At 46.9% G+C, this 115343-nt stretch carries 89 protein-coding genes, 1 tRNA gene and 1 other RNA gene (1 of these 91 running past the window's edge); 16 read left to right on the plus strand and 75 right to left on the minus strand.

Annotated elements, in window-relative coordinates; all coding sequences use genetic code 11:
• Positions 1–484 precede the first annotated feature (484 nt).
• The 9 genes from A6049_RS20465 to A6049_RS20505 form a co-directional block, all read right to left on the minus strand.
• Entirely contained in the window at positions 485–1030 is a 546-nt protein-coding gene (locus tag A6049_RS20465) for a GNAT family N-acetyltransferase (protein WP_063566433.1), read from the minus strand.
• 50 nt (positions 1031–1080) lie between these two features.
• Entirely contained in the window at positions 1081–2685 is a 1605-nt protein-coding gene (locus tag A6049_RS20470) for a response regulator (RefSeq protein WP_063566434.1), read from the minus strand.
• Complete coding sequence (locus tag A6049_RS20475; protein WP_063566435.1) at positions 2682–4580, minus strand: cache domain-containing sensor histidine kinase; 1899 nt, start codon at positions 4578–4580, stop codon at positions 2682–2684. Before A6049_RS20475 ends, A6049_RS20470 begins: the two co-directional genes overlap by 4 nt.
• Before the next feature lie 27 nt (positions 4581–4607).
• Positions 4608–5456: a carbohydrate ABC transporter permease gene (locus A6049_RS20480; protein WP_063566436.1), complete on the minus strand. Its 849-nt coding sequence runs from the start codon at positions 5454–5456 to the stop codon at positions 4608–4610.
• Positions 5453–6403: a carbohydrate ABC transporter permease gene (locus tag A6049_RS20485; protein ID WP_090811449.1), complete on the minus strand. Its 951-nt coding sequence runs from the start codon at positions 6401–6403 to the stop codon at positions 5453–5455. Before A6049_RS20485 ends, A6049_RS20480 begins: the two co-directional genes overlap by 4 nt.
• A gap of 46 nt (positions 6404–6449) precedes the next feature.
• Positions 6450–7784, minus strand: coding sequence for an ABC transporter substrate-binding protein (locus A6049_RS20490; RefSeq protein WP_063566437.1), 1335 nt, complete (start codon positions 7782–7784; stop codon positions 6450–6452).
• Between the two features lie 335 nt (positions 7785–8119).
• Positions 8120–10417 carry a glycoside hydrolase family 88/105 protein gene (locus A6049_RS20495; RefSeq protein WP_063566438.1) on the minus strand — a complete coding sequence of 766 codons (2298 nt, stop codon included), beginning with the start codon at positions 10415–10417 and terminating at the stop codon, positions 8120–8122.
• A 256-nt stretch (positions 10418–10673) separates the two neighbouring features.
• Entirely contained in the window at positions 10674–12248 is a 1575-nt protein-coding gene (locus A6049_RS20500; RefSeq protein WP_063566439.1) for an S-layer homology domain-containing protein, read from the minus strand.
• 264 nt (positions 12249–12512) lie between these two features.
• The gene (locus tag A6049_RS20505) at positions 12513–13331 is read right to left on the minus strand and encodes an endonuclease/exonuclease/phosphatase family protein (protein ID WP_063566440.1); all 819 of its coding nucleotides are present in this window, start codon (positions 13329–13331) and stop codon (positions 12513–12515) included.
• Between the two features lie 279 nt (positions 13332–13610).
• On the opposite strand from A6049_RS20505, the gene A6049_RS20510 reads away from it, so the two are divergent.
• Together A6049_RS20510 and A6049_RS20515 are read left to right on the plus strand one after the other, a co-directional pair.
• Positions 13611–15380: an SWIM zinc finger family protein gene (locus A6049_RS20510; protein WP_063566441.1), complete on the plus strand. Its 1770-nt coding sequence runs from the start codon at positions 13611–13613 to the stop codon at positions 15378–15380.
• A 5-nt stretch (positions 15381–15385) separates the two neighbouring features.
• A complete protein-coding gene (locus A6049_RS20515) occupies positions 15386–18400 on the plus strand; it encodes a DEAD/DEAH box helicase (RefSeq protein WP_063566524.1) in 3015 nt (1004 codons plus the stop codon).
• 103 nt (positions 18401–18503) lie between these two features.
• Here A6049_RS20515 and A6049_RS20520 read toward each other — a convergent pair whose 3' ends face one another.
• Positions 18504–18968 (minus strand): hypothetical protein, encoded by a 465-nt coding sequence (locus A6049_RS20520; RefSeq protein ID WP_063566442.1) that lies wholly within the window; start codon positions 18966–18968, stop codon positions 18504–18506.
• A 305-nt stretch (positions 18969–19273) separates the two neighbouring features.
• On the opposite strand from A6049_RS20520, the gene udk reads away from it, so the two are divergent.
• The gene (gene udk, locus A6049_RS20525; RefSeq protein ID WP_063566443.1) at positions 19274–19906 is read left to right on the plus strand and encodes a uridine kinase; all 633 of its coding nucleotides are present in this window, start codon (positions 19274–19276) and stop codon (positions 19904–19906) included.
• A gap of 176 nt (positions 19907–20082) precedes the next feature.
• A complete protein-coding gene (gene csaA / locus A6049_RS20530; protein WP_063566444.1) occupies positions 20083–20412 on the plus strand; it encodes a chaperone CsaA in 330 nt (109 codons plus the stop codon).
• Positions 20413–20523: 111 nt separating this feature from the next.
• On the opposite strand, the gene A6049_RS20535 is transcribed toward csaA, so the two are convergent.
• Positions 20524–21363, minus strand: a complete 840-nt coding sequence (locus tag A6049_RS20535; RefSeq protein ID WP_063566445.1) for an AraC family transcriptional regulator — start codon at positions 21361–21363, stop codon at positions 20524–20526.
• Between the two features lie 194 nt (positions 21364–21557).
• On the opposite strand from A6049_RS20535, the gene melA reads away from it, so the two are divergent.
• Positions 21558–22859 (plus strand): alpha-glucosidase/alpha-galactosidase, encoded by a 1302-nt coding sequence (melA, locus tag A6049_RS20540; RefSeq protein ID WP_063566446.1) that lies wholly within the window; start codon positions 21558–21560, stop codon positions 22857–22859.
• Between the two features lie 89 nt (positions 22860–22948).
• Here the strand turns inward: melA and A6049_RS20545 are convergent, their stop codons facing one another.
• The 8 genes from A6049_RS20545 to ytxJ form a co-directional block, all read right to left on the minus strand.
• Positions 22949–23647: a response regulator gene (locus tag A6049_RS20545; RefSeq protein ID WP_063566447.1), complete on the minus strand. Its 699-nt coding sequence runs from the start codon at positions 23645–23647 to the stop codon at positions 22949–22951.
• Between the two features lies 1 nt (position 23648).
• A complete protein-coding gene (locus A6049_RS20550; protein WP_231952808.1) occupies positions 23649–25229 on the minus strand; it encodes an ATP-binding protein in 1581 nt (526 codons plus the stop codon).
• 8 nt (positions 25230–25237) lie between these two features.
• On the minus strand, positions 25238–27577 hold the full coding sequence (locus A6049_RS20555; protein WP_063566448.1) for a histidine kinase: 2340 nt from the start codon (positions 27575–27577) through the stop codon (positions 25238–25240).
• Between the two features lie 128 nt (positions 27578–27705).
• Entirely contained in the window at positions 27706–28266 is a 561-nt protein-coding gene (gene kdpC, locus A6049_RS20560) for a potassium-transporting ATPase subunit KdpC (RefSeq protein ID WP_063566449.1), read from the minus strand.
• Positions 28267–28490: 224 nt separating this feature from the next.
• The gene (kdpB, locus tag A6049_RS20565; RefSeq protein ID WP_240321502.1) at positions 28491–30629 is read right to left on the minus strand and encodes a potassium-transporting ATPase subunit KdpB; all 2139 of its coding nucleotides are present in this window, start codon (positions 30627–30629) and stop codon (positions 28491–28493) included.
• A gap of 67 nt (positions 30630–30696) precedes the next feature.
• Positions 30697–32376, minus strand: coding sequence for a potassium-transporting ATPase subunit KdpA (gene kdpA, locus A6049_RS20570; RefSeq protein WP_063566450.1), 1680 nt, complete (start codon positions 32374–32376; stop codon positions 30697–30699).
• A gap of 63 nt (positions 32377–32439) precedes the next feature.
• Positions 32440–32517, minus strand: a complete 78-nt coding sequence (gene kdpF, locus A6049_RS32675) for a K(+)-transporting ATPase subunit F (protein ID WP_095206177.1) — start codon at positions 32515–32517, stop codon at positions 32440–32442.
• 293 nt (positions 32518–32810) lie between these two features.
• Positions 32811–33350, minus strand: coding sequence for a bacillithiol system redox-active protein YtxJ (ytxJ, locus tag A6049_RS20575; RefSeq protein WP_161490620.1), 540 nt, complete (start codon positions 33348–33350; stop codon positions 32811–32813).
• Between the two features lie 369 nt (positions 33351–33719).
• On the opposite strand from ytxJ, the gene A6049_RS20580 reads away from it, so the two are divergent.
• Positions 33720–34598 carry a hypothetical protein gene (locus A6049_RS20580; protein ID WP_063566451.1) on the plus strand — a complete coding sequence of 293 codons (879 nt, stop codon included), beginning with the start codon at positions 33720–33722 and terminating at the stop codon, positions 34596–34598.
• A gap of 121 nt (positions 34599–34719) precedes the next feature.
• Here the strand turns inward: A6049_RS20580 and A6049_RS20585 are convergent, their stop codons facing one another.
• From A6049_RS20585 to A6049_RS20710, 27 genes are all read right to left on the minus strand, one after another.
• Positions 34720–35151, minus strand: a complete 432-nt coding sequence (locus A6049_RS20585; RefSeq protein ID WP_063566452.1) for a VOC family protein — start codon at positions 35149–35151, stop codon at positions 34720–34722.
• Between the two features lie 220 nt (positions 35152–35371).
• Positions 35372–35932, minus strand: a complete 561-nt coding sequence (locus tag A6049_RS20590; RefSeq protein ID WP_063566453.1) for a hypothetical protein — start codon at positions 35930–35932, stop codon at positions 35372–35374.
• Between the two features lie 79 nt (positions 35933–36011).
• Positions 36012–36239: a hypothetical protein gene (locus tag A6049_RS20595; protein ID WP_053782996.1), complete on the minus strand. Its 228-nt coding sequence runs from the start codon at positions 36237–36239 to the stop codon at positions 36012–36014.
• 118 nt (positions 36240–36357) lie between these two features.
• Complete coding sequence (locus A6049_RS20600; RefSeq protein WP_063566454.1) at positions 36358–37149, minus strand: hypothetical protein; 792 nt, start codon at positions 37147–37149, stop codon at positions 36358–36360.
• A 214-nt stretch (positions 37150–37363) separates the two neighbouring features.
• Positions 37364–38236 carry a sugar phosphate isomerase/epimerase family protein gene (locus tag A6049_RS20605; protein ID WP_063566455.1) on the minus strand — a complete coding sequence of 291 codons (873 nt, stop codon included), beginning with the start codon at positions 38234–38236 and terminating at the stop codon, positions 37364–37366.
• 12 nt (positions 38237–38248) lie between these two features.
• The gene (locus tag A6049_RS20610) at positions 38249–39124 is read right to left on the minus strand and encodes a sugar phosphate isomerase/epimerase family protein (RefSeq protein ID WP_063566456.1); all 876 of its coding nucleotides are present in this window, start codon (positions 39122–39124) and stop codon (positions 38249–38251) included.
• Between the two features lie 139 nt (positions 39125–39263).
• Positions 39264–42365: an alpha-mannosidase gene (locus A6049_RS20615; RefSeq protein WP_063566457.1), complete on the minus strand. Its 3102-nt coding sequence runs from the start codon at positions 42363–42365 to the stop codon at positions 39264–39266.
• Positions 42362–44674, minus strand: coding sequence for a glycoside hydrolase family 3 N-terminal domain-containing protein (locus A6049_RS20620; protein WP_063566458.1), 2313 nt, complete (start codon positions 44672–44674; stop codon positions 42362–42364). The genes A6049_RS20615 and A6049_RS20620 overlap by 4 nt, the downstream gene beginning before the upstream one ends.
• A gap of 44 nt (positions 44675–44718) precedes the next feature.
• The gene (locus tag A6049_RS20625; protein ID WP_063566459.1) at positions 44719–46941 is read right to left on the minus strand and encodes a helix-turn-helix domain-containing protein; all 2223 of its coding nucleotides are present in this window, start codon (positions 46939–46941) and stop codon (positions 44719–44721) included.
• Positions 46942–47137: 196 nt separating this feature from the next.
• Positions 47138–48775, minus strand: a complete 1638-nt coding sequence (locus tag A6049_RS20630; protein WP_095206173.1) for a type 2 periplasmic-binding domain-containing protein — start codon at positions 48773–48775, stop codon at positions 47138–47140.
• 135 nt (positions 48776–48910) lie between these two features.
• A complete protein-coding gene (locus tag A6049_RS20635) occupies positions 48911–49819 on the minus strand; it encodes a carbohydrate ABC transporter permease (RefSeq protein ID WP_231952803.1) in 909 nt (302 codons plus the stop codon).
• Between the two features lie 15 nt (positions 49820–49834).
• The gene (locus A6049_RS20640; protein WP_082704297.1) at positions 49835–50815 is read right to left on the minus strand and encodes an ABC transporter permease; all 981 of its coding nucleotides are present in this window, start codon (positions 50813–50815) and stop codon (positions 49835–49837) included.
• 313 nt (positions 50816–51128) lie between these two features.
• Entirely contained in the window at positions 51129–52541 is a 1413-nt protein-coding gene (locus A6049_RS20645) for an alpha-L-fucosidase (RefSeq protein ID WP_063566461.1), read from the minus strand.
• Between the two features lie 297 nt (positions 52542–52838).
• A complete protein-coding gene (locus tag A6049_RS20650) occupies positions 52839–53897 on the minus strand; it encodes a Gfo/Idh/MocA family protein (RefSeq protein ID WP_063566462.1) in 1059 nt (352 codons plus the stop codon).
• A gap of 259 nt (positions 53898–54156) precedes the next feature.
• Positions 54157–55023: a sugar phosphate isomerase/epimerase family protein gene (locus A6049_RS20655; protein ID WP_063566463.1), complete on the minus strand. Its 867-nt coding sequence runs from the start codon at positions 55021–55023 to the stop codon at positions 54157–54159.
• Positions 55024–55165: 142 nt separating this feature from the next.
• Entirely contained in the window at positions 55166–56554 is a 1389-nt protein-coding gene (locus A6049_RS20660; RefSeq protein ID WP_095206178.1) for an alpha-L-fucosidase, read from the minus strand.
• A 170-nt stretch (positions 56555–56724) separates the two neighbouring features.
• Positions 56725–56895, minus strand: coding sequence for a hypothetical protein (locus A6049_RS33345; protein WP_161490621.1), 171 nt, complete (start codon positions 56893–56895; stop codon positions 56725–56727).
• Between the two features lie 186 nt (positions 56896–57081).
• Positions 57082–57270: a hypothetical protein gene (locus tag A6049_RS20665; RefSeq protein ID WP_024629467.1), complete on the minus strand. Its 189-nt coding sequence runs from the start codon at positions 57268–57270 to the stop codon at positions 57082–57084.
• Between the two features lie 101 nt (positions 57271–57371).
• On the minus strand, positions 57372–60158 hold the full coding sequence (locus A6049_RS20670) for a glycoside hydrolase family 3 C-terminal domain-containing protein (RefSeq protein WP_063566465.1): 2787 nt from the start codon (positions 60156–60158) through the stop codon (positions 57372–57374).
• Between the two features lie 224 nt (positions 60159–60382).
• Complete coding sequence (locus tag A6049_RS20675) at positions 60383–61471, minus strand: low temperature requirement protein A (protein ID WP_063566466.1); 1089 nt, start codon at positions 61469–61471, stop codon at positions 60383–60385.
• Positions 61472–61529: 58 nt separating this feature from the next.
• The gene (locus A6049_RS20680; RefSeq protein WP_063566467.1) at positions 61530–62492 is read right to left on the minus strand and encodes a ring-cleaving dioxygenase; all 963 of its coding nucleotides are present in this window, start codon (positions 62490–62492) and stop codon (positions 61530–61532) included.
• 68 nt (positions 62493–62560) lie between these two features.
• Positions 62561–62788, minus strand: a complete 228-nt coding sequence (locus A6049_RS20685) for a DUF896 domain-containing protein (protein WP_063566529.1) — start codon at positions 62786–62788, stop codon at positions 62561–62563.
• A 202-nt stretch (positions 62789–62990) separates the two neighbouring features.
• Positions 62991–64007, minus strand: a complete 1017-nt coding sequence (locus tag A6049_RS20690; RefSeq protein ID WP_063566468.1) for an SPFH domain-containing protein — start codon at positions 64005–64007, stop codon at positions 62991–62993.
• A gap of 71 nt (positions 64008–64078) precedes the next feature.
• Positions 64079–64855, minus strand: coding sequence for a TPM domain-containing protein (locus tag A6049_RS20695; protein ID WP_063566530.1), 777 nt, complete (start codon positions 64853–64855; stop codon positions 64079–64081).
• A gap of 23 nt (positions 64856–64878) precedes the next feature.
• A complete protein-coding gene (locus tag A6049_RS20700) occupies positions 64879–65910 on the minus strand; it encodes a TFIIB-type zinc ribbon-containing protein (protein ID WP_063566469.1) in 1032 nt (343 codons plus the stop codon).
• 44 nt (positions 65911–65954) lie between these two features.
• Positions 65955–66659, minus strand: a complete 705-nt coding sequence (locus A6049_RS20705) for a PspA/IM30 family protein (RefSeq protein WP_205412035.1) — start codon at positions 66657–66659, stop codon at positions 65955–65957.
• A 206-nt stretch (positions 66660–66865) separates the two neighbouring features.
• Positions 66866–67816, minus strand: a complete 951-nt coding sequence (locus tag A6049_RS20710) for an alpha/beta fold hydrolase (RefSeq protein ID WP_063566471.1) — start codon at positions 67814–67816, stop codon at positions 66866–66868.
• Positions 67817–68203: 387 nt separating this feature from the next.
• Here A6049_RS20710 and A6049_RS20715 point away from each other — a divergent pair, with 387 nt between their 5' ends.
• From A6049_RS20715 to A6049_RS20735, 5 genes are all read left to right on the plus strand, one after another.
• Positions 68204–69886, plus strand: coding sequence for a sigma-54-dependent transcriptional regulator (locus tag A6049_RS20715; protein ID WP_063566531.1), 1683 nt, complete (start codon positions 68204–68206; stop codon positions 69884–69886).
• A 167-nt stretch (positions 69887–70053) separates the two neighbouring features.
• Positions 70054–71040 (plus strand): 2-keto-3-deoxygluconate permease, encoded by a 987-nt coding sequence (locus tag A6049_RS20720; protein WP_063566472.1) that lies wholly within the window; start codon positions 70054–70056, stop codon positions 71038–71040.
• Between the two features lie 62 nt (positions 71041–71102).
• Entirely contained in the window at positions 71103–72398 is a 1296-nt protein-coding gene (locus tag A6049_RS20725) for a four-carbon acid sugar kinase family protein (protein WP_063566473.1), read from the plus strand.
• The gene (gene pdxA / locus A6049_RS20730) at positions 72395–73396 is read left to right on the plus strand and encodes a 4-hydroxythreonine-4-phosphate dehydrogenase PdxA (RefSeq protein ID WP_063566474.1); all 1002 of its coding nucleotides are present in this window, start codon (positions 72395–72397) and stop codon (positions 73394–73396) included. The genes A6049_RS20725 and pdxA overlap by 4 nt, the downstream gene beginning before the upstream one ends.
• Before the next feature lie 184 nt (positions 73397–73580).
• The gene (locus A6049_RS20735) at positions 73581–75302 is read left to right on the plus strand and encodes a sulfatase family protein (protein ID WP_063566532.1); all 1722 of its coding nucleotides are present in this window, start codon (positions 73581–73583) and stop codon (positions 75300–75302) included.
• A 203-nt stretch (positions 75303–75505) separates the two neighbouring features.
• Here A6049_RS20735 and A6049_RS20740 read toward each other — a convergent pair whose 3' ends face one another.
• From A6049_RS20740 to A6049_RS20780, 9 genes are all read right to left on the minus strand, one after another.
• Positions 75506–76015, minus strand: coding sequence for a GNAT family N-acetyltransferase (locus A6049_RS20740; protein WP_063566475.1), 510 nt, complete (start codon positions 76013–76015; stop codon positions 75506–75508).
• A gap of 150 nt (positions 76016–76165) precedes the next feature.
• Positions 76166–77293 (minus strand): glycoside hydrolase family 88 protein, encoded by a 1128-nt coding sequence (locus A6049_RS20745; RefSeq protein WP_063566476.1) that lies wholly within the window; start codon positions 77291–77293, stop codon positions 76166–76168.
• Positions 77294–77326: 33 nt separating this feature from the next.
• Positions 77327–79660, minus strand: a complete 2334-nt coding sequence (locus A6049_RS20750) for a helix-turn-helix domain-containing protein (RefSeq protein WP_063566477.1) — start codon at positions 79658–79660, stop codon at positions 77327–77329.
• A gap of 49 nt (positions 79661–79709) precedes the next feature.
• Entirely contained in the window at positions 79710–80594 is an 885-nt protein-coding gene (locus tag A6049_RS20755) for a carbohydrate ABC transporter permease (protein ID WP_063566478.1), read from the minus strand.
• A 30-nt stretch (positions 80595–80624) separates the two neighbouring features.
• Positions 80625–81551 (minus strand): ABC transporter permease, encoded by a 927-nt coding sequence (locus A6049_RS20760; protein ID WP_063566479.1) that lies wholly within the window; start codon positions 81549–81551, stop codon positions 80625–80627.
• Positions 81552–81631: 80 nt separating this feature from the next.
• Complete coding sequence (locus A6049_RS20765) at positions 81632–83437, minus strand: extracellular solute-binding protein (RefSeq protein ID WP_090811506.1); 1806 nt, start codon at positions 83435–83437, stop codon at positions 81632–81634.
• 106 nt (positions 83438–83543) lie between these two features.
• Positions 83544–84398, minus strand: a complete 855-nt coding sequence (locus A6049_RS20770) for an aldo/keto reductase (protein ID WP_063566480.1) — start codon at positions 84396–84398, stop codon at positions 83544–83546.
• A gap of 167 nt (positions 84399–84565) precedes the next feature.
• Entirely contained in the window at positions 84566–85816 is a 1251-nt protein-coding gene (locus tag A6049_RS20775; protein ID WP_063566481.1) for a macrolide family glycosyltransferase, read from the minus strand.
• Positions 85817–86041: 225 nt separating this feature from the next.
• The gene (locus A6049_RS20780; RefSeq protein ID WP_063566482.1) at positions 86042–87295 is read right to left on the minus strand and encodes a mechanosensitive ion channel family protein; all 1254 of its coding nucleotides are present in this window, start codon (positions 87293–87295) and stop codon (positions 86042–86044) included.
• Positions 87296–87494: 199 nt separating this feature from the next.
• On the opposite strand from A6049_RS20780, the gene A6049_RS20785 reads away from it, so the two are divergent.
• On the plus strand, positions 87495–88217 hold the full coding sequence (locus tag A6049_RS20785) for a hypothetical protein (RefSeq protein ID WP_095206174.1): 723 nt from the start codon (positions 87495–87497) through the stop codon (positions 88215–88217).
• Between the two features lie 173 nt (positions 88218–88390).
• On the opposite strand, the gene A6049_RS20790 is transcribed toward A6049_RS20785, so the two are convergent.
• A complete protein-coding gene (locus A6049_RS20790; protein WP_063566483.1) occupies positions 88391–88588 on the minus strand; it encodes a hypothetical protein in 198 nt (65 codons plus the stop codon).
• 292 nt (positions 88589–88880) lie between these two features.
• Here A6049_RS20790 and A6049_RS20795 point away from each other — a divergent pair, with 292 nt between their 5' ends.
• Positions 88881–90395 carry a bifunctional N-acetyltransferase/class I SAM-dependent methyltransferase gene (locus A6049_RS20795; RefSeq protein WP_063566484.1) on the plus strand — a complete coding sequence of 505 codons (1515 nt, stop codon included), beginning with the start codon at positions 88881–88883 and terminating at the stop codon, positions 90393–90395.
• Between the two features lie 180 nt (positions 90396–90575).
• Here the strand turns inward: A6049_RS20795 and A6049_RS20800 are convergent, their stop codons facing one another.
• The 12 genes from A6049_RS20800 to A6049_RS20860 all read right to left on the minus strand — a co-directional run bounded on the left by A6049_RS20800 (position 90576) and on the right by A6049_RS20860 (position 106011).
• A complete protein-coding gene (locus A6049_RS20800; protein WP_063566485.1) occupies positions 90576–91907 on the minus strand; it encodes a DUF4062 domain-containing protein in 1332 nt (443 codons plus the stop codon).
• 224 nt (positions 91908–92131) lie between these two features.
• Positions 92132–92716 (minus strand): hypothetical protein, encoded by a 585-nt coding sequence (locus A6049_RS20805; protein WP_063566486.1) that lies wholly within the window; start codon positions 92714–92716, stop codon positions 92132–92134.
• Between the two features lie 575 nt (positions 92717–93291).
• Positions 93292–93656, minus strand: a transfer-messenger RNA (tmRNA) gene (ssrA, locus tag A6049_RS20815).
• Positions 93657–94335: 679 nt separating this feature from the next.
• Positions 94336–94818: an SsrA-binding protein SmpB gene (gene smpB / locus A6049_RS20820; protein WP_024629496.1), complete on the minus strand. Its 483-nt coding sequence runs from the start codon at positions 94816–94818 to the stop codon at positions 94336–94338.
• Positions 94819–94998: 180 nt separating this feature from the next.
• Positions 94999–97776, minus strand: coding sequence for a ribonuclease R (gene rnr, locus A6049_RS20825; RefSeq protein ID WP_063566487.1), 2778 nt, complete (start codon positions 97774–97776; stop codon positions 94999–95001).
• Positions 97777–98227: 451 nt separating this feature from the next.
• The gene (gene secG / locus A6049_RS20830) at positions 98228–98461 is read right to left on the minus strand and encodes a preprotein translocase subunit SecG (protein WP_024629498.1); all 234 of its coding nucleotides are present in this window, start codon (positions 98459–98461) and stop codon (positions 98228–98230) included.
• A 220-nt stretch (positions 98462–98681) separates the two neighbouring features.
• Positions 98682–99968, minus strand: coding sequence for a phosphopyruvate hydratase (gene eno, locus A6049_RS20835; protein ID WP_063566488.1), 1287 nt, complete (start codon positions 99966–99968; stop codon positions 98682–98684).
• Between the two features lie 240 nt (positions 99969–100208).
• Positions 100209–101753: a 2,3-bisphosphoglycerate-independent phosphoglycerate mutase gene (gene gpmI, locus A6049_RS20840; RefSeq protein WP_063566489.1), complete on the minus strand. Its 1545-nt coding sequence runs from the start codon at positions 101751–101753 to the stop codon at positions 100209–100211.
• Positions 101753–102505: a triose-phosphate isomerase gene (tpiA, locus tag A6049_RS20845; RefSeq protein WP_063566490.1), complete on the minus strand. Its 753-nt coding sequence runs from the start codon at positions 102503–102505 to the stop codon at positions 101753–101755. Before tpiA ends, gpmI begins: the two co-directional genes overlap by 1 nt.
• A gap of 33 nt (positions 102506–102538) precedes the next feature.
• Positions 102539–103720 carry a phosphoglycerate kinase gene (locus A6049_RS20850; protein WP_024629502.1) on the minus strand — a complete coding sequence of 394 codons (1182 nt, stop codon included), beginning with the start codon at positions 103718–103720 and terminating at the stop codon, positions 102539–102541.
• A 149-nt stretch (positions 103721–103869) separates the two neighbouring features.
• Positions 103870–104877, minus strand: a complete 1008-nt coding sequence (gene gap / locus A6049_RS20855; protein ID WP_024629503.1) for a type I glyceraldehyde-3-phosphate dehydrogenase — start codon at positions 104875–104877, stop codon at positions 103870–103872.
• 108 nt (positions 104878–104985) lie between these two features.
• On the minus strand, positions 104986–106011 hold the full coding sequence (locus A6049_RS20860; protein ID WP_063566491.1) for a sugar-binding transcriptional regulator: 1026 nt from the start codon (positions 106009–106011) through the stop codon (positions 104986–104988).
• A gap of 483 nt (positions 106012–106494) precedes the next feature.
• Between A6049_RS20860 and A6049_RS20865 the strand changes: the two genes are divergently transcribed.
• Positions 106495–106569, plus strand: a tRNA-Arg gene (locus tag A6049_RS20865).
• 177 nt (positions 106570–106746) lie between these two features.
• Complete coding sequence (clpP, locus tag A6049_RS20870) at positions 106747–107343, plus strand: ATP-dependent Clp endopeptidase proteolytic subunit ClpP (protein ID WP_063566492.1); 597 nt, start codon at positions 106747–106749, stop codon at positions 107341–107343.
• 284 nt (positions 107344–107627) lie between these two features.
• Here the strand turns inward: clpP and A6049_RS20875 are convergent, their stop codons facing one another.
• The 7 genes from A6049_RS20875 to A6049_RS20905 all read right to left on the minus strand — a co-directional run bounded on the left by A6049_RS20875 (position 107628) and on the right by A6049_RS20905 (position 114364).
• Positions 107628–108725, minus strand: a complete 1098-nt coding sequence (locus tag A6049_RS20875; protein ID WP_063566493.1) for a stalk domain-containing protein — start codon at positions 108723–108725, stop codon at positions 107628–107630.
• A gap of 364 nt (positions 108726–109089) precedes the next feature.
• On the minus strand, positions 109090–109845 hold the full coding sequence (locus A6049_RS20880) for an SIMPL domain-containing protein (protein WP_063566494.1): 756 nt from the start codon (positions 109843–109845) through the stop codon (positions 109090–109092).
• 147 nt (positions 109846–109992) lie between these two features.
• Positions 109993–110262: an HPr family phosphocarrier protein gene (locus A6049_RS20885; RefSeq protein WP_017691248.1), complete on the minus strand. Its 270-nt coding sequence runs from the start codon at positions 110260–110262 to the stop codon at positions 109993–109995.
• 255 nt (positions 110263–110517) lie between these two features.
• On the minus strand, positions 110518–111456 hold the full coding sequence (whiA, locus tag A6049_RS20890; RefSeq protein WP_063566495.1) for a DNA-binding protein WhiA: 939 nt from the start codon (positions 111454–111456) through the stop codon (positions 110518–110520).
• A gap of 6 nt (positions 111457–111462) precedes the next feature.
• Positions 111463–112449, minus strand: a complete 987-nt coding sequence (locus A6049_RS20895; protein WP_063566496.1) for a gluconeogenesis factor YvcK family protein — start codon at positions 112447–112449, stop codon at positions 111463–111465.
• A 13-nt stretch (positions 112450–112462) separates the two neighbouring features.
• Positions 112463–113362, minus strand: a complete 900-nt coding sequence (rapZ, locus tag A6049_RS20900) for an RNase adapter RapZ (protein ID WP_053782949.1) — start codon at positions 113360–113362, stop codon at positions 112463–112465.
• 51 nt (positions 113363–113413) lie between these two features.
• A complete protein-coding gene (locus tag A6049_RS20905; RefSeq protein WP_063566497.1) occupies positions 113414–114364 on the minus strand; it encodes an ROK family glucokinase in 951 nt (316 codons plus the stop codon).
• A 362-nt stretch (positions 114365–114726) separates the two neighbouring features.
• Here A6049_RS20905 and A6049_RS20910 point away from each other — a divergent pair, with 362 nt between their 5' ends.
• A protein-coding gene (locus tag A6049_RS20910) for an ABC transporter ATP-binding protein (RefSeq protein WP_063566498.1) crosses the window boundary here: on the plus strand, positions 114727–115343 show its 5' portion. It continues 337 nt past the right edge of the window; the window shows 617 of its 954 coding nt (coding positions 1–617); its start codon is at positions 114727–114729; its stop codon lies beyond the right edge, outside the window.

The raw sequence follows: 115343 nt of genomic DNA on the forward strand, positions 1-115343 counted from the left end.
TTCTTGGCCGGAATTAGAATATACCATGTACAAAAATAAATTGCAACCCTTAATTAATATTTTTCTATCTCCGTTTTATGAGAACAAATAGAACCGTTATATCTCCCTTCTATCTATAATCAATCTTTGTCTTGCAATCAGCCCCCATCTGCTACACTCAATAGATATGACAATGTTGAATATCATTAACTTATTGAGAAAGGTAATAGTTAATGTTCATAGTAAACTGAGATTCTATTCGTTTTGAAGAAACACTATTTAGTAGCTCAAGGGATACTTAGTCTTGTATCGCACATATCTATTAGCCTCTATAACAATATATGAAATCAGATTTTAAGAAACTACATCTAATAGATATTAACTCTCTCCATGAGAGATAAGTAGTTACTCGTGTATCTGTTCTTTCATATAAAAGAATAGTTATTGAATAATAAAAGGAGTGGCGTATATTGTTAGCCAACCTCTCACCACCACCTTCTCCCCCTCAGCCCCTGAACCTTCCCATCATAACTGTATCGTAATACCGACCGTCCGCGTGTCGTCGATCCTTTTTCACAGTCCCCTCTATCTCGAAGCCCATCCTTTTGTAAAGCTCCATCGCTTTATCGTTCGTCCCCACCACGTTCAATGTCATCTTCTCAATTCCATTCGTGTCTGCCCAATCTATTGATAGTTCGAGTAGTTTCTTGCCAATCCCGTATCCCCAGAACTCTTTCGCTACACAAACGCCAAATTCAACCTTATGAGAAAATCGCTTTAGATCAACACCTTCACACCTGGAATACCCGACGATTTGTTCCTTTACAATAGTAACGAGAAACAGGTTTCTCTCTTTCTCAGAGTCCAACCAGATTAGTTGTTCAAACCCCGCTGGATCAATAAAGCCTTCACCTTGCTCACGATCCATATACTCGGTTTCTCCATCCATCTGTAAACGAAGTGAAGACAATGCCTCAGCATCCTTTTCCATTGCGGACCTAATTGAATAGGTCAATCCTTTTACGTTAAACTCCTGTTGATCGATGATCATACGTTGTAATCCGTCCAATCTATTTTATTATGCTTACCCTATTGATGGCTCTACCCCACCTCAGACGGACTCTTGCCCGTAAGCATCTTGAACACCTGACTGAAATAGGTCGCGTTGCGGAACCCAGTCATTTCACTAACCTCGTAGACCATGTAATGCCCTGACTGTAATAGCTCCAGCGCACGTTGAATCCGATACCCATTTACATAACTCACAAAGTTCTCTCCGGTCACCCTCTTGAACAGCTGACTCAAATATTTGGGGTGTACAAACAGTCCCTTGGCAATGGCTTCAAAACTAATCTCTTCAGCATAATGCATTTCAACGTACTGTTTTACCTGCTCCACTAGTTTATTGCTTTTTTTCTCGCCCATTTCTTTACGTATCTGTTCCATCCAGTTTCGAATAATACCATCCATCCAGCATATCAGATCCTGCAGCCCATATTTCGATTGAATTTCCCGCAAAAAGTGGCTCATCGAGAGCGGTGGTGCCAGCATGGGATAATGCCGGTTCCAACTATGAATTAACGTGTCGAACAGGCTCACAGCCACAACCTGCACATCCTGAATACTGGTACCACCCCCTTCTTCCAGCAGATTGCGAAAGTGAACCCATATCTCCTCTGCCAGATCAGTCCTCATACCTGCCCATGACTCACTCCATTGTCGCAGCAATTGCGAGTAATCCGTTGCGCTCGGGGTTAACGCATCTGATGAATCATATCGATATACACGGCTCCCGCCCTGAAACTCTGCTTTCTCCAGCGCCTCTCTGCTCTCCAGATAGGAGTCCATCACTTCGCATAAGTGCTCTTTGGACGTTCCAATACCTGCGCTCATTTCGATTTTGAGATACGTAAAAATCTGATCAATCATCCGTTCAACAATGGACTCAAATTGCTCTAGCGGGTCCTTCTCGTCAAATAGAAGCAGCACTAACACCTGGTCCGAGTAATCCACGATCTCCACCTGGCAGTCGTTTATCTGCGAAGTCTGCTCTTTGACGGTCTCCTGAATAATATCAGCTGCCCCATATCTTAATAGCTGCCAGTCCCTCTCTTTCATCTTTGTCAAAAATGCAGGCCGGTACAACTGTAGACTGATGGCGCGCACTTGAGAGGGTATACGAATGCCCACATAATCCATACGCTCTGCAGGTAACTCTTCTTCCCGGTAGCGTGTGGTTAACAGCTCGTGGAGAAACAATTTGCGAAGATAAGGAACCACCCGTCCAATCTCCTGTTTGTACGTCCGCTCCAGCTGCTCACGCCGCTCACGCACATCCTCTTCCAGTAGCACCTCACGCAGAACAGACTCAATCTCCTCCACTTCCGCAGGCTTTAGCAAAAAATGATTCACTCCCCAGCGCATGGCAGCCCGGGCATTCTCGAATTCGTCATATCCGCTAAGAATGATGATCGGCAGATGGGGATGGTCCCTCCGCAACGCCTGCGTGACCTCAAGTCCTGTCATTCCTGGCAAATAGACGTCCGTCATCACAAGATCGGGGCGCAGCTGTTGGAATAGCTCCAGTGCGTCCACGCCATTGGAAGCTGTTCCTGCAATGTGGAGGCCAATGGATGGCCAATCAATATGGTCGGTCAATGCTTTTACAATATGCGGGTCATCGTCTACGAGCATAATGGTTTTCATTCATTTTCACCGCCCAGCCATAAGTTTAATTGTTCTTCCGTCTCAATACGTGGCAACGTAATGGTCACTTCTACTCCGCCTAATTCACCTGCACATATATCAACGCCGTACCCAGTACCACAATACAATTGAATGCGTTGATGTACATTTCGTATACCAATACCAGTCGTCTCCTCCAGCTTCCAGCCCTCAGGCAAGCCCTGACCGTTATCCTTTATGCAAATGATGACTTTGGGTGGTGGATCGTTGCTCTCCGATTCCCGCATATCCACCTGTATACGAAGTTGTCCTTCCTTCGGCTGCCCATGCATGACCGCATTTTCAATAAAGGGCTGCAAAATGATTTTGGGAATGTAACAACTTCGCACTCTCGGATCAATCTGTTCCTGATAATCAATAGAGAACGGCAGCCGCTCCGACTGAATGCTAACGTAACAACGAGCATGCTCCAACTCATCCCGTACTCGGATGAATAATCTGCCACCGCTCAATCCAATACGCAGCAGTTTGCTGAGTTGAACAATCATGCGGCTGATGTCCTTGGCCTCATAATCGAGAGCACGCCAGTGGATCATGTCAAGTGTGTTGTACAAAAAATGCGGTTTGATTTGCGCCTCCAGTAAACCGGTCTGTGCTTCACGCTTCGCCCGGCTCTCTTCCTTGACCTGCTCCATCAACTCCGTCAACTGTGAAGCCATATGGTTGAATCCATACGCCAAATGGGCATATTCTTCGGTAAACGAAAGCTGAACCCGGGTATTGAAATCCCCCTTCTCCAGTTGCCTCATCCGCTTGATCAACTGACGTAAAGGACGAACAATCCGCCAAACGAACAGATACGCAAGTACCGCTGAAAATAGTAATCCCAGCACAGCTATTCCAAGGACCTGCCATCCGGCCTGCCTCACAGGAGATAACAGGGTGTGAACAGGGATGGTCTGTACCAGTCGCCACTGAAGCATGGCAGGTCTTGAATACAGAACCAGCTGCGCTCCACCAGGCTTGCCGGAAACCACTTCAAATCCGTCCTGCCCATGTTCAACATGCTCCTGAATCCATGCACGATCAACGACTGGTTCGCTTTCCCCAGCAGCAGCTGCATTAGCAGATACATTAATAGAAGGAAAAATTTTTGAGGCTCCATGAATTAAGCTTGAATCCTCAGCAGAATTCACCCCTAAATTGTCATCGCCCATCTGCATGACGACGTTGCCTGCGGTATCCACCAACAGCACCTGTCCATCCAGCACCATCGGCATATCCGCAAATCTGCGTACAATATCGGCGCGACTCAGGCGGATGAGCACGTAGGCTACCGTACCACCCCGGCTGTCAAAGATTCGCTGGGCGTATCCGATTAGCGATTGGCCTGATTCGTTTTCCCGCAGAGGTACCCAAGCCGCATCCGCATGCTCCAGTGCAGCAAACCATGAATCACCGGCAATCGTATCCACTGAATAGATGCGGTCGGCCATCGTGACAGTGACACCGTTGAAGGAATCCGTATACAGCTCCACTGAGGTAATACCTTCACTGACTACCACCGTATGATCCAATATTTTGGACACCTCACGCCGTTGGTGGATCTGTGTCAGCCTTCCCGCTCCCTTCGTTTCAAGCAGACTCGACAGCTCACGGTTGCTCGCCAAAGAATAAGCCGTGCCTGTCACACCTGTAATAAAATCAAACCCGCGGCGTGTACTCTCATTCAGAAGAGCAAGTCGTGCTTTGCTGATCTCGGTAAACGTGACGGCAGAGAACGACTGGTATGCCAGCCAGACAATAACCGAGACGAGCAGCAGGTTAAACGCAATAAAGCAAGTCACCATCAACGTGGAGAGCTTGCTTTGTTGCAGCTTATGATTTAGGAATACAGATAATCTTCGTTTCCGCATTAGGAATCAACTCGTTTCGTCTTGGAATTACCCTTTGAGCCCAGAGGTCGCGATTCCTTCCACGAAATACTTTTGACACACGATAAATACGATAAAACAAGGCACCAGTGACAGCACTGACATCGCAAACATCGGTCCCCAATCGGATTGGGAACTGGAATCGAGGAACAGGCGTAAGCCTAGCGGCACCGTATATTTGCTGACATCACTCAGATAGATCAACTGGCTGAAGAAGTCATCCCATGTCCACAAAAAGGTAAAGATCATCGTCGTCACCAGCGCCGGAAAGGCCAGCGGAATGATAATTTTGGTGTAAATTCGTACAGGACCACATCCATCAATCGTAGCCGCTTCATCCAACTCTTTAGGCAATCCCCGAAAGAACTGGACCATCAGGAAAATGAAGAAGGCATCGGTCGCCAGCCATTTCGGCACGACCAGCGGCAGATACGTATTCACCCATTCCAGATGGTTAAACAGAATATATTGAGGAATCAGCGTCACATGGTGTGGCAGCATGATCGTCATCAGCATTAAGCCAAAGCAAATCGCTTTGAACCGAAAATTCAATCTGGCAAAGGCATACGCCGCCATCGAGCAAGAGATGACATTGCCAAGCACAGCGCCCAGCGACAGGACGACCGAGTTGGTCAGAAAACGAGAGAAGGGATTGCCCTGAATTCCTGTCCAGCCATTGATGTAGTTTTGCCAGTTCCATTCTTGCGGCCAAAACCAAGTTTCGGTGAAAATCATATGTCCCGGTTTGAATGAACTGCCCAGCATCCAGAGCACCGGGTACAGCATGACAAAGGCAATGACCGAGATCAGTACATGTTTGGCGACTACCCACGCAGCAGAGTTTCGTTGTCCAATCATGATTTTCCACCATCCTCATAGTGCACCCACAGCTTGCTGCTGCGGAATACCAGCAATGTAAAGACACCGATCAGAATCACCAGCACCCAGGCCATCGCGGACGCATAACCCATCTGGAAGAACGAGAACCCTTTTTTGTACAGGTATAAAGAGTACATTAATGTTGAATTGACTGGCCCCCCGCTGCCGTTACTGATGACAAAAGCCTGAGTAAATGACTGGAAGGAGGTAATCAGCTGCATCACGAGATTGAAAAAGATAACCGGCGACAGAATCGGCAGTGTGATATAAAAGAATCTCCGGAGTGGGCCTGCTCCATCAACGGCGGAAGCTTCGTCATACTCAGGTGGAATCTGTTTCAAGCCTGCCAGGAAAATAATCATCGACGATCCGAACTGCCATACGGACAGCAGTACGATCGAATACAGGGCATATTTCGGGTTGGCTACCCAATCGGGTGCCTTAATGCCGATCATGGCAAGCACCCCATTGAGCAGTCCGTCACCGCCCAGCATTTTGCGCCACAGCATCGCAATCGCCACACTTCCCCCAAGCAGGGTTGGGATGTAATACACCGTTCTGTAAATGCCAAGCCCACGAATGCCTTTGTTCAACAGCATCGCCACCAGCAGGGCAAAAATCAGCTTGATCGGTACGGATACGGCGACATACGTAAATGTGACTTTGAGCGATTGGATAAACAGTTTATCCGATGTAAACATCGTGGTGTAGTTATCCAGACCGACCCAGGAAGGGGCGGCCAGGATACTGTAGTCTGTGAACGAAATGTATAAAGAAACGAGCATCGGCCCAAGTGTCAGAAATAATAAACCAACCAGCCATGGGGCCAGGAAAAGAAGCGCTGCTCCATTATGGGCATATCTCCGTTTCACCCGCCGGGCTGTCACACGCTCGGTTCGTGCTTGACTGACCTGTGTTGTACTCATCTTCGCAACCTCCCCGCGGAATATGAAGTCTGGAACCGTTCAAGTGTTATTGACTTGATGCAAGTGTCGCCTTGGCCCCTTCAATGAACTGGGCAATCACATCCGGTGTGTTGTCTTGACCAAAGGCAATCTGCTCGCTTGCACTCTTGAAGCTGGTATCCACTTCGGAAAATCCTTGCGGGTATGGCGGATCAATTTCACTGGAGTTTTTCGATACCACATCGATAAATTGGAAGATAACTTGCTCCGCTTCTGGCAGTGTAGGCTGCATCTTCTCACGGATACTGGCATTGACGGGTACTCCGCGTTCCGAGCCGAGAATGGCGGTAGCTTCGGGATCATTTACCATGAAGTCGATAAACATTGCCACTTCCTTCGGATGTTTCGTTTTGGCATAACCGGACAGGAACTGGCCTGCTTTCAGGTATTCACCGATTTGCTTTTCACCCACACCGTGCGGAAGCACTTGTATCCCAAGCTTATGATCCTGGTTTTTGTTCACCTGCTGGAACGTCAGCAATTGGTTAGACCAGGCAAAGTCCATGGCAGCTGTACCAAGTGAGATCGGGCGTGTCTCCAGTGCATTCGTAGTGGACGCTGTCACTTCTGCGGAGGTAGCACCTCCGTTCTCACGAAGCGCCCCCCACATGTCAAACCATTGCTGAAGCTCCCCGCTGGTTGCTGTCAACGTCCCGCCATCAAATAGCCCCTTGCCTGTTTGCCGGATAAATACCTCAAACATGTTAGTAGTTCCCGATACATCCGCCGAACCGTAGAAACCGTCACCCTTCTCTGCTGCAATTTTGGCAGCTACGTCACTAAAATCTTTCCACGTCCAGCTTTCCTGCGGCTCCTCGATCCCGAGCTCCTGGAATACGGTCGCATCATAGATGACACCTGGCGCATTTACACCCAATGTAATGGCGTATAATTTATCGTCAATCGATCCGGCTTTGAGCATGCTCTTATCATGATCCTCGGTGCGCAGCTCCTTGCTCTCTGCGTATGGGGTCAGGTCAAGCAATGCACCACGCCGGGCAAAATCGGTTAGAAAAGCGTAATCCATCTGAATGATATCCGGTGCATTTGAACCGGCTACCTGTGTGGTCAGCTTGTCAAAGTATCCGTCCCAACCGGAATATTCCGGCTTGATGGTAATGCCAGGGTGTTTTTCTTCAAACAGCTTAATCACTTTGGTCGTAAGATCGTGTCGAGTCTGTGATCCCCACCAAGTCATACGAAGTTCAATATTGCCGGAAGTTCCCCCTTCTTCTCCTTCATTGGATGAAGCAGATGGTCCTGATGACCCTCCGGAACAGGCTGTAGCGAACATTAACAGGGATAGGCAGAACAAGGTTACCCACTTTTTGGTATTCAACATGAATGAATTTCCTCCCCTTTAGCTTTTATGGAATCGCTTACAAAAACTATTGTAACGGCCTATGGCTGCTCATGACATAAACAAAAGTAAGCTTTCCTGTCAAAAAAGTAAGGGGTTGGGACAAATGTCCATTCAATTGTCTTCAATATTCTTAGTGATTAAATAACCACCAGGAATGACGCTCCCAGTGGTTATTCATATATACTGCATTCCTCGTGCCGCGTACTCTACTTCGCTCCATCTCACCAGTGGTCATCCAGCCGTCTGCAATGAAACGTTAGAGTAGCTATCATGTGAGATTTCGATCAAGGTATCCTGTAGTTTTACTGACACTTTCAGGATTGCGTCACAGCAGTTGATGACACCTTAGGCTGGGCCAGATGTTTCTTCATCTTCGCCACTTCGGTTCCTGCCAGCATCATAATGCCAATACCGTGATTGTCATTCGTTACCGTGAGCAGGTCCTTATTGTAATATTCTGCAGTAAAGGCATATCTCGAACCACTGCATACACCATGTACATTACCCTGACGATCAATCGCTTTACGGGTTAATCCGTTCCAGGCCCGCTCAGCCGCTTCAATGTAACGTTCAGGTTGATATAACCAACCAAAACGTACTCCCCGTGCAAAACCATAAGCAAACATCGCTGTACAGGAGGCTTCCTGGTATGTTTCCGAATCATTCAATACCTGATGCCACAATCCACCCTCTCCTTGCAGAGCTGCATATCCTTCACATAATTCATTAAAGAAGGCAATTAAAGTCGGGCGCTCCGGGTGCTCTGTCGGCAAAGCTTCCAATACCTCAGACAGCGAAAAAAGCGTCCAACCATTTCCCCGTCCCCACGGAATTTGTGTCGCCTGTCCATATTTAAAATCGTATACGTGGGACATGATCTTGAATTCAGGCATGAACAGATATTTCCGATACAATAAAAATTGTCTAGCAGCTTCATCCAGTGCTGAATTATTTCCCGTCAGTCGGGCATACCGCACAAGAAACGGAGTGCTCATATAAAGGTCATCTGCCCACATCGTATTCTCGGCAAATTCACCGATACACTCACGGTAAAATGCACCGTCCTCCTGTCGCTCCAACCGGGTCAACATAAAATCTGCAATTCGATCGGCAATCGGCAAAAACGTCGGCTCCTGACATTCGGAATAGGCTTCCAGCATGGCTGAGCCAAAGGAGCCACAGTTATCCAGCATTTTCATCATAACCAGCTGCTGGTTAACCGCTGGGAAACCATACTGCTCCCGATCCCATAATGAGTACTCATCCATACGGGTACACGCCTGCACATGTTCTGACGCATAACGCGTAATGTCGGGCCGCTGCAAATAACGTCCAGTTTGCAACAGACCATATACGGTGACACCTAAAGGATAGTCCCAGCGACCATAGTTGGTTACACTGCCTACGGTCCATTTGTTACTGAGCATTGCATTTTCATAATAGGGGCGTATCCACGCATCCGGTCTGTCCAATCGCCAATATATGCGTTCCTTCCGTGTATGTTGGCTTCCCATTTCTTCTGGGTTATCGTTCAATACACTTCCTTTAAACACCCGATCAGTACGCATTAGATCCTGCAAATCAGGTTCTACGTCCTCCGATTCAAAAGGTCCTAGATATAGCCACGGCTCTCCAGAAGCTCCGTGCACACGCTGGGGAAGCTCCAGTTCCAATTGCTCTCCATTCACCGTTGCATTTATTACAAAATTCCATGACTCAGCCGTATCGCTACATTCACTGCGAATCAACAGGTCATTCCGTCCAAAAGATCCGGGTATGTTCACCTCGAATGGACCTGCTTCCTTCAATTGCACTGCCGATACACCGTTCAGCCATATATTCAGTGGTCCGGAAGATTGACCAGACAAACGGATCGGGCAATCACTTGAATCCCTGTTGATTAACCGTGTCCACGCATAGACTTGCTGACCTGGAAGATGTCCGTATATTCTCTCCAGGGATGGTTGCGTCTGTTTCTCCTCTGACCATTGCGCGTCAGGCAGCCAATCTAGTCTGTGATCCTCTTCTGACCCGAGCAGATTCCATTCCGGATGATTCTCCTCCGAACTTATCGGTTTGGAATACACCCATCCGGCCTGTCCCTGTCTCTCCTGGAAAGGAGCAAGCACATTCAGAATACGCACTTTCCCCTCGTCCGAGCCAAACTGGCATCCAAAGCCCGCAGGTGTATACTTCATCTCCAGCAACAACATATTCCATCCCGGTTTAATGTCGATTCCCAGTTTCACAGTCGCGTCCAGGTTGATCTCATCCATGACCGTGGAGCGATATACCAATTGCTCGTTAAAATAGAAGCGAACCGGTCCATAACAGCGGATCAGCACATCCAGATTTCGATCTTCATCCCCCCATACCAGCGCTGCGGCATAAGAAATCTGACCTTTCTGTGCATCAGGGAAACGTTTACTCAAATTCAGATCATACAGACCCTTCTCATTTTGCAAAATACCAGACTTCTGAAATACGCGATATACAAAATCAGCCTGCGCGTTGGCACCTATATACCTCTCTGCCAGCACCTTCAGCACCTGATCCTGATCTTCTCCGAATCGATAGTACATACTCTGCGGTTCACTGAAATACGTTGTCATTGAATGCCCACATTCCTCTCCCGATGGAATACATAGGTATAGCGCTTAACCTTTGTGAGAAAATCCCTTTTTGGTGAACGTTGATGATCCTCGTTTATCTTTGGAATAGCCAAATAATAAACCAAGTATAACTGACCTGCTTCCCGGTGGCTACAGATTTTTGATTACGCTTACAAATAAATAATTGTATTGTCAGTCTGACGATAAGACAAAACAACGGACTACATCGTTGTAGTCCGTCTCATGTAAATTAAAATTATCCGAAGATGTCAAATTTAACGAATAGCTTCTCTGTTTCTTCATATACAGATTTGGTTAATCCTTCGCCGTCAGCATCTACACGAATGATTAAATCATATTGACCTCTTGTCTCATTCATCTTATTTCCCAATTGCAAAATAATAGGTGTGCCGGGTTCTACATTTACTTTAAGCTTAAGCGTATGACCATCATTACTGATCTGACTGCTATCTATTGTATAATTCTCACCATCAATTTGGTAAGAATCATCTATGCTAAACTGGAACGCATCGGTCCAATACTCGATGGTGCCATCCACAAATTCTTCCCCTACATCGTAGTTTAGAGAAAATGGATTATTTCCATATTGAACTTGAAGATACTTTGTTTTAGAGTTGCTTGAGTCGAAGCCAAACTTACTGGAACCTATAGTCGGCACGTCTACTGGCATTTCTCCGTTTACAAGTGTAAAAGTAAATACATGCGCCGCATCTTTAGGAGACTCATTACCTGCTGAATCCTTGGCAGTAACCACAAATGTGTAGTCTCCTGGAGTCAAATTTTTCAATTTGGTAAGCGCAAGTGAACCATCCGATTTGCTTTTGGCAAGGGGAATTCCTTCTTCCAACTCTCCTTCATCCACGACTCCATTCGTATTCGCATCAGTCCAACTATAGAAAGTTACAACGGCTCCTTCTTCACTTACTGCTCCAGAATCCCCCTGAACTTGATCCCAGGTTCCGCTGTAATTATCGATAATGCTAAATTTGCTTACATCCACCGTTGGTGCTGTTGTATCCGCAGGTACAGATGGATTCATGTTCCCGCTGTCGCTACTTCCACCTGATGAGGACCCGCTATTATTCGAACTGGTAGATGGAGCCGGAGTAGGCACGGGCGTTGGTGTTACCTCTGGTGTTGGTGTTGGCGTAGGCACTGGTTCAGGTTGCGGACCTGTAGTTTCTTTTATCGTTTGCAGCAATCGAGAAGCCGTCAGTGCCGCAGCTTGACGATCGGCTTGTAACACGGGTTTAAACATGTTGTTTTGATCACCGATAATGTATCCAGCTTCGAGTGCCGCTCCAACCGCATCTTTTGCATATTTCGAAATAGTTGCGCTATCCTTGAACGTTAAGGAAGCAGCTTTGCCCGTTACGTCTGTTCCCTTTGCTCTCATCAGGGTTACGACCATATCCTGTCTGGATAATGTCTTACCGCTCCCGAATTCCCCGCTTCCCATGCCTTTAAATATACCTGCTTGATATACCGCTTCAACAGAAGCATAGGCATAGCTAGTCACAGGAATATCTGTAAATGTCGGATTGGATGGGACGTTATTGGTTACATCCAGTTTTAACGTTTTGGCAACTAGGATGGCAAAATCCTGTCTGGTAATCATACCGGACGGATTAAATTGGCCATCACTGAATCCAGTGACAATCCCTTCGTTTTGCAACTCTACTATGGCATCTTTGGCATAGGATTTATCGATATCGGTAAATGATACTGCGGCGTTAGCCTGTGTCGTCCACAAAGGTGTTGTCAACAAGGACGCCGCGAGAATCGAGCTGATGAAATGATTTTTTTTCAAAAGAATGCTCCCCCAATATGAAGTAAGTTCGTGTCATTCCAACGCAAAATCCAATCGAGGATCTTCCTTAAATAATATGGACATGTACGATAATGCACATTATATAGAGAGGCTCTGAACCGATTCTGAACAAATCGCCTTATTTCGACAACGTGGGGAGCAAAGGTTTAAAAATAAAAAGCCTCCGCTCACTTCCTTATAAGGAAGTGAGCGGAGGCTTTCGTTTTATTTTGATAAAAAATTGTGTACAAGGCTGACCTACTGTTAAATTTCCACAGCTACGCCATAATGGTCAGAGACCACAGGGCCGTTCTTTCCGTTGAGAACTACTGTCGAAGACTTCGCCTGTACCGGACGATTGGAGAAAATATAATCAATACGCAGATCGCGTTTGTTATCCGCCCAGCCGGCAATGGCTTTGACCACGGTTGCACCGTCATCCTTTTGCACAGCCGTCGTGTACAGGTCGTTCCAGCCCTTGCTCATCATATAATCGTAGCCTTGCCCACGTACTTCCGCGACATTATTGAAATCGCCCATCATATACAGCGGCTGGTCCATATATGGAGCGAGCTTGCTCTCAGTCAGTTCCCACTGCCCCTTGAAAGGCTCTTGTTCATCATCCCACCAGTTATAGTGTCCATTCACAAACCAGGTTGCTTCGCCTTGTACTTCAGTCTGAACACCTACAATTTTGCGTGTGCGGTAGTTATCGTAATCCCGCATGTGGGATACATACTCTCCAAAAGCCTTTGTGATCGGCGTCCGGCTCAGGATAGCCAGCCCTTCATCGTATTTTTGGAAACCGACATGGGCCGGAATCCATGTCCAGTAATAGGTCTCGGTCAATTGCGTAAGCAGAACGTAGGCGTAATTGTCTTTTTTGATCACAGCATCCGATTCCGTGGCAAAGTAATGTTTCAGTTCCTCCGCGGACAGCGCTGCTTCTTGCATCGATTGATTAACCTCTTGCATGGAGATCACATCAAATTGGTGTGTATTGATAAAATCAGCCAGCTGACTGATCTTGTTCAGTTGGTCTTCTTCTGCCCAAGCGTGCGTATTTAACGTAAGTATTTTCATATGCTCTCTCCTGTTGTTTAAAATTAAGCCGAATCCCGGCCTGCATCGTTCCTGAAAGGAATACATACGATAAGCATACACAAGACGAGCCTATTATGCATGGTTTATGGTAAAAAATAGAGATCGGTACTCTTGGGTTTCACCTATTAAAAAGTCCCATCCAAGTTCTCAGAACCGATGCACGGAGCACATGATAACTGATATGATGGATACATGAAATGTACACCATTACGTCAAGACGTGGTGATTACTGAACCTATGATTTCCCCAGGAGATGGAATGATGAACATACCTATTGACATGAACATGGATGATGCGCAGTGGCAACAGCTGATCAGGCAGGTCGCTGAACATTTTAACAACCTGACGATTATGCGCGGATTTCAATATTATAAACAGAAACGCGTCGGAACATTAACCTTCACTGAACAAAACGGAATTTTGGCTGAAGTGCAGGGCTCCGATGATTATAAAGTAACCCTGAGCTTGCAATCGTTGAACACCAGTCACTGCACCTGTCCGGTAGGATCTCATTGCAAACATATGATAGCCGTTCTAATGAGTTATGCGGAGCAACTGGGGCGACCCGTACATGGCATCGTCAATGCTCACTCCAGTACTGCACTGAAACAGGCTCCAAAACCTGCTGCTATGGCGACTTCAGGACGTTCGGATTACGCAGCGCACGAAGAGGATCTCACCATCCCTGATAACCAGTATAGCCAGATCAAGGAACGTGCAACGGAACTTGCAGAACTTGAAATCACGGAATGGCATGAGCTGTTTCGGGCATGCCTGAAACGACTCGGGATAGGCACGCCAAGTACATCGTATGTGCAGGCCGCAGCGGACGAGCTCTATTCCATTAAACCTAAGCTATCCGCTGGCATGGACCAGTTATTTGAGCTGCATGTTCAGTTGCACCTGATTCGCTTCTGTGTGCCTGGCCGCAATTCAATCACACATACACCGGTGTATCTGAGCTATCCTGCTCAACTTGCCGTGGATGCGCTCCAGAAAGGACTGGAACAGATCTTTAGCCGTCCGTTGGATCTCTCAGGTCTGAAGGGCACGAAGCTTGAACAACTTTGGAAAAGGCTTGAGGAAACCTCATCTTACCTGCGTACGCAGATGATATCCGAGACATCCAGCATGATGTTCTTCACCCCGATGTATCGACAGCTTTGGTTAAACTGGATCGTGCCTCATCTCCAGGAAAACCGAAAAACGCTAGAGTCAGAGCTAGCGTTTCTACAGGAAATGGAGAACGGACTGACTGCTGCTTCCAAACCCGCCAAACCTGGTGAGAGCGTGCTAAGCGTAGCGAATCTAACGGAAAATGGGCGCAATGCGCCGATTAAATCTGCCACTCTGCCCTTGCCGCTGGTATTGGCGCAGAGCTGGATGTATTTCCATTTGGGACAAGATGATCAGGCTTGGCAGCGATTGATTAGCGGAGGCTCGGCATATGGCATCCCGCCGGAGCATCTGCTGCATTTTCTTCATGTGCTTGCAGATTCTTCAGACTGGAAACGGCTAGGCGAGTGGTTAGTACAGCTCGGACCTCTGCTCGCGAACCGACGGAACTCCCCTCTGAATGATTACATGCAGTTGTGGGACACAGCCATTCATCATCTTCCTGATGTAGAACACCGCATGTGGGACACATTGGTCAGCATGCTGCCTCATTCCAGGCCAGCTTATGAAGAAGCAATGCATTCCCGGGGACAGTGGCGGCGGTGGATTGATTTTCAACTGAGCACGGAGACAGAGCCGCTAGAATTCCGGGTAGCGGTGCTACAGCCGATTGAAAAGGATGCACCCGAACTGCTTTTGCCTTTCTACCATCAAGCAGTGGATCGTTATATCGGACACAAAAACAGGGACGGATACAAAGCAGCAGTGAAACTGTTGAAGCGTCTGTCCAAAATTTATAAAAAATTGAAGCAGGAAGAACATTGGGAGCAGTTTATCACCACATTGGCTGTTCGCAACAGCCGACTGCGCGCCCTGCAGGAAGAGCTTCGGAAAGGTAAGTTGATCTCATGAGCCTAATGCACCCTTACACCGAAACAATTGAGGTCCATGTTGCATTGACAGGATACGGGGACGCCTTGTTCTATGGAGCGCTGAACACCCATCACTTTGTATCGGGACAATCGCTCAAGCAGCGATTATTTGCTTGGCATGCCCCTTCTTTCTACGGTACAGAACTTGAAACAAGACAGATCGAAGAAATTGAACTGGTCGTACTGCCTGCGGAAGAAGTGATTCCTTTCTTCAGCGAAATGAACACCCTTCTACACATAGAATGGAAATGGGACGAGCAGGCAGAGCATTTGATCCGGCTGGCCCCGGTACTCGCAGCATCGATTGAGAATCGTAAATACATCCCTAGCTTCACCGCATTTCGTACCGGACAACTGCAATGGACCTGGGACCCGGACAGCTTGAAAAAGCAGGATCGCACCACTCTTGGCAAAGCTCTGGAACAAACGGATGAGAGCTACGCCGAAGGGCTGAGTGCTGCCTTTTCCGCTTCCGTGTTCCAGCGATGGTACAGTACGGAGGAAGCGGCCACCGATCTGCGGCGAGAATTCCCGCAGTTGTTTCCACAAAGCGGAACAGCTCCGCAAACAGCCGGCATGGATGCCCAATCCTGGCTGGTGTCCATCGGCTGGAAAGCAGACGCAGCCCCATTCCGTCCACTCCTGCAATTGCTGGAGCCGGAAGATGATGAACCGGCTTGGCGGCTACGGCTGGTATTGCAGAACAAACTGGATGCAGCCGTACTCGTTCCCGTGAGGCTGGATTCACGTGGCCGGTTGGAAGGTGAATGGCCTGACGTGTGGACGCCGTTCATCCTTGATCGTTCGGCAGGATGGCTGGAGCAGCTGCGTGCACATCTGCCCCGAATTCGCCGCGCTATCAGTGGCAGTCGGGATGTGCTCAGTGATCCATTGGGAGATCAGGATGCTTGGCTGTTCCTGACGCAAGACAGCGGACGACTACTCGAAGCTGGCTGGCAAGTGCTGCTTCCGGGTTGGTGGGAAGCTGCACGCAAGAAGAAACCCAAGCTGCGTGCCAAGGTGAAACCGGAGGAAGGCAGTGAACGGGGACAGTCGTTCTTTGGACTGGACTCGATCATTCATTTTGACTGGCGTATTGCGATTGGGGATACGGATCTCAGCGAGGAAGAATTCGCTGATCTCGTGGCCCGTAATGAGCGGCTGGTCCGCTTCCGTGGAGAATGGGTTCCCCTCGATCCGGCCTTGCTTGAGCAGATTCGTAGGGCCATGGGCGGTGTGGATCAGGAACAGGGGCTATCGTTTCAGGATATTTTGCACCTGCATCTGCTGCATAATGAGCAACGCGAATATCGTAACCAGAAACGCAAAGAAGGACAGGATGAGGAAGAAGAACAGCCACAATCCAACGAGAACATTCGACTTGAGGTGGAACTGAACGAACACCTGAACCGGGTAATTGCACAGCTTGGCGGCGGGCAAGGCGGCGCTCCTTCCCTGCCTATTCCGGAAGGATTGCATGCTGAGCTGCGTTCTTATCAAAAAGAAGGTTTCGCATGGCTTGGATTCCTGCGTAGATTCGGTCTCGGGGCTTGTCTTGCGGATGACATGGGACTGGGAAAAACGATACAGTTCATTACGTATTTACTTCATCTCAAAGAGCATGAGCAGCGCTTGCCTGGGCAGGCCCCGGCCCTTCTCGTCTGCCCCACTTCCGTATTGGGAAACTGGCAAAAAGAAATCAGCCGCTTCGCGCCTTCAATTAACGTCAGTTTGCATTACGGGGCACGAAGACTGAGCGGAGAAGAGTTCCGGGAACAGACTGAACAGGTAGATATCATCATTACCTCCTATGCAACAGCTACTCTGGATCAAGAGATGTTGCAGTCATATACGTGGGCATCCATCTGTCTGGATGAGGCGCAAAATATTAAAAATGCCCAAACGAAGCAGTCCATGGCAGTACGCAGCTTCCCGGCAAAACACCGTATTGCACTGACTGGTACGCCGATTGAAAATCGGCTGTCCGAGCTGTGGTCCATCTATGATTTTATTAATCCAGGCTATTTGGGCAGCGCGCGGGCATTTCAGACTCGCTTTATCAGTGCGATCGAGAAGGATAAGGACGAGCAACGCATGCAAGATTTGCAGCAGCTCGTGAAGCCATTCATGCTGCGCCGCAAGAAGAAAGATCCGAATATTCAACTCGATCTGCCGGACAAAAATGAGATGAAAACCTACATTCACCTTACGGGTGAGCAAAGTGCACTGTATGACCAGTCCGTTCAGGAACTGATGGACAAAATGAAAGAGCTGGAAGGCATCAAGCGCAAAGGTGCGATTCTGTCTGCCTTAACCCAGCTCAAGCAGTTGTGTGATCATCCCCTGCTGCTGACCAAAGAAGCCTTGCCGGAAACGATCTCCTCGGAAGGCTCTGTAACAGAGTATGACCTGTACAGTCCGCAGGATATGGCCATGCTGATCAGTCGCTCCGCGAAGCTGGAACGACTGATGGAACTGGTCCGCGAACTACGGGATGAGGGCGAACGGTGCCTGATTTTCACACAATACATCGGCATGGGACAGATGCTGCAACAAGTATTGAGACAGGAGTTGCAGGAACCTGTGCTATATCTGCATGGGGGTACGTCCAAGACAGGAAGGGATCGCATGATTGATGAGTTCCAGTCCCGGACGTTGCCTGCGGCAGAGCAGCCGTCGGTCTTTATTCTATCCATCAAAGCAGGCGGCGTGGGCTTGAACCTGACCGCAGCGAATCATGTATTCCACTTTGACCGCTGGTGGAACCCTGCCGTAGAAAATCAGGCTACAGACCGCGCCTATCGGATGGGACAGACGAAGGATGTTCAGGTACACAAGTTCATCTCGCTGGGCACACTTGAAGAACGCATTGACGAGATGCTGGAGAGTAAACAGCAGCTCAGCGACAATATTATCACCAGCTCTGAAAACTGGATTACCGAGCTGTCGACGGATGAGCTGAAGGATCTGTTCACCCGGCGCCGCGACTGGTCGGGTTAACTCCAGACTAAGTTGATGCGACATACGCAACCTTGTAAATAGTAGAATACAAAAAGAGCGAAGTGTCGGAAATGCATTCCGTCTTCGCTCTTTTTTTACATTCCTAGCGCATGTTTCCGATGATAGACGATCTTGAATCCTGCATTTTCTTGATGAAGTTAGTCATCACATCAAAGGCTTCATTGCGTTTGTTGGACAAAGACTGCAAACGCAGCATATCCATTTGTTGTGAGTTGCTCAACGCATCGATTTGGCCTTTCAGTTTTTGAGCTTGGGCAGTATCCCCATTCTGATTAGCTGCCTGCAATTGTACGTTCAGCTCTGCAATCGCTTGATTTCGATTTTGAACTTCTTGAATTTGTGCCTGTAATTGGATATCCAGCAATTTCGTGCGTTCTTGCTGAACCATCATCAAAGCTGTTTCGATATCCATGCTGCTCAGATCAATAGCTGAAGACCCCACCGGATTTACCGTAGATACACTTGCTGCAGAAGCAGAAGTTACAACGGATACAGCTGCGATGGCAGCAATAACTGTGGAAGAAATGACTTTGCTTGATTTTTTCATAACGTACACCTCCCTTTATATTTGTAGATACCCCCCATTAACTGGCATCTTTCGACATCATATATCGAAGGTCCTAGATCCTACAACCTATAATTGCTAAGTTGAGACTAAATTGATACAGATTGATGGGTAGTTCTACAGAAAAATGTGGTAATTCCCTAAGATGAAAAAAGTGAGTTGCTGTGCTACAATAGAGGAATTGTGCATTCACAGACAGACATGTGGGTAAGGACTTGAATCTATCCCGATTCATTCATATTTATCCATGACCATGCTGCCATTCTAGGGAGGTTTATGGAACAATCATGCTCATTATTGGTATCGCCGGAGGAACCGGCTCCGGTAAAACGACGGTAGCTCGCTCCGTCATAGACCGTCTTGGATCAGGAAAAGTGACTTTCATATCCCAAGACAACTATTACAAAGACCAGTCGCAGCTCACCCCTGAGCAACGTCGACTCACCAATTACGATCATCCGTTTGCATTCGATAATGATCTGTTAATTGAGCATCTTACCCTGTTAAAACAAGGACAAACGGCATATGCTCCCGTATATGACTTCACCATAGATAACCGTGCCGCTGATGAAACGGTTGAACTGGCACCGAACCATATCGTTATTGTGGAAGGACTGCATGTCCTGATCGATGAACATCTGCGTGCCCTTCTGGATATCAAGGTATTTGTTGATACGGATTCCGACGTACGTATTCTGCGCAGAGTACTGCGGGATATGGAAGAACGCGGCCGTACGATTCAATCCGTGTACAAACAATATCTCGAAACCGTCAAACCGATGCATGATGCTTTTATCGAGCCTTCCAAAAAGTATGCAGACATCATCATTCCCGAAGGTGGACATAATGAAGTCGGCATTCAGATGTTATCCATCCTGACTGAGAAATATCTGACCGGTGAAAAGTGGAATGGCGCATAATTTAACATGATTTTGCTGCATTAGGCGTTATGCCCTGCTCACGTCTGAGTGAGACAAAAACGGGCATCGCTCATACAATATCACCACTAAAATCCAGGTTGCGATTAGCGCAATCTGGATTTTTTGGGTATTTCTATTTTATAATGGACTCCATAGCTGAAAGGAGACATCACAACATGGCTACTTTTGAAGAGTTTATACAGCATGATATCCGCGTTGGTACAGTGGTAGAAGCCGAACCTTTTCCAAAGGCTCGCATGCCTGCCATTAAAATGACCATCGATTTCGGCCCACTTGGCCTTAAACGTTCGAGCGCCCAAATTACGAAACGTTATACCCCTGACATGATGGTAGGTAAGCAGGTTATTGCTGTAGTCAATTTCCCACCGCGCCGAATTGCAGGTTTTGTATCCGAAGTACTGGTGCTTGGCGGCGTGCCTGATGAAGGTGATGTTGTATTGTTAACCCCCGACCAGACATTACCGAACGGAACACCGATTGCCTGATTTTTTATCATATCGCTATTCCTGTCTTTTCACCTTAAAGTATAAGGCTATGAATCTTCGGATTCGCGGCCTTTTTTTTTGCATTTTTTGAGGTTCACAACATAATGAAGACTAATCTCCCTGTTCCATGCTTCTCGACCCTTTTGGAGACACACCCGTCACTCGCTTAAACATCTTGGAAAATAGTAATGGATCTGTATACCCCACAGAGTGGGCCACTTCACTAACCGACAGGGCTGAATGCTGCAGCAGTTCAGCTGCACGATTCATCCGGTATTCGAGAAAGAAAGCCTGTAATGACTTGCCGTACCTCTCCTTAAAAAGCCCTGACAGATATGTGCGATCCAAACCTACGGCTCGGGCAATATCTAGAATTGAAGTTCTCTGACTATACCTGTTCTCCATAAATTGAACGGCCTGCCTGATGTATTCCTCTTTAGTGGACAGTGGCCGTTGCAGCTGCTCTTCTGCAGGAGAAGATGCAATCAATTCGGCGATCAGCCGGTACAGCAGGCTCTGGTTGAACACATCTCCCCCGGTACGTGTTGATGCTTGAACCATCTCCGTATAAAGACGAGCAAATGTGTCTCGATCTCTAGCCTCAAATACAGGATGTTCCGGACTGATGTGCGCCCGCTGCATGAATGCCTTGGCATGAACACCTTTGAACCCGAACCATGAATAAGTCCATGGCTGCTTCGCATCTGCTTCATAATGAATAAGTGTATCCGGAAGAATGACAAAGCCTTGACCCTGTGTAAGCTCGTATTGTTGATCCGCCATAAACACAGTGCCCTGTCCTTCATGAATGTAATGAACAATGTAGGCATCCCGAACACCCGGCCCCCAATAATGCGACGGATCACATGCCTGCCAACCGAAAAATAACAGTACCAATTCCATCTGCGTCAAATCCATAGGAACCACGTTCGTTTCGATTAATTTCAACATTCCACACTCCCTCCGTTCACCACAACAGGCAATCTCTTCACTAAAATTATAACAGGTAAATAGATGAATTATTAGCTGTAAGCGAATCCAAAAATGGGATTATGCCATGTTTCAGAGAGGTTGAGCCATAGTTATATAAGCCCGATCCGCCTATATTGGAGGTACACCATTTATTCAGGGAGGCTGAACTTGAGATGAACAAAATTACGTTCCTCGGTGCGGGAAGCACCGTTTTTGTCAAAAATGTATTGGGTGACGTTATGATGACCGAAGCACTTCAGGATTTTGAGCTGGCGTTGTTCGATATTGATGCTGAACGCCTAAGCGACTCAGAGCGTTTGCTTACCAGTATGGCCCGTTCGCTCGGAAGCCAATGTGCCATCAAAGCTTATACCGACCGCAAGGAAGCACTGCGCGGAGCCAAATATGTGATTAACGCCATTCAGGTGGGCGGTTATGATCCGTGTACCATTACGGATTTTGAGATTCCGAAGAAATATGGATTGCGTCAGACGATTGCCGATACGCTCGGGATTGGCGGGATTTTCCGTAATTTGCGGACGATTCCGGTGATGCTCGATTTTGCACGGGATATGCAGGAAGTGTGTCCTGATGCGTGGTTCCTGAACTACACCAACCCGATGGCGGTACTAACGAATGTCATGAACGTGCATGGCGGAATCAAAACCGTAGGTCTGTGTCACAGTGTACAGGTGTGTGTACCGCATCTGTTTGATGCACTGGGGATTGATCAGACGGGTGTGGTCGCGAAAGTTGCGGGTATCAACCATATGGCCTGGCTGCTGGAAGTGACACGGGATGGTGAAGATTTGTATCCAGAGATTAAACGTCTGGCGAAGGAAAAGCAGAAAGAGCAGCATGATGACATGGTGCGTTATGAGCTGATGCAGCGTTTTGGATACTATGTAACCGAGTCCTCCGAGCATAATGCCGAGTACCATCCTTATTTTATCAAACGAAACTACCCGGAGCTGATCGAACGCTTCAACATTCCGCTGGATGAGTATCCGCGCCGCTGCGTGAACCAGATTGAAGGCTGGAAAGAAATGCGTGAGAAGCTGTTATCCAGCGAAAATATTGAACATACGCGCAGCCGCGAATACGCTTCGCATATTATGGAAGCTATGGAGACGGATCGCCCTTACAAAATCGGCGGTAATGTCATGAATAACGGACTGATCACCAACCTGCCTCGTGAAGCCTGTGTTGAGGTGCCTTGTCTTGTTGATGGATCAGGTATCAGCCCGACGTATATCGGGGACCTGCCTCCGCAGCTTGCGGCATTGAACCGTACGAATATTAACACCCAGCTGTTGACCATTGAAGCGGCGATTACGGGCAAAAGAGAGCACATCTATCATGCCGCAATGCTTGACCCGCATACAGCTGCCGAGCTGTCCATCGATGATATCGTCTCCATGTGTGATGAACTGATCGAAGCTCATGGCGACTGGTTGCCGAAGTACACGTCATAAGAAGTTCATTGTTTGCAATTCAGAAGCACTAGTCTCCTCTCAGCAGGGAGGGGCTGGTGCTTTTTTGAGCTTTCATCTTGTTTCCTAGCCTAATCCTGAAGCAGAAAACGATAGCCGATTCCCGGCTCGGTCTGAATAAAACGTGGACGCGTGGGATCTTCCTGCAATTTTTTGCGCAGATGTCCGACATATACCCGCAAGTAATGGCTGTCCGACTCATGATGATGCCCTCCCCACACCTGTTGCAGCAGCTGGCGTTGGGTAATAATTTTGCCTGCATGGGTTGCGAGCACTTTCAGCATTTCATACTCAGTTGGTGTTAATTTTACGGGTGACCCGTCCAAATCGACCTGTCTCTGGGCCAAATCAATGGTGAGCGGACCAAAACGCAATACCGGCTCATCCGTAGTTTTAGCCACATGGCGAAGGGCAACCCGAATACGGGCAACGAGCTCCCCCATGCCAAACGGTTTGGTGACATAATCATCCGCCCCGCCATCAAGTGCAGCAATTTTATCCTCTTCGCGATCCTTTGCAGTCAGTACAATGACTGGTACCTGCGACCATTCCCGAATCCGCTGAAGTACATCCATTCCGGACATACCAGGCAAGCCCAGATCAAGCACGATCAGATCAGGATGTACAATGCTCGCCTGAAGGACCGCTTCTTCGCCGTTGGCGCATTCGTGAATCTCAAATTGATGCGCCTGAAGCGTAACCTTCAGCAGTTTACGGATTTGTGGTTCATCATCCACAATTAATATACGCGCGCCTTGCGGTGCCGTCATGTCATTCTTCCTCTCCTTGTCCCATATACGGGAATGATGCTTCGGGTTCCTCTGTGGGCAAACAGATGCATACCCGCGTCCCGCCTCCCGGATTCGGTTCTGCGGTAATCGTACCTCCGTGAACTTCGACGATTCCTCTACAGATGGCAAGCCCAAGTCCCGTACCTGTCACATGCCGTGACGATTCGGATCGATAAAACTTCTCAAACACCCGCTCGCGCTCTGCTTCCGGAATCCCAACACCCGAATCAGCCACCACAATAGTCATTCGTCCATGCCGCTCATCCACCTTCACCGTAATGACGATTTCACTGTCCTCTGGTGAATATTTGATGGCATTGCTGATGACGTTGACCAGAACCTGCTCCAGCAAAACCTCATCCCCGGATACAAACGGCGGCTGATCGGGCAATTCAACCCGAATGCGACGGTGCTGGATGAATTGTTGAACCTGGGTTAGCACAATGCCGATCATGTCGCCCACGTCGCACCATTTTCTGCGCAGCTGCAACATGCCACTCTCCAGCTTCACCATGCCCAGCAAATTGGTTACCAGCCTGTTCATGCGAAGCGCTCCATCCCGAATATTGCCTGTCAGTTCTTTTCGATCCTCCGGGGTAAAAAGAGAATCATTCTCCAGCAAACCTGTCGCTGAACCAATGATGGCCGTAAGGGGTGTCCGTAGCTCATGGGACACCGAGTCCAGCAAAGCGGTGCGAATTCGTTCCGATTCAGCCGTCACTTGCGCGAGTCTCGCTTCCTCAGCCAGCTTGACACGGGCAATGGCACTTGCTGCCAGCCCGCCACACGCTTCCAGCAAACGCAGCTCTTCCCGCTGCTCCTGAAGATCGCTGGATTCCAGATTCACAGCAAGCACCCCATGTGTCTGGTCTTCTGTACGCAGCGGCACATACAGACCAGACGATTCCCGCAGGCTGGAGGAGCCGCGTCCGGCAATTTCGCCATGTTTATACACCCATTTGGCAATAGCGACTTCAGCTTCCCCTTCACCCCAGGCTATTGAATCCGAATCCTCCGAAGAGGAGGTAACCTGAAGTTCGCCTTGAGCATTCGGGAGATATATTGCCGCCGGAGCCCCAAGTGTCAGTGACACTTGTCTCACAATGTTGCCGAGTAGAGTATGCAAATCTGTAACAGCCGTCATCTGACGGCTTAAAGCATATAGCGAATTCGTCGTAATCTCGCGTTGTTTTACCACCTCCAGCTGCTGCCGCAGGCGCCCCGCCAGACTCGCCGTTAATACCGCCACTGCCAAATACACTATAAAAGAAAACATATATCGCAAATCTTCAACCGTAAAACTGAGAAACGGGGGAACAAAAAAGAAGTCAAAGGCAACAACGCTAAGACTTGCTGCATATATGGCCGGACCCATTCCCCAGTACACAGCGCTGACCAATACCGGAAAAAGATAAATTAACCCCACGTTAACCAGGTCATCACTAATCCCTATCGCATGAAGCAGAATGGTTAGCAATGTGATTCCAAGGGTTACCCATATATATTTGGGAACACGGTTCAGCTTCAGCCGGAAGTCTTCCCCTTTATTTCGTTCAGACACAGCACATCTCACATCCCGCTCAGATCATAATCGTAGTCCGCAACGATCAATACGTCCATATGTCTGGATAACCGCACCAGCCTGCTGACCACCGTTCCCTTTCCACGATAGCCGTTCAGCCACCAGACTCGTCTCGCTTGACCAACCACCAACTGCGTTGCTTTTTCTTCAGAAGCTTTACCCGCCAAAATACCAGGCACATCTCTTAGCCTCTGGCTATGATGAATATGAAATTTGCCGCCCAGTCGAACGGTCAGCTGTTCCAGCTCCTCCAACTGGCATTTCACTTCATCACTCATGACTTCACCTACATGAACATGGTGCACATGCCAGACCGCCTTTAACCGGTAGGCTGTACGAAATCCGCGGCGAATCAGCCGCTCCGCATGCTCATCACTGCTTACGCAGACAAAGACCGCCTCCTGTCTGCGCCAGGGACCGCGAAGTGCACTTTTGCGCTCCTGTGATTCAAGGCGTTCATCCACATCATCGGCCAATTCCCGCAGGGCAAGTTCCCGTAAGGCAATCAGATTACCAATGCGAAAAAAATGACCAAGCGCTTGTTCCACCTTGGCTGCTGCATAGATTTTACCCTCCCGCATGCGTTGCCGCAAGGCTTGGGGGGCAACATCGATAAGTTGGACCTCATCTGCCATTTGCAAAATCTGATCCGGCACGGTCTCTCGGACTCGAATTCCCGTAATATGTTCCACCGCATCGTTCAGACTTTCCAGATGCTGCACATTCACGGTAGTGATGACAGAGATGCCTGCATCCAACAGGATCTGCACATCTTCGTAACGCTTTTGCCGCAAGCTTCCCGGGACATTCGTATGCGCGAGCTCATCCACCAATACCACTTCAGGACATAGACGAAGAATGGCATCAGTGTCCATTTCCTCGAGCTTCACCCCTTGGTACACCCGCTGCTCTCGTGGAATGATGGATAACTGGCCGATCTGTTCCAACGTCTCCGCCCGATTATGTGTCTCCAGCAGACCAATCTGTACATCGATGCCTTTGCGGAGCAGATCATTGCCTTCCCGGAGCATCATATAGGTTTTTCCCACACCTGGCGCAGCACCGATGTATACCTTGAACTTACCACGCCGAATCTGACCAATCTGTGCCTTCATCTCCTGCTCACTTAACCTGCGATATGTTGGCGTCTCTGTATCCGGCAATCGGGTCGGAAGTACCCGCTCGCCCTCATGCTGTGCCCGATCGGCGAGTAGAAACAGATCGACACCCCGCACTCTGCGCAGCAAGGAATTAACAAATGATCCCCGCCACAGCTCCTGCCAGCGACTGTGCCGTGAGTGTCCCATAACAATACGGGTAATCTGATGCTGGACTGCGTAGCGTGCAAGTGTAGATGGAATGTTACGGCGGTGTAATACAGGCAATTCCTCAAACTGCCCTCCAAACTTCTCCACCAGTTTGATCATGTTGCGACGAAAAACAGTAGCTTCCTTGGTTAGCGGCTGCTTCATATTGCGAAAGGTCACGGCATGCAGATCCCCGTTTAATCTCTTCGCAATCTGCTGTCCGCGCCGAATATAGATGGACCCGTTCCAGTGATATTGGGTGGATACCAAAATGCGTTCCATGATGCCTGTCGTAACCGTAATTCCCATCTCTTCCCGGTGCTCACGCAGTGATTCGTTGACCCCTTCCGCAACAAGTCGAAGAGCCAGTTCACGCAAAATGCCCAAATTGCCATGCCGAAACACCGCTTCACCTTCATGTCCCCGAAGGTGTCCCTCCGCAAGACGGCTTAATACGGTTTCCGGGGTTACATCGATCAATTTCACTTCATCGGCCAGTTCAAGGGTATCGGCAGGTACAGTATGCTCTGCTGCAATTCCCGTTAGCTGGCGTGCAAGCTCCGTATATCCCTCCAGTTCATATACATTCACCGTTGTAATGACACTGATGTTGTGTCGCAGCAAATACTGAATGTCTTCCAGTCGGGTTGCATGACGCGCCCCTTTTCGGTTTCTATGAGCAAGCCCATCAACGAGCACAACCTCCGGATTACGTGCCAGCAGAGCATCCAGATTCAGGTCCTTCATCTCCATGCCATCCTTCCAGCGAGACCAGTGAATGCTTGGAATCCGCTCCAACTCGCCGAGCTGCTCCACGGTCTCCGGTCTTTGCATGGTAGACACAGCGCAGATAACCACATCGATCCCCTGATGGCGTAATGTGTTTCCTTCCCTAAGCATATGATACGTTTTGCCCGAACCGCTGACCGGACCGATATATATCTTCAAGGTGCCCTGCTGCAGCTTCGTGATCATCTTCAAGATGTCTTCCGGGGACTTCCGCTTGAAGCTGTCTTCCATCCTGTTCACTCCCCCAACATAACCTTTACTTAAAATGGAGAAAGCCCCTTCCGAAGCTCGGAAGAAGGCCTGATACGAACAACCGAGGGAAGTTGTATTCCCCGTGGATCTACCCAACACGATGCCTGTTATTTTAGCTCAGCCGTCAACGCTTGATTCAGAGCGGTCACATTCACACGCGGCTCACCGAAAATGCCTAGCTGTCGCCCTTGTGTATGTTCCTCGACGATCTTGGCAAGCTCTTGCTCACCAAGGCCCGTTGCCTGGCTAATCCGGGGAATCTGTGCTTTTGCCGCTTCCGGTGACAGATCGGGGTCAAGACCGGAACCGGAACCTGTCACGAGATCTGCAGGAATTTGCTGCAAGCCCGGATTCTCTTGCTTGAGCTGAGCCACCTTTTCCTTCATTTCAACTATATACGCCTCCGATGCCACAGCGCGATTGGAACCTGCCGAAGCGGTTCCATCATAATTAGCGTTCGATGCCCGGGGCTGGAACAGCCCCGGCGATTTTACTTCCTGCGCCAGCAGAGACGAACCGATGGTTTTCCCGCCTTGTGTGATCAGACTGCCGTTCGCCTGATTTGAGAAGAGCAGCTGCGCCACTCCGGTTGTAACAAGCGGGTAGATAATACCGCAAATTAGCATAAGTACGACAGACAACCGAATGGCGGGCAGTACCTGTTTCATATGAATCACATCCTGATTTGTTATTGTAAAAACTCAACCTATACGTGTTACACTGGTTCACTCCGATTGCAGCACCATCCTACGATCGCTGTTATCCCCAGATTTTTTTTGATTCCCTTTTCCAAGGGATAAAATCCGGGGATAAAGGCGAACACTTCGTTTCTTCAGATTGGTTCTGCACTCTTCGTTGTCGTGTAAATCAAGGCTTCTTTTTAAATACTTAGTTAAATAAGCCCCGACAGGACCAGATCAATCAGCTTAATACCGATAAACGGAACAATTACACCGCCCACACCATAGATGAACACATTCCGTCCAAGCAGCCGCTCCGCGGACATAGCCCGATATTTCACACCCCGCATGGCGATTGGGATTAGCAGTGGGATAATGATGGCGTTGAAGATCAGCGCTGACAAAATTGCGGACTGCGGTGAAGCGAGATTCATAATATTGAGTGCCTGAAGCTGCGGCATGGCTAGAATAAACATGGCCGGAATGATGGCGAAATACTTGGCAATATCATTGGATATCGAAAAGGTCGTCAGTGCGCCGCGGGTAATGAGCAGCTGCTTGCCAATGGAGACCACCGACAACAGCTTGGTCGGGTCGGAATCCAGATCGATCATGTTGGCCGCTTCCTTGGCCGCCATGGTGCCCGAATTCATCGCGAGGCCGACATCGGCCTGCGCTAGAGCAGGAGCATCGTTGGTGCCGTCGCCGGTCATGGCGACGAGCTTACCCTCCTGCTGCTCTTTTTTGATCGCGTTAATCTTGTCTTCCGGCTTGGCCTCGGCAATAAAATCATCCACGCCCGCTTCCAGCGCAATGGTCGCCGCCGTCAGGGGATTATCCCCTGTACACATGATCGTCTTGATGCCCATGGCTCGCATCTCTGCAAACTTCTCTTTCAGCCCCGGCTTCACCGTATCTTTCAAATAGATCACACCATAAATCTGGTCATCAATCGCAACAGCAAGCGGTGTACCCCCAGCCTTTGCAATTCGGTTAGCTATATCGTCCAAATCGCCGGGTATCCGTCCTCCACGGGAGGAAATATGGCGTTTGATTGCATCCACCGCACCTTTGCGAATCTGCTTCCCACCGCTTAGATTCAGACCCGACATGCGGGTCTCTGCGGTGAAGTTCACATGTTCTGCATCTGCATATTCTGTCTCCGCCCAGTTCTCCCCCTGCTTACCAGCCAATTCGACGACCGAGCGTCCCTCTGGTGTCTCATCCACTACGGAAGCTTGCAGCGCAGCCCGGGTCATCTCTTGTGCAGATACGCCCTGAACGGGAATAAACTCCGAGGCCATGCGGTTGCCGTACGTAATTGTTCCGGTTTTGTCCAGAATCAGCGTATCAATATCCCCTGCCGCTTCCACCGCTTTACCCGACATGGCGAGTACGTTGAACTGCGTGACACGGTCCATCCCGGCAATACCAATCGCGGATAACAACCCGCCGATCGTCGTCGGAATCAGACAGACAAGCAACGCGATAAGGGTAGCCAGATCAAGCCGGATGCCCAAATAATTCGCCATTGGCACCATGGTCATGATGACAATCAGAAATATCAGCGTCAACACGGCGAGCAGTGTTGTCAGCGCAATTTCATTCGGCGTTTTCTGGCGCTGTGCACCTTCAACGAGTGAGATCATTCGGTCGAGGAACGACTCCCCCGGATCGGTCTGCACACGCATCACGATATAGTCAGAAGTAACCCGCGTGCCTCCGGTAACGGAGGAAAAGTCACCGCCCGCCTCCTTGATTACGGGAGCCGATTCCCCGGTAATAGCGGACTCGTCGATAGAGGCCAGCCCTTCAATAATCTCACCGTCCGTGGGAATCAGTTCGCCTGCTTCTACACGGACGATATCTCCTTTTTTCAACTGGGTCGAAGACACTTGCTTAATGGTCCCGTCTTTCTGTACCAGCTTTGCAGTCGTGTCCGATTTCGTCTTCCGTAGCGTATCTGCCTGAGCTTTACCCCGTCCCTCTGCCAGTGCTTCAGCAAAGTTGGCAAACAGCAACGTGAACAACAGGATGAGAAACACCGCGATGTTGTACCCTCGCCCTGCCTCGGATGCAACAAATAGATCCGGATTGATACATAACAGCAATGTGATGAGTGTGCCGACTTCGACGATAAACATCACCGGATTTTTGATCATGACGACCGGGTTCAGCTTCTTGAAGGCATCCAGAGATGCCTGAAGCAGAATATCCCGACTTAATGTTTTGCTTCTTTTGGGCGTACCGGGATCCGTGCCCGTACCTCTCGTTCCTTTACCCTGGGTTCTGATCGTGCCTCTGTCTAATCCTTCCACCGTCTGCTCCTTCTTTCGTTCTACTACATTCATTGTGATAATCCACCTCCGCACTTTACGTCCTTGCTCCTATTCCCATATCCGATCACTGTACCGTTCATCATCGAATCATCGCCAAATGTTCTGCAATCGGTCCAAGCGCCAGTGATGGGAAGAACGTCAACGCCCCAACTACCACAATCATCATCACCAGAATACCTGCAAAAAGAGGCGTGTGCGTACGCAATGTACCCGTTGTTACGGGAACAACCCGTTTGGTGGCCAGTGATCCGGCAATGGCGAGCATCGCGATCATGGAAATGTATCTTCCAAGCAGCATTACCACACCAATGGCGATGTTGTAAAAGTCTGTATTGGCATTCAGTCCGGCAAACGCCGATCCATTATTGGCAGCTCCGGATGCAAAGGCATATAACACTTCGGTCAGACCATGCATGCCTGAATTCGAAATTGAAGCGACAGACTCAGGACGCATAAGCGCCAGCGCGGTCGGAGCCAGAATAATCAAAGGATGAACAAGCAGCGCGATAGACGCGAGCTTCACTTCCTTACCCTCAATTTTTTTGCCAAGAAATTCAGGGGTCCGCCCAACCATCAGCCCACAGATAAACACAGCCAGAATCACATAGAGCAATCCGTTGAGCAAACCTACCCCTTTACCGCCGAATACGTTGTTGAGCATCATCTCGGCCAGTGCAACCATGCCACCAAGCGGGGTAAGCGACTCATGCATATTGTTCACCGACCCGGTTGTGGCTGCTGTAGTCACCGCTGTGAACAGCGCCGATTCGGATACCCCAAACCTGACTTCCTTGCCTTCCATATTACCTTGGATTCCCACCGCATCCAGCGCTGGCACACCGCGATATTCCGAAACAAATACCGTGGTCAGCATCACGAGGAAAAGTAAACTCATAGCCGCAAACAGCGTCCAGCCCTGCTTCCGGTTGTTCACCATGATGCCGAAGGCGTAAACCAGCGCAGTAGGAAGCAGCATCATGCAGACGATATGCACCAGATTCGATAACGCCGTTGGGTTCTCAAATGGATGCGCTGCATTGGTTCCGAACCAACCTCCACCATTGGTACCCAAGTGTTTGATCGACTCCAGCGAAGCGACCAACCCGCGGCTAATCGTCTGCTGTGCCCCGTCCAGTGTGGTTGCGTTCACCGCTCCCGCCAGTGTCTGCGGCACACCCTGGAATACGAGGAACAACGCCACAATGAAGCTCAGTGGCAAAAAGATTCTCGTAATCGACCGTACCACGTCGACGTAGAAGTTCCCCAGTTCATCCCGTCGGCCCACCAGGCCGCGAATGAAGGCAATAGCGACCGCGAAGCCGGTCGCGGCTGAGGTGAACATTGGAAACGTCACGGCCAGCATCTGTGACAGATACGACAGGGCGTTCTCTCCCGTGTAAGACTGCCAGTTCGTGTTGGTCATGAACGATGCAGCTGTATTAAAGGCCTGTGCCGCAGGCATATTACCGATGCCATCCGGGTTGAGTGGTAAATACTTTTGCAGCCGCAGCACCAGAAACATCAATAAAAGCATGATGAAGTTCGAAATGAGCACGGCTGACAGGTACTTTTTCCAACCCATCGACTCGTTCTCCTTCACCCCCATCAATCGATACAGCAATCGCTCAGGCCCGCCAAATATCCGATCCAGTCCTGTTCGTTTGCCGTCAAACACCTTCACCAGATAACTCCCTACTGGCTTCACCAGTAGTATGATGATCAGCAGCGTCACCGCCACTTGTAATAAACCGCTACTCATATCCGCATATCCTCCCTAAAATCGACGATCCGAGTGCTTCTGGTTTCGTGCCCCAAGCGACCATCAGAACTTCTCCGGCCTCACTAGCACGTAACAAAGATAGACTACCAGTGCGAGCACAATCATGCCGATGACGATCATACGGCTTCTCCCCTTTCATGCCCTATGCATTCATGCTTTCTCACAAAATTTCACAAAGCCCCAGAACACCACAAACAACAGCACAACCAGCCCAATTATCGTGGCATCATTCACCATGTGCTCCCCTCCCTCTCTCTACCGTTCTTGCAACCTTCTACATATGAAATCGTAATACGAAACGCTGTAAAAAGGGGGTAAAGAAATACCCTCCAGGGTGTAAAAAAAGCGTAAAAAAGACCCGTTCCACTCAGCGATTAGCTGAAGGAAGCGGGTCTATGTATGTTGGGTGCCCTTTATCCAAACGGATTCTGGGCCCATTGCAGCAGTCTCTTCCGGGTAATTTTCCCGTGTGACGTATGTTGAATAACTTGGCCGCCGTCCAGCAGCAGGACTTGAGGCGATTCATGGTGAACCTCGGTATCTTCCGCAATGCGGCGGGAAAGCGAGCGGCTTTCGATGACTTTGACGATTCGGTACTCCATCTTCTGTGCGGGATCTGATGCATTCGAGCCCACAAAGGCCATAAACTCCCTGTATGCTCTCGCACTGACTGGACAAGTTGTACTGTGTTTCAGAAGCAGCACCGGATGATCCTGCGACCGCTCAAGTACCTCTTCCCATTCCTCCTGCTTATACAATTCCTTGACATGTTCACTCAGCATATCATCCAGCCCCGAGCCTGCACGTTTGCTAACGGCAGATCCAACCACGACGCCCATTGCCACACCAAAGGCAACCCCCAGAGCGATCTGGTTTGTTGCCACGCCAATACTCGTTCCAATGGCAATACCCACCCCAAGCCAAAGAGTTTGAGGATTCACTTTTTTGTCCATGGAGATCATCCTCCTTGAAGATATTCATAAAAAAATATTAATTTTAATGTAGGAACAGTCACTCATTTGCCTGTATAAAATGGCTATGATAACATAAGAATAGACAATATGGAGAGGTGAAATCCTCTCACGGCGCACGTCTGTTCAGATGCAGAGCAAATCCCACCGCAGGCGGTCAACCTGTTTAACGGTGGGTTTTTGTTTATGACTTCATTACGGTAATGCCACCCGTTGTCTACCAAAATTATACCATAGGCGCCTACGCAGGCGCTTTTATATTCCTCATCGAAGAGTCCACTTTTGTGATACACTGAGTGTAATTTGGCAACGATGAACATGAAGATATGATTGGAAAGGCGGAAATTCGTTATGGCATATGCTTTTATGATCGAACCGCAGTATTATACCGCTTTGGAGAACGAAGACGAGTTGATTGAGAAGTGCCAGGAATGGGGCTTGCTTTCGGAAAAAGCAACGAAGGTCAAAACGTTCTATTATAAAGGGAATGGGCTGAATATGCCTTGCACCATCATTGGCTTTGTCGATCATATGGCAGCAGTCATTCAATTGGACAATAACCAGAAACACTGCATTCATCCGTCTTATCTGAAAGAAATGCAGGCGTCCAGCTATAATGTAAAAAGTCCGGTTGGAGCGGGTACGGCAAAGGACAAATCTAATGAACCAGTCGCTACAACCAACTTAGAAGAGCTCCCTAGCTCTGATGCTGCACAAGATCCTGTTACTGCTTCCTATTCGGATAAGATTCCATCCGGTATGAGTGACTTTGATTCCGAACTGGATGTGGACACGGATAACGATGATACCTCCTCCGAGCTAAAAGGCGACCCTGATGGTCTGGTGGAAGAGTATGTTGGACCCGCTAACGCAACAAGCAGTGCTGCTAAACCAAAGGCAAAAACCGCAGGTAAAGCTAAATCGCTTAAGATTGAATTGCCGGAGGGTAAAGTGAAAATGTCCGCTGTTGTGAAGGAATTTACGACCGTGCCGAACCATTTCTCCGACAATGATGATGAAGTCATTATCTATGAAGCTCTTACGATCACCGAGCCCGAAGTTATTGACGTTGGCGAAGCCTGGTCCAGCCACAGTGCCACGATCAAGAAGCAGGAGCTTGAGGTTGGCGATGTGCTTACTTTTGAAGCAAAGATTATCAAGAAAAAGCTGACCAAGAACCCTGTTCCCTACAAAATCAACAATCCTTCCAAGATTCAGAAAGAAGTCTAATTTTTAGATTAGCAAGTATACACACTCCTTGCAGGAGTCACAAAAAAACCTCCAGACACGTTACTCATGTCCTGGAGGTTTTGTAGTTTTATCTTCTATGTCAGAGACACTAACTTACATTTTACTGATGGTTGGCTGCTGTACAGCTGATCTGGAACTGAACGCCAAATTTATCGATAACCATGCCGTAGGCTGGACTCCAAAATGTTTCCTGGATCGGCATTTTCACTTCGCCACCGTCTTGCAACTGGTTGAAAATTTCTTTGGCTTCATCCGCAGTATCCGTGTTCACCGTAACATTCACATGATTACCCACAATATAAGGCATGCCAGGGAATGTATCGGATAACATCAGTACAGAACTGCCAATCTGCAAAGAAGCATGCATGATGCGGTCTTTCGCTTCGGGAGGTACGGGGTGGTCTGGGTTAGAAGGACCATCGCCAAATGTCTGGAGAACCAGCACTTCCGCTCCAAATGCCTTTTTGTAAAATTCTACTGCTTCACGTCCGTTACCATCCGTTACAAGATACACATTCAAGCTAATCGCCATTCGTGCTTCATCTCCTTGATATCATGTAATTGAACCATTCCTGCCACTTGCGACAAGAGTATATACGAATAGGTTGTCCATTGACAAGAAGGTATTTCCACAAGCTCCTCTAAGAACAAATTCCCCTCTCCAAAGGGGCTCTGACCACTATTCATTCCACTTCCAGCAGTACTGGGGCACAAAAATCATCCAGTGGTAGGATTGTCCTGTATTCCTTATTTTATCCCCGGTTTGTGCGAGCATAATGAAAGATTGATAGGATAATACCCGGTACCAGCGCAGCAAAACTGGCAGAGATGAGACACCATTTCAGCAGAGTAAAAATCGGAGTCAATTCTGCTACCACGGGAGTATGTACAGGATAACGATACATCGTCAAGGAGGCACCTGCATTTTCAAGCATATCTAAGGCCCATCCTCCAACTGGAAGCAAATTAAGCCTTCGCCAGCGATTCTCTGGCGGAATCACTCGATACAGAATAGACAACAAAACCAACAACAGGAACAGATAAACGATCGGCCAGACGAGATCAAATGTAAAACGTGCCTGGATATAAGCGCTACGCCCTTCTTCGCCATATTGTTCAGCCATCTGGTAGAGATCATTTGCCGAATACAGGAAGGATGTATCCGGTGATTCTCCACTTCCTGTTACTTCTTCCGACTTCGCCGCCTGCCAGGGAAGAATGAATGCAATAAAGCATGCAAAAATAACAACTGAAGCCACCACCCATTTCCAATTCACCCAATGGTATAGCCCTCTCGAGAGTTTGCTCAGCATGGTCTGTTCCTCCTATCTCCAAAAAAAAACCACTCTCCCGAATCCTGTCGGTAAAATGGCTGCGGTCGATCCTATGAGGTTAGCGCGTTTTTACGATGCTATCTATTTCACTTTTCAACAAGAGGTATCGGTGAACACTTCTCATGATCGGGACCTTAGTTAGTTTATTCTTGTCTACATAAAGTTTCATCTGATCTTTGGTCAGACCGAGCAAACTCCCTGCTTCAGATACCGTCAATACAACCTCGGGATTCGTAGCATTAAACGTTTTTTTCACTTTCTGGTTCCAGTCCTCGAATACCTGCATAGATCAGTGATCTCCCCTATCCATAGCCAGTCATTTTCCAGGCTGAATAGATCTATTATACCATACTTGTGATGATCGTAACTTAATCCTTATCGAGAACCAATTAATGTTAATGAATTTAGGCTTCGCGACCAAACACCTCGAACTGACTTAATGCCGGGAATGGAGAGGGATCTGACGACTTAATCAGTTCGCTTAACGTTACCCATTCCACGTCCTTCGACTGAATTTCGATCGTTTGTGGTTTATGAGTTTGGATCAAACTGGCCTGCTCGGAGCTGCCATCGGAAAAGGTAAGAGTAACCCGCTCCCAGAAGTTATCGTGGGGAAAATCTGCACGCAAGGTCAGGACTACTTTGTCGATAGACACCGTACGTCCAAAGTTGACTGTAATGGCAGCATCATCCCGCTGGTTGATCCCCCAAGATTCGTAAGGCCACTCGCCATGTGAATCATTGGCGCTGTTGCCATTAATGGCGTTACGTGCTGCAAATACGGACTCTCCACGGGTTTCCACGTTGGCGGAGGCATGGGGAAAACAGCTTTCGTTTCCATGCTGATCATAAGGATTCAGCGCTACATTTTTATATGCCTCAATCTCTTCACGTGTAGCCAACCGAGCATGTAGAACATGCTTGTCACCCGTAAATGACTTTGGTGAATAGGACACTCGTTTCTCGTCAAAAGGAATGGCATAACGATACTCCTCACCTGTAAAATAAACGAAAGCCGGGTTCATGGAATCCTCCAGCTGGATGATCAGATATACGTTTACATCAGAGCTTCTTAGAACGATACTGTCCCCTGATCCATAAGCCTGTCTGTACACAAGATTTACTTGTTCACTGTCCGTCCGCGTTTCGAGCACCACACCGTCCGCATTTTGAATTTCGAGCGATAAGTTCGTCATCTACATTCTCCATTTCTATTAATATTATTTATAATTATCTTGATTAGAAAATATGAAAGCGCTTCGCTTTATTATACTTTATCATAATCACGGGACTGGGCATCCCTGAATAATGACTTATTTAACACAAAGACGAGTATATTTTCCAACATAAGAAGTGCAAAAAGAGCCACTTCCTTAAAGTGGCCCCACAATGTAAAACTAAATGATTGCCCTAAGCCTCTTCCCAGAAGCGGCGCAGGTTGCTCATGGCGATTTTGGAAGCAGATTTGCATTCCTCCATGCCCTCAAACTCAATCGTAATGTTACCATCATAACCGGAGTCTTTGATCAGCCTCACAATTTTGCGAATTGGAATATCGCCTTGCCCAACAATGGCACCGCGCAGGAAGTTGCCGTAAGCGGTTGTGAACCATTCCCCTTCACCCGGATGCTCATCATAAGGGCGGAAATAAAAGTCTTTGAAGTGGACCAGAGAAGCGTACGGCAGATTTTTCATGACCCCGATAATCGGATTCTCATCCACGCACATGAAGTTGCCAATATCGAGTGTCGTTTTGAAGTTGGGACGATCTACAGCATGAAGCACACGCTGCACACGATCACTGGCCTGCACACTGAAGCCGTGATTCTCAATGGTTGTTGTAATGCCAAACTGTGCAGCATAATCAGCAATGATCTGGCTTCCCTTCACCATCAGCGGCAAATTTTCCTCAAACCAGGCAATGGTCATTTTCTCCTTAGGCAAAGTAAACGCCGTTACGTCATGACGCATATGCTTTACACCCATCCGGTGTACAACATCGACATGTCTTTTGACCCGAGCTATCTCTTCTTCAAAAGCTTCTTCCGTCTCCTGTACGAAATTCGCAGGCATCGAATAGTTGGACAGCTCAATACCCGCAGAAGCAGCCCGCTCCCGAATGGCGTCGGCGAGATCAGGATTGTCCTCCACGGTGTAGCCATACGGAACCATCTCCATATGCTCGCCACCATTCGCAGCAATCCAGTCGATGATATCCAGAACCGTCATTTCACCTGAATTCAGATCGTTCAACAAGCTATACGTACTCAGGCCCACCTTCATCTGCTCAGCTCCCTATCGGTATTGTTGGATAAATTTAACCGCTTTGCGAATGTCCTGTTCCGGCTGGTCGCCTACCTCGCGTTCAATCGTCAGATAACCTTTGTAGCCAATATCCCGAAGGGCTGCAAAGTATGCGTCAAAATCCACACTGCCCTCGCCCAGCGGTACCTCACGGAAGAATGTTCCGGAAGAGACCATTTCGGCAATTTTCTCATGATCCATAGGCGCATATCCTACTGCACCGTATACGTCCCTCGGGTCTACTTCCTTCAGGCGCACACCATCTTTCACATGGGTATGCACAATATAATCCTTGAGCAGATGAACACCTCGTGCAGGGTCATCTCCGGTAACCATCACCATGTTCGCCGGGTCAAAATTCACCGAAACCCCGTTAGTCGACAGGGTATCCAGAAATCCTTTCAGGTCTGCTGCCGTTTCCGGTCCCGTCTCAATCGCGAAGTAGGCTCCTGCGCTTTTGGCGTATTGCCCCAGTTCCTCACATGCGGCATGCAGTGTGGCATACACTTCGGAGGAAGGATCGTGCGGAACAATACCGATATGTGTTGTGACGATATTTGTACCTAGATCCAAAGCAAGATCCACGATGCGCTTGGACTTCTCTACTTTCCACGGATTATCTTCCTTGACCTGAAACCCGTGACCACCCAAATCGCCAACCAGGGCAGAAATTTCAAGACCAAGAGAATCGATATAACTTCTTAACTCCTTGCGAGCTGTCGGAGAGAGGTTCTCAGGGTCCATCTCTCCATGGACTGCATAGATCTGTACGCCTTCTGCACCTACATCCTTCGCTTTGCTTAATCCTTCACGTACACCTACACCGAAGCTATCCACGATCACGCCAATCTTGTTTGTTAATTTCATGCCATACCCTCCCGTTAAATCGGTATTTGATTTTTCATTCCTGGTGAGCCTTCATGATGGACGGAATGCTCTATACAATTTTCGACCCCTACCCGGTCACTCCTTTTTCTCCGATCATTTCTTATCCGGTTTCTTGAGACTAATCTGCTGAGACCAGCTTCACGGTTTGAATTTCATATGGCTTGAACGTCAGCTCAAAATTCCCTTCATGACAAGCTAGTGGTCTAATATCATCCTCCAACAGATTGACTACAGACGTCTGTATACGCGCGTCAGCCCATTGAATCTCAACCGTTTCTCTTCCACCAGATGACTCATAGAAACGAAGTACCGTTCCCGTACCGTCTTCGGAAGCCTTAATCGTATCCAGAATGACATGTTCACTATGGAAATGAACCCAGCTGTGCTCTGCTGGCAATGTGCCAGAGTGTCGTTCACTTGCAACAACCCGAACCGGGTAGTTCAGTTCCATCGCACGTCGTACCACACCCGCTTCCCGCCAATCTCCCTGATGCGGCAGCAGGGAATACGTGAATTCATGCTCACCCCGGTCAGCATGTTCATCCGGCCATTTAGGAGCACGGAGCAGGGAAAGACGGATCGTCTGATCCTTGATGTCATATCCATATTTACAATCGTTCAGCAGGCTTACACCACTGTTGCCCTCAGAGATATCCGCCCAGCGGTGACCACACACTTCAAACTGGGCTTGCTCCCAACTGGTGTTGTTATGAGTAGGGCGCTCCAGCGCACCAAACGGGATTTCATAGGCAGCTTTCGCTGATAGCAAATCAACGGGAAAAGCCACTTTAAGCAGCTTATGGCTCTCCGCCCAGTTCACCTTTGTCTTGAAATCAACACGTCGCTGATGACGATACAGGATAATATCCTGGTGAATCTCCGACTCGTTTAACTTCCAGTGAAACCGAAGGATATCCTGCGTTACTCCACGCTGTACTACTTCTTTGGAGATCAGCTCTGCCACTCCTGCTCGCTGCGATTCAAACCGCGGATCAATATCCCAAGCATCCCAATACGTTGGCCTGTCATGGAAAAACTGTAACTCATTCGCTTTATCGCCCGGCTTCAGCCACTCCCGTTGCATGGATTTGTCATACCATCTGGTGATCTCTCCTACATCGTTAAACTCAAGCGTGTAAAAGTCCGTTTCCCAGACAGAAGGAAAGGATTCATCCTGCTTCAATGCAGGCAGATTGGCATCCGGTTCATGGCGTAGCCATAACGTTGTATATCCAAAGGCCGGAATAGATCGGACATAGACTGACAAGGTCAGTGCGTCTCCATTTGCCTCAAGGTCACTCGGCAGACGATTACCCTGATGGTCAAACGCTGCTATACCGCTCAGTTTCTCGTCGCCTGTAATCGTAATGACTTCTCCCCGCTCCCAGCCTAGGCTATTAAATACAACATAGGGCAGACCGTCGAAGCCATCTGTCGCAATGCGGTCCTCAATACGGCCAAGAGTATCATCCATAGCCGATGTCCCCAGAGCGAATACTTTCGTATACTCTTCCATAGATGTTACGTATACCTCGGGAATGGACGTGCCCGGGATAATATCATGGAATTGATTCAACATAATCAGCTTCCAGCCTTCATCCAGATCACTTTTCGACTGAGCTGCTTCAACTCCGGCAAACTGCCCCCAGATTTCCGCTTCCCGATACAACACCTCCGCTTTGCGATTGCTCCGTTTGTTGCGCGCATGGGTTGTATAGGTTCCACGGTGCAGTTCCAGATATAAGTCGCCATGCCATTTGGGCAGCTTAGGATTGTTGTTCGAAATTTCTTCGAAAAACGCGCCAGCTGTACTGAAATTGCTGATGGGCTGCCCAACCATGAAATGGGATCGCTCTGCGAACGCAACCATTTCATTCGTTACCCCGCCTCCACCATCGCCATGCCCATACAGCAGCATTTGCTCGGGGTGTACATCCTTCTGCTTGTAGGATTGCCAGTGCTCATCGACATCCTTGGGCCGGGTATGTTCATTCACTCCATGATTGAGATACGCAAGCACCGAGGTGCCGTCAATGCCCACCCAGTGGAACAGATCATACGGGAAAACGTTGGTATCATTCCAATTGAGCTTGGTGGTCATAAAATAAGGAATATCAGCCAGCTTGAGCAGTTGTGGCAGCGAAGCACAGTAGCCAAACGTGTCAGGAAGCCACTCGATGTTTGAACGCTTGCCGAACTCCTCCTGATAAAAGTTCTGCCCGTATAAGATCTGCCGCACCAGCGACTCGCCACTCGGAATGTTCAGATCAGGCTCTACCCACATGCCACCAACTAGTTCCCAGCGGCCTTCGGCAATTCGGGCTTTGATTCGTTCGTACAGCTCTGGATAGTGCTCTTTCACGAATGCATACAGCTGTGGTTGACTCTGCGAATACACGAACTCCGGATACTCATCCATCAAAGTACACATCGTGGAGAAGGTGCGGCTGGACTTGCGCACGGTCTCACGCACAGGCCACAGCCAGGCAATATCGATATGGGACTGCCCAACCAGATGCATGAATCCGTCCCGGTACTCTTCCGGGTCTTCCTCCTGCACCGACTGTGCGAGCCATTCTTCCCAATGCTGCACCCACGCCGCTTCACTCCAGCGCTCCGGCTTGTTGTACATCTTATCCATCACCTGATGAATATCCCGAATAAGACGGGTGCGCTTTAAGTCTTTCTCCGGCAATGCTCTGAGTGATTCTGCAAGTACCGTAATGCTATACATTAGACTCTGTAAAGGCGAATTAACACGAACCAAAGCGGCTCGGATACCCTGAATTGGCGGCTGGATGACCGCCTGTCGATTCAAGGGGTCATGTGGTTCCGGTATGGGATCATATAGCTCAATCTCCAGCAAAGGCGTAGTTCCCACACGGCTCTTCGGTAACGGTACATACCCATGATTGCGGTCCAGTCCGTGATAAGGCATGCCATTTACCCTTAGCAGCCCTTCACCCCCGGCCTCGAAGATCAATCCGACCACATCTTCCTCCCAATTAGCCGGAATCTCTACGGTTTTGCTCAGAAAATAAGTCGTTCCATGGTTGCTATGGAGCGGATTCAAGCTTTGAACAGCCGCATTCTCCTGTTCATACTCGTATTCGCCAGGACGGATATACTTGGCTTTCTGCATCTGCCACTCTAGAAGTTCAATGGTATCCGTCCATTGCTGCTGAGCCAGATCCTGAATGAATCGCTGAATTCGAATCATACCTCCACCCCCACCTTCTGGATGTGTAAACTACAAGCAGCCCAGTCTCTGGAGCTGCTACCAACCATCAGCTTGAATTCACCCGGCTCCACAACAGGCTGAAGACGGGAGTTGATCAGCTCCAGATGTTCTTTTTGCACAGGGAACGTCACCATCTGGGTCTGTCCCGGCTCCAGATGAATTTTACGGAAACCCTTCAGCGAAATTTCGGCTCGGGTGACCGAAGCCGATACATCCGTAATATACAGCTGCACCACCTCATTTCCCGCAACCACTCCCGTATTTGTGACTTCTACCTGCACCTCTGCTTCATCGTCTGGTCCGATCACTTCCGGCACAACTCTTACATTCTCGTACTTAAATTCTGTATAACTCAGCCCAAAGCCGAACGGATATTGTGGTACCAGATCGATCTCCAGATATCGCTTACCCCGAGTGCGTTTGGCATTGTAGCTGACCGGAAGCTGACCTACATGCTTGGGAATGGAGACGGTAAGACGACCAGATGGATTCACATCACCGAACAGAATATCTGCAATAGCGTTGCCTCCCTCCTGCCCCGGATACCACGCTTCCACAATGGCATGGGCATGCTCATCAATCCATGATTCAGCAATCGGCCGGCCGTTAATATATACGACAATAACCGGTTTCCCCAGCTTATGTACTTCCTGCACCAGTTCCAATTGAACACCCATCAGGTTCAGAGACGAGCGGTCTATCCCCTCGCCGCACTCCATATCGTTCCATGGATCATCCGTAACAACGGATGCCCCCGTCCGCAGATCAATGGTCCCTTCGCCAAAATCCCGGCTACTTGACCCTCCCATCACCATAATGATGGTGTCTGCTTCTTCAGCACAGGCGAGCGCTTGCGCAAAGCCCTCTCTGGAATCCCCTTTGATCCGGCAGCCTGGTGCGTACAGCACCTTTCCGGTGTCAGCACCAAGCTTGCGCGTAATCCCATCCAGCACCGTAACGATCTGTCCTCTCGGCTGCGGCGAGGTGTAGTCGCCAAGCTGGTTGTAGACGTGGTTCGCATTTGGGCCAATGACCGCCAGTTTTGTACCTGTTTTACCGAGCGGAAGGGTGTTGTCTTCATTTTTGAGTAAAATGATTCCCTCTTGCGCGACTTTTCTCGCCAGCTGAATATGTTCTTCACATCCGATCACCTGCTCTGCAAAGTCAGGATCAACGAAAGGTTGTTCGAATAAGCCCAGTCTGAACTTCATCTCCAGCACCCGCCTTACCGCTGTATCCAGATCCTGCTCTTCAATTAATCCTTGCGACAGGGCCTGCCCGAGATGCTTACGGTACATGTACCCGGACATTTCCATATCCACCCCTGCCTTAAGCGACTGAGCGACGGCCTGCTCCCCGTTCTCCGCGGTGTTGTGTCCATTGACGAGCATCTGAATTGCACCAAAGTCAGTAATGACAAATCCGTCAAACCCCCATTGCTCGCGCAGGAGATCATTCAGCAGATACGAACTCGACGTACAAGGCACACCATCAATCTCGTTATACGCTGTCATGACAGAACATGCTCCGGCTTCCACTGCTTTCTTGAACGGCAGCAGATCCACCTCGTGCAGCTCTCGCAGTCCCATATGCACCGGAGCAGCATTGCGCCCACCCTCCGAGCTGCCATAGGCTGCAAAATGTTTGAGTGTCGCCACAATCGTCCGATTAGAATCGAGCCGGTCACCCTGTAAACCTTTTATCGCTTCAACCGCTAGTTCACCGATCAGGTATGGATCTTCGGCAAAACATTCCTCCGTCCGTCCCCATCTCGGGTCCCGTACGACATCAAGCACAGGCGAATATGTTGCCGCTCCTCCCTGGCTCCGAGTCTCCACAGCAATCGCTTCACACATCTTGCGGTACAATTCCGTGTTCCAAGCACTTCCTACTGCTAACGGCACCGGGAATACGGTTGCCCCAATGGCCATATGCCCGTGAGAACACTCTTCCCCGAACAATATGGGAATGCCCAGCCGGGAGTTCTCCATGGCATACCGCTGAATTTCATTGGTGGCAACAGCTCCCTGCCTAGGCGTTAGGCCAGTCTCCAGCGTCACTTCCGTCCAGGGATCAGCACGAAGTGCTCCATACAACGACCCCATCCCGCCCTCTGCGATGTCCTTTTTAAACTCATCTGTAACCTGAACCGTACTATCTGCTTCCTTAACATAAGTCTTCCACCCCATCGGCTGGATCAGCTGCCCTATCTTCTCCTCCGTGGTCATCCGCCCGAGCAGATCTTGGGTCCGCTCCTGAACGGGAAGTGAAGCATCTTTATAGTCCATATGCACATTCTCCTTATGAGTTCGGCTTAGTCTGGTGCATGGGCTCACATGGCTTTTCGGTAGTCGCTAGGCGCTACACCCACCACATTCTTGAACGCCCGATTGAAGGAATTGTAATTCGTATACCCAACTTCCTCACTGATCTCCTGAATGGCCTTATCCGTCTCCAGCATGAGCTGCTTCGCCTTCTCAATACGGTGACTAATCAGAAGATCCACGAACTTCTCACCAATTTCGTCCTTAAACAGCTTGCTTAAATATTTCGGATTGATATCAAATAGATCACTTAGATAATTCAGTGACAGCTCGGGGTTGTTGTAGTTCTGTTCAATATACTTGCGAATTTCAAGAATATGAGATCTATGTTTTCTGGAGCAATGAAGCGTCTGCATCTCATCAGCCAGCTCACGGAAACCTTCCCAGCACAGCGCGCGTAAATCATCCAACGTCTCCCAACCTTCCAACCTAGGAAGAAGTGGTGTAAATACAGATGCCCATCGCTCCTGATACTCTCGTGGAAGTTCTGCGAACTCCCGGTTATAGTGCTGGAACAGCAATTGGACCGTATTCATAATCTCCTGGCGGGAGAGCACGGATTCATGGATCTGTTCGAACAAGCGGTCAAAATGATTCTCCCACACATCTTCCGAGAGTCGCATCGCCTGCACCAGCAAAGAGATCGTCTTCAGGAATTCATACACATCATTGGTTGAGTTCGGTACCTCCCCGCATGGAATGATCCGATTCATGCCGAGCACAGCCTTGTATTCCAAGGCATGCACCGCCTCCTTCAGCGAAGCTCTCAGACCACGGACATCCACTGCCACTCTTCCAATACCAATGGTTACGGTGAAGTTCAAATACTGCCCAACCCTGTCCAGATAACCGGAGAGCAGTCTCTGCTCGGTCTCCTCACCTTTCTCCATTTCGGGAATCCAGAGTATGGCATACAGACGCTGATCCGATATCCACTCTGCCCATACTTCGGTGCCCTCGTGCCTTGCACTCTCCTGCAGAATGCTGGATAACACAAATTTCAGGAGGGATTGATCCTGATTGTGGTACTCCTCCATGAACCGGGAATACTGATCAATCTCCACCACCATTACAGCCCATCGATTCTCTAACTGCGGGAGCTTGAACCTGCTCATCTCCGCTGTAAGTTCACTACCGGTAAAGTCCCGCGTACCCTCCAGCAGCTCCTGAAAGAAATATTTCTTCTGCAAAATCAGGTTCTCTTCATGCTCCTCCTGATATTGCTTAGTTTGATCAATCATTTGCTCCAGCGTAGTCTGGATAAAACGGAACTCGTTATCCTTCGTATAACCCGCCCCTGGCTGTTTCTGCGAAGCCACCGTCTCAATCAACGTGACAATCTGCTGGATGGGCTTGTAATTTCTACGTGTCACATAGATCACCCATATCACACCAATCAGGACAACAGCAACGGCAAAAACAAACCAGATATTATAAAATTTCAGGGCAAATTTGACGATCTTGCCATTATTCAGTCCCGTCTGTACCTTCCAGCCGCTGTAGCTGGATGTAAACTCGGAGAATACTTCACCTGAGTCTGTTTTGGGAGAAACCGCTGTAATTCCATCCTGAATTCCTCCGTCCCACAGATTGCCACCCGAGCGATTGAAGATATTCACGAAGGTGAATTCAGGGTCATACATCTGCATGATGGATTTCTGCAAGGTCGGCAGATCGACGTTAACAACCACAAGACCCGTGCCGTTTCCGACACCGCGAATGAGTGTAATGACCTGTTTTCCTTCCTCTGTCGGGAATGCCTTAAAGGATCTCGCCCCCACCCACTTTTGCGTTGCCGCAGCACGACTGTCTTTAATAAACGCTGCATCCGGGAATTCCTCAATCGGCACTGCCTTGCCGTTGCTGAATACCGTATCGTCGTTGTATCTCACCAGATATATGGAATCAATCAGCGGATACTCTATTTTTAATTCATCAATAACCTGGACTGCTTGAATTCCGGCATACACATCCTCGCTTCCGGTTACCGAATAATAATTTTTCAGGTTGGGATTGGTCAAAATATCACGCAGCACCTTGAAGTCAATGGAACGTAGTGAATTGTCCAAATATTGCGTTACCTGTGACGCCAGAAATTCATTGGCCTTGAGTGCTTCTCTCCGGTTCTGTTCATTGAATACCTGAAAGAAGATAATAAACAGGATTGTGGTCACGATAAAAAAAACAGGCAAATACGATAGCAGCAAACGTCTAAACCAACTGTTGTTCATCTCCGAGGCCCCCCACCACTGTTTATACGCATGAGCATTTTGCATAATCTGGAATGACAACCGCGCCAATCTGGTCGCTAATTTTCCATAAATATTCAGTAAATTATATCGGATGAAGTGGGGTTGTCAAAAGGAGAAGACCGTCCCGATTCCTGTGTTGGCATCGGGACAGCCTCATTCATGAATTCATCAAGCTTTATTGATTCTTCTCAATCGCACGCTGGTAAATCTCAAGGTAATTGCTGAGTCCCAGACCATCAAAACCTTTCACGTACGCGCCCCATTCCTTATCGATGCTCTTGCTGCCGATAATGAATTGAGCCATATTGGTCATCACGTAATCCTTGACGGCTGTCGTGAGCTGCGCAGCGGTTTCTGTATCTTCAGGACGGATAAATACGTTCGCAGGATAGACTTCTTTTGGCGCATAAGGTTCATATACATTGGTTGCTTGCGCTAGACGTGTACCGTAACCCTCCGCTTCCAGTGGGTTCTGACCTTCTGCAAACAGATTGCGGAACGTATTGGACAAGTCATGTGCTCCGATCTGTGACCAACTCTCGTTGACTACAACATTTGGGTCACGCTCAGGCAGGTTGTAGTAGCTGTATTTGGCAGGCTCACCATTGATGTTTTTCTCATCGGCATCCGCCTTCTTCCAGCCCTTTCCTTCTGTCGGACCGTACTCTGCATACAGGGCACCTTCTTCACTGAACATGTAATCTACAATTTTGATCGCAGCGATCTGTTGTGCTTCGGTCGCTTTATTGGTGATGGCAAACTCGAACTCACCTACGCTTTGCGTAGCGCCTGTCGTCTGCACGCCATCCGGCCCTTTCAGCGGAGGCACGATGTCCCAGTGCTGGTGGCGGGTGATATCTTTGTCATACGTGTTCACAAGGTAGCTGACCAGCGCTGTCGTAATGGAGCCGACCACTTCATCGCCTTCCTTGTTACCCAACTGCCCGATTGCCTGATCGTTCTGTGTGAAGGAAGCCGGATCAATCAGGCCTTCTGCATACAACTTGTGCATGTACTCCAGCCCTTTTTTCCACTCTTCCTTATTCGCTGCAAAATCAACCTTTCCATCATTCACGATCAGATATTTATCGTTGTCATTATAGATAAAGCTGTTCATTAAATAGGCATCGATGTTGCCGTTCCACACGTACTTGTTGGGTGCACCCGTGAGTGGAATCTCATCAGCTTTGCCGTTGCCATTCGGGTCTTGTTCCTTGAACGCCTTCAGAACCGTGTAGAGTTCATCGGTCGTGGTAGGCATTTTGAGACCCAGATTGTCCAGCCACTCGGTGTTAATCCAGTATTTCTGTGCATACGTACAGTGGTAACATTCATTGAAAATCGGCAGAGCGTAGATGTTGCCATCCGGCGCAGTTACCGCTTCTTTGAAGTACGGCTTCTCCTCCATCATCTTGGACAGGTTCGGACCGTACTGCTTGATCAGATCCTGCAGCGGGAGGAACACGCCCTGTTTTCCGTACGTTTGAAGGTCTGAGGTCGTGAACTTGCCATGGAGGAACACTTCGGGATAATCCCCACTCGCCAGCAGCAATTGTCTGCGGTCTTGCAGAGCGTCCGTCGGGGCCAGATCCCATTTCAGGGTAACATCGAACTTGTCTTCGATAAATTTGGTGAACTCATTTTCTTCCATGGACGCTTTACCTTGGGGGGCAAAGAAGGTCATCGTTACCGGGCCACCGCTCTCCCCGCTACCGTCGCTCCCTGTACCCGCATCCTCGGATGAACCACATGCGGACAACAAAGCCATCGAAGCAAAGACCAGAAACAACATCGAAATCCAAGATTTTTTCAATCTGACTCCTCCTTTTTGTTGAAAACGGCATAACATTCTGATTACGTACTCGTGTTAAACCTTATCCCGGAAGCCGGAAGCCGGAGTGTTCCCCCACCTCCTTTCAAGTGGCGTAACGGACGCAGATGACAAAGATCATCCTTTGAGCGAGCCAACCATAACCCCTTTAACAAAGTGCTTCTGCACAAACGGGTACATGATGAGAATGGGAATGCTGGCGACTACGATCAGTGCGTATTTCAGGACCTGCTCGAACCCCTGATCTCTTAGCTGCTGGCTCGTATTGGCCAACATTGCTGGGTCTGCGGCGTTTAGAATTAGCAGATTGCGCAGCACATACTGGAGTGGGAACAGCTTCTCGGAACGAAGATAGATCAGGGCATCAAAGTACGCATTCCAGTGGCCCACCGCATACATCAGGGTCATGACCGCCAGAATCGGCTTCGATAATGGAAGAACCACGCTGATCAAATACCGGATATCCCGACATCCGTCCATTTCCGCCGCCTCCCCCAGCTCTTCCGGGATGGAAGATTGGAAGAAGGTTCTCGCTACGATAACTTGGAACACTGCGAGCGCCCCTGGCAGCCACATCGCCCAGCGTGTATCCAGCAGATGAAGGTCTTTCATCAAGAGATAGGTTGGAATCAGACCGCCATCAAAGAACATCGTGATCATCATGAAAATAATGATGGCACCCCGTCCGTAAAACGACTTGCGCGATAGCGGATACGCGAGCATGACCGTTAGCGCCACATTGATAAATGTGCCTACAACGGTATAGATGATCGTGTTGTAGAAACCGAGCATGAGCTGCTGGCTTTTGAAAATAGAGATGTAGGCCTTAATGTTAAAGTCTACCGGGAACAGCCACACCTGACCGGATGTAACGGCACGCGAGGAGCTGAACGAAGAACTGATGATATACAAGAGCGGGTAAAACACTGTTAGAAGTATGGCGAACAGAAAGATATAGTTGAATGTCATGAAGATACGGTCACCGAGCGGGTCCTTGATCCGGTTACGATTCATCAGGTTGAACATGGATGAGCTCCTCCTTTACCACAAGCTGTTCTGGGATACTTTGCGGGAAATGCCGTTGACGATAACCAGCAGGATCAGGTTGATAACGGAGTTGAACAATCCTACCGCCGAGGAGAAGCTGAAGTTGGCCCCGATCAGACCGACCTTGTACACATACGTGGAGATGACTTCCGAAGCACTCGTGTTGAGCGGATTCTGCATTAGATATATTTTTTCAAAGCCCACGCCCATAATGCTGCCCAAACTCAGAATCAGCATGATGACGGTGACCGGTACGAGCGTTGGAAGATCGATATGCCAAATTTTCCGAAGCCTTGAAGCGCCGTCCATCTTCGCTGCCTCATAGAGAGATGGATCAACGCCAGCGAGAGCCGCGATATAAATGATTGATGAATAGCCCATGCCCTGCCATACACCCGACCACACATAGATGGATTTGAAGTATTCGGGAATACCCATAAAGTTGGTCATCGGGAAACCCAGGAAGGTAAATAGCTTGTCTACAACACCCACATGCGGTGACAGCATCAGAATGATAATGGATACCATGACGACTGTGGAGATAAAATGCGGAGCGTACGTGACCATCTGGACGGTCTTTTTAAAGTAACCTGTTCGGATCTCATTCAGCGCGAGCGCCAGCAGGATCGGAATGGGAAATCCGGCGAGTAACGAGTAGAAACTGATCCCAATCGTATTTTTGATCAGCAGCCAGAAGTTTGGGGATTCAAAAAAGGCTTCAAAGTGTTTCAGTCCAACCCATGGGCTGCCCCAGATTCCTTTGACGACACTGAAGTCTTTGAAGGCAATCTGTACACCGACCATTGGAATGTACTTGAAGATCAATAGATACAATACGGGAGGAAGCACCAGTAGATACAGCTCCCAATGCTTCTTGAGGCTTCTGATAAATGGATGCTGTCGCTTGGGTTCTGCGTCATTCCTTCCTTGCTGGAGCTCCACCGGTGCAGGTATGCTTTCCGTAGCTCGACTCATTCGCGTCACTCCTTCTACACCTTAAGTGTAATAATACATTACATTTACATCCCTTAAACATCCTTTTCTTTGACTCATTTTTCTGTATTAGCGTCATCCGTGTGAGTAATAATGTCAGGTAACGCTTTCTTAAATCGATAGTACCTTGAGCGGTGTTCTTTTATCAATTTGCAATTTTCTCCCACCTCTCCTTATTCCCAAAACCCTTGCCGGACAAGGAAAAATCGTCCTTTAGGATAGGTATATCGCAAAAATCGCCAACCCAAAAAATCCCGGGGGACTTTAAAAGTCCCCCGGGATTTGAAGTATAGATTTATTGGTTTGTGAACATTCTGAACGTCAGCGTGATAGGTGCTACTTCCGTAACTGCCGCTTGTGACAACTCTACAACAAGTCCATCTTCCGTCCGTTGGAATGACAGCACATCGTCTGTGCCGACGAGTTCAATTCGCTCCACCTTTTCCACATATGGAATGACTACCTGTGATTGTACTGCTTCGTTCTCGTTTCTATACAAACGGAAGGCATACGATACGTTGAGATCTTCCTTACGTGTAAAGGCCCACTCTCCTGTGAAGTATGGTCCGCAAATCCGCGTACCATAGATGCCCTCCCCGTGAGTACCGATCCATTCTCCGAGGGCTTTAATGCTTCGCACTGCCCCTTTGGGAAGACGCCCGTCCGGTTGTGGCCCCACATTCAGCGCAAGGTTACCACCTTTGGATACTACCTCAAGCAGAATATGCGCCAGCTGTCTTGCTGATTTATACTGATCATCATATCCAAACGCAAAGGAATTGCCCACCGTGATGCAGCTCTCCCAAGGAATATTCATTGGATGCTCAGGGATGGTCTGTTCCGGAGTTACGATATTCTCATACGGTCCACCTACTGTGCGATCTGCTGCGAGGAGCCACGGCTGAGTTGTCTGACGTGCCCGCTCCACCACTTCGCCCAATCGGATATCCTGACCGTGACGGCCTTCACGTACCCAGCCTGCATCCAGCCATAGACATTCGATTCGTCCATAGTTGGTCAGCAGCTCCATAATTTGCTCATGCGTAAACTCCACGAATTTCTCCCACAGCCATGGATACGCTTTCGGGTCATAGGATGGTCCACGCCACATATGGCTTCCCCGCTCCATGCCAGGTGTCCAGTAGTATGGCGTATGCCAGTCCGCTTTGGAGAAGTAAGCCGAGATGCCAAGACCCTTGGCACGAAAAGCGTCAAAAAGCGCCCGGCAAATGTCCGCATACTTATGAGTGTGAAAAGGAGTATCCTTGCCCGTGATGCGATAATCGGTGGTATGTGTATCCCACATGCAGAAACCATCATGATGTTTGGTGGTGAACAGGAAATATTTGAACCCGTTATCAGCGGCCATCTGTGCCCACTCTTCAGGCTGAAAGCGAATGGGATTGAAGGTTTTGTTGAGATCAAAGTATTCTTGCTTGAAATGCTCCATGTCGTCAGTCCAGTCGATATCATTGCGCGACCAATCGCCATCCTCATCACTTAGCGCCCAGGACTCCACGAGTCCAAGTTGGGAATAGGGACCCCAATGCATCATCAGCCCCAGCTTCTGATCCTTGAACCACTCCAGGCGTTCATTCAGCAACGGATCTTCAGGCTTCACCCATTCCTCTTCTTTGCTAAAGTTATGCACCCCAGCTTCGACGACCTGTTCTTCCTGTTCCAGCACCGTATCTTTGGTTTCGCTCATCCCGTTCATCTCCTTTGGATTGGATATAAGATAAACTACACAAGTTAAGCTCTGTCACTCCAATTGCAGTACCATCTTCCGATCGCTGTTATCCCCGGATTTCTTTGATTTCACTTTATAATTGGTCGAAATCCGGGGATAAAGGCGAGCGCTTCGCTTCTTCAGATTGGTTCTGCAATCTCCGTTTTGGCTTAAACGTTCAGTTTCAACTTATAAAGACCTATAAGCCCAGTCATTTCGATTGCAGTGCCTCACTACTTCGAGCGGTGTTGCCATTTTCGGATTGCAACACCATATCTACAGTGAAATCTCGCGTCCTTCACGTGCGGACTCGTAGATGGCACAGAGGATTTTCATGATTTCAACTCCATCCTCAACGGGGCTTAGCGTCTCTTTGCGCCCTTGGGTACTGTCGATAAAATGATTGACCTCATTACGGAAAGAACCTGCGAAATCAAGGGATTTGAAATCCACCTGTGGCGTCATGTTCAAAATGGTATCGAATTTCTCACCGATCAGTGAAATTTCCGGTTCCAGTTCGGCTCCACCTTTATCGCCATAGAGTCTGACCGAGGTTTCATCCTGCTTCGCGTGCAATGTGAAGCTTACATCCACCAGCAGGCTTGCCCCGTTCTCGAAACGAATCAACGCATTAGCCATATCCTCCACGGTGTTTTTGTTCGCATCATAATCCGCTGCCTGGTAGAAAGATAGATTACGGATATTGGCACGGTTACCCAATCGATTGGAGACATTCGCGGAGACGGTTTTCACTTTCGGTTTGCCCATTAGGTACCAGGAGATATCAATAATGTGCACGCCAATATCGATTAACGGGCCCCCGCCAGAACGCTCCACATCTGCAAACCATCCACCCGGATTGCCCAAACGCCGCAGACAGGATGCCTTGGCATAGTAGATCTCTCCCAGCTCACCTTCATCAATGAACTTCTTCAGGATCTGCGCATTGTCGCTATAACGGCGTACAAAGCCAACTTGAAGCAGCTTTCCACTGCGATGAACAGCCTTCTCCACTTCCAACGCATCTTCTACCGTCTGACAGAGCGGCTTCTCGCAAAGTACGTTTTTACCCGCATCCAGAGCAGCAATGCTGATCTCGGCATGTGTATCATTCCAGGTACAGATGCTGACCGAATGGATTTCAGGTAGTGCCAGGAGTTCCTTATAATCGGTGAATACATGGGTAGCGTTATATTTTTTCGCCGCTTCCTGGGCACGTGCTTCATTCAGGTCGCATATAGCGTATATTTCAACTTCGGGATTACTGTCATACGCTTGTAAATGAAAATCGGAAATTGACCCTGCACCGATAACGGCGATTTTAAGTTTGGACATGGATTTTCCCTCCATAATAAGTTGAATGATGGTCATATCAGTTGATTCAAAACATATGATAATCGGCTTAACGTAACTACGGTGAATGTTTGGACTTTCGGCCGCTGTTGTCTACAGATTTCTTGTATCAACTGCTCTCAGCAGTTGAAATCCGCAGACAAAGGCGGACGCTACCGCTCCTACAGTTCCAAACTTCACCTCTGTTACTTCAGCCTTACATATAAAAATTGATTCCACTTATATAGTAGTAAGTAGCTGCTTATGCTTCCTCCCAGAAGCGGCGGACGTTATCCATCGCGATTCGGGATGCTGTTTTGCAATTTTCCATACCTTCGAATTCTACAGAGATATATCCGTCGTAACCGGACTGCTTCAACACACGGAATACTTCCGGCATGTCGATATCCCCGTGACCCACAATCGCTCCGCGCAGGTAATTACCGTGTGCGGTCTGGAACCAACCCTCTCCGGGATTACGGTAGGAAGGTCTCCGATAGAAATCTTTGGCGTGCACCATGGATGCATAAGGAATATTGTTTTTCACAGCGCTAACTGGGTCTTCATCCACACACAGGAAGTTGCCGATATCCAGCGTTGTCTTGAAGTTCTCACGTGCCGTCTCATGCACCAACCGCCGGACTCGCTCACTGGACTGTACATAGTAACCATGATTCTCCACACTTGTGGTAATGCCGTGACTCGCTGCGTAATCGGCAATTCGCTGACAGGCCTTCACCAGAACAGGCAGATCCGCCTCAAACTGAGCGACAGTGCCCTCCTGTGCAGGACGAAACGCAACATCATGGCGCATTCTAGTAACGCCAAGTGCGGCAGCGACATCCACATGCTTCATGACAGCAGCAATCTCATTTTCAAGTGCATCCGGGCCTTCTCCTGTAACGAAGTTGGCACCTATTGCGTAATTGGAAATATCAATTCCCACGTCTTGCGCAGCCTCTCGAATCTGGTTAATTAATTCCGGTTGGTCGATCAGGCTGTACCCGATAGGAACAATCTCCACATGTTCTCCGCCCTGCTCGGCGATGTAACGGATGGCGTCGGGTACAGTCAGTTCCTTGGCATCCAGTGCCTGTTGCAGACTGTATGTGCTGAGTCCTACTTTCATATCCTCTCATCCTCTCCTGCTGGTGTGTGGCTCTACCTTACATATACCTTTTTCCATAAGATCATACAATTACCAATAATCGTTTGCTACTCTATTTTCCATGGGATGAATCCAAAATCGGCTTATCTACAAATGTTACGGCTCAATCGCCAGCTTCATGCACCTCTTGTTTGCTCAGATATACACCCAGCCAGGACAACGTTGGATACCATCTGGATTCATGAATGGTCAGACGAATAGTTCTGGCGGTAAAAGGTTCGAAACTACAGATTCGTTTGTGACCAACAATCGTGCCGCGATACAGCTCCTGCCAATCCCCACCCTCACCCTTTGCCTCCAGCGTAAACCGCTCAATTCGTTGGCCTGAACGGATATGCTCCATGAGAACAACTCGGTCGAACCGCTTTTCCTCCGGCAGCTCTACTTCCAGCCAAGCCAGTTCAGTTCCTTCAGATGGGCACCAGAACATATCCGATTCTTCACACAATACCTGGGTAGCGGCATGTTCTCCATCCATGGTATCCGATGCCTGAATTCTTGCCCCAACAGCCTGACTTTGTCGATAAGTACTGCGCAAAAAGTCTCCGAGTTGCTGCAGCCGCTCAATATCCTGTTCGTGAATAAGGCCGCGTCGATCTGGTGGAAGGTTTAGTAGAAAATTGGCGTTGCCGCCAACCGCTCCATCATAGATGCCAAGCAGTTCCTCCAGCGATTTGACTTGATCGTCCTCGCTTGCATGATAGAACCAACCCGGACGGATGGATGTATTCACTTCTGCGGGATACCAGATGAGCTTGCCCTCATGTTGCCGGATCACTTCCCGACTCCCCAAATCGGCATCCTGTGTATTAATTCTGCTGGCAAACTCACCATCATCCACCTGCTGCGATTGCTCCTGGATCTTCTCATTATCTTGCAAGTAGGCAGGTACGACGCTCCATTCCGAAGTCCGGGTATGACCTGCCTCATTGCCGCACCAGCGAACATCCGGTCCACATACCGAGATTACAGTCTCTGGCTGCAACTCCCGGATCAGCGCATAATAGGAATCCCAATCGTAGACCTGCCTTTTCCCATTCGGCCCCTCTCCGCAAGCTCCGTCGAACCACACGCAGAAAAGTTCACCATATTGGGTTAACAGCTCACGCAGCTGATTTTCGAAAAATTCGTTGTATCGCTCTGAATCTCCGTAGGATGCTTCATGACGGTCCCAAGGAGACAGATAGATACCGAACTTCAACCCGCCTTCACGGCAGGCATCGGCAACTTCTTTCACCAGATCACCCGCACCATTTCGCCAAGGGCTGGCGGCTACCGTATGTTTCGTGTACTGGCTTGGCCACAAACAAAACCCGTCGTGATGCTTGCATGTGAGAATTAATCCGGTCATACCGGCAGATTTGCACGCCTGAACCCATTGCCGGGCACTCAGATGAGAAGGGTTAAAGATATCGGGATCTTCATTTCCCGTTCCCCACTCCTGATCTGTAAACGTATTCATGGTAAAATGAATAAATGCATAGAACTCCATCTCCTGCCATTTCAGCTGACGTTCTGATGGCACGACCTGTGCTGCTACCTTCACCCAATCGGTTGTATTTACTGGATTCCTCTCCTCTCATGCCGGTTCTCTGTCCGCTTTCCGTCAAATGCCATAAAGGACCGACAGAGCACAGCATCTCCAGCGGTCCTTAATTATGTTCATCTGTCGTTGAAAGTCAGCTGCCTGATTGCAATTCGATCCCTGTGCCACGAAGACTCTACCAATCTCAGCGGAACGATCCACGAACCCTCCTGCTGTCCCCACATCCTGCTCACCACATCCATTGCCTTTTCATGCTTGCCTGCAAACCATGCCGCCATAACCTTCATGAATGGGTCTCCTTTCGGAAAATGATGGGTTAGCCATTGGAGTAATCACATTTGTTATTTTCGTTATCATAAAAATGTTATTGTTTTATTCATAAACAGTCTAAGACGTTATGAATGAAACGTCAATACACAAAAAAGACACCCCTAAGGGTGCCTCTCTCTTGATCGATATCGAATAATATATGTTCATTTTCGCTTTGCCTTTGTCATTCGATTAAACATGATCAGTGCAGCAATCAACATGGCAACAATTGCGATATTACTTGCTGCATCATGCGACATGCCGAACAGAACGCCCAGATTGGTAACCAGGCCTCTGACAATCAGCGCAACCGCAATCAGCAGAATGGGGCTCCAAAAATTATACCTTCTCATCCTTCGCAACACTCCTGACCAGATTGTTCAGAAATTCCGGATCTCATAACACAATCATAACAGTCGTCATGTTCAGTTACAACAGATCAGACGATCCTGCGTTACACTTGTTTGAATTCGATCCAGTCGATCTGCAGACCCGGTTTGGTGAAGTCCAGCTTCAATTCGTACAAGCCTGCTTCCAGCTCCACTTTGACAAGTTTCTGTCTGATCCACTTACCTTCAGTACCATTGGTTTGAATGGTCGTCATCAATTGATCATTGAGAATCACATTACATGCACTTTGAGCCAGTTCCGGCTCAGGAGACATGATCTGTACAATAATCCGATATTGACCTGCTTCATCCACTTTCATGTAGACAGGTTCGCCCACAGCGGGTTTGACCTGTGCATCATTAGCCAGCACTTGTGCCTGCTCTGAGGAAAGTGAAGCATTCGCTTGGAATGAAGCGACATTCTCTACAATCTCATGTTTTCTGGAGAAGACAGGTGCATTCATGATGAACTCACAAATATTCATAGCCGAGCGCTGAAGCTCTCCGCGTGTCAACGTCCCATTTTCCAGAGATTCGATCGTGTTATCATCCCAGCCGTTGATTTCTGCGCCATAGTTAGGTACAACCATGTACAGATCGTTTTGAGCGCGAACCATCCAGTTGGTGTTTTTCCGATCTGCTGGTCCACCTTCAACGCCATCGTTCATAATAGCCCACCAGTCGGTCATCACGATACCTTGGAAGCCCCACTCCCCACGAAGAATGGTCGTGTTCAGATCGTAGTTCGAAGCCGCCCAATGTCCATTAATCGGATTGTAGGAGGTCATGATTGAGTTCGCACCGCCTTCTTTCACGGCAATCTCGAACCCTTTCAGATAGATCTCACGCAATGCACGTTCAGATACAACAGCATCCACTTTACTGCGATGTTTCTCCTGATTGTTGCAGGCGAAATGTTTCAGTGTAGCATTAGAGCCACCCTTCATGATTCCTTTTGTGCAAGCAGCAGCAAATACACCAGAAATCAACGGATCTTCTGAGAAATACTCAAAGTTACGTCCATTCATCGGACTCCGGCGAATATTCAATCCAGGCCCGAGCAATGCATCCACCTGATTTCTCAGCAATTCCTGACCTTCCATCACATACAGCTCTTCGACGAGTTCTGCATTCCATGTTGCGGCCAGCAAAGTTCCAATGGAAACTTGTGTAGCCTTCTCCCCGCTATCCATACGAATACCGGATGGACCATCTGCAGTACATGCAACAGGGATTCCGTAATTGAACAGACTGTCACTCACGCCGCCAAATGCGGAAGCTGTACCCGATGTAACGAGCGGGCTGCTCATACCTTCGCCTCTTACAATGGCTGCCAGATCCTGATCACTCAGTTGGGCAATAAATGCTTCCAGGCTGACTTTGCCATCCTTCACATCTCTCAGCTTGTAGCCCTGATTGCCCGTTTGCTCCAGCGTTTGCGGTAAGCATTGTTCAATTCGTTCAGCCATGGATACTTGGCGCGTCGGTACATCTGCAAAAATCAGCTCGTAAGATCCGTCTTCTTTGCGCGCTCCCGGCTTCATTCTCGTAAATCCTTCAGTCGGTGCCATTGCCTCCTGGAGCTGTTCCACGAGTTGAATCGTTTCTACGACGTAGCCATCTTGGCCATCAATGCTGACATGCTCCACATTTTTGACACTGGTTCCTACGTACAAACGATATGTTCCTGGCTCAAGTACATACGCCGATGCATGTCCTGTTACGCCAGCATCATCATAGGAAGCCATGGAATCCACAGGGAAGCTCACGGTCAGGCGCTGAGACTCACCCGGCTGAAGCAAATTCGTTTTGCCGAATGCCACCAGAGATTTTGCAGGTTTCCCTAATTGACCTTGTGGGGCTTCATAATAGATCTGCACTACTTCTTTACCGGCATAGGTCGTGCCCGTATTGGTTACGGTTACATTCACCTTAATGCTATTTTCTCCGTCTTGGGAGATCCATTTTGCGTCTTCTGCCTTGGTTGTGAACGTGGTATAGGACAAGCCGTATCCAAATTCAAATTGTACTTTTTCAGGTCGAAACGTTTCGAAATAACGGTAGCCTACGTAGATATCTTCTTGATAAAGGTTCTTAAACTCATTCCCGTAATTGCTTGTGGAAGGATAATCTTCAATGGAATACGCAATCGTATCGGTCAATTTACCACTTGGTGTAACGTCTCCGGCCAGTACATCGGCGATCGCATTACCACCCTCCATACCGCCATGCCACGAGTAAATGACACTTTGGATCGGATGAACGTAACTTTCATCATTCAACCAGCTCATGTCCATGATGTTCGATACATTCAACACGACGATCGTTTGTTCAAAATGATTCGTGACCTGCTTCAGCATCGCTTTCTCATCTTCCGTCAACCGGTAGCTGCCTGGTGCATCCATATTATCCTGATCTTCGCCTGCTGTTCGTCCAATCACCACGATTGCTTTGCTGGATTTACTTCTGGCTTGGGATACCACTTCATGCGTTAAAGGCATTTCTTTCTGATTCCAAGGCTCTGCTGCCCATACTTTTCCACCGTCATCAAACGGGTTTTCTTCAATCCATTTTTCATAGACAGCTGCCAATTCTTCATTAACTTTAAGTCCTTTTTTGCTACGCAGACCATCCAGCAAATTGGTTGTATACGCCACATGAACGCTGCCGCCTGAGCCTGTACCACTGCGATAATAGTTGACTTGAATCCGTCCAAACACTGAAACGTTTTCGTCTTTACGAATCGGAAGAGCCTGTCCTTCATTCTTCAAAAGCACTGCGCCTTCAGCGGCAACCGTGCGGCTAAACTCTGCAAACCCTTCCAATGGAACTCCGATTTGATGTGTGCTCAATGATTTCCCTCCTGATTGTCATCTCCATACCCACGAATCACTATATATATATTCGTTAATCTGGTAGATTCACTTGTATCTAGTCTCATATTAACAGATTCTATAGTAGAAAATAAATCAGGTTAAACGTTTTTTCTCACAGTGGACATGATTTTACAATTATCCAACTAAAAAAGCCACGAACGTCATTCGTTCGTGACTTTTATTCTTGTGCGACCTATGCATTATGTCGTTAATTTGGCATAGACAAGGAAGAACACCATGTTCTCTCCCACGATAGCATAATTAGGCACCCGATAGATCAGATCCACAACGATAAACGCGGCCATTATCCCCAGCATAAACACCAAGTGACGCGGACGTAACCGCAGATGAGCATGCCTGTATCGGTGGAATACCAGCGAGGTGGACAGAAAATACAGCAGAACTGAACCAAAAACAAAGGCTAACATGAAACCATAATTGAGTTCATCCAGGTATAACAGTTGAATAGAAGCGGCAATCATGCTCATGGATATATAGATGAACAGATGGCCGTATATGATCGCTTGCCCGGCGGTCTGGATCTCTTTGCTGACCTTTTTCTCAACATTATCAAAATACTGCCACCACATCGCAATCACGAATATGGATGTAAACGCCGCGAACAGAACAGATCGTACATCCCAGTGATCCATTTGCAGCACGGCAATGATACTGACGACCGACTCACCCAGCAGGATGAGAGTGAACAGAGCGAAACGTTCCAATAAATGATGCGTGTGTATCGGAACCTTCACCAGATTTTTGCGTCCGATGAGCGGGAGAATGATATCCACGGCAATTCCCACGTACAAAATCGCATATCGCAGCCATGAATCAAAGAACAGGGAACCTGTTGAGATCAATATGCCGATGATGAAGCATACGCCCAGATAACGAGCGGCTTTTTGTTGATGTTCGCTTTTGGAATTATGAATCATAAAATATTGAATGGCAGTCAATGCCCTCGAACCGATATAACCCGCAAAGAAAGGAAGATAGTATTGATCAAAATCAACCGAGAGACTCGCCGTCATCACCAGAACAGACAGGAGTTGAAGGATAAGAAAGACTCGATGGATGAAAATGTCCTGACCATAACGGTTAATAAATAGGGTCTGACCGACCCATGCCCACCAGACAGGAATAAAAATCAAAACAAATTTCATCAGATATTCAAAGGAAATCACGCCGTGTTCGGCATGCAGCAGGACATGTCCCGCTTTGGAGACCGCTGCTACAAAAAGCAAATCATAGAACAGCTCCAGCCAGGTAACCTTTTTCTCCATCATCCTTCAATGCTCCTTTAGTTGAACTCATATCAAAAAGATTGCTTGTTCTGGCCCTTCTTTAACGTGCCATCATAGAATGCGAAGGCTCTAACGTTCTTACTTGGATCGGCTGCAAATTGCCTTCAATTTGGGCACGATATGGCTCAAACCACTCAGGCAGCATGAGTTTCTGTCCGAGCGACTCCGCTGGCTCATCTTTCGCGAATCCAGGAGGATCGGTAGCAATTTCGAACAAGATTCCGCCAGCTTCTCTGAAATAGATTGCGTTAAAATATTGACGGTCCCGAACTGGGGTTGGCTGATAGCCGTACTGTTGTACAGCTTCTCTCCACTGCTCGTGTTCTGCAAAATCTTTGGCCCGCCACGCAATATGGTGGACCGTCCCTGCTCCGCCTGCCCCCAAAGCCATCCGGGTGACAGGAACATCCACGATATTACCGATATCTCCGAAGGACCGGAATCGTACATACTCCTCATCTTCATCTACTTTGGTGAATCCGAGTATTTTGTCCAGCGCATCCATCGTTCTCTGCGGATTGACGCTGAATAGCACGGCACCTCCAAATCCTTTGATGGCTATGTCCGCTGGAATGCCTTCATGCACCCAGGTGCTGGCTGGGCCCTCTTCACGTTCAACCAGTTCCAGACGCAAGCCCTCACTGTCTTCGAATTGCAGCAGCTCTTCGTTAAAACGACTTGTTTTGGTTACCTCAATGTTATACTGCTCCAGCCGATCCTGCCAGAAGCCAATAGTCCCAGGTGGAATCACATATGAGGTGATGCCGACCTGACCGCCACCAATTTTGCCTCGTGGTGATCCGGCTGATGGGAAGAACGTGATAATGGTACCTGGACTTCCGTTCTCATCCCCAAAGTACAGATGGTACACATCCGGTGCATCGAAGTTGATTGTTTTTTTCACAAGCCGAAGTCCCAGAACTCCAGCATAAAAGTCGACATTGGCCTGCGGATCTCCCGCAAAAGCTGTAATATGGTGAATACCTGCAGTTTGAATGGTCATCATCATTTCCTCCTAGGTTTATAGATCATTTATATTATCTTAATATTAAGATATTAAACCGAACTGATTCAGTTATTATTTTGTTGGGCCTGTTCCTGTTTCAGTTTATCCGGAGTGACGTCATCGCCGTTCGGATCATAGATGGTTACATTCAGCAGAATATCATTGATCGAACCGCGAAAGGTTTGCAGATATTCCTGGCGCAGACGAATTTGTTCTGCTTTCTCCATCTCCGTCAATCCTGCCGCGTTGGCTTTTCTTGAAAGTTCATTTATTCTGGTCAATGTTGGAATCATCATCTTGATCTCTCCTTGTAAATCGGAATTAAGATATTTGCTTTTCTCGGTGTAATTTATATTCAAATTAAATATCTTAATTTAAAGATAAATGATTTATGCTCCGTTGTCAACCGTTTTCTACCATTTAAAATAGAATGAAAAAAAGGGCCTACTCCAAAGTTTGACCTTGGAGTAAGCCCTTCTTATATTTAGATATAGGTTAACCCAACTTCTGACCACAGTTTGGACAGAAATTTGCTCCTTCATTCTTAGCGCCACAGTTCGGACAGAAATTCGGCTTTTTATTGTCTCCAGACGAAGAAGATGCACCTGCATCGCTGTTTTGATTAGCCGCAGGTTTTTGATCCGAATTCTGATTCTGGTTGTTCTGGTTCTGATTCATGTTCTTCATCATTTCATTCGCCATGTTCATGCCCATCATCATGCCCGCCATATCCGAAGCAGCGCCGCCACCCTTAACTTTACCGGATGAGATGCCATCAGTCATGCTGACCTGCTGATATTTTTGCAAATTGCCGATCATTTCATGTGAAGCAGTCTTCGTAATCATATCCTGGATCTCCTGCGGATAATTGAAGCTCATCACCTGGAAGCCTGTGATTCCGATCCCGATGTCCATCATTTGCATATCCAGATCTTCCTGAATACCTTTGGCAATATCCGAGGCATTCGCCTGCAGGTTGAACATGTCCTTACCCTCACGGCTAATCCATTTCATTAGCAACTGATCCAGCACAGACGTAATTCGGATTTTAACATCCTCGACCAGATAGCTCTGCTTGATACCCGCGATTTTATCGATCAATGTAACATAGTCACTCACTTTAAAATTAAACGTACCATTCGCACGAACCGGCATTCCACCTGGAAGTTGAGGAGTTGGAATCAATACCGGACTTTGCGTACCCCATCGAACCGTAAACTCCTTCGTATTCACAAACAGCACTTCGACCCGCATGCCGCTGTTGAATCCGAATTTGAAGCCTTTTAAGGTAGACAGAAACGGAATGATCTCGGAATCGATATTAAACGACCCTTCGTCCTCAAAAATCCCTTCCACCTTGCCGTTATTCAGGAAGATCGCATCCTGCCCCGAACGGATAATCAATTTACTTCCCTTCTTGATCTCACGGTTACTCCACTTCCAGAAAATCATATCATCTCTGAACTCTTCCCATTCCACCACATTCGAAAATTGATTTTTGAAAAATCCCATACTCGTTCCCATCCCTTCTATAGTAAGCATTTTGCATCATCATGACAAAAGTTGAATTGTTGTTTTTCCTGCTAGAAAGATCCTCTGCTACCACTGTGCGAATGACCGCCTCGGCTGGTACCTCCACCCCCGCCGCCTCCGCCACCATTGTTATTGTTCTTCTCAATTTTGCGTTTGGTTACCGTTGTGCGGATATAACGATCCTGACGATCAATTACGCTGGAAGTACTCGAATCCTCATAAGTAGCACGATTAACTGTCACACGTCCGCCAGAACGGTAAGTCATTACACCAACCACAACACCACCTATAGCAAGCGCCGCAACAAGTTGGAACCAGATATTAAACAAAATATTATCAGGATTCACACCCGGCTTATATCCCATATATTTATAGGAGAGATTAATATATTTTTCAAAAGCAAGCTTGTAATTCCCCTCTGTCAGATCGGGAGTAATTTTGTTTCTGATTTTATCCAGCCTTCCGCTGTCGAGATAATCTTTCGCTTTATAAAAGCCAGCCAGATAAATATCCCGATTGTACATATCCAACGTCAGAATGACCGCATTTCCATGCGCTTTATCAAACCCAAGAGCGTGCTCATCATAGAAATCCTCGGTCAGCAGCTGTACATCCTGATTCTCCGTATTATTCGTTGTCAGAATAACAAAATCCGTCTGCCTCTCCGCGCCATACTCATTCGCCAATGCGTTCAGTTCACTTTTCTCCTGCTCGTTCAGCAGATTAGCTTCATCGTAAATCAGGTTCTTGCTGTCTGCTGCCGATACAACTGACATTGGGATCAATGGAGACACGAGGGTAATCACAAATAAAATGAGCGTTGCCATCCATGCCAGATGTTTTCTTTCCCTCACAGGAATCCACCTCCCATCATCCAGGAGACCAGTTTCAATGACAACAAAGAAACGGCTGAAATACCTGCGAACCATCCGGCAACTTTAGCTTTGCTAATAGGCGGTTTACCAACCACTTTACCCGTCTGTCCATTCATGGCAAAGGTATACTGCGAACGATTGTAGTCATAGTAAACCATCCATACTGGGAGCAGCACATAGTCTGCATTTTTTAACGTAGTATCAATCTGTTTGTCCGTGTAACTAACACTGTTATAACCAGAAACCGTTGATGCAATATAAGAATCGATATAAGAGCTCGTTTTTTCCTTGGCGCGCGGGTATAGTTCCTCATCGGTATAACTATATTTTTCCGCAATATACCCGGCGAGATACGGGGTTTTGAAAAGCTTTAACTGGTTATAAGGAAATGGCTCCAGCTTATCCATCAGTTCATCTTTCATTTTCTCCGATGCATCAATGGGCAGATTCACATAATTCAGCCGGATTCTCCGGTAAATATCGAAATGCTGCGTTTCCGTGTAATGGTAATCACCCTGCGTGTAAGTTCTGATCTTTGTGCCACGGCCATGAACTTCGATTTTGTTATGTAACTCATATAACCAGAAAGGCACATATATCCCGGTAATGCTCTTGACTCGGTCAGCCGTCATGAATCCGCTAGGTGTCAGCAAGCCGTTTCTGCACCACTTTTTGAACGCCTGCTTGGCCTCATCCTTACTGATCGAAAAGGGTAAGACCATGGCCGGTGCCAGATCTCCCGTCAGTCGATCACTCAGAACAACGGCAGCTCCACAGAAGCTGCATGTCGTTGCACTTGTCTCCGGCTCAGTCACAATATCGGCGCCGCAGCTGTTACAGTGATACTCCTTGACCTCATTCTCCGTGAACACCTGTTTCTTCAGCGGATCGGGGATCTGTTCGATGTTATCCTGTCGTCCGCAGCTGGGGCAGGATAACGCTCCAGTTGCACTATCAAAAAGCATTCCACTGCCGCAGTTGGGACACTTGTACTCGATTACCGGCATTTGCTCACCTCAATGTTTAACGAAATGTATTACATCATATATCGTTATTTATCTTCCAATTTCTTCTGAATTGCTGCAAGCTCTTCCTCTGGACTCGGCGTCACCTGTGCATTATTACCCGCATCGGCATTCATTTGCTGCTCCAACTGCGCAATGAGCACATCCAGATCATCTTCCTGTGCCCCAGCACGCAGTTCAGCCAAAGCCTCAGCTTCATTAAGTGCCTGATTCGCTTTGTCTTCCATCGCCTTCAAAGCAGCATTCGCATTGGCGGCGGAGGCGTTCCGTTCATTGGCCTGTTGTTGCGCATTGGCAGCCGCCATTCTGCCCTTCAGCTCCGTATGTCGAGCTTCCAATTGCCCCATATCCGCCACCAGCTTCTCGTGCATATGCTTCATCATTTTGGCTTTGGCAGAAGCCCGATCATAGGCAGCTTGTAATTCATTCCGTTTCTTAGCCTGCTCTGCCTTCTTTTCCAAAAAACCACGTGCCTTGGCTTCATCACCAGACTCCGCAGATTTCTCTGCATACCGCTGTAATTTCTTAATCTCTGCACTGCATTCGTCCAAAGCCCTCTTCGCCCGGCTCTCATCCGAGAGAACCGCAGCCGTCTCTGCCTTCACCTGACCCAAATCACTGCTCAAGCTCTGCATATATTCATTCACCGTTTTCTCCGGATCTTGCGACCGAGCCAGCGCATGGTTCACATTCGCTCTCATCACGTCCCTAAACCTCGATAAGATTCCCATCATCCGTTCCTCCTTCGATCAGTTCATATGTACTATAATACATGAATATGAGGTTGAAGGTTTCATTTACTGCCACTGCAACAATAAATTTGAAGTAATCCAAGCGTGACATAATCCCCTTACGTTATAAAAGAAAAGACGATCGCCTATGGCGTCGCCTCATTAACTAAAACCTCTTCCGAAATCAGTGATTTCCTTTTCATCATTCACAGTTCTTCTATAAATTTGATACTTTCCTCTGCAATTAGATCCGGATCAGTATCATGAACGTAATGACCGTTATGTAACAACAGATAGCGCCCATTCTTCACAGACTCAACATACTTCACTAAGTAATTTCGCCAATTCTCGACAGGTAATTCCTCTCCATTCGATATAAAAAAATACATGGGCACATCCGGAATACCTCGTTCTAAAACTTGTGATGCATTATTCCTAATCATTTTAACTTCTTCATTCATGTTCAGTGTCTGCGTTTTCTTATAAAATAATGCCCTATATATCTCCTCCTCTTGGGAGGACAACCTCTTCTCTTCAATTGCAGCGGACGAGTTAACGATGTCGGGGAAAAAACGGGTTATTCCGACACGAGCTCCTAGGCTTGTAAGGCTCATCATACCAGCTGAAGGTAGAGGATACTTTTCATAAACTTCTGGAATAGCAGGATCAAGACCAATAATAGCCTCAACTTCGTTTGGATACATTTGTGCCCAATATAGTGCTTCTATACCCGACATGGAATGCGGAAACAACACATAGGGCGGTGTTTCTCCCGCTAACGTCAGAGCTGCTCTGGTTTCTTCCAACATCGTATTGATATCACGGGGGGCCTTTGCCGTTGGACTGAAACCGTAGCCTGCCTTCTCAACAACAGCAATCTTGTATTGATCCGACAATCTGGAATAGAGCGCCTTGAAATCCAATACAGGAGAAGATGTGCCCCCACCTGACATAAAGACCAGTGTATGTTCTCCGGAACCTTCTGTATAGACATGCATTGGGTGATTATTAACATCAACCATTACACCTGGGGGTGATAGTATAGCCGATTCTTTCTTTAGTTTAATTGTATGATTCGTGAAACTAATCGCTATGAACAAAAGCAGGATACCCATTAAAGCCAAGACACCATAACCCATTCGTTGTACAATTTTCATTACATTCCCCCAACATTCTGTCCCATTTCCAATTATTATAACATGTGTTCATAGACGTATACTTTACTAGGATTCCACGGGAAGGCTCTCCACCGCTGTGAAGAAGACATCCAGCAGATCGACGTCAAAATTAGCATGAACGTATGCGGCAATCTGCGCCAGTTGTGCTTCCCGTTTGAAAAATCCGAATATGGTATTCCGTCATCATCTTTATCACACTTCCAAGGAGGAGAGTACATCCAGATAATCTGTTTGCTTGTCAGCATAACTGAATCCGTCAGGAGCCAGGGATGCCATTCCTCTGCAAGTTGGCTATAATAAGGAAAGCCCTCTGGTCTGATGTACCAGCAGGAACCATGAATGATTTTTATAAAAGGCAGGAAAATTATGCGTACACGAGTTCATATTATCGCTCCTTACGAATCCATGACTACGATTATAGAAGAATGTATTCCGCTATTCCCCCAGTTAGCCATTCAATATGAGGTGGGCGACCTGATGAAAGGCGCCGAATTGGCGGCACAGGCTGAACGAAACGGAGCGGAGATTATGATTAGCCGCGGCGGTACTGCCCAACTAATCAAGGAAGCCGTAACCATTCCCGTCATTGATGTGCAGTTGTCCGGATATGACATGATTCGTTCGCTAACGCTGGCAAGCCAGTTCAACGGCCAAACCGCTATCGTTGGCTTTGCCAACATTACTTCAGGAGCACAGTCGATTATCGATCTGATGGAACTGCCTTTAAAGGTGTATACCATACGCAGCTCCGAGGATGTGGCAAGGCTGCTGCTGGAGCTGAAAGCGTCAGGTTACCGTCAGATTGTTGGCGATGTTATCACCGTGAATACAGCCAAAACCTATGGAATGGAAGGATTGCTGATCCAGTCTGGCAAGGAATCCATTCTCAGAGCGCTTGAAGATGCACAGTTGGTATATCGGTACTTGAGCAAAAATCACGCGATATCCATCATACTGAACAACCTGGTTACCCAGGAGCATCCAAATCTCATGATCTTGGACGACCAGAACGAAGTTGTATTCGAGAATTTAACTGATTTTGAGCAGAATCCGCTGACCGATAATCAGATTTACCTCACCAATACCAACCTGGATTTCCATCAATCCCAAGTTCAAAATGTGTTCATCGTGGATGATTACCAGCTTACGGTGACGGCCTACGAAACGACGTTAAATAACAAAACCTATAAAGTATACTCCCTTGAAAAAGGACAGCCCTATGCTTTTGCACAATTTGGCATAACGGCATATACCGATATATCCATGGAGCCGATTGTTGCCGAATCCCCTGCCATGCAGGCCGTATTGAAGAATATCCGGGCGCTTTACGAGAACCATGAACCCATTTATCTGCTAGGCGAAGCGGATTCGGGCAAGTCTTTTCTGGTAAAACATATTCATCAAATGTACTCCAGCGGTGGGCTGATGCTCCAAATCGATCTTGCCCAGGTTCCTCCAGGACATTTGCACAAAATTCCACTTTCCAAAGTGCGAAACGTAGAAATTAATCTTTTGGAAAATGGTTCGAAAGATGAGGAGTTGATCTCATTCATTCAGACCTGTCTACAGAGGCAGATCGGGGTATTCATCCTGGGGGAACAGGGATTGAATCCTAATAAAACGCTGGATGTCGAGCTGAATACGATCATTATGCCGAGCCTTGTGGACAGGCAGGAGGATCTTGCGCCACTGATCCAGCACTTCCTCAGCGATTACTACCAGAAGTATGGGACAGTTGCGGTGAAGATGAAAGAGGACGCGTTGCAGCTAGTTAAGGATCAAGTCCCGCATATGACTGTGAACCAGTTGAGGCATCTTATCAAACAGGCTGCACTGAATGAGCAGGATTACGTGATCTCAGCCGAAACCTTATCACACCTGCTCGGTGAACAACCCTCACCCAATACGATGAAGCTTAGTGGTACGCTGAAAGAAATCGAAAAAGAGATTATTCAACTCGTTCTACATGAGGAAAACAATAATCAATCCAAGGCGGCCGAACGCTTAGGGATTAACCGTGCCACGTTATGGCGTAAACTTAAAGAGTAACTTTAGGTTTACGCTTTTTTTTACGTTTATATGTGTTGCATAATTAAACACTTATAACTATTACTTAAAATTTACAATAATTAAGTGTTGCTAAAATAAACAATATGAGATAACATAATCCCTGCAAACGCTTTATAAAAACGATTACTTCATAAGGAGCCACTACTATGAACATTAAAGCAACATTAGATCGTATTCCTGGCGGTATGATGGTTGTTCCCCTGTTGCTCGGTGCAACCATTAACACATTCTTTCCGAATGCTTTACGAATCGGGGGTTTCACGGAAGCCCTGTTCGTAAATAGCTCAAGCACATTGATCGCCCTGTTCCTGTTGATTGCTGGTACGCAAATTACGTTCAAGACGGCCGGTTCTTCAGTTGGTAAAGGCGTTACCTTGCTTGTGTTCAAGTGGGCAGTTGGTGCAGTATTAGGTTTGATCGCCATCTATTTTGCGGATTCCAATGGTTTATTCCTTGGTTTGGCACCGCTTGCCATTATCGCTGCAATGACGAATTCCAATGGTGGACTGTACATCGCCCTGGCCGGACAATACGGCAAAGAAGATGACAAAGCGGCTTATCCGTTCCTCGCGCTCAGCGATGGACCGTTCCTCACCATGGTTGCTCTTTCCATTTTCGGTGCGATGGGCTTTGCCAACGGCATGTTCTCCCCGATGGCTTTTGTAGCCGTACTGCTTCCACTGATCGTCGGTGTTGTTATCGGTAACCTGGATCGTAACCTTGCTGAATGGCTGCACAAAGGCAGTGACAAGCTCGTTCCATTCTTCGCCTTTTCACTCGGTATGGGCATCAACTTCTCGTCCATCATTCAAGGCGGACTTAGCGGCATCATGCTGGGTGTAATTACTGTATTGATTACTGGCGGCGTCGGCTACCTGCTCTTCAAAGCCATTGGCTGGAATCCCATTGTCGGAGCTTCGGAAGGTTCCACTGCCGGTAACGCTGTAGGTACACCTGCTGCCATCGTGGCTGCCAATGCTTCATTTGCCCCGATTGCCGAGATTGCTACAGTACAAATTGCTGCGAGTGTTGTGACGACTGCCATTCTACTGCCGATCTTCATCGGATTCCTCTCCAAAAGGCTGGAGAAATCAGGCGGTGTCGAGAAATACAATCAAAGACCGTCCACATAAATGCATTGAATTTAGCTGACCGGACTTATATTTAATTTTGATTTTCAAGGAGGGATGACTGCATGAAATTAGCCATTATTGCAGATGATTTGACCGGCGCCAATGACAGCGGGGTGCAGCTTGCCCGCCATGGATTAAAGACAAGCGTACTATTCAACATGGACGAAAATAACATTCGTAATTACGATGCGGTCGTGTTTGATACCGACAGCCGTTCCATCACACCGGAGGATGCGTATCAGCGGGTTAGTCGAGCAGCCGAACTGCTGTTAAAGAACGGATTTGGCACCATTTTCAAAAAAATGGATTCAACCATGCGCGGAAACATCGGGATCGAGATCGACGCTTTGTATGATGTGGTCAAGCCCGACTTTATGATGATCGCCCCAGGCTACCCCAAGAACAATCGCACCATTCTTAATGGCACGCATTATCTGAACGGGGTTCCACTGGCCGATACCGAGATTGCGAATGATCCGAAGACACCTGTCACTCTTTCATATCTTCCGGATTTGCTCAAGCTTCAGACCAAGTATGAAGTGGGCGAGATTACGGTGAGTGATCTTGAATCGGGTACAGATCATATGAAGACGCAACTGGAAACCTTTAAGGCAAACGGCATTCCCTATATCCTCGTCGACTCGACAGATGAACAGCATTTGGAGCAGGTTCTAAGCATCACCAGCAAGCTTGATTATTCATTTGCCTGGGCAGGATCGGCGGGAATTGCGAACTACCTTCCCACTCATTACGGTTTGGGAGCCAAATCTGCGGAATTGACCATTCCGGCGAATTCGGGCCCAATCCTCACCGTTGTAGGGAGTGTGAACAAAAACTCTCGTGAGCAGCTCAAGCAATTGCTACAGAAAACCGACGTATCATCCATCCCGTTCCACTCGTTCAAAGCCGTATCGGGTGCAGCAGATCGTGAGCAAGAAATCGATCGTGTGTATGAGGAAGTGATGGCCAAAGCCGTAGAGGGCAATGACGTTGTCCTCTATTCAACCGCCGAACAGGTAGATATTGAGCTAGCACGTGCTAAGGGTGAAGTCAGAGGACTTAATCACACCGAGGTCAGCAATGAAATTGTACGGGCCATAGGTGAAATCTGCGCCAAGCTGCTGGAGAATGGGTATTTCAAAGGTGTATCCATGACGGGCGGAGATACAGCTAAGCAAATCTGTATGAAGTGGAATATCAGCGGTTTTGAGCTGCTTGATGAGCTTGAAATTGGTGTACCGATATCGAAATTTATTGGAATTGAGGATTTGCACGTGATTACCAAAGCGGGCGGGTTCGGCAAGCCCGACGTCTTCATCCATGCAATAGAAAAATTAAAAGGAGGAGTTACCGTATGAAACCAACCGTAGGAATTACAATGGGCGATGCAGCAGGTATTGGACCCGAGATCATTATGAAAGCATTGGGCCATCAGGAGGTCTACAAAAATTGCAATCCACTCGTCATTGGCGATGCAAAAATATTGGAGCGTGTCCTGCCTGTCATCGGATCGAGCCTGAAAGTAAATGCCATTCATGAACCATCCGAAGCCAAGTATGAATTCGGTACAGTGGACATTATTGATTTGGATCTCATTCCTGCAGATCTGGAATATGGAAAAGTATCTGCCGTTGCGGGAGATGCAGCATTTCAGTTTCTGGCGAAAGCCATTGATCTGGCAAAAAAACAGCAAATTCACTCCATCTGCACGGCGCCTCTGAACAAGGAAGCCCTGCACCTAGGTGGGCACTTGTATCCAGGTCACACCGAGATTTTGGCTGATTTGACCGATACCGAGGATTTCTCCATGATGCTGACTACACCCAATCTGCGAGTGATTCACCTTACGACGCATATGGGTCTGATTGATGCCATTGCCAGCATCAACCCGGAAAGAACATACACTGTGGTTAAACTGGCTCATGATACTTTGAAAAAAGCTGGCTTCGAAAATCCGCGTGTAGCTGTTTGCGGTATTAACCCGCATGCAGGTGAGAACGGACTGTTCGGTAATGGTGAAGAGGAAGAAAAACTGCAGCCCGGCATCGAACGTGCACAAAAGGAAGGCATTAACGTCGTTGGTCCACTTCCGGCGGACACGTTATTCTTCCGCGCTGGACGTGGCGATTTTGATATCGTTGTGGCTTGTTATCACGACCAAGGACATGCACCAATTAAGGTCATGGGCATTGAAGAAGGCGTGAACATTACGGTGGGTCTCAAAGGCGGCATTATCCGTACTTCTGTAGACCATGGAACAGCCTTTGACATCGCAGGCAAAAACATCGCCGATGACAAAAGCATGCTGGCCGCCATCCGTTCCGCCATTGAACTTGCGCCCAAAACGCAAATTTAAAGTAATCAAAGAGATTTGTTAGAGTAACGACCGTTTCCCATTCTTCTACTGGGAAACGGTCGTTTTGTGTACAAGCGCAGTCAGTGGATATGGACTTTTCGTAATCATCATCACATACCTTAAAGTAAAAAACGATTGAGGGTGTATGAACTCCGTGAACAATACTTCCCTGCCATCTTCTACTATGGAGAAACCCAACTTTCTCGTCATTCTTGTAGATGAAGAGCGTTATCCTCCTGTATATGAGAGTAAAGAAATACAGGCATGGCGTAGAGAAAATCTGATTACCGAGGAACGTTTAAAGTCTCATAGTATGGAATTCCATCGGCATTATATCGGAACAACCGCCTGCTGTCCCAGCCGGGCTACCATTTTCACAGGTCAGTATCCATCACTGCACGGTGTCAGTCAGACTGTCGGCATTGCCAAGGAATCGTATGACTCTGACATGTTCTGGCTGAATCCTAATACGGTGCCTACGATGGGCAATTACTTCCGAGCAGCAGGATACCAGACTTACTATAAGGGAAAATGGCATATATCCAATGCGGATATCATCTCTCCCGGCACCCACCAAAGCGTTCCCAGTTACCACCCCCTGACCGGGGTTCCTGAACCCCAGTTGGAAAGCCTGTACCTTCACGCGAGTCGTTTGGAGGACTTCGGATTCTCCGATTGGATCGGCCCTGATCCCATAGGCAGAAACCCCCGAAACTCCGCTTCCTCCGCCGCTTTTGGCTTAAGTGGACGTGATGAGGTATACGCCGCCGAAACAGTTCATCTCATTGAGTCCCTTGATCGCAGGAAGAATGAACACCAACAAGTCGAGCCCTGGCTCATTGTCTCTTCCTTTGTGAACCCCCATGATATTACGTTATATGGTGATCTCGCCGCGCGCCTACCCGATTTCAAATTCGAGGTAGATCCGATGCCCGCAGTCAACGCTCCTCCGACAATACACGAGTGGCTGGGTACCAAACCACGTTGTCAGGCAAATTACCGAGACTTGTATCCAAGAGCTTTACAGCCTATCACCGATCAGAGCTTCTATCGCCAGCTATATTACCAATTGCAAAAAAATGCGGATCGCCAAATGCTCAAAGTGTATGAAGCTCTTACGCGCTCCTCCTTCTATGACAATACCATTGTTATTTTCACATCGGATCATGGCGATCTGTTGGGCGCTCACGGCAATCTTCATCAAAAATGGTACTGTGCCTATGAGGAATACCTTCATGTTCCTTTTTTGATTCACAATAAACAACTGTTTCCCGAGCAACAACATGTGCATAGCCTGACAAGTCATGTCGATCTGCTGCCAACTTTGCTAGGTCTGGCCAATATTAACGTTTCCGAAATCCATGGACGATTGCAAAAGAATTTCAGTGAAGCCCGCCATTTGGTAGGACGGAATCTCACACCTCTAATTTATGGAGATGATAATCCGTCGCGGACCCAGCAACCGGTCTATTTTATGACGGACGATGATGTCACACGTGGTCAGCACCAAACCAATCCATTAGGCATGCCCTATTCGTCTGTGGTACAACCCAACCATATCGAAACCGTAATTACCACCCTTTATAAAAACAACAAACCGGAAATCTGGAAGTTTTCCCGGTACTTTGACAATACTCAATTTTGGAGTCAGCCTGGGGTAAAAGATGTCATCACACAGCCCGTTGGAAAGCCCGCTTCAGGACAATGTGTAACGTTAACGAAAACACAGCCGGTACCTGATGAATATGAATTGTACAACTTGACGGACGACCCGCTGGAGACCTGCAATCTGGCCCATTCTGCTTATGCCACTCCGCAGACGATGAACATTCAGCAATGGATGATGCAACTTCTGGAGGAACAACGGAAACAAAAACGTTTGTATCCTCATCAACCTACGATATAGAGATTTGGAGAAATAACATCTCTATCATTCGTTAAACCAAATCGTAGACTTATTGAAATTGCAGCTAATAACATGTGCTCGTTTCGTTAAATAGTAATAAGCTAAAAAGGATGTCCTCGTCATGTTCATGACTTATGGGACATCCCCTTTTATATATTTATATCGATATTGAAATGAAGACTCATCATCCAAGCCCAATTTCGTTATTTATCTGATCCATACAATCTTAGCTCTTCTGCATCATCCGAAAACCGGATCATTTTTTCGAATTTTAATCCCAGTTTTTCAAGAAGCCTTGCAGATTTTTGATTATTTGAAGAAGTGATCGCCACAATACGATCGAAGCCCAGCACCGTTCTTCCATGGGTCAGTGTTGCCGAAGCGGACTCGTACGCATATCCATTCCCCCAGAACTTTGGAAGAAAAGCATACCCGATGTCCACATCTTCCAAAGAATCTCGTTTGATCAGCCCACAAATCCCGACCGGAACACCATCCGCTTTCCGCTCCGTCAAGAACAGCCCGAACCCTAAGCGGTTGTACATCTCGACTGGGCCATTCAGGATATATTCACGTGCGCCTTCCACGGTTCTCACACCTCTGTCGCCAATGAACTCCAGCCAGGAAGGATCATTCAAAAGCTCAAGCATAAACTCCCCATCATCCGGTGACAGCCAACGAAGGTTTAACCGATCTGTTTCAAGAACTTTCAAGAAAACATCCCCCTTCTGGAGCATGGACGATGAAACCCACCAGAATATAAATGTTTGGCCCAATACTCTCAATAGATAACATTATACTGACCCTTAATCTTACTTCACAAGTTGATACAACAAAAAAACTAATGTATATAAGGAGTCACCTTATCGATCGTACCAATATCCAGGAATACCTCTTTCCAGACGCATCAGCGCCTCAAGATAAAAATAATCGCCCCAGATCGTATAATCGTCAGGTGAATCTCCACCTCTTACGGAGTAAGAACCATGCTTCAGCAGACCCTCCGCTGTATCCGAGCCCTGCGTGGAATAATGATTAAATAAGGATTTCATGGACGATTCCGCTGCTTTCCGAAAAGCCTCCCGCTCAGGATCGGCTTCATCAAGCCGTCCGGCAATTTCTAGCAGACCACAGGCAACAATAGCCGATGCAGAACTGTCCCGTTTCGGTTCAGGCGTCTGCGGGGCATCAAAATCCCAATACGCTACTTCGTCCTCCGGAAGATGGGCAAGGAAATAACGGGCAAGACGTTTGGCTGTCTCCAGCATCTCTGTACTTTGCAGATAGCGGCTGCACAGTGCAAATCCGTATATTCCCCATGCCTGTCCGCGAGTCCAGGTAGAGCCATCATTGTAGCCTTGATGCGTACCGCCTCGAATGGCCTCTCCGGTAGCCTGGTCAAAATAAAAGGTATGATAACTTGAGTCGTCTCCACGAACGAGGAAGCGGCGGCTTTTCAGTGCATGCAGTTCGGCAACGCGGCGATACTCATCGTTATTGGTCTGCTCATACGCCCAGAACAGCAGTGGAAGATTGAGCAGGCAATCGATAATAATTCGCCCTCCGTTATTCACATCACCTTTCCGCCCCCAGGCCTGAATCAGTCCAGCATCCTCCCGCCAGCGTTTCATCAGCATATCAGCTGCTTCCAGCGTAAGTTTCCTTGCAGCGGCGTCATGCTCCACAATCCATTGTGCCTTAGAAGACAACGAATAAAGGAAGCCAATATCATGATGATCGAAAATGATTTTCTGCTCCATTCGCCGACGGAAGTTATCGACGCTATCCACGGCAGCCTCACGAAACCTCGGGTCCTGAGTATACTCCGTGCATAACCACAGGATGCCTGACCAGAACCCTGCCGTCCACTCCGTATTATCGTTAAGCACATAATGCTCATCCCCATTACTAACATGGGGAAAGCGTCCTTCGAATCGATCTATATTATGCCGAGTGACATGGAGTGCATCTTCAATAGCTTTTTTCCACATGGAACAGTTCCTCCTCTAGACAAGTCATATTCTTCAAGCCTCTTGCTGGACAAGTCTGCTATTTTGCTTATATTGACCGGGAGTGATCCCCTCATATTTCTTGAAAACACGAATGAACGAATTGCTGTTCAGGAAACCCACCCGCTCGGATACGTCCTGGATCGTCAGTTCCTCTGCCTGTAGAATTTTCTTGGATTGCTCAATTCGATATTGGTTGATGTAATCTATTACGTTGACCCCTGTCTGTTCCTTGAAGTACTTGGAGACATAGGTTGGATGAAACCGAAAGCGCTCGGATAAATGGGTCAAGCCCAGATTGACATCTGCATAACTCTCATGAATGAATTCCACCAGTTGATCCCTCAATTCCTCACTGCGGGAACGCTTGCGCTCATGCACCGTCTGGCATACCGTCTCCAGTATCCGCAGCAATTCGGACTCGATCTCCTCAAAGGTCTCACATGCAAACAATTGCCGAATCAGATCGTTGCGCTGTGTCATCTCGTTCTGGTCATCCGTCTTGATCTGTTCGGTAGCTTTCAGAAAGGTACTAATCAACTCAAACATTAGACAGCGAGCCAGTTCAACAGACAGGGGCTCTCCCGCAAAATTAGTCATGAGAATTTCGTTCATCACTTCCGTGGAACGCGCATAATTGCCTGTAGCGATATTATTGATGAGCTGTCTCTCCAGATCAAGAGGGTAATACAGCTCCTCCTTGGGCCGACGAATTCGGTTCGGGTCAATAATTTGACCGATCCCCAGAATCAGCCTGTATTCCAGCGCTTCTTCCGATTCCCGGAAACAATCTGCGATCTCCGCAATACGGTGATGAACATGGCTAACGCCAACAGAGAAATACACGCAGAATCGGGAGCCGATGAAACGCTGAGCTTCTTCGACTGCACGAATTAACCGATGACTGGTATCCTCCTCACACTCCCGAATATTGATCAGGAATGCAATTCTTCCATCAATGTCCGCAGAATATACATGACCGATTGAGCCGATCATCTCCTCCAGCACATTGGTCAGAATCAGGTGCACAAATTGATGCTGCTCCTCCTGGTCCTGCTCACGTACTCTGGAACGGAACAGCCCTTCAACATCCTCAATGTGCAGGAGCAATACAGCAAACGACTCCGTCTCGAATCGAATACCTGAACGTTCCAAGGTCGATGCAAACTCCTCACCCACCTGTACCCTTCCCTTCATCAACTTGGAGAGCAGACTGCTCCTTATAACGCTTTGCTGATCCTTAAGCCTGTTCGCAAATTGATCCTGCTCTTCCCAGGCTTGCATCAGAACAGATTGCAAAATGCCATATTCATCGTCCGGCTGTTCCAGTTTCCATTTGACCTTATCCGAGATAATGTTCATGATCCGTCCCAGCGGACGGTAATTCCGTCTAGTGAACCACCAGGCTGCCACCCCGCCAAGGATAAGCCCTGCAGCAACGCCTCCAAGCGTAATATCGCGGATAACCGTCAGCTTCTTGGCATAGATTCGGGTAGGTATGATGGATACATACTTCCAGTCCTGGATCTTAGAAGAAATCTGCGATATGGTCACGGATTCTCCGTTCCAATCGATCGTTTCCGTTCTTTTCCCAGCATCATCGAAAAGGTTAAGGTCCTCCCCACTCATGTAAGGGGTTTCAAGTGATCCGGTAGAAAATAACGTTTGACCGTCGTGATCCAGAATGAACACAGTGCTCTCTTTTTCCAAACGTACGTTATCAATGGCTTGCTGGAATCGGTTAGGGTCCAGGCTAACAACGAAGGTCGCAGGGCTGTCAGCGCCATTCTGAATAGGAAACGGCTGAATATAGACAAGCGTGTCTTCAATCCGTCGATCTTCACTCCGAACCTCCATCTTTCGGTACATGCTCTTACCGGAATCATGCATAAGCCGGGTCCAAGCTTCCTCGGTTACATTGGTGCCCTGATAGAACATGTCATATAGATAATTTTTTTGAATCAGTGAAGACGAGGACAACGCGATATCGGATTGTTTGATATAAATATACAGTTCACTAATCAAGCCGTTTCCGACGCGTGTAGATTTCAGGTTTTTGATCAGATCAATCCCCATGAACCTCCAGCGGGCATCCTGTTCAGACGCATGATTAATGAAGCTCATGAGTTGGGAGTCAGCCATTAGTTGATTGCTAATGCTGCCAATATCACCAATCTGGTTATCAATGGTTTCCTGTACCTGAGATAACAGCACCATGTTGGAACGATTCACTTCTTCCTCAAGCAACATCCGAGACTCGGCAAAAACAGCAGCACCGATCACAATCGGTATGAGCAGAATGACCATGTAAGAAATGCCCCAGGATAACAGGATGCTTTTTCTCTTCATGCGTCTCCTCCTCACCGTTTGTTATTTGGTATGGCTTGATAAGGCAACTCTATTCTTTGATTGCTCCGATCATAACACCTTTAACAAAGTATTTCTGCAGAAACGGATAGATGAACAATATAGGCAGGGTGGCTACCATGACGGTTGCGTATTTCACACTTTCCCCGATGGCCTCTTTGTCCATAGCGGTCGCTCCTGTGGTCATCGAGTCTGTACTGTTCTGAATCAGAATTTCTCGCAGCACCAGTTGAAGTGGAAACAGGTTCCGGTCCCGAATATACAGGATCGCACTGAACCATGAATTCCAATGACCGACGCCATAAAAGAGAATCATCACCGCAATAACGGGCATAGACAATGGTACGACGATCCGCCACAGAATGAGCATCTCTCCTGCCCCGTCTATACGGGCCGACTCTAGTAGACTTTCCGAGATTTCCGCAAAGGAAGTTCGCATAATAATCAGATTATAGCTGCTGATCAGACCGGGTACAATCAGAGCCCAGAGGCTGTTGCCCATATGAAGCGTGTTATTGATCAACAGATAAGACGGTATGATTCCGCCGTTAAAAAACATCGTAAATACAATCGCCAGCATAATCGGATTGCGGAGCATAAAGCTTTTGCGGGACAACGTGTACGCCCCCAGAATAGTAAACAGCAGATTAAGCGCCGTGCCCACCACCACAATGAATATCGTGTTCCTGTATCCGGATAGGATGTTGGGGTTGCTCAGTACCAGCCTGTAGCTCTCCATCGTAATCCCTTTGGGGAAAAGCAGCAGGCCTCTATGGGCCATGAGTTGACCTGAGTCGCTAAGCGATGCATTTAGCACATGCAGCAGTGGATACAAGGTTACGATAATTAGCCCTGTCATCAGAATCGCGTTGGCACCGCCAAACAGACGCTCTCCCATGGACCTTTTCATTCGCAAAGAAACTCCCTCCCTTCACCTCGTTCTTGGCTAGAACAGCTTGGTATTGGATATCGCCTTGGACAGGCGATTGGCACCGATTAGCAGCGTAAAGTTAATGACCGACTGGAAGAGACCCACCGCGGTTGTATAGCTGAACTCGGCACTTTCACTAATCCCTTTGCGGTAGACAAACGTCGAAATCACATCTGCTGTATCATACACATTCGGATTATAGAGCAGAATAATTTTCTCGAACCCAATCTCCATCAGTCCACCAATGCGGAGTATGAGGAGGATCATAATCATCGGAATGATGCCGGGAAGCGTGATATGCCACACCTGGCGAAGCCGACTCGCTCCGTCCACGTTGGCAGCATCGTAGAGCTCAGGGTTAATGCCGCTAAGTGCAGCCAAATAAATGATGCTGGAGAAGCCGAGCTCCTGCCAGATCGATGAGGCGGTATAAATGGTACGGAAATTGGCCGGATCGCTGAGAAGCGCGCTGCTCTGACCGCCAAAATAGCCAATGATGGTGTTAAACAGTCCATCACGAGATGAGAAATCAACAATCATGCCACAGATGACAACAATGGAAATAAAGTGAGGAATATACGAGATCGTCTGCACCGTACGTTTGAAGATTTCATGTCTGAGCTCGTTAAGCAGAAGAGCAAGAAGAATGGGAGCCGGAAAACCGAACAACAGCTGATAAAAGCTTAGCAAAAGAGTATTCTTCAGAATCCGCCAGAAATAATAGCTCTGAAAGAAATCACGAAAATGCTGCAATCCGACCCAATCACTGCCCCATATGCCTTTGCCCACCGAGTAGTCTTTGAATGCAATGATGGCTCCGTACATCGGCAGGTATTTGAAGACTAGAAAATATAAAACGACGGGGAGAGCCATCCAATAGATGGCTTTATTCTTTTTGTAATTGAGCCATAACAAGGAAAACTTGTGCGACAACTCCTTCATCCCCTTCCTTTTTCATTCCAAAGAGGGCATCCACGGCAGCAAAGTCGTAAAACGGCTACACCACCGTGGACATCTCTTCCTTATCTGGCTTTATAACGGTCCAGGGCAGCTTGCTGAATTTCAATAGCCCGTTTCACGTTAAACTTGTTGATCTGATCCACAAACTTGTCAAAGTTCTCAATCGGCTCAACCCCAATGACAAATTTGACGAACATCTCGTCCCGGTAGGTTCCAATATCACTCATGATCTTGCTGTACTCCGTAGATTCTTCTGTTGTCAGACTGGTTGGAGGAAGGCCCACCTTCAGTGTATTCTCGCTGTATTTGGAGAACAGAACCGCCGCATCCTTCTGCTGTTGGAGCTGATAATATTGCTCGTTGTACCGATCGTCATCCTCCCCCACGAAGGGATAGTTCGCAATAAAATGTTTGGCCATGGCCTGAGCAACCGACAGACCGTCTGGATTTTTCAAAATCTCATCAGTATAGGTCGGGTAACCGTCCTTCATCGTATAGGTGAGGCCCTCCATACCGAAATTTTTCAGCATATGTCCTTCTTCACTGAAGAAATAATCGAGTGCTTTGACCGTTTCCTCCGGATGTTTGTTGCTATTGGTGAGCACAACGCCGCTACTGCTCCACTCCCAGGAGCGTCCGGTAAACAGTGGTTCATCACCCTTATTCAGCACCGGATATTGAGTGGCTGTCAGGTTGGCGTTCGGATCCGTTTCCTGCAGAGCGGGCAGGTAGCGGCCTACACCTCCACCGATGAAGGTGAAAAACGCACCAGCTTGACTGCTCAAAATTTTGGCGTCGTATGTTTTCTGATCATTGGTAGCAAAATCGGGATCAATCAATCCCTCCTGATACCAGCGATGGAACATCGTTAGAAATTCCTTATATTCTGGCTCGATTGGTCCATAGACCACCTTGCCATCTTTCATAAACGTATTATTAGTGATGCCGTAAGCCTCCAGATATGTCGGTGCGGCTGGTCCCATCGTGCTCATTTTGGGTGGTGCACCAAACAACAGGGGCGCTGCTACGCCTTTTTTCTCCTTGAAGGCCTTGAGTACCGTCTCCCATTCCTCAATCGTTTCCGGTTTCTCCAGCTTCAGCTCATCCAACCAATCCTGACGGATGAACGTACCGCCGAAGGTTTTGTATTCCCCAAGCCGCAGATGCGGTATCGCATAGATATCTCCGTTGTCGGCTTTTAACTGTTTGGCAACCTCGGGATTCTCGTCCAAGATCTTTTTCAAATTGGGAGCGTATTCATCAATAAGATCGTTAAGTCGAATGATGATACCATCATTGAATAGCTTGGCGTAATCTCCATTGACAAACATGGCATCAGGCAGCTGATTCGAGGCAATCATGACATTGAACTGTTCGGTCTCGGCACCCACAGCGGGATGCTGGAATTCGATTTTGGTATTGGTTTTCTTCTCCCATTCCTTAATCGCCGTGATTTCATTCATGCTCTTGAGTGTGATGGAAGCATTGGTATTCATCGACATCCAGATTGAAATGGGGGTAGGTCCATCTCCTCCTGCTTCACCTGCACTTCCGTTGTCTCCTGAACAGCCCCCAAGAGCAGCAATGCTCATCATTAGGCAGATTCCAATTGTCAGTCGTTTTCTCCATGACCTTTTCATCACTTCACGTCCCCCCATTGAATTTGTATCGTGGATAAGCAGCCCTGTCATCGCTCTCCATAAAGTTACCGTTTGCCCGCTATATTGGCTATCCTCCATTCTTGCCGACATATCCAAAATTTGATATTTCCATGCGCGGCGCAGGATTTGCACATGAATGCAAGAGATCAAGATCATATATCCAGATTGAACGGTGAGTAAATAAGTGATGAACGTTTGTAAAAACATACATCAAAAAGCCTCCTAATCTACATCTCTGTAGGTTAGGAGGCTATTTTTATTTTATAACCATTCAACTCACCGTAAGGTGAACCGAACTTTTTATAATAAGCATTTAAAATTCTTCGTATTCACTCGGGTCCTGATTCCACAACCGTCCATCTTTACGATTATAAGAAGAAATGACTTCCATCTCCTTCTCGCTCAGCTCGAAATCAAAAATATCGATATTTTCTTGCTGGTGTTGAAGCGAGCCTGCTTTAGGGATAGGAATTGACCCAAGCTGGGTATGCCAGCGCAAAATAACCTGCGTACCCGTTTTGCCATGAGCCTCGGCAATACGAAGGATCTGCTCATCTTTTACGATATCTTGTACAGCATCATTGCCACGACCAATCGGACTCCACGATTCGTTAACAATGCCATGCTGCGAATCCTTCTCCCGCTGATCCGCTTGATCAAAGAATGGATGCAGTTCAATCTGATTCAGACTTGGCGCTACTCCGGTCTCCTTAATCAGGCGTTCATTGTGTTCCGGAAGGAAATTGCTAACTCCGATGGAACGGATATATCCGCGTTTCTTCGCCTCAATGAGTGCCTGCCACGCTTCCACATACATATCCTGCTTGGGATTTGGCCAGTGAATCAGATATAGATCATAATAATCAAGATCTGCTCTGTATAGAGATTCTTGGATGGCTACAATCGCCTTTTCAAAGGCATGGTAACGCCCTGGCAGTTTAGATGAAATGAGCAGGTCTTCTCTGGAAACGGAGCTCTGTTTAATGGCCTTCCCAACAGTCGCCTCGTTCTCATAGTTATACGCTGTATCAATTAGTCGGTAACCTGCATCCATCGCGGACGCTATGGATTTAACACCTTTTTCTCCTTTTAAGCTATAGGTACCAAAGCCAATGGCAGGTACCTTTAAGCCATCATTCAACGTATATTCCGGAATTGTATGATTCATCTGTAAACTCTCCTTTGCGAAAGATATACTAAAACGATATGGAAAAGGTGATATGCCCTCTCCGTTTATTCTACCCCTCCATACGCGGATGAATCAAATATAAGCCACCACCCCGTTGACGGGGTGGTGGCTTTCTCGTCTAATTTTAATAGAGGCAAGTCGCCTCTTTATTCAAGCGAAGAGATGGGCGTGGCCGATAACGACCGCTTGCCCATAAAGTTCTGAATGGCGATAGCAGCCTGCTTGTACCCACCAGCATCGCGTAACGTTTTCCCAATAACCTCAGCATGTTCCTTGTAGGAGGCATTACCGAGCACTTCTAACACCGCGGTTCTCAGTACGTCGGGTGTAAGGTTATTTTTATCCACGATGACACCTGCTCCGAGCTCCTGCACCCGGCCTGCTACACGTGGCTGATCCGAGGTTAACGGGAGCATGACCAACGGTACATTATAATACAAAGCTTCACTTGCACTGTTCATGCCCGCATGTGTCAGAAAAGCATCTACACCCTGCAGCACTTCCAATTGTGGGAGATAGGGTCTGATGATGAAGTTGTCAGGAATAAGATCAGCAATGGGCTCCAAATCAGTATCCTTCCCTGAAGACAATATAAACTGCACAGGCAAATCACGAAAAGCCGTAAAGCACAGCTTATAAAAATCAAGATCCTTATTTAAAATGGTTCCCATCGAAATATAAACCGCCTGTTTATAAACGGCATGCAGAGATTCCTTTGCAAAGGATGGTGCATCCTTGCGGGGGGTAATAGATGGGCCAGTGAACACAAAGCTGTCGTCCAGCTTGTCCCCCATGGGTTGAAAATAACGGCTTGTATAAACAATCTTCAGTTGTCCTGGGTGCCCTGAAAGATCCGCTAGAGAAGGAACAGCCACATTGAACTGAGAAGCTAGTTGCTGGGACATCTCGATGATGCTGTTATATAGCTCCTTAACCTCCTCATCGTCATCCTTCAGTTGATTTTGATTACCTGATCCGAGAGGCTCCACAAAAACAAAAGTTGTGGTTGAGCATACCGCTGGTATACCCAGCTTTTCACCTAAAATTTGTCCTCCCCAGCCTATTATGGAGTCAAAAATTAAATAATCGTAGGTTTCATTTTCGATCAGATTCAGAACATCCGGAATAAACCGCTGAATAATTTTTTTCAAAACCATATATAAAAATTGGTAAGGGTGCTTGATTTCAAATGGCTTCATATCTGGGTTGTTGAGCAGGCTTGCCTCGTTGAAGGAGTACGCTTTAAATTGTGCGCCTAACGCTTCAATCTTCGTCCGATATTTTTCCGTACAACAGTAGACGACTTCATCTCCGTTCTCTATCAGTTCCTTGATTATTCCGAGCGTCGGATTGATATGCCCTTCTGCAGGCATCATTACAACTAATACACGTGCCACGAAATTCACCTCCATTAAATTTTCCAATCTTCAAAGCGGGACATTTTATTTCTAGCTTCAAGATACGATACGTGTAAAATAAAATCTGGAAATCATGCCCATATGAATATACTATTAATTATTTCCAATTTTGTAAATAGTGTATATGTCACTTTTTGAACAAAAAAAGCACCTTTACGGTGCTCTCTCTGTTCATATTCATTTTGGATCAGGTAAATAACAATCTCAATATCCTCTCGAATATTGGGGGCTTTCTTTTAGTTGCACGATATCATGACCCGTTGGATTTTGGAAAGCACGAAGACCAAAGGTCGGCGCAACCGCGAAGATGTGGTCAAAAATATCCGCTTGAACCGATTCATACACACCCCAGGTAATATCATTGCTGAATGCATAGATTTCAAGTGGTAGTCCGTTATCTCCCGGTGCTAACTGTCTCACAATCAACGTCATGTCCTTATGAATTTTCGGATGATTCCTCAGATATTGATGGATATATTCTCGGAATACACCCACATTCGTAAGCTGTCTACCATTCACAATGCTTTCCGTATTAATGTGGTGTTCCATGTTGTATTCGTTAATTTCATTTAATTTTGTCTCGATATAATCCGTAAGATAGTGGATCTTCTGAAATTCCCCAATCATTTCCTGGGTGCAAAAGCTTATGCTGCTTGTATCGATATAGACGCTTCGCTTAATCCTTCTGCCACCGGACACCTGCATGCCTCTCCAATTTTTGAATGAATCGGAGATGAGCGCGTAGCTCGGAATCATCGTGATCGTTTTATCGAAATTCATAACCTTCACCGTGTTTAATGTAATATCGATGACGTCGCCGTCGGCATTATATTTGGGCATTTCAATCCAGTCACCGACACGCACCATATCATTCGATGATAATTGCACGCCTGCCACCAGTCCCAATATGGAATCCTTGAAGACGAGCATCAGAACGGCAGATAACGCGCCAAGTCCACTGAGAATAATCAACGGATTCTGACCAATGAGGCTCGAGATGACGATAATGCCTCCAATGATGAAAAGAATGATCTTGGCTACCTGAATGTATCCCTTAATGGGTCTAATCTTAGAGATTTCATAGGAACGATATATGGTATCAAAGGCATTAAGCAGCGCATTTAATACCGTGATGGTTATGACGATCATATAAGTTAAAGCTGCTTTTTCAATCAAAGCTTGATAGGACGGGAAGACATACGCAGAATAATAAATGATAATAGCCGGTACCAGATGCGAGAGGTTGTGGAACACTTTTTTCTCCACAATGATTTTATCCCACGTGTACCGATTGTTGTTGATGATTTGGATAATAATCTTCAGTACGATTTTTTTGGCTATAAAATTGGCCAGTATTGAGACCACAGCTATAAATACCACCATGATCAAATTCGAAAGATATCCAATGGTTTGTTCACTCATGCCAGTTCCGTCTAGTTGATTTTTGATAAAGTCCATTGTATCCTCCTGACGCGGTTTATATTAACTTATTATTATAAATTACATTCTAGTACGAAGTAAAATTTCAAAATAATACAGTAATCGGTTGATGGGGTAAAGGGTAAGCTCCTCTCATGAGTATCACGTCACATAAATGGGCTAATGTGCATAGACTGGGCTAAATATAAACCAGACTCTTGCATTGGAGATGTGAACCTTGAGTAATCCAAAAAATAAAGCTAAGACTCAGCCTATTGCCATGAAAAAGCTTTCCCCCGTAAGCATGGTAACGGAGCTTCCACCCGTACGCGGTAATTTAAGAACCTCTTCCTCAAATCCAAATAAGGCCATTCATAATGAAAAGGACACAACATCCGCTATCGATGCATGTGTAGACCGTGCTTTTCGTATTCCTATATTTTTGAGTACAACCAACACGGTAAATGGCCCGCAAGAGCAATTTTTGAACCGTCTGATTAGGGAAATCGAAGATGCATTGCTCTTTCCCCGCACATTACCCGTTAGTGAACAATACCCGGAAAACATTCTAACGAATATACGGCGCCTGGTTTTTTCAAGCTATGGATTGCTCGCAATCAACTTCCGCAGATTTTTTGTTCAAATTCTTGAATCCAATGTAGGGGAGCCACCAACGACCACTCCGTTCTGGGAAGGATCGACCTTTTCTCAAATTGAGCCTGCCATGGCCTTTCAATTCGGCATTCCAATCTTATTAGTGAGGGAGAAAGGAACGGACATCAGTAATGGAATTTGGGCCGGAGGAATCACACCTCTCAACATATTTGTTGACTGGGATTCCGACAACCAATCCGTAGACGATTTCTTTAACAGTGTTCAATGGAGAGAGGTCTTTGCTTATTGGGCTGCAGAGGTAAGGGGTAACTATTTGCTTCGCACGGAACCGTTGTTCAATAATTAGTATGAGTTAAGAGATTTACTGATATTGACGATGGGATCGTTGCGTAGATTGAAATTTTGTTAGCTCGTCCGCTTACTTCCCGCTAAGAGAACTGAGCCTTGAATTCTACCTTTATTGAACCTCATAGATACCAAAAAGAGACCTCAAGGGTCTCTCTTTTTGGTTAGTTTATGTCACTCATGGTATTCAAATTCCTGCCGTTTTCCTGTTGCATCATAAACGATCTCGAATTTATTTCCCTCTGCATATTCACGTACACGTTTGTTATTTTTAATATAATAAATGGATGCACCTGAATCTCTGGCTTGCTGCTTTGCATGTTGATTTGCTTTTTTCAAAATTTCTTGGAGCTGTTCTCGATTTTCAAACATCTTGAGTACCTCCATCTTTATAACTTTAAAGTAATTGTATCATAAACTGAAAAACCACCAACCAGAACAACAGGTTGATGGTTTTCTTGACTCTAATGGAGGCGAACCGTGGCTGTTCAAAACCACAATTCACCGGGTTGTGATGATTAGGTTGTTTGGTGAAGCAGATTAAGCCGACTTTCTTAACGCAAATTCAATGACCTTCGTTCATTTTATAACATGTAAATTTTTAATGTATCTCTAAATAATGTACACTAATACAAGGCAATTAAATAAGCCAGGTGGTGAAATTATGGACTATAGTATTTCTTATATTAGAAAACCATGTTCTGAATTAACGGACAAAGAGGCTCAAGCCTGTTCAGAATTATATTCTGCTCATTATGGATTTTATTCATCTACACATAAAACGCAACCAAATAAGCGAATTAAACTTTCTCCAACCCGTTATAAGTCTCTTAGAGAAAAACCTAATCACTTTATTGCAATGGCTTTTAAGGATGAACGTTTGATTGGGCATGCAGTTTACATTAGGCAAGAGATTCAAGGGAAAGGATATATGTCTTGGATTCGACAGCTTGTCGTGGATACTGATTTCCGCCAGCAAAAAATCGGAAAAAATCTGATGTTTTCTATATGGGGATTTTCTAGCGACTATGCATGGGGTCTCGCCACATCCAATCCTCTTACGGTTAAAACACTGGAGTCCGCTACTTTACGAAAAGTTAATCCAAAAATTGTAAGGGATAATCTTGCTGACATTAAGGAGTTAGGTAGAGAAGTAGAATTCGTTAAAGATTATATCGTTAATGATGAATATACTCTTGTGGATTCAGACTTTGACGTAGATCTTTCTTCATTAGATCAAAAAATTGATTTATATCCTGGCCAGTGGCCTCTCGGTGACATACAACCCGGATGCGAATGGCTTGCCTTTGTTTTTCGCGAACAGGATCTCCTTCCGTTATCCGAAAAAGAGTTCAATGAACTCCTAAAAGAGTCAGAAACTTTCTTAGCAACAGCATATGAAAGAATGGACATGTCATCCCATCCATGGACAAGACATACAACAAGTGAAGTTGATTTTATTATTAATTTTATTGCTAATCCATCTCAAACTCATGTTGCTGATTTCGGTTGTGGACAGGGGCGTCATAGCATTGAACTGGCAAAGAGGGGGGTCACTGTTTCTGGTTTTGATTTTGCACTTGGGAATATTGAGATAGCAAATAAAAACAGAATTGAAAACGCGTTAAATAACGTTACCTTTAATAAGGCTGACTGCAGAGCACTAAATATAGAAGCGCGGTTCGATGTTATTTTATGCCTATATGATGTTATAGGCTCTTTTCCGGAAGAACAAGACAACAAAAAAATTCTGAAGAAAATTTACGATCATCTCAATGGGAATGGTATCGCCATCATCTCCGTTATGAATATGGAACTAACGCAATCTTTGGCTGAACATCAAGTCGAGGACATTCGTAAAGAAAAACACAGATTGTTTAACTTACCACCGAGTCAGATTATGCAATCAACAGGTAATGTCTTTGATTCAAAGTATTATCTAATTGACGAAAGGACAGGTGTGGTCTTTAGAAAAGAGCAGTTTAACAACGATGGACGTCTATCAGCTGAATATATTATCCGCGACAAACGGTATACAATGGCTGAAATAACATCCCTTTGTGAAAGTTGCGGATTCAGTATTGAAGAGAAATTATTTGTACAAGCGGGTCGATGGGGTGAACCTCTGTCGAACATTGACCCCAAAGCAAAAGAAATTCTGCTTGTTCTGCGAAAATGATTGAAGTTAGAAAAGTACTTAAACGAACCCTTGTCATTCACTACCCGTTGTGGTTTTGTGTGGACAAGGGTTCTTTTTTCCGAGGGGTGTCGAACCCCTGTCCGAAGATAACGACACATAAGTCACAGTTTTGATGTCACCCGAATATCGCCCCGCATATAATATAAATCAAAGTATATTTTAATTAAGTAAAGTACTAGCTAAAGTCTTAAAGAAAGTATCAGCATCAGCCTTTATACACTTTAGATTCCATTTACTTGTTAAACCTTGAGTGTGCTCATATATTTCTGGATTAACAAAATATCCTGAGACATTATTCGTCTCTCTCAGTAGTCGAATAATACTTGGATCACGTAGAGATGACCCTACAACCAAAATCATTTTCTTGTTGAGTAAGTTCACAAGAGTACTCCATAGATTTTTTCTTGTTTCTTCTAAAAATAATATATCTTCCTCTGTAAGGAGCAGTGAATCAGGATAATCATTTGTACCATGCAACTTAATAATAACTTTACCCGCTGGAATTTCATAGCTATTGGTTTCATTATATATTATTCGAGATTGAATATTTAGTAGTTTTGCCGCTTCTTCAAAAAGAGTATCGTAATTTGTTGTAATAATCTGTTCAAACAATGAAACGGCATTCATATGAGCAGTTGATGGCTCGACACCTTGTGGTGGATGAATCATAGAAGAAATTGCTTCATTTAAAGATTTTCTTCCCCTTATAACTTCAAAATCCGTAGCTATTCCAGCAAAAACACTTCCAGCGCTGTTTATGCTATATTCTGGATAGCTCAATCTTATATCCTGTACAAGTTTTTCTGAAAATGCCGCTGCAGAAGGAAGACCTGTTGATACTGATATTCCTGCCCCAGCAAACAGTACAACATCATTATTTATGATTTTATTTAACAAATCATATGGAATAATTACTGAAGGTTCTTTAGATGAGAGTGACCCCATTTTAGATTTATTAGCAACCTCATATACTTCTTCTGCTCTTTTTCTAATTTTTCCGTTTTGGAATTCATCTGATAGCATGAGAATAATTGCTCTTCCCACACTGTCAGCTAGATCCGATGCTAACTTAAAGTTGCTAGTAAACTTCCCCTTTTCCCAGCTCCTTACTTCTTCTCGAAAAGAATCCCTCTTTTTTGCATCTTCAGAATTGCGCTCCGCATCGTAGGGTAACTCCTTGAGAAATGTTAGTATTGGTATGTTTAAGGATATAGCTTGTTTATATTCCAAATGTGTTATAGATACCCCTTCTTCTGATTTTGAGCCGCTATCTGGGATCCACCCATATCTATCACCCAATATTAGTATAAAGATATCGCAAGTATTAATCTCACTTGATAATTTCTCCCACGATGACCGTCCATCCGAAAGCAAATCTTCCGCATTTACAGGTTCAAAATTAAAACCATTAAGTTTGTGACAAACAGCATCACGTTCATTCATTAAATCACGCATTGTGCTACTGATAAATACTCTCAGCTTTCTGCTCATATTCAGACCCCCAGACCCTATATTTCAAAAAAGTTACTTACCTTGTCTACTTCTCTATATCATTTAATTAATCCTAAAAAATAATTCAAAAGAAAATTACAGATAAAAAATAAGTTAAAAATGAAAAAATATGTTGTTGAATATCCCTCAAATTGCTATTGTAAATGGCATTAGCATCGATAAGTTGTGTGTGACACGAACAGACTTTTTAACTTAAAATCGCTTTATTTAAAAGTATCTAGGAACCATTTTGCAAGTTTTGATGTAGATTCTGTTTTTAAAATTTCTTTAATTTCTTTCTCTTCACGCAATGAGTACCTTAGTGAGATCATATTATTTACTAATTCATTGGTGTTTCTGTTGTATATGTAAATCCCATGGGTTCCATCGCCATATAGTTTAACACCATCTAGCTCCCTGTCTTTTCCGCTTCCCACACTAATTACAAAATCAGAAGCATCGAGAGCAAGATCAACAGGTCGAAAATCCATTTCCACAAAACTTATGGTGTCATCCTTATTAAGAACAACTTCGCTAATTTCATAGTCAAATTTCACTTTCTCTATGTTTCTTTCCATTCCGTGTGTAATTGTAACTGTATTTGTTAGTACTTTCTTTATATTTTCTTCTGCATCCATATAGGTCCTATAATTATTTGTAATATAACTGTAAGCAACTAAATTAATGAAAATACTAACTAAAATCCCCCCAACTTTACTCCATAGTAATTCTTTAAATATAAAAAGTAATGATCCTCTGTATTTGTTTTTCTTATGTACTTCTTTTCTGGACAGGGTTATGGGCTCCACGAAGTCACTCCCATCGTTTTTTTGATGAATTGCTCTACTATACAGGATTAAATAATGGCCGTATAGCCTCAAACCTATAAGCTTAAAAACTTAAGCTTGGCTCACTAGTACGATAATTCACTAATTTATCCTGCTTGATTTCCGCAACAATTAAAGGCTCATATGTATTATCAATGATGATAACCTGATCAACACAATGACTTACAACACGATCTATATACATTTGAACGTCCTCAAGGCCTATATAGTAAACGTGTTCCAGCAAACACAGTCAGACTGGTCTGATTTCACTCATGATATTCAAACTCTCGGCGTCTCCCAGTAGCATCAAATATGATTTCAAATTTATTGCCTTTGGCATCCTCACGAACGCGTTTGTTATTCTTTATATAATAAAATAGAAGCACCTGATTCTTTAGCTTGTTTCCGTGCGTATTGATTAGCTTTTTTTAAAATTTCTTGGAGCTGTTCACGATTTTCAAACATCTTGAGTCCCCCAATCTAAATTCATGTTTATTATATCATAAACTGAAAAACCACCAATCAGAACGCTGATTGATGGTTTTTGCTCACTCTAATGGAGGCGAGGGGAGTCGAACCCCTGTCCGAAGATAACGACACATAAGCTTCTACGGGTGTAGTCACAGTTTTGATGTCACCCGAGTATCGCCCCGTAACCGGCTATACGTTGGGTCAGCCTGATTGTCTTCTTCAGCACACCCCAGGCGGAGATGTGACAGCGTATCCCACTACTTGTTAGCCCCTAATCCTGTCACATGGGCGATGCAGGTTAGAAGCACGCACACAGTTTCTTAGGCTGCGAAAGCGTAGTTTGTTTGTTGTTTGCCGTTTAATAGGCTTTAGCGTTGATGAAGTGGACGCGTCCCCACTACCCGCTACCCATGCTCGAACTATCCCCGTCGAATCCATAAACGCCCCCTCATATAAGAAGGGCTCCAGGATTAATCCGTGAATACGGAGCAAAGGTGCTGCACATCTTTTTCCTCCAAGGTAAAAAGATGCTTCTTTCAAACTCGGCATTCCTATCTGCTACAAGAACATCATAACACAGGACCAATCAACGATAAAGTATAGATTGCTGGAAGACGATCCAACATGCTGAGCAACTGTGCAAGTTTAACCAACACACATATGATGCTCAAGCGTCTACATATTATACCGCGTCCCTCAAGGGAAGTAAAGTTGAGTACCGAGGTGCAGACAATTCATGAGCATGAACAGCTTTTCTTAACTATCTTACCCACGATCCGAACAAACTACGCAGCATAAGCAAACATACTGCAACGATTCTTTCCAGCAATCATCAAAAAAAGTTTACCGATACTACTCACAAGCAATTTTTACATGGTACCCGGCAACAACGGGTGTATCTCACACCATAACTGGAACATTAATCTGAAAGATACCCGCACGACAGGTCAGTGTGATGCGCCAAACTCATTACACCGCGACCACTTATCAATGGACCTCTATTAAAACAAAAAATCCCAAGATCCACCCTATTACGGGCAACCTCGAGATCCTTATTTCTAACATGACGCGCTTATCACTAACTAACTAAACTGTGCCATTCAACACATAAAATTCGCATATCCCAATCAACGAGCAACTTTCTGCTTCTCGCGCAGTACCCGTTGAATATCACGTTGTGCATCGCGTTTTGCAGCAGACTCCCGTTTATCATACTGCTTCTTACCTTTACCCAGTCCGAGCAATAGCTTCGCATACCCGTTACGAATATAGATCTTCAGCGGTACAATGCTGTATCCATCCTGCTTCGACAGCCCAAGCAGCTTGTGAATCTGCACTTTATGCATCAACAGCTTGCGTGTACGTGTTGGATCAATTGGATTATGACGGTTCCCTTGTTCAAAAGGACTAATATGCATATTGTGAATATGAATCTCACCGTTCCGAATCGTGGCAAATGCATCGCCAATATTCGCACGGCCGTTACGAAGAGATTTAATCTCCGTTCCGGTAAGCACCATGCCCGCTTCATACGTATCTTCAATGAAGTAGTCATGGGAAGCCTTTTTATTCTGTGCAAGCACTTTACTCTGTCCATCATTCTTGCCCATGTCCTCACTCCTTCTCCGTAAAATAAGCCGGTACCTATGCTCTACAGCAGCGCACCATACATTTTCTCAGGTACCACATGCCAGAACTTAATTGTAGCAAGGACCGCTGTTAAAATCAAGAAAGAGGCGGTCTGCGCCGCCCCTTCCCATTACACTCATTTCATGCTCAGCGAAACGCGATTACTTTTTCTTCTTCCGTACAAAAGCCGCCGTTCCGTTGGCTGGTGCGCCTTTACTCTTCTTGCGCTTACGGCGTGGTGCTCCGCCTTCCTGAACACCACCCGGTGTAGCTCCTTCTCCGATAAACACACCGCTAGGTGAGGTGTTTTTGCGTCCACTACCGCCTTTGCCACCTTTACCTCCGCCTTTACCGGATTTGAAGCTTCCTTCACCACGACTGCTGCCGCTGTTCAGAGCATTCCCTTGTCCACTAGCTGAAGTGCCTTCCTGGCCACCTGCGGTAGAGCTATAACCACCTTTGCCCGAACCAAAACCAAAGCTTACCGCTCCCTTGCTCCGGCCTGCTGATCCGCCGGCATCTCCAGCACGACGCTCACCTCTCGGTTTGCCGCCACCTTTGCCACCCGCGCTTCCTACTGTGTTCGAAGCTCCGCTACGACCGCCACGTCCGCCTTTGCTGCTTTCATCGGCTGATCTGCCGCCACGGCTGCCTCCAGCACCGATTGGCGCGCCTTTACCACCACGCGAGCCACTGAATCCACCAGAACCACTCTTCGCGCCGCCGCGTGCTCCGCCACCAGCAGGACGTCCACCTTTACCGCCACGTCCACCGCTGAAGCCACCTGGACGTTCGCCGCGAGGTTTCATGTCAACCATTTCAAAGTCAATCGTGTACTCTTCCATGCTCACACGCGCTACACGAATCTTCACCTCATCACCGATGCGGAAGACCTTGGAGGTGCGTTCGCCAATCAGAGCCATATGTTGGTCGTCAAAATGGTAATAGTCGTCTGTGAGCGCACTCAGGCGAATCAGACCCTCTACCGTATTTTCCAGTTCAATGAACATACCGAAGCTGGTAACACTGCTGATCATGCCTTCGAACTCTTCGCCGACCTTATCAAGCATATACTCGGCTTTCTTCATTTTCTCTGTATCGCGCTCAGCTTCAACCGCCACTCGCTCGCGTTCCGAAGACTGTTGCGCAATATCGGCCATACGTCCAGCCAAATACTCCTGACGGTTCTCAGGCAAAGCCCCATTGTTCTCAATCACTTCCCGAATAACACGGTGAATGACGAGGTCGGGATAACGACGGATCGGTGATGTGAAGTGACTGTAGAACTCTGCCGCCAGACCAAAGTGACCAGACATCTCAGAATCATACTTCGCCTGTTTCATGGAACGCAGCATCATTGTACTAATAACGGTTTGTTCTTTCGTTTCTTTGATATCCTCAAGAAGGGATTGAAGCGCCCGTGGATGAATCGCGTTGCCACGTCCTTTGACGTGGTGTCCGAAATTCGCCGCAAAGGCGAGAAAATTTTGCAGTTTTTCCTGATCTGGATCTTCATGCACACGATAAATGAACGGAACCTTCAACCAGTGGAAATGCTCTGCTACCGTTTCATTGGCTGCCAGCATGAATTCCTCAATGATTTGCTCCGCAATCGAACGCTCCCGTTTCACGATATCGACTGGTTTGCATTCTTCATCCACGATGATTTTGGATTCTTCAAAATCAAAGTCAACCGCACCGCGGCGCATACGCATCGCACGAAGCTTCAAAGCAATCTCTTTCATCAAGTGGAAATCATCCACTAGGTCCTTGTAACGCTCCAACAATTCAGGCTCTTCACCTTCAAGAATTTTACGAACGTTGGAATACGTCATCCGCTCTTTGGTCTTGATAACACTTGTGAAAATGTCGTGTTTCACAACCTTCATCTGGTCGTTGAACTCCATCTCACAAGACAGGGTCAAGCGGTCTACCTGCGGGTTCAAACTACAGATCCCGTTGGACAACCGTTGCGGAAGCATCGGAATAACACGGTCCACCAGATACACGCTGCATCCCCGATTGTACGCTTCCTGATCCAACTTGGAGTTTTCCTTCACATAGTAGCCTACATCGGCAATATGAACACCCAGACGATAGTTACCGTTAGGCAGTTTCTCCACATTGACAGCGTCATCGAGATCCTTCGCGTCTTCGCCATCAATCGTAACGATATTCAACCCACGCAGATCACGGCGACCTTGCTGGATAATTTCTTCTTCCGTAATGGCATCCGGTGCTTTTTCGGATTCTTCCACCACTTCATCCGGGAAAGCTTCAGGCAGCTGATGTTTACGAATCACTGACAAAATATCAATGCCCGGTTCATCCTTATGACCGAGAATCTCGATCACTTCACCTTCTGCTGCTGCCCGCCCCTCTGGATAGCTGATGATTTTCGCAACAACTTTTTGCCCATCAACAGCTCCATTAAAGTTCGTGCGTGGGATGAAAATATCTCGGTTAATCCGCTTGTCGTCCGGAATGACGAAGCCATAAACCTCGTGGCTTTGGAATACACCGACCACTTGCGTGACCGCACGGGTAACAATACGGACAATCTCGCCCTCCAAACGCCCACCGGAAGGACCTTGAGAAGTCACTTTAACAAATACCGTATCTCCGTTCATCGCGCTTTTCATATCATTGGCATGGATGTACACATCCGGGTGTTCCCGATCCTCAGGGATGAGGAAAGCAAACCCCTTCGCATGAGCCTGCAAACGTCCGCGCACCAAATCCATACGTTCTGGCATGCCGTAGCGGTTATTGCGAGTCAGCAAGACTTTGCCGGATTCCTCCAACGTATTAAGCATAATTAAAAAGGCTTTGAAATCAGCCGCGTCTTCAATCTCGAAGTGCTGTTCCAGTTCCTGATAAGTCATCGGTTTATAAGCGGTATCCCGCATGAAGTCGAGCAATTGTTGTTCTGTTATCATTAATATTCACCTCGGGAAACATAAAAGTGTAATCTTGTTTCATCTCTCTATGTATCAGAAACCTTACAAATAGAAAAGCCATTTAACTCAGGCCTCACTATCTCATACCCTAGTATACACGAATTCAATCCGGCGCATCCGTACCCTGCAAAATAAACCAAGCATGCATGGCCCCTTGCATAACCGCGCTTTCATGCATCATAACAGCATTTATGCTACATGTGTTTTGCTCTCGAAAAGACAGAAAAGAATCGGCCCAGAACAGGGCGAATATGTAGGAAGGTAACCGAACGGAAGTGAGAAGAAATCGAAGATCAGAATCATGTAGTTCATTGGAAAAGACTGGTCATGAATGAATTTATTAAAAAACCTCCGTTTCTTCTCGAAACGAAGGTTAATCATTCAAGCGTTCCTGCTCGAAACTATCGCGTTACATAAGGCACTCCAACTCTTACTTGGAGACAACAGTAACGATGATAGACAAAATGAAGAATCCTGCACCCAGTACAACTGTTGCACGTTGCAGGAAAAGATCCAGTCCGCGCGCTTTCGTTTTACCGAAAAGATGTTCCGCACCACCGGAGATGGCACCCGCCAAACCAGCGCTTTTCCCGTGCTGCAGCAATACTACAGTGATTAGACCGATCGAAAACACCACGAGCAGCAATTTCAAAGCAATATCCATTCTTTCCACCTCCTACCCATGTGGGCATAACATCTCACCATAAAAACAGTTACTTTAATTGTAACACAGCTATTAACGTGATACAAGTAGTGGCATTTCCTCAATTACTGAGATATAGCCAACATTTTCAACCCTTTTAATCTTCTTTAGTAATTAAAATCAACTTAATAAAAAAGACAAGCCGGTTACCCGGCTTGCCCATGAGTTTTCGTAAGACAACTTATTTTTTGAGGTTGTAGAAACCTTTGAGACCATTGTATTGAGCCAGTTCGCCCAGTTGATCCTCGATGCGGAGCAATTGGTTGTACTTCGCGATACGGTCTGTACGGGAAGGAGCACCCGTTTTAATTTGACCCGCGTTTGTTGCAACAGCGATGTCAGCGATTGTGCTGTCTTCGGACTCACCGGAACGGTGGGAGATTACAGCAGTGTATCCTGCACGTTTAGCCATTTCGATTGCATCGAATGTTTCAGTCAATGTACCGATTTGGTTAACTTTGATCAGGATGGAGTTACCGATACCTTGTTCGATACCTCTACCCAGACGCTCTGTGTTCGTTACGAACAGGTCATCACCAACGAGTTGTACTTTGTCTCCCAATTTCTCAGTGAGCAATTTCCAACCATCCCAGTCATCTTCGGACATACCGTCTTCGATTGTGATGATTGGGTATTTCTCAACCCATGAAGCCAGAAGGTCAACATACTCAGCGGAAGTGTAAGATTTACCTTCGCCAGCAAGTGTGTACTTACCATCTTTGTAGAACTCAGTGGAAGCTACGTCCATACCCAGGAATACGTCAACGCCTGGTTTGTAACCTGCTTTTTCAATCGCTTCGATGATTGTAGTGATTGCTTCTTCGTTAGAACCAAGGTTCGGTGCGAAGCCGCCTTCGTCACCAACAGCTGTGTTCAGGCCTTTGGAGCTTAGTACGGATTTCAGGTTGTGGAAGATTTCCGCACCTACGCGAAGAGCTTCTTTGAAGCTTGGTGCTCCAACTGGAAGAACCATGAACTCTTGAACATCGATGTTGTTGTCAGCATGCTCACCACCATTGATGATGTTCATCATTGGTACTGGCAGTACTTTAGCGTTGAATCCGCCCAGGTAAACGTACAATGGTAGATCCAAAGCGTCAGCAGCTGCGCGAGCTACAGCCATGGATACAGCCAGGATTGCGTTAGCACCCAGTTTACCTTTGTTTGGCGTACCATCCAAAGTAATCATCAATTTGTCGATACCCAGTTGATCCAATGCATCCATACCGATTACTTCTGGAGCGATTGTTTCGTTTACGTTTTTAACAGCTTGCAGAACGCCTTTACCCAGGTAACGGGATTTGTCGCCATCGCGAAGCTCAACAGCTTCGTGGGCACCAGTAGATGCACCAGATGGAACGATTGCGCGTCCGATTGCGCCGGACTCCAGGTATACTTCAACTTCAACTGTAGGGTTACCGCGGGAGTCGAGGACTTCGCGAGCGTACACGTCAGAAATAATAGTCATGAGTGATAATCTCCTTTTAATTTGGAATTTTATTTTAATACGTTCAGAATAGTTGAGTTTCACCAGGCCACTCCGCATGCAGTACCGTCTTCCGATCGCTGTTATCCCCTGATTTCTTTGAACTTGTTTTTATAAGTTGAAATCATGTGATAAAGGCGAACGCTTCGCTTCTACAGATCGGTTCTGCCCGCTTCGTTAAGGTTCAACTTAGGCCTTATTCAATAACCTATTAAAATTATATTATTTACGGGTAGCGATGACAGATGTACCTGTCATTTCAGCCGGTTTAGGCAATTGCATCAGGTCAAGAATCGTTGGAGCGATATCCGCGAGGATTCCGCCTTCACGCAGGGTAACGTTAGCATCTGTAACGATGAGTGGAACCGGGTTCGTTGTGTGAGCAGTGAACGGACGTCCTTGCTCATCGAACACCATATCCGCGTTACCATGATCCGCAGTAATCAGCACAACGCCGCCTTTAGCGAGAACTGCATCCACAACACGGCCCATGCATTCGTCTGTTACTTCTACTGCCTTAATGGTAGGCTCCAGCATGCCGGAGTGTCCAACCATATCAGGGTTAGCGAAGTTCAGAATAATGGCGTCATGTTTGTCTGCTTCAATCTCACGAACACATGCGTCAGCTACTTCATACGCGCTCATCTCCGGCTGCAAGTCGTACGTTGCAACTTTTGGTGAGTTGATCAGCACGCGTGTTTCGCCCGGAAGCTCAACATCACGGCCGCCGCTGAAGAAGAAGGTTACGTGCGGGTATTTCTCGGTTTCTGCAATACGCAATTGTTTCTTGTTGTTCTGTACCAGAACTTCACCCAGCGTGTTGTCGAGGTTTTTAGGCGAGTAAGCCACGTAACCTTCAACGGTCTCGCTGAACAAGGTCAGGCACACGAAGTGCAAGCCCACAGGGAACTTCGGACCGCGGTCGAAACCACGGAAATCCTGGTTCGTGAATACTTGCGACAGTTGGATCGCACGGTCAGGACGGAAGTTGAGGAAAATGACGGAATCGCCGCTCTCCACCAAACCTACCGGCTGGCCATCCGCTTTAACGATAACCGTTGGTTCAACGAATTCGTCAAATACGGATTTTTCATACGATTCTTCAACTGCTTTGAGTGGATCAGTGTATTTTGGTCCATCACCATAAACGATGGCACGATATGATTTCTCAACACGTTCCCAACGTTTGTCACGGTCCATCGCATAGTAGCGACCTTGAACCGTTGCGATTTGTCCTACACCGACTTCCTCGATTTTGGCAATCAGCTTCTGCATGAACTCTTTACCGCTATCTGGCATAACATCACGGCCATCCATGAAAGCATGAATGTATACGTCATTCATTCCTTCTTTTTTGGCGAGATCCAGCATAGCGAACAAGTGGTCGATGTGACTATGTACGCCGCCATCGGACAACAAACCATACAAGTGAAGCTTTTTACCGCTTTGTTTCGCTTCGCGAACAGCTTTAACGAGTGTCTCATTGTCGTAAAATTCACCGTCACGAATCGATTTGGAGATACGAGTCAAATCCTGGTATACGATCCGGCCGGCACCAATATTCAGGTGACCTACCTCGGAGTTCCCCATTTGCCCTTCAGGCAAACCTACCGCTTCACCGCAAGCAGTGAGAGTTGTGTGTGGGAATTGGCTCATAAAACGGTCATAGTTCGGTTTCTTGGCTTGCGCTACCGCGTTGCCTTCCACCGTGTTACGAAGACCAAAGCCGTCCATAATGATCAGTGCTACAGGTTTTGGAGCTGTCATTACTTCGCCCCCTCAACAAGCGCGATGAACGAAGCCGGCTGCAAGCTGGCACCGCCAACAAGCGCGCCGTCGATGTCGCTTTGTCCGAGGTATTCTGTTACGTTCTCAGGTTTAACACTGCCACCGTATTGAATACGAACTGCATCTGCTACCTTTTGGTCGTACAGATCCTTCACCAACGTACGAATGTAAGCAATAACTTCATTCGCATCTTGGGAAGTAGAGGATTTGCCTGTACCAATCGCCCAGATTGGCTCATAAGCGATAACCACTTGTGCTGCCTGATCTGCGGACAGACCTGCAAAAGCAGCTTCCGTTTGCACTTTGCACACGTCTTTCGTTTGATCAGCTTCGCGCTCTTCAAGCGTCTCACCAAGACAAAAGATTGGAGTCAATCCGTGACGGAATGCTGCATGCAACTTTTTATTGACAGTCTCATCGGTTTCCGCAAAATATTGACGGCGCTCCGAGTGACCAATAATGACGTAATCCACACCCAGGTCTTTCAGCATCACGCCGCTGATTTCACCTGTGAATGCACCGTTGTCTTCAAAATGAAGATTTTGTGCACCAATTTTGATGTTTGTGCCTTTAACGGCTTCTACCAGGGATGGCAGATTCGTAAACGGTGCGCAAATAACAGTCTCTACGCCTTCAACTTCCGCTTTTCCTTTAACTTCCTGAATGAAGTCATTGGATTCGGAAACCGTTTTGAACATTTTCCAGTTACCTGCGATAATCGGTGTTCTCATGGTTTTCAACTCCTTCATGCTATAGCTTAAAGCTTACTTGTCGTTCAATGCAACTACGCCAGGAAGCACTTTGCCTTCCATGAACTCGAGCGATGCACCGCCACCTGTAGAGATGTGGTCCATTTTGTCAGCCAATTTGAACTTCTCAGCTGCTGCTGCGGAGTCACCACCACCAATGATGGTGTATGCTTCTGTCTCTGCACAAGCTTCAGCAACCTCACGTGTACCATTAGAGAAAGGCTCAATTTCGAATACGCCCATTGGTCCGTTCCATACAACCAGCTTGGAGTTTTTGATCACTTCAGCATAGATTGCACGCGTTTTCGGTCCGATGTCCACGCCTTCCCAGTCTGCAGGGATGCCGTCGATACCAACGATTTGTGTGTTTGCACTTGCACTGAAGTCGTCAGATACAACGATATCTACCGGCAGGTAGAAGTTTTTGCCCAATTTTTTCGCTTTTTCAATGAAACCAAGAGCAACGTCCAGTTTGGAATCATCCAACAGAGATTGTCCAATTTCATGTCCTTGTGCTTTGAAGAACGTGTAAGTCAGGCCGCCACCGATGATTACGTTGTCTGCAATGTTCAACAGGTTGTCGATCACATCGATTTTGTCTTTAACTTTGGAACCACCGATGATTGCTGTGAAAGGACGCTCAGGGTTGGAGATGGCTTTGCCCAACACTTCAAGTTCTTTCTCCATCAACAGACCGGATACTGCTGGCAACAAATGAGCGATACCTTCTGTCGAAGCGTGTGCTCTGTGAGCTGCGCCGAATGCATCGTTAACGAATACGTCAGCCAGTTCAGCAAATTGTTTTGCCAATTCAGGATCGTTTTTCTCTTCGCCTGCGTGGAAACGAACGTTCTCAAGCAACAATACGTCGCCATTGTTCAGTTCAGCGATTTGAGCTTTTACTGTTTCGCCAACGGAATCATCCGCTTTAACGACTTTTTTACCGAGCAATTCGGACAAACGCTCAGCAGCTGGAGTCAAACGCATGGATTCAACCACTTCGCCTTTTGGACGGCCCATGTGGCTTGCCAAAATAACTTTAGCGCCTTTTTCGATCAAGTAGTTGATCGTAGGAAGCGTGGCACGAATACGTTTGTCATCTGTAATTTTACCATCTTCGAGCGGCACATTAAAATCTACACGGACAAAAGCCCGTTTTCCTGTCAATTCGATATCGCGTACACTTTTTTTGTTCATCTGTATTTCCTCCGCACCCATGTATTTGGTGGACCAATCAAGAGCTGAAATCCCTTGTCAATCCTGGTGTTTTTGAGAAATTTGCAAAATGTTGATATATAAAGAGCGGAAACAATAGCATCTGTTTCCGCTCTATGTTATTGCAGATATTACTTAATCATTTTTGCAAAGTGCTCCAAAGTGCGAACCAGTTGAGCAGTGTAGGACATTTCATTGTCATACCAAGCTACAGTTTTAACCAATTGTTGGTCGCCAACAGTCAGAACTTTAGTTTGAGTTGCATCAAACAGGGAACCGAAAGTGATACCTTGGATATCGGAAGATACGATTTCGTCTTCAGTGTATCCGAAAGTTTGTGGATCGGAAGCTTCTTTCATAGCTGCGTTAACTTCTTCAGCAGTTACTTTTTTGTTCAAAACAGTTACGAGCTCAGTCAGGGAACCAGTAGCTACTGGCACACGTTGAGCTGCACCGTCGAGGATACCTTGCAGTTCTGGAATAACCAGACCGATTGCTTTAGCAGCACCAGTTGTGTTAGGGATGATGTTTTCAGCTGCTGCGCGAGCACGACGGAAGTCACCTTTAGGGTGTGGAGCATCCAAAGTGTTTTGGTCGCCAGTGTAAGCGTGAATTGTAGTCATCAAACCTTGAACGATTCCGAATTTGTCTTGCAGAGTTTTTGCCATAGGTGCCAGGCAGTTTGTTGTGCAAGATGCGCCGGAGATTACAGTTTCAGTACCGTCGAGGATTTCATGGTTTACGTTGTAAACGATGGTTTTCATGTCGCCAGTAGCTGGTGCGGAGATAACAACTTTCTTAGCTCCACCTTTCAAGTGTTTCTCAGCTGCTTCTTTAGTTGTGAAGAAACCAGTACATTCCAGAACGATATCTACGCCCAGGTCGCCCCAAGGAAGTTCTTCTGGGTTACGGTTAGCCAATACTTTAACTTCTTTACCGTTCACTTTGAAGAAGCCATCGTGTACTTCAACATCGCCATCGAAGCGACCTTGAGTTGTATCATATTTGAGCAAATGAGCCAGCATTTTAGCATCAGTCAAGTCGTTGATTGCTACTACTTCAATGCCCTCTACATTTTGAATACGGCGGAATGCCAAGCGTCCAATACGTCCAAAACCGTTAATACCTACTTTAATCATGAGTAAGTTCCTCCCAAGTTTTGATTAATTTTTTTTATGAAACTTATATATTCAAGACAGACCGTGAAGTCCGTCAAGACAACAATGGTTGTGGTGAAAAGTAAACTCTTATTCCATTTCGGCAACGATGACTTCGGCAGCAGCCTCGTCAATAATCAGAATATCTTCCTGGCCAAATCGCAGCACGGAGTGAATAGCAGCAGCTTTGCTTTTGCCACCTGCAATTCCGATCACGACATCGGTTCGTTCAATATCCTGGAGTCGCATGCCCAGCGTAAGCATGGTGTGTACCACCTCACCCTGATCATTAAAGTAATAACCGAAGGATTCAGATACGGCCCCTTGCGCCTGAAGTTCATCTATGATCTCTGTCGCAAGTTTACGGCGCCGTGCCATCTCTACGGCATCACCGATTCCATGAATGACGATCCGCGATTTTCGAATCAGCTGCAGAATCTCCTGAACACTTGGGTCCTGGATTAGTGATTCGTAAGCATGATCACTAAGCAAATCCGGTACATGCAGGAGTTTGTATTGGGCCCCTACCCGTTTTGCCATCGTGGATGCAATCGTATTGGCCTGAATTTCAAGGCTTTCTCCCAGCCCACCGCGTGCCGGTACAAACCAGACACCTTTCAGCGATGTTGGCGGAGTCAGTTGCTCTGCGACTCCAGCCGTTGTTGAACCGCCAGTTACGGCGACAACATCGTTATCAGTCATAATATTACCCAGAGCCTTCGCTCCGGCTCTACCCAGTTCCCGTTTGGCAAATGGAGAAATGTCCGAATCACCAGGAACCACAACTACCTTTTGCAGACCGTAGGCTTGCTTGATGCGCTCTTCCAGTTCGGATAATCCGAACAGCTCTTTGGCGACGGGTTCCAACTGCTGCAGCAATTCATGCCCTGCCTCACTGATCTTCATGCCTGCACTGTCAATTTCAATAAGTCCCTGAGCCTTTAACAAATCGGTCTCAGCCCTCAGAACCCGCTCGGTCATCTGCATGGAATTAGCTAACGTTCTTCGTCCGATCACATCCGATAACATGATCTGGTGCAGAATCGTATACCTCTTCTTCAAGACATCCATGAGATCAGGCAGAAGCTGCTTTTGCACTTCTAAAATCGTTCGCATGCTTTCCACTCCCGCAAGCTTCTCGTTCCAAGCTTTCTTTCATGGCCCCAAAACGTCCCGGGTTAACTTTTTAAGTCCCACGTCTATTCTACCTAAAACTGACGTGACATGCAAGTGTTTCGAAGCGTTAAATCGACACGTTTCAGGCGTTTGTACGCGCCTATTTTCACAATGTCAATCTACTATGATCGAGAACAACCTGTTCGACACCATATATAGAAGCAAAGTAAAATTCTCATCTACATATTGCTTGCTATGGTTTTTCATATGGCATGTCCAAAACCTCTTTTAGCATTTACCTATTTGCGCTCTTTATCCACTTATTTTCATCATGATCAATTTCAGGGTATTCCAAACCAAAACAGCGAACATCAGCTTGCAATTAAATTACTCATGAGCTATAATCATTATTGCTGTCACATATTTGAAGCTTCTATTTCAAAACTGCTTTTATGCAACTATGTTTGCAGCAATAATTAATGTGCGCCCGTGGTCCAATGGATATGACGTAGGCCTCCGAAGCCTGAGATCCAAGTTCGATTCTTGGCGGGCGCGCCATTCTTAATTAGTAGCTCATAACACTCTTAACCAATGAAACCGAATAGGTTTCTTTTTTTTCAAACTTAGTTTGACTTTCTTTGACTTTTTGTTTGGAATTGTTTATGATGTGGGTAATACGGTAACAGTTTATATATAACACCAATTAACATTTACATTTCTGAGGAGGTTTTTCACGTGAGTTATATTCCAATGGTCGTTGAACAGAGCAACCGCGGTGAGCGCGCCTATGACATCTATTCCAGATTGCTGAAGGATCGTATCATCTTCCTTGGCAGTGATGTAAATGACGTTGTGGCGAATTCCATCATGGCACAGATGTTGTTCCTTACTGCGGAAGATCCGGAGAAAGACATTCACTTATACATCAATAGCCCAGGCGGCTCCATTACAGCCGGTATGGCGATTTACGATACTATGCAATTCATCAAACCGGATGTATCTACCATCTGTGTAGGTATGGCGGCTTCGATGGGTGCATTCCTGTTGAACGCAGGTGCCAAAGGTAAACGTTTTGCATTGCCTAACAGCGAAATCATGATTCACCAACCACTTGGTGGTGCGCAAGGTCAAGCTTCGGACATCGAAATTCGTGCCCGCCGCATCCTGAAAATGCGTGATACGTTGAACCGCATCATCGCTGAGCGTTCAGGCCAACCGCTGGAGCGTATCGAGAAAGATACAGATCGTGACTACTTTATGAGTGCTGCTGAAGCTGCCGATTACGGTATCATCGATAAAGTTATTGAAAACGTAGGTTCCCAAGGCATCTAAGCCGAGGCGAATCGCCAATTAAACGGATATACCATATAGCCCACTCAAACGGCAACGCCCAGTTGAGTGGGCTATATGAAAAAAGGACGCTCTCGTCAATATGACGAGGGCGTCCTTTTTTTGAAGATAATTTAAAAGTGCATGATAAATATTTAATTGATTCACTTTAACTCTCTTAGCGTTACGTTTGCAATAAGCCCAAGACTAATACTAAAGTTACATTTACGAACCGAGCTACGCATACGCTATTAGCCATCATTTCAACGAAATGAAATTCTAATACTTTACTTGTTTGCTGTTAAGCCACTGAACGGCTCTGTGCCTTTAGGAAGCAACTCTTTGTATGTGAACGGGAATTCTGGGAAGCCTTCCGCATAAGCTGTATACTCATACAACTGGAAGAATACAACTACACCTGTTGGTGTTACATAGAAATCCTGATCTTTATTCAGACCTTTATAGCCTTCAAGGTAACCACCGCTAGCTTTAAGCTGATCTCCAACTTTTTTGCTTACTGTCTGACGCACAGTTTTGTTATTTTGAATTACATCATCCAGACTCAATTCCTTGCCGGAATCCAGAGCAAAGGTGTGACCTGAACGGAACGTCATGCCATGTGCACCTGCATAGTCCTGATAACTTTGCGTAATGAGTCCAAGCACACCATTTTCGTTGTATGTCACGACATAAGAACTCTCAAATGCATATGGACGGTTCGCTGCTGCGTCACCAAATTCCTTAGTTTGTTTTTTGAAATCTGTTACAAAAGCATCGACTTCATCTTTCAGCACCTTGTTGATAGCTGCTTCTGCTTTATCGTTAGCCAGTCCGCTAACCTGAGGATATTGAATATCGACTTCAGCGTTCTTGATGCTGACTTTCACTGTTGCCGCTTTGACTGTCACGCTATTTTGCTTCACTTTGCTCAGCGTCAGTGTCTTGGCTTTGCCATCCCAGTTGCCCTGAACACCCAAATAATCTCTCATTGCAGAAAACGGAATATACAATCGGCCATTGATCAGCTTCGCTTCCACTTGTGGATAGTAGTTATTAATTCTAACACTCGGTGCCCCATCAATCAGGCTGATGGTCATCGTATTATTAGCTGCCGTTAAGGAGTACTCCTTAGCCTTTGCATCATATTTCAAGCTTCCACCTGCAACATCTTTCACTGCGGTAAGCGATACCCAAGTGGAGCCACCTTGAAGGAGCCCTTTTTGAGTAAGAGTTTTGCCTCCCGACTTCAGAGTTACCTCAGTAGGTGTTGTCACTTTCGTGGATACTGAAGCTGCCTGTACAGAACTATCCTGCCATACAGCCCCGCTCCCCACAATAATTCCTGCCGCCAGTAGTGCACTAGTCCATTTTTTCCATGATGTCATATATAAAACTCCTCTCTCGAATTCAAATTTGAGTGTCATTGCGTATGTATCCTGATTTGATCGTATGCCTCATACGCTCACCTCTTTATTATAATTAACCCAATTGCGGAAAGGTTTACAGCTCCAGTTACAATGTTGTTCGATCCAGATGTCTATAATGAAGGTTTTGTTACGAACAAATGGACAAAAAAGATACCAAAAACCAGCAATTCATTTCGTCATATTTCACCTCTTCTTTCCAAACTTCATCAAAGTGCGCCTTTATAACAAAAAAGACGCTGTCCGATGGACAACGTCTTTGTCATTATTACCTTTCGCCCGCTCAAGCATATCTTTAACGGACATCCAGCCTTATTTACTTCACTTATTTCATTTCATAAGTAATATTCAGCGTTGTGCTTACTTTAACCTGTCCTGTTTCAATTTCTGTGCTACCAGCAGAATCAGCTGTTGCTTTGGACATCAAAGCCTCACTTGCATAGAACACAGGTACATTCGCGTCACCTTGGCTCACAGACAGAACAGCACCCAGTTGACGTTTAACCGCTTTTGCAATAGCTCCAGCTTTCACATCAGCATTGGCAACAGCTTTTTCAATCACTTGAGCTTCAAAGCTCTCTGGTTTTTCTACCGTAAAACGTACATTTTCAATATTGTTGGCACCAGCTTGGGATGCAGCATCCAGGAGTTCACCAATCTTGTCCATCTCCCGGTAAGTTACAGTCAATGTGTGATGAGCTGTGTACCCTTTGATCTTCTGTCCGTCTTTTTCACTATACGTGTAGTCAGGCTGTACGTAGAACTGGCTGGTTTGAATATCATCCGCACTGATTTTCCACGTACTTTTCAGCAGATTGCTAACCTTTTGAATTTTCGCTGCATTCGCTTTTTGCGCAGAGGCTGCGGTATCTGCCGTACTGTTCACTCCAATGGAAAGATAAGCGATGTCAGGCTTCACCTGAATCTCACCTGTACCCACAACGTTAATCACGTTTTGCTGTACCCCCTGTACCTCAGCAGCATATGCGTAGTTACTTGGTGCCACCCACGCAATACCTCCTACTAGCAATGTACCTGCGACCATCACCGCGCCCAGCGGTTTCATCCATAATTTACCCATCACGTTAGCCTCCTTAAGTTTTAACATCTCAAACTCAAATCGATTTGATACCTAACAGACGGGCTTAATTCCATAATGTTGCACTTGACAGTCATAAAACGCAAAAAAGCCCCTTTCGGGACTTCTTCATTGAGTTCAAATCATATCTTATTGGTTCTCAAGCTCTTCCTTGCTTACCAGACTAACTAAAGCGTTTACAGCCTGTTCGGCATCCGCGCCTTCTGCACTAATCTGGATTTCCGTACCAGTACTGATTGCAAGGCTCATGATCCCCATGATACTTTTTGCATTTACTTTTTTGTCGTCCTTCTCGACGAACACTTCAGATGAGTACTTATTCGCTTCTTGAACGAACAGTGCCGCAGGTCTGGCATGGAGACCCGTTTTCAAACGGACAACTACCGGGTGCTTTGTCATGGAAACTTACCCCCTATTATGAAATCTGGACATTAAATACACAATTATATTTATAACATTATACCATATAACCAGAGCAGGACACTAGAAGAAAAAACTCAGGGTGATTGGATGTCATTATTATGACCCATTTTAGCCTTTTTACATCACCTCATTACACCTGAGCAGCTCTCCAAGATCTTTACAGGCTGACTTTAAGTTGACCTTTAGGCGAAAACCAAAGCAGTCAGTTTTGCTAGCAGCCCTACCCTTCATTTAACCATAACGCTCGGTACGAACCTTCTCTGCCAACTCATCAATCTTGCGAAGCCGGTGATTCACCCCGGACTTACTTACTGTACCCTTAAGCAGTTCGCCTACTTCCTTCAAGTTGATATCCGGATGGGCAAGTCTGACTTCAGCCACTTCACGAAGCTTTTCGGGCAACGACTCCAGACCAACTTCCTTTTGCAACAATCTGATGTTATCGATCTGTCTGACGGCTGCTCCAATCGTTTTGTTCAGGTTCGCCGTCTCACAATTGACGATTCGGTTGACGGAATTACGCATATCTCGCATGATACGCACATCCTCGAACTTGAAAAGGGCCTGATGTGCACCAATGATACTGAGCAGTTCAATGATTTTCTCGCCTTCCTTAATGTATAGGATGAATCCTTTTTTGCGTTCTATACACCGGGCATTGAGATGAAATTCATTCGCCAGGTCCACCAGGGCCTGACAGTGTTCCTCATACATGGACGCAATCTCCAGGTGGTAGGACGAACCTTCGGGATTGTTGACCGAGCCTCCTGCCATAAATGCTCCTCGAAGATAAGCACGTTTACAGCAGTTATTTTTGAACAGCTCTCCACTGATCCCTGGAGTAAACAGAAATCCTTCGGAAACAATGTACAGATCTTTTAAAATCACCTGTACCATGGTTGGAATCCGAACAATATATACATTGTTCTTTTTCAGCCGCATTTTTTTGCGGACAAGCAATTCCGTATGCACTTGAAAATGCTTTTTAAGCAGAGAGTATGCCCGTCTTGCAATGGCGGCATTCTCCGTCGAAATATCCAAGATGACTTTTTTATTCGATAACTGCACCGCACCAAGCATACGGATGAGGGCTGAAAGTTCCGCCTTTTCGCAGCACGGTTCGCTTTCGATCATCGTTAGTTCTTTTTTGGTCTGTGCTGCAAACGACATGGGACTTCACCTCTTCCGTAACATCCAATTTTGTACAAGTTGATAGATGTGATGGCTCAGCTTGTCGGCATCATGACGCAGATAAGTCCGGAATAGGACCAACGTATCCGCAACCACTTGATAGCCGGCACTCTTCAGCACATTCATATCCAGCACAACTGGTTTAGCTCCTTTTTCCGCATACTTATTCTGCACTTGCAGCGGAATATCACCATTATTTACAATGACATAGTCGAAAATTTGTTGTCCTACATGTTCATGTACCGCCTTGAGGTGGTCACTCACCGTGTAATTATCCGTCTCTCCTGGCTGTGTCATCACATTACAAATAAACATTTTTACTGCGTCAGCTTCAACGACAGCTTCAGCCAGCTTAGGTACAAGCAGATTGGGCAGAATGCTCGTGTAGAGACTACCTGGTCCAATCAGGATGGCGTCTGCCTGACGAATAGCCTCAACAGCCTCTGGCAACGGCTCCACGTGATCCGGTTCAAGGAAAACGCGTTTGATCCGTAAGCCAGCTTCAGGGATCTTGGACTCGCCAGTAACAATCGATCCGTCCTCCATCTCTGCATGCAGTATAACGGCCTGCCCGGCTGCGGGTAATACCTCACCCCGAACGGCAAACACGCGGCTAAGTTCCCGCACAGCGGTCACAAAGTCGCCCGATATATCCGTCATTGCAGCCAAAATCAAGTTACCCAGGCTGTGGCCTGCAAGCCCCGCGCCTGTATTGAAGCGATAATTCAGCATATCCGACAACAACGGTTCCACATCTGCTAGCGCCGTGAGTACGTTACGAATGTCGCCCGGAGGCGGCATTTGCAACTCATTACGCAGGATGCCCGAACTTCCTCCGTCATCCGCCACCGTCACGATGGCCGTGATGTCCAGCGGCTTTTCCTTCAAACCGCGCAGCATCACGGATAATCCGGTTCCGCCGCCCATGACTACAATTCTCGGACGTTCTCTTCGTGGTCCGGCTTCTTTCATCCCTTCACCCTCTTCAATGACGGTCCCGGTCGGCGTCGCGATGGCTCACGGTGACAGCCTCAGTTTCGCTGCTTCCCAACATTTTGCCCAAATATTCCGATATTGCTACCGAACGATGCTTGCCTCCGGTACAGCCGATTCCAATAATAACCTGGCTTTTGCCTTCCTTCCGGTATTGCGGAATCAGAAAATGCAGCATATCCAGCAGCTTGGTCAGAAACGCCTGCGTCTCCGGCCATTTCATAACATATTCATATACATCACTATTCTGTCCCGTATTCGGACGTAAATGTTCAATATAATGCGGATTTGGCAAGAAACGAACATCAAACACCAGATCCGCATCGATAGGAATACCGTATTTGAACCCAAACGACGTAATATTTACCGACAGCATATGGCTTTCCAGATGAGAAAAGCGGGATATGATGCGCTCTTTCAATTGAGCAGGCTTCATCGTACTGGTATTCAGTACCTGAGTGGCGGAATTTTTGAGTTCCTCCAGCATCTTACGTTCCAGCCGGATGCCGTCCAGCGGCATGCCCTCAGGAGCCAGTGGATGTCTGCGCCTGCTCTCCTTATAGCGCTGGACTAATACAGAGTCTGTCGCGTCCAGGAATAATATTTCACAATGAATGGTAAAATGATCTTTAATATAGTTCAGTGACTCGGACAAAGCCGTAAAGAACTCACGACCGCGAAGGTCGATAACCAGTGCGACCTTGCCAATTTTGCCGTTCGATTGCTCAATCAACTCCGCAAATTTTGGAATCAATACCGGTGGAAGATTATCCACACAGAAGAAACCAAGATCCTCCAGGCTTTGTACTGCAATCGTCTTGCCTGCTCCGGACATGCCCGTAATGATAATGAGCGTGGCGCCTGTGCCCGGTGAAACTTCACCTTCAAGCATAAATGTCCCCTCCTTATCATATTGCTGTCGGATTATACTGTTACGAGGTTACTAGGAACGCAAGAGAAGACCAGCCGCGCCAACAATCCCTGCATTATTGCCAAGCGTTGCTTCAAGAATCTTAACCCCTTCTTGCAGCGGTTCAGGTGTCAGTTTCGCAAATACAGTGCGTACTTCATCAAACAAAATATTACCCGCTTTGGATACACCGCCACCGATAATGAACATCTCAGGGTTAATCACAGCCGCTACAGCCGCCATTGATTTGCCCAGATAGAACGCTGCACGATTGACGATACGAAGAGCAACTTCATCGCCCGCTTTAGCTGCATCAAATACTTCTTTAGCTGCAATCTTGTCCACGAGTGCCAGTGATGTATGATCTCCTCGCTCTACAGCGTCTTTGGCCATACGAATAATTCCGGTTGCTGAAGATACAGTTTCCACGCATCCCATTTTGCCGCATCCGCACTGAATGGCTTCCAGATCAGGAACAACACTGACATGACCAAGCTCACCAGCCATACCGGAGAAACCTTGATAGATCTTGCCGTTCAAGATCAGTCCGCCACCAACGCCTGTACCAAGCGTATAACATACACAGTTGTCCACACCCTTGCCAGCACCTGCCCAAGCTTCACCCAGTGCAGCCACGTTTGCATCGTTATCTATTTTGACTGGCTTGCCCAGACGTTCTTCCAAAATCGAACGAATGGCTACATTCCGAAATCCAATGTTAGGGGCAAGAACGATAATTCCCTCGCGTACATTGGTGAACCCAGCCACTCCTGCTCCTACACCTTCAAGCTGTTCCCAGCTGTAAGGCGATTCAGCAACGATATGACGGACATACTTCTCGATGTTGGCAATGACCGTGTCAACGCCCTTATCCACTTCAGTCGGTCCTTCATACGTATGCATAAGCTGACCGTGTTCATCACATATACCGACCTTGATTGCTGTTCCGCCGAGATCGACCCCAACGTAGATTTTCTCAGACATGCTACAAGCCACCTTTATCTATCTATAATAGTTTAATCCTACGTACCAACTATAATTGAAGGATACGCCTGGGTCAAGACGATAAGACCTTTGCTGTGATTAGCTTCCTCGCTATTGTGAACAACATCACAGGCTATTTTTGAATACGTATACAACCTCATTTGTCTCTATTAAAAACGCAGGCTTCATTCCTTCCTCCATAGAGGAGGAAGCCTCAACTCATGATATTGCATATCCACTCGTTCCATGCGTAAAAGATGACAATTGTCATCTGAATTTCATGACAATCCTTACTAATCACGTCTCAGACAGTTCGGTAAGATGGAAATATCTTCTAGAACAGAACAAGGACGTGATTCAAGATGAGCTCACCCGTTATAAAGATGGAACAGGTAAGCAAAAGGTACGGCACCAAAGAAGTTGTCAACCATATCTCCTTAGAGATCAACCGTGGTTCGATTGTTTCGATCCTTGGCCCTAATGGTGCCGGCAAAACAACAACCATGAAAATGATGCTCGGCTTGTCCACTGCTACATCAGGACTTGTGACTGTGCTTGGCCAAAAACCGAATCACAAACAGGTTCGACAGAAGATTGGTGTCATGCTGCAGGATGTGAGTGTAATGGATGGGCTTACCGTTCGAGAGATTATAAGCATGGTACGCAGCTATTATCCAGCACCGCTTCATGCAGACCATATCGAAGAACTGACGGGACTCCCTCCAGCCGACTTAAATAAAAGAGCAGAGAAGCTGTCCGGCGGACAAAAGCGCAGCCTGAATTTTGCCCTCGCCATGGCAGGTAATCCCGAAATTCTATTCTTTGATGAACCTACAGTCGGACTGGATTCGGAAACAAGGAGACATTTCTGGGAACGAATCCGCCAGCTGGCACAGGAGGGTAAAACCGTAATCTTCACAACGCACTACCTCCATGAAGCAGATGAAGTAGCGGATCGAATCATTCTCTTTAACCGAGG

The sequence above is a fragment of the Paenibacillus sp. O199 genome (assembly GCF_001636635.1).
In the GTDB taxonomy this organism is placed as follows: Bacteria; Bacillota; Bacilli; order Paenibacillales; family Paenibacillaceae; genus Paenibacillus; species Paenibacillus marchantiae.

What these genes read in the sequence shown, in the direction of transcription:
- A6049_RS20555 (WP_063566448.1), bottom strand. Translation starts at nt 27,577, where the DNA reads ATGGAAGACAGCTTCAAGCGGAAGTCCCCGGAAGACATCTTGAAGATG.
- A6049_RS20620 (WP_063566458.1), bottom strand. Translation starts at nt 44,674, where the DNA reads ATGGACTATAAAGATGCTTCACTTCCCGTTCAGGAGCGGACCCAAGAT.
- A6049_RS20895 (WP_063566496.1), bottom strand. Translation starts at nt 112,449, where the DNA reads ATGAAAGAAGCCGGACCACGAAGAGAACGTCCGAGAATTGTAGTCATG.
- A6049_RS20615 (WP_063566457.1), bottom strand. Translation starts at nt 42,365, where the DNA reads ATGATTCGAATTCAGCGATTCATTCAGGATCTGGCTCAGCAGCAATGG.
- A6049_RS20665 (WP_024629467.1), bottom strand. Translation starts at nt 57,270, where the DNA reads ATGAGAAGGTATAATTTTTGGAGCCCCATTCTGCTGATTGCGGTTGCG.
- A6049_RS20720 (WP_063566472.1), top strand. Translation starts at nt 70,054, where the DNA reads ATGAACATTAAAGCAACATTAGATCGTATTCCTGGCGGTATGATGGTT.
- A6049_RS20790 (WP_063566483.1), bottom strand. Translation starts at nt 88,588, where the DNA reads ATGTTTGAAAATCGAGAACAGCTCCAAGAAATTTTGAAAAAAGCAAAT.
- A6049_RS20520 (WP_063566442.1), bottom strand. Translation starts at nt 18,968, where the DNA reads ATGAAAAAATCAAGCAAAGTCATTTCTTCCACAGTTATTGCTGCCATC.
- A6049_RS20580 (WP_063566451.1), top strand. Translation starts at nt 33,720, where the DNA reads ATGGCATATGCTTTTATGATCGAACCGCAGTATTATACCGCTTTGGAG.
- A6049_RS20660 (WP_095206178.1), bottom strand. Translation starts at nt 56,554, where the DNA reads ATGGAGTTCTATGCATTTATTCATTTTACCATGAATACGTTTACAGAT.
- A6049_RS20655 (WP_063566463.1), bottom strand. Translation starts at nt 55,023, where the DNA reads ATGAAAGTAGGACTCAGCACATACAGTCTGCAACAGGCACTGGATGCC.
- A6049_RS20735 (WP_063566532.1), top strand. Translation starts at nt 73,581, where the DNA reads ATGGAGAAACCCAACTTTCTCGTCATTCTTGTAGATGAAGAGCGTTAT.
- A6049_RS20800 (WP_063566485.1), bottom strand. Translation starts at nt 91,907, where the DNA reads ATGAGCAGAAAGCTGAGAGTATTTATCAGTAGCACAATGCGTGATTTA.
- A6049_RS20795 (WP_063566484.1), top strand. Translation starts at nt 88,881, where the DNA reads ATGGACTATAGTATTTCTTATATTAGAAAACCATGTTCTGAATTAACG.
- A6049_RS20490 (WP_063566437.1), bottom strand. Translation starts at nt 7,784, where the DNA reads ATGTTGAATACCAAAAAGTGGGTAACCTTGTTCTGCCTATCCCTGTTA.
- A6049_RS20535 (WP_063566445.1), bottom strand. Translation starts at nt 21,363, where the DNA reads ATGTTGAAATTAATCGAAACGAACGTGGTTCCTATGGATTTGACGCAG.
- A6049_RS20515 (WP_063566524.1), top strand. Translation starts at nt 15,386, where the DNA reads ATGCACCCTTACACCGAAACAATTGAGGTCCATGTTGCATTGACAGGA.
- A6049_RS20585 (WP_063566452.1), bottom strand. Translation starts at nt 35,151, where the DNA reads ATGGCGATTAGCTTGAATGTGTATCTTGTAACGGATGGTAACGGACGT.
- A6049_RS20715 (WP_063566531.1), top strand. Translation starts at nt 68,204, where the DNA reads ATGCGTACACGAGTTCATATTATCGCTCCTTACGAATCCATGACTACG.
- A6049_RS33345 (WP_161490621.1), bottom strand. Translation starts at nt 56,895, where the DNA reads ATGAAGGTTATGGCGGCATGGTTTGCAGGCAAGCATGAAAAGGCAATG.
- A6049_RS20495 (WP_063566438.1), bottom strand. Translation starts at nt 10,417, where the DNA reads ATGACAACGTATTTCAGTGAACCGCAGAGTATGTACTATCGATTCGGA.
- A6049_RS20860 (WP_063566491.1), bottom strand. Translation starts at nt 106,011, where the DNA reads ATGCGAACGATTTTAGAAGTGCAAAAGCAGCTTCTGCCTGATCTCATG.
- A6049_RS20770 (WP_063566480.1), bottom strand. Translation starts at nt 84,398, where the DNA reads ATGAATCATACAATTCCGGAATATACGTTGAATGATGGCTTAAAGGTA.
- pdxA (WP_063566474.1), top strand. Translation starts at nt 72,395, where the DNA reads ATGAAACCAACCGTAGGAATTACAATGGGCGATGCAGCAGGTATTGGA.
- A6049_RS20635 (WP_231952803.1), bottom strand. Translation starts at nt 49,819, where the DNA reads ATGTTCAACCTGATGAATCGTAACCGGATCAAGGACCCGCTCGGTGAC.
- kdpF (WP_095206177.1), bottom strand. Translation starts at nt 32,517, where the DNA reads ATGATCGTCATCGGCATGATTGTGCTCGCACTGGTAGTCTATCTTTGT.
- A6049_RS20600 (WP_063566454.1), bottom strand. Translation starts at nt 37,149, where the DNA reads ATGACGAACTTATCGCTCGAAATTCAAAATGCGGACGGTGTGGTGCTC.
- A6049_RS20465 (WP_063566433.1), bottom strand. Translation starts at nt 1,030, where the DNA reads ATGATCATCGATCAACAGGAGTTTAACGTAAAAGGATTGACCTATTCA.
- A6049_RS20695 (WP_063566530.1), bottom strand. Translation starts at nt 64,855, where the DNA reads ATGGCAACGCTCATTTTATTTGTGATTACCCTCGTGTCTCCATTGATC.
- smpB (WP_024629496.1), bottom strand. Translation starts at nt 94,818, where the DNA reads ATGGGCAAGAATGATGGACAGAGTAAAGTGCTTGCACAGAATAAAAAG.
- A6049_RS20690 (WP_063566468.1), bottom strand. Translation starts at nt 64,007, where the DNA reads ATGGGATTTTTCAAAAATCAATTTTCGAATGTGGTGGAATGGGAAGAG.
- A6049_RS20485 (WP_090811449.1), bottom strand. Translation starts at nt 6,403, where the DNA reads ATGAGTACAACACAGGTCAGTCAAGCACGAACCGAGCGTGTGACAGCC.
- kdpA (WP_063566450.1), bottom strand. Translation starts at nt 32,376, where the DNA reads ATGAGTAGCGGTTTATTACAAGTGGCGGTGACGCTGCTGATCATCATA.
- A6049_RS20710 (WP_063566471.1), bottom strand. Translation starts at nt 67,816, where the DNA reads ATGAAAATTGTACAACGAATGGGTTATGGTGTCTTGGCTTTAATGGGT.
- A6049_RS20470 (WP_063566434.1), bottom strand. Translation starts at nt 2,685, where the DNA reads ATGAAAACCATTATGCTCGTAGACGATGACCCGCATATTGTAAAAGCA.
- A6049_RS20750 (WP_063566477.1), bottom strand. Translation starts at nt 79,660, where the DNA reads ATGAAGAGAAAAAGCATCCTGTTATCCTGGGGCATTTCTTACATGGTC.
- A6049_RS20675 (WP_063566466.1), bottom strand. Translation starts at nt 61,471, where the DNA reads ATGATGGAGAAAAAGGTTACCTGGCTGGAGCTGTTCTATGATTTGCTT.
- kdpB (WP_240321502.1), bottom strand. Translation starts at nt 30,629, where the DNA reads ATGAATGTAGTAGAACGAAAGAAGGAGCAGACGGTGGAAGGATTAGAC.
- A6049_RS20510 (WP_063566441.1), top strand. Translation starts at nt 13,611, where the DNA reads ATGATGAACATACCTATTGACATGAACATGGATGATGCGCAGTGGCAA.
- A6049_RS20880 (WP_063566494.1), bottom strand. Translation starts at nt 109,845, where the DNA reads ATGGGTAAATTATGGATGAAACCGCTGGGCGCGGTGATGGTCGCAGGT.
- A6049_RS20605 (WP_063566455.1), bottom strand. Translation starts at nt 38,236, where the DNA reads ATGAAGGTGGGCCTGAGTACGTATAGCTTGTTGAACGATCTGAATTCA.
- A6049_RS20640 (WP_082704297.1), bottom strand. Translation starts at nt 50,815, where the DNA reads ATGAGTCGAGCTACGGAAAGCATACCTGCACCGGTGGAGCTCCAGCAA.
- A6049_RS20645 (WP_063566461.1), bottom strand. Translation starts at nt 52,541, where the DNA reads ATGAGCGAAACCAAAGATACGGTGCTGGAACAGGAAGAACAGGTCGTC.
- A6049_RS20650 (WP_063566462.1), bottom strand. Translation starts at nt 53,897, where the DNA reads ATGTCCAAACTTAAAATCGCCGTTATCGGTGCAGGGTCAATTTCCGAT.
- A6049_RS20595 (WP_053782996.1), bottom strand. Translation starts at nt 36,239, where the DNA reads ATGCAGGTATTCGAGGACTGGAACCAGAAAGTGAAAAAAACGTTTAAT.
- A6049_RS20760 (WP_063566479.1), bottom strand. Translation starts at nt 81,551, where the DNA reads ATGAAGGAGTTGTCGCACAAGTTTTCCTTGTTATGGCTCAATTACAAA.
- gap (WP_024629503.1), bottom strand. Translation starts at nt 104,877, where the DNA reads ATGATTAAAGTAGGTATTAACGGTTTTGGACGTATTGGACGCTTGGCA.
- A6049_RS20505 (WP_063566440.1), bottom strand. Translation starts at nt 13,331, where the DNA reads ATGAAAATACTTACGTTAAATACGCACGCTTGGGCAGAAGAAGACCAA.
- A6049_RS20680 (WP_063566467.1), bottom strand. Translation starts at nt 62,492, where the DNA reads ATGACCATTCAAACTGCAGGTATTCACCATATTACAGCTTTTGCGGGA.
- A6049_RS20475 (WP_063566435.1), bottom strand. Translation starts at nt 4,580, where the DNA reads ATGCGGAAACGAAGATTATCTGTATTCCTAAATCATAAGCTGCAACAA.
- A6049_RS20685 (WP_063566529.1), bottom strand. Translation starts at nt 62,788, where the DNA reads ATGATTCCAACATTGACCAGAATAAATGAACTTTCAAGAAAAGCCAAC.
- A6049_RS20725 (WP_063566473.1), top strand. Translation starts at nt 71,103, where the DNA reads ATGAAATTAGCCATTATTGCAGATGATTTGACCGGCGCCAATGACAGC.
- A6049_RS20850 (WP_024629502.1), bottom strand. Translation starts at nt 103,720, where the DNA reads ATGAACAAAAAAAGTGTACGCGATATCGAATTGACAGGAAAACGGGCT.
- A6049_RS20875 (WP_063566493.1), bottom strand. Translation starts at nt 108,725, where the DNA reads ATGACATCATGGAAAAAATGGACTAGTGCACTACTGGCGGCAGGAATT.
- A6049_RS20905 (WP_063566497.1), bottom strand. Translation starts at nt 114,364, where the DNA reads ATGTCTGAGAAAATCTACGTTGGGGTCGATCTCGGCGGAACAGCAATC.
- rapZ (WP_053782949.1), bottom strand. Translation starts at nt 113,362, where the DNA reads ATGCTTGAAGGTGAAGTTTCACCGGGCACAGGCGCCACGCTCATTATC.
- A6049_RS20610 (WP_063566456.1), bottom strand. Translation starts at nt 39,124, where the DNA reads ATGAAATTAACAAACAAGATTGGCGTGATCGTGGATAGCTTCGGTGTA.
- A6049_RS20745 (WP_063566476.1), bottom strand. Translation starts at nt 77,293, where the DNA reads ATGTGGAAAAAAGCTATTGAAGATGCACTCCATGTCACTCGGCATAAT.
- ytxJ (WP_161490620.1), bottom strand. Translation starts at nt 33,350, where the DNA reads ATGGACAAAAAAGTGAATCCTCAAACTCTTTGGCTTGGGGTGGGTATT.
- eno (WP_063566488.1), bottom strand. Translation starts at nt 99,968, where the DNA reads ATGACTATTATTTCTGACGTGTACGCTCGCGAAGTCCTCGACTCCCGC.
- A6049_RS20705 (WP_205412035.1), bottom strand. Translation starts at nt 66,659, where the DNA reads ATGGGAATCTTATCGAGGTTTAGGGACGTGATGAGAGCGAATGTGAAC.
- gpmI (WP_063566489.1), bottom strand. Translation starts at nt 101,753, where the DNA reads ATGACAGCTCCAAAACCTGTAGCACTGATCATTATGGACGGCTTTGGT.
- A6049_RS20780 (WP_063566482.1), bottom strand. Translation starts at nt 87,295, where the DNA reads ATGGACTTTATCAAAAATCAACTAGACGGAACTGGCATGAGTGAACAA.
- kdpC (WP_063566449.1), bottom strand. Translation starts at nt 28,266, where the DNA reads ATGAAACAGGTACTGCCCGCCATTCGGTTGTCTGTCGTACTTATGCTA.
- udk (WP_063566443.1), top strand. Translation starts at nt 19,274, where the DNA reads ATGCTCATTATTGGTATCGCCGGAGGAACCGGCTCCGGTAAAACGACG.
- melA (WP_063566446.1), top strand. Translation starts at nt 21,558, where the DNA reads ATGAACAAAATTACGTTCCTCGGTGCGGGAAGCACCGTTTTTGTCAAA.
- rnr (WP_063566487.1), bottom strand. Translation starts at nt 97,776, where the DNA reads ATGATAACAGAACAACAATTGCTCGACTTCATGCGGGATACCGCTTAT.
- A6049_RS20625 (WP_063566459.1), bottom strand. Translation starts at nt 46,941, where the DNA reads ATGAACAACAGTTGGTTTAGACGTTTGCTGCTATCGTATTTGCCTGTT.
- A6049_RS20885 (WP_017691248.1), bottom strand. Translation starts at nt 110,262, where the DNA reads ATGACAAAGCACCCGGTAGTTGTCCGTTTGAAAACGGGTCTCCATGCC.
- A6049_RS20545 (WP_063566447.1), bottom strand. Translation starts at nt 23,647, where the DNA reads ATGACGGCACCGCAAGGCGCGCGTATATTAATTGTGGATGATGAACCA.
- A6049_RS20765 (WP_090811506.1), bottom strand. Translation starts at nt 83,437, where the DNA reads ATGTTTTTACAAACGTTCATCACTTATTTACTCACCGTTCAATCTGGA.
- whiA (WP_063566495.1), bottom strand. Translation starts at nt 111,456, where the DNA reads ATGTCGTTTGCAGCACAGACCAAAAAAGAACTAACGATGATCGAAAGC.
- tpiA (WP_063566490.1), bottom strand. Translation starts at nt 102,505, where the DNA reads ATGAGAACACCGATTATCGCAGGTAACTGGAAAATGTTCAAAACGGTT.
- A6049_RS20590 (WP_063566453.1), bottom strand. Translation starts at nt 35,932, where the DNA reads ATGCTGAGCAAACTCTCGAGAGGGCTATACCATTGGGTGAATTGGAAA.
- A6049_RS20480 (WP_063566436.1), bottom strand. Translation starts at nt 5,456, where the DNA reads ATGATTGGACAACGAAACTCTGCTGCGTGGGTAGTCGCCAAACATGTA.
- csaA (WP_063566444.1), top strand. Translation starts at nt 20,083, where the DNA reads ATGGCTACTTTTGAAGAGTTTATACAGCATGATATCCGCGTTGGTACA.
- A6049_RS20700 (WP_063566469.1), bottom strand. Translation starts at nt 65,910, where the DNA reads ATGCCGGTAATCGAGTACAAGTGTCCCAACTGCGGCAGTGGAATGCTT.
- secG (WP_024629498.1), bottom strand. Translation starts at nt 98,461, where the DNA reads ATGGATATTGCTTTGAAATTGCTGCTCGTGGTGTTTTCGATCGGTCTA.